A 111194-nucleotide genomic window follows, 5' to 3' on the forward strand; every position below is an offset into this window, starting at 1 on the left:
TGACACCACCATCGGCTGGCGCTTCGTCAACCCGTTGATGAAGCAGCAATATGGTGTCGAGTCGATGCCCGAGACGGGCGAGAACGTGGCCGAAGAGTTCGGCATCTCGCGCGCCGATCAGGACGCCTTTGCCCTGCGGTCGCAGCAGGCGGCCGCCCGGGCACAGGCCGACGGGCGGCTCGCGGTCGAGATTACTCCGGTCAGCGTGCCGCAGCGCAAGGCCGACCCGATCGTCGTGGACCGCGACGAGCATCCGCGCGAAACCTCGGCCGAGAAGCTCGCCAAGCTGCCGACGCCGTTCCGTGACGGCGGGACCGTGACCGCGGGCAATGCCTCGGGCGTCAACGACGGCGCGGCAGGGCTGATCATCGCCTCGGAGGCCGCCGCGCGCGCGCATGGCCTGACCCCCATCGCCCGCATTCTGGGCGGGGCGACGGCGGGCGTGCCGCCACGGATCATGGGGTTCGGTCCCGCGCCGGCTTCGAAGAAGCTGATGCAGCGGCTGGGCCTGTCGCAGGCGGATTTCGGCGTGATCGAGCTGAACGAGGCCTTCGCAAGCCAGGGGCTGGCGGTGCTGCGCGACCTCGGCATCGCCGACGACGACCCGCGCGTGAACCCCAATGGCGGCGCGATCGCGCTTGGGCACCCCTTGGGCATGTCCGGGGCGCGGATCACCGGCACCGCGGCGCTGGAGCTGGCGCGCACCGACGCGCAGCGGGCGCTGGCGACGATGTGCATCGGCGTCGGGCAGGGCATTGCCATCGGCCTCGAACGGGTCTGACCCGAGGGGCCTGACCGGATGACCGCCGCGTGACGCGGCGGTCATTCACGACGACGGAGCGCGGCAGGGACGGCCAAGGCAGCGTATTGCAGGCGGACCCCGTGTGGCCGGGCCGCCCTTTGCCTTCCGACCTACGCTGAAGGCGCTGCTGGCCGCTCGGGGCGTCCCGCTGCCCGCGACGTGCCGGTCGGGTCGGGCGCCGGGGCGCCCGCGTTCCCGTGCCGGACCGATCATTGCGGCGGTTATTCCGTATGCCCGGGCGCGGCGCGGGATCATGTTCCCGGCGGCCCGCGACGACGGCCTGGTTCCTTCCGCCCTTCCTGCGCAGCGGGGTCGCTTTCAGCCCTCCACGGCTTGCCCTTCATGTGCCGCCGCGACGGCGTCGCGCACCCGGCGGAGGGGATGGCGCAGACGCAGGGGCGCGGGCAGGGTGCGGCCGCCCGGTGCATAGCCCCAGCGGGCCGCCGCCGCCCGCTGATTGTCGCGCAGGGCGGTGTCGCAGGGATAGTCGGCATTGCCGTCCCGGACCTGTTCGGGCAGCGCGGTACCGCCCGGCACGTCGAGATAGGCGGCGAGCATCGCCATGGCCTGCGACGGGTCGCGGACCACGTCCTCGTAACGTAGGACCAGCGCCGCGTGCAGATAGTCCAGATCCGCCTCCATCTGTGTATGCGCGGCGATCCAGTGGTCGAGCAGGTCCTCGACGGGCCTGTCGACCCACTTTGCCACCGCAGCCGCCACCACCTGCGGGTGGCGGATCACGAAGACCTGCTGCGACATCGGGAATAGCTGCTGGTACAGCCGCCCGCGGGTCAGGTTCACCGGCGATTTCTCGACCCGCCAGAGGGGCGGCCCCTGATCCCGCCCGGGGTCCTGCGCGAACCACGGGTCCCAGTCGGCCACCAGCCTCACGCGTGTCTCCAGCCGGTCCCAGCGGCACCCCTCGACCAGGTGTTGCGCGGGGTCCGTGGCGAAATGCATCGGCGCGCCGTCGCGGGCCGTGTGCGGAATGGCGCCCTGCAGGTAGACGCCTTCGTTTTCCGGCACGGGCGCCCCGGTGATCGCGGCGACACCGGGCAGAGCGCCCAGAAGCCGCGCCGCCAGTGATGTGCCCGAGCGATGCAGCCCGCCCACGAAAACGTATCTCGGCCCCATCATGGTACGCCCTTTCCCCGATCCGATCCGCCGCCGCGCACCTCCCCGCCGGCGGGGAGGTGCGCGCTTCTGGCGGTGCGGGGGAACTTGGAGGCGGGGTGGCGGTTATCAAGCGGTCGGAGGCACGAACCTTCGCCATCTCAGAACATCGAAAGGTTGGGTGCCATGCGCGTCATGCACATCGCTCTCGGCGGCTGTCTCAGGTCGCCGCCGGTCAGCTATGGCCTGACAGAGGATACCGGCGGGCATATCGCCTATGTTCTGGGTGCTGCGCAGGCACAGGCGCGGCGGGCGGACGTCGCGCAGGTCGATATCGTCACCCGCGCCTTCGAAGATCGCAGGCTGGGGGCGATCCATGCCATGCCGCGCGAAGCGGTGGCGCCGGGCTTGGACATCCTGCGGCTGCGCACGGCGCGGTCGGATTACCTGGACAAGGATGCGCTGGAACAAGAGATTCCCGCCTTGCGCGATGCGTTTCTCGGGCTTCTGCGCCGAATGCCCCTGCGCCCCGACATCCTGCACGCGCATTTTGCCGATGCCGCCCAGCTGGCGCAGGCGGCCGAGCATGCCTTCGGTCTGCCGTGGATCTACTCGAGCCACTCCCTCGCGCTTGACAAGCTGGGTGGGGCGCAGGTCCTGCCGGGCAGCGGCATGGCCCGGCGCATCGCGCGCGAGCGGGCCGCCATAACGGGGGCGAGCGCGATCATAGCCTCGTCTCGCGACGAGGCAGAGCGCCAGATTGTCGCCTACGCGGCGCAGGCCGAGGGGCGCACCCATCGGGTGGCCCCCGGCGGCACCGCCGCGCGCAGCCGCGACACCGCCCGGGCGCGGGCGTTGATCGCGCCGTTTCTGCGCGCGCCCGACCTGCCCGTCATCCTTGCCGTGGCGCGGCCGATCCGAAAGAAGAACCTGGCCGGGCTGGTCACGGCCTATGCCGCCGATCCGGCCCTGCGCGCGCGTGCCAATCTGGTTATCCTCGCGGGCCAGCGCCAAGGGCTGCGCGGGCAGGGGGCCGAGGCCGATGGCGTCTTTGCCGAGCTTTTCGATCTGATCGACCGGCACGATCTCTGGGGGCATGTCGCGCTTCCGCGCCAGCACGGCGCGGGGGATGTCGCGGCCCTCTATGCGCTGGCCGCCCGGGGCGGGGTCTTCGTCAATCCGGCGCAGCACGAACCCTTCGGGCTGACGCTGATCGAGGCCGCGCAGGCCGACGTGCCGCTGGTCGCCACCCGCAATGGCGGTCCGGCGGACATCCTGCGCAGCCTCGGCGCGGGCGAGCTGACGGATCCCGCCGACCCGCTCGATATCGCCGATGCGCTGCGCCGCACGCTGGACGATCCGCGCCGGGCGGCCCGGGCGCGGGCGGCCGGCCAGCGGGCGCGGCGGATCTACGACTGGGATCGCTGGGCGGCCCGGGTCCACGGCATCCAGGCGGCTCTGCTCCGGGACCGGAGGCAAGGCGGGCCGGTTACGCATCACCGGGCCCTGCGGGCGACCCGGCTTCTGGCCTGCGATATCGACGGCACGTTGACCGGCGATCGTACGGCTGCCGCGCGGTTCGCCGGTTGGCACGCAACACGGGAACCCGGTGTCCGCTTCGCCGTCGCGACGGGGCGTTCGGTGGTCGAGGCGCGGCGCGTACTGGCCGACTGGGGGCTGCCGGAACCGGACGTCTTCATCACCTCGGTCGGGACCGAGATCTGGCGGCGGAGCGCGGGCGATCTGCTGACGCTGTGCCCCGACTTCGCAGCGCATGTCACGCAGGGCTGGGCGCGGGCCGACATCGCGGCCACGATCGATGAGCTCGACGTGCCGCAACAGCCCGCCTGGGACCAGCGCAGGTGGAAGCTGAGCTATTTCGGCACTGCGCAGGAGGCCGCGCGTATCGAACAGGCTTTGGCGCAGGCGGGGCTGCGCGCCCGGGTCGTAGCGTCGCACGGGCGCCTGATCGACGTGCTGCCCCCCCAGGCCGGCAAGGCCGCAACCATCCGGTTCGAGGCGGCGCGCCACGGCCTGCCCGACACCGCCTGCATCACGGCGGGGGACAGTGGCAACGACCTCGACATGCTGGCGGGCTTTGCCAACGCGATCATTCCGGCCAATGCCTCGTCCGAGGTGGCTGGCGTGGCGCGCGCCTACCGCGCCCGCGCCGCTCATGCCGATGGCGTGCTCGAGGGGCTGGGCCGGTTCGGGCTGGCCGCGCCCTCCGGCTTCGCCGTCGCGGCGGAATAGGAGCATGCGCGATCTGCTCGATCCTCCCGCCGCCGCGCCCTTCGGCTACTTTGTCCATCATCAGGGTCGGGGCCACGCGGAGCGCTGCGCCGCGGTGGTCAATGCCTTGCCCGACACGCGCCCCGTTACCGTCTTCTGCGCGCGCGACGATATCTTTCCCGCGCTTCGCCCCGGGGTCGAGGTGCGGCGCATCCCCTCGCTCTTCGAGCCGCCCGAGGAGGGCGTGCCGCATATGGACCATGTCCCAACGCCCGAGACGTTGCATTGCGCGCCGCTGGGCTGGTCCACGATCCGCACAGCGATGGCCAAGATGGCGGGCTGGTTCGCCGAGGCTGCGCCCGCCCTGATGATCTCGGACGTCAGTGCCGAGGTGGCGCAGCTCGCGCGCATCTGCTCGGTCCCGCATGTGAAGGTGGTGCAGCACGGCGATCGCACGGACCCCGGGCATCGTGCGGCCTATGACGGCGCGGCGGGGCTGCTGGCGCCGTTTCACCCCGACCTGGCGCAGCCGGACTGGGCGCCCATGATGCGCGAACGGATGTTCTTTGCGCCGGGCCTCGGGCTTGATACCCGAATGCCAGGACAGGCCGAGGCGCGCGCCCGGTTGGGGATCGCCGCCGATGCGAAGGTCGCGCTGGTGATCTCGGGCGGGGGCGGCAACGGGTTTGCCGAGGCGCCGCTGGGCGTCGCCGCGCGCAGTTTCCCGCAGATGGAATGGATCGCCATCGGCCATGTCCAGCGCGACTGGCACGCGACGTTGCCAGCCAACCTGACCCTTGCGGGATGGGTCGACACGGCGGCCGAACATATCGCCGCCGCGGACCTCGTCGTCGCCTCGACCGGCAACACGACCTGTCACCAGATCCTCGCCGCCGGCAAGGCGTGGATCGCCGTGCCCGAGTGGCGCTATTTCGACGAGCAGGTTGAAAAGGCGCGTGCGCTCCACCGGGTGGGTGCGGCGCTCCACCTGCCGCATCTGCCAGCCTCGGCCCATCGCTGGCGCGCTGCCGTTGCCGAGGCGTTTGCCACGCATGACCCCGCCGTGCAGCGCGCGCTGGTGACGCCGCGCGCGGCGCAGGACACCGCGGACTGGCTCGAAACCCTGTCGGCCCGCCTGTGGCGCGGGCCCGCAAGCGATCCATCGCCGGCCCACCCAGATTTTCCCAGTAGGAAGGTTTCCGCCCCATGACCTCTGTCTCAGCCGTCACCATCGCCGCGGGCCGCGCCGACCACCTGCGCAACGTGATCCGCGGGTTTCAGGCGCAGTCCCGTCCGCCGGTCGATCTGGTGATCGGCGTCATGCAGGACGCGCCCTACGACGACCTGCCCGAGACGTCCTTTCCCATCCGCCAGATCCTGGTGCCGCCGCAGGGAGGTGAGCTGCCGCTGGCCGCGGCCCGCAACCGCGCCGCCGCAGCGGCAACGGGCGAGGTTCTGGCCTTCGTCGACGTGGACTGCATTCCGAACCCGACGCTTTGCGCCGATTATGCCAACGCGGCCCGCCCCGGGCTTGGGCTGGTGATGGGCGAGGTGCTTTACCTGCCCGCTGGCGCTACTGACGCAGGCCTCGACTTTGCCGCCTTCGACGCGGTCGGGCAGCGCCACTCGGACAGGCAGGGGCCACCGCCCGAGGGCCTGCGCGCCTGCAACGACTACCGCTGCTTCTGGTCGCTGAACTTCGCGATCCACCGGGCGGACTGGCAGGCCTCGGGCGGGTTCCACGAGGGGTATCTGGGCTATGGCGGCGAGGATACAGATTTCGGCCGCGTGCTTGACGATCGTGGCATCGACATCTTGTGGACCCGTGGCGCGCGCGTCTACCACCAGTTCCACCCGCATTGCATGCCGCCGATCCACCACGTCGCCTCGGTCATCCGCAACGCCGAACATTTCGCGACGCGCTGGGGGCACCGGACGATGGAGCACTGGCTGTACGCCTTCCGCCTGATGGGACTGATCGAGGCGGGGCCCGACGGCCTGCGCATCCTGCGCGCGCCGGAGCCTGCCGATTTCGACCTGTGCCGCCAGCGGCCCGACATGCCCTACGCCAATACCCGCCGCGTGCTGGACCACCTGCAAGGGATCGAGCGCGACAGCCGCTTTACCCCCGATCGGGCGCGGGAGGTGGCGCAGGCGCAGGCCGACCTTACCGCCGTTGCGGCCGAGTGACCGGCGTGTCGGGACTGCCCGGACTGCGCATCGCGGTCGTCTCGCATATCCGTCACCCCATCGCCGCCCCCTTCATGGGCGGGATGGAGGCGCATTCCTGGCATCTCGTCCGCGGCCTGATGGCGCGGGGGCATGACGTCACTCTGTTTGCCTCGGCCGACAGCGATCCGGCGTTTCGCCTGCATCCGGTGATCGGGGAACACTACGACCGCACCTATCCCTGGCATCGGTTTCACGGGACCGAGACGCTCAACGCAGTGCTCGACGATGCCTTTGGCGCGGGGGTGGACGCGCTGCGCTCAGGCGGGTTCGACGTCGTCCACAACAATTCCCTCCACCGGTATCCGCCGCGGATGGCGCGGAGGGACGGGGTGCCGATGGTCACCTCGCTGCATGTGCCCCCGTTCGAGGCGCTGTCCCGCGCAGTGCTTGGCGCAGCCGCCCCCTGGGCCCGGTTCACGGTCTGCAGCGACAGGCAGCGGCAGGTCTGGTGGCCCGGCAGGGCCCCGGACGAGGCGCATGTCGTGGCGAATGGCATCGACCCTGCCGACTGGTCCTACGCGGCGCAGGGCGACGGCAGCGCGGTATGGGCGGGGCGGATCACGCCGACCAAGGGCACGCACCTCGCCGCGCAGGCCGCGCGGATTGCCGGCGTGCCGCTGACGATCTTTGGCACCATCGAACATCGCGATTATTTCGAAGACAGCGTGCGGCCGCTTCTCGGGGGTGGGATCCGCTATGGCGGGCATCTCGCGGGCGCCGATCTGGCGGCGGCCTTCGGGCGGGCCTCGGCGATGCTTTTCACGCCGCTCTGGGACGAACCCTTCGGCCTGGCCGCGATCGAGGCGATGGCCTGCGGACTGCCCGTGGCCGCAACCGACATGGGCGCGGTGCGCGAGGTTCTGGGCTCCTGCGGCCGGTACGCCCCGCCCGGTGACGCGCCAGCATTGGCGCGCGCCCTGCGCGCCGCGCTCGACATCCCCCGCCATGCCCCCCGCGCCCGGGTCGAGGCGCGCTATACCGCGGCGCGCATGATCGACAGCTACGAGCGGCTCTATGCCACCGCCATCGCCGCCCGGACCACCCCGGCCGAACCGGTCAGCTTCCCGGCCTGGGAGCTGCCTGCCGCCCCTGACCCTCAGCCTCGGATGGTCGCGGCGCAATAGCGGGGCTGGCGGCGCTCAGACCACGCCGCCGTCGACCACGAGTGTCTGACCGGTGATCATCCGCGCGCCGGGCGAGGCGAGCCACAGCGCGGCCTCGGCGATGTCCTCGGCACGGATCAGGTCGGGGATGCATTGCAACGCGTGGGTCTCGGCGATCCAGTCCCGGGTCAGCTTGGCCTCGACCCGTTCGGTGACAACCCGCCCCGGCGCGATGGCGTTGACGCGGATGCCCTGGCCACCCAGATCGCGCGCCAGACCGCGGGTCAGCCCGACGATCCCCGCCTTCGCCGCGTGATAGGCGGCGAGGGTGCCGGCAAGCTTCATCCACGCGGTCGAGGTCAGGTTGACGATCGCGCCACCCCCCGCCGCCGCCATTCCCGGCGCGGCAAGGCGGGCAAGCGCGGCTTGGTGGTCGAGGTTCAGCGACATCATCTCGTCCCACGTCGCCGCATCGAGGTCGGCCAGCGGGATGCGCCGGTCGACGCCGGCGTTGTTGACCAGCACCCGCACGGCTCCGCGCGCGGCAATAAGGTCGGCAAAGATGCGCTCGAGCGCCGCCAGATCGCTCAGGTCGCAGGCGACGGGATGGATCTGCCCCGGGGTCGCATCCCCTGCCGGGATCTGCACCGGATCGCGGTCAAGCGCCGAGACTTTGGCGCCCGCCTTTGCAAAGGCGATGGCGGTGGCGCGGCCGATCCCCGCGGCTGCACCGGTGACCAGGACATGGGTGCCGTGAAAGGTATCGGTCACAGCGCCACCTCGGTCGTCGGGCGTCCGGGCACGTCCATCCCGATCGCGAAGAGGCCGCCCGACAGCGGAGCCTCCTGCAACACTTGTGCGGGCAGGCGGATCGAGGCCGAGGTGATGTAGAGCGTGCGCAGGTCCGGCCCCCCGAAACAACAGCTTGTGGGGCGCGGCACGGGCATGTCGATTTCGCGGACCAGGCGGCCGTCGGGTCGGTAGCCGGCCACCCGCCAGCCGTCCCAGAAGGCGATCCACACGGTGCCCTCGGCATCGACGGTCAGGCCGTCGGGCTTGCCGTCCTTTGGGTCGACGCTCAGGAACACCCGCCGATTCGAGATCGCGCCCGCCGCGGCGTCGAAGTCATAGGCAAAGACGGTGCCCAGCCCGGAATCGGTGAAGTAGAAGGTGCGGTCGTCCGCCGACCAGCCCAGCCCGTTCGAGACCTGGAAGCCGCCATCCATGGCCCGCGCCGAGGTCGGCGTGTCGAACCGGTAGAGCGATCCCGAGGGCATCGAGGCATCGAGGCTCATCGTGCCGGCCCAGATCCGCCCGGCGCTGTCGACCTTGGCATCGTTGAAGCGGTTGGCGGGCAGGTGCGCCTCGGGGTCGTATAGCGGCGTCAGGTCGCCATGCTCGCCCAGCCGCTCCAGCCCGTTCTGGGTGACGGCCATGACCGACCCGTCGCCTGCGGGCAGCACGGCCGAGACCAGCCGCGGGGCAGGCAACATCGCCGTCCGCGCACCCTCGGGGTCGAAGACCCGCGTCGCGGGCGCGGCCAGGTCGACCCATCGCAGCACGCCCGCGCGTGCGTCCCAAGCCGGTCCTTCGCCGACGATGGCCCCTGCGGCGTCGACGCATTCCAGCGTCTCGGCGATATGGCTGTGCCGCCGCGGGTTGGGCGAGATGCTGACGCTTGCGGTTCCGATATTGCCCATGACGCGGCGTGCCGCCTCCATCAGGTCGCGTCCCACGATGTGACGCTGTTCCAGGCTTAGCGCGCTTTCATGCGCGGTGACGGCGATGGCGCCGCGGCCCATGCCGGGGGGGCCGTGCACCTCGACCGCGACGACGATCAGGCCGGGGATCGCGCCGGATTCGGCGATGGAATAGCCCCGCGCCCGGCTGATCGCGATCTCCGACAGGATCCGGTGCTGGGTGTCGGGGTCGTAAGCGGCGATGAAGCGGTTCATCTCGTGCGGGGCCATCGCCGCCATCATCGCCCGGCCCGACGCGGATTCCGCCGCCGCAACGGTGCGGCCGACGTCAAGGCCCACGGCCAGCGGGTTCTGCGGGCGGCGCACGTCGACATAGATGATGTCGTCGCCCTGCAGCACGGTCAGCGACACGGTCTGGCCCAGCTGTGTCGACAGCCGGTTCAGCTCGTGCTCGGCGGCCGAGCGCAGGTCGAAGCTGGCCAGCGACCCGCGGCCCAGTTCGATGAAACGCTTGCCCAGGCTGTAGGTCTTTGCGGCCTTGTCGTGCCGCAGGTAGCCGAATTCGACCAGCGCCCCCAACAGGCGGTAAAGCGTGGCCTTGGGCAGCCCCGTCTCGCGCAACAGCAGGGTCGAGGTGCAGGGCAGCTCGGATTCACCGATGAGTTCGAGGATCTGGATCCCCTTTACCAGGGTCCCGGCGCCGGGGTAGCGCTTTGCGATATTGTCGAAATCCGGCACCGGGCGATCCTCAGCTCAGGGCTTTCTGGGTTTCGGGATCGAATACATGAACCTTGCCCTCCGGCAAAGCGACCCGGACCGTTTCCCCATCGGTGTAGCGGCGGTCATCGATGACACGGGCCAGCATCGTCGCGCTGTCGCGGCCCGCGTCGTCTGAGCCGATGACCTTCTGCAGCGACCCGATGGCCTGGCCCTCGGGCGTCGGAAAATGCAGGATCTTCTCGGTCCCGAGGCTTTCGACCAGACCCAGCGCCACGGGCGTGCCGGTGTCGCCGCCGATCTTCAGATGCTCGGGCCGGATGCCGAAGATCGCCTCGCCCCCCCGTAGCGCGTCGGGCGCGACCGACAGCGGCACGACCTGTTCGCCAAAACGCGTCTGCGCGCGGCCATCCACGACCTCGACCGGCCCGCGGAAGAAGTTCATGCCGGGCGAGCCGATGAAGCCCGCGACGAAGATGTTCGCGGGCTGCGCGAACAGCGTTTCGGGCGAGCCGATCTGCTGGATCACGCCGCCGCGCATCACCACGATCTTGGTCGCCATGGTCAGCGCCTCGACCTGGTCGTGGGTGACGTAGATCGTGGTGACGCCCAGCCGCTTTTGCAGGTTCACGATCTCGGACCGGGTCTGAACCCGAAGCTTGGCGTCGAGGTTCGACAGCGGCTCGTCCATCAGGAACGCGCTGGGTTCGCGCACGATCGCCCGCCCCAGCGCGACCCGCTGTCGCTGGCCGCCCGACAGCGCGCGGGGGCGACGGTCGAGGTAGTCGGTCAGTTCCAGCGTTTCGGCGGCGGCTTCGACGCGGCGGTTGATCTCGGCCTTGTCCTGCCCGCGCATCTTCAGCCCGAAGCCGATGTTCGACCGTACCGACATGTGCGGATACAGCGCGTAGTTCTGGAACACCATGGCGATGTCCCGCTTGCCGGGGCCCGCGTCGGTGACGTCGCGCCCGCCGATCGAGATCGTGCCGCCGGTCGTCGCCTCGAGCCCGGCGAGCATCTTGAGCGCGGTGGATTTGCCGCAGCCCGAGGGGCCGACGAAGACGCAGAAGTCGCCTTCTTCGACATGCAGCGTGAAGTCCCGGATCGCATGGACCTCGCCATAGCTTTTCTGGACGTTTTTGAAGTCGATGGTCGCCAAGGTTCTGGCCCTTTCGTTTACTTGTCGGAGCCGGACGAGAGGCCGCCCACGAGATAGCGTTCGAGGAAGAGGTAGACGCCGATGATCGGAACCGCCGCCATCAGCGAGGCCGCCATGATCGTGTTCCAGTCGGTGACGAATTCGCCCTTGAGCGTCGCGATGCCGACATTCAGCGTCCACTTGGATTCCGAGGTCGTCAGGAAGGTGCGGGCATAAAGGAAGTCCGACCAGCTGATGACGAAGGCGTAAAGCGCGGTGGCCGCAAGGCCCGGTGCCGCCACCGGCAGCACCACCCGGACCAGCGCGCCCAAGGGCGAACACCCGTCCACCAGCGCCGCGTGCTCCAGCTCGGGCGGGATGGTGTCGAAGTAGCCCTTGAGCATCCATGTGGCGAAGGGAACGATCAGGGTCGACTGCGCGATCACCACCGACCAGAGCGAGCCCACGAGGCCCAGCGACTTGAAGATCGCGAAGAGCGGGATCACCAGCAGCGTCGCGGGCAGCATCTTCGAGGTCAGGATGAACAGCCCCAGCCCCTGGCCGCCCCGCAGCCGGTGGCGCGACAGGGCATAGGCCGCCAGCACCCCCACGGTCAGCGACAGGACCATCGTGGCCACGGCGACAAGGATCGTGTTCCACATCCACAGCCCGAAGGGTTGCGTGGCCAGAAGGTCGGCGAAGACGCCCCATTGCGGGTCGTCGGGCCAGAACCGCGGCGGAAACTCCCGCAGCTGCGTGCGCGGGCTGAGCGCGGTCAGGATCATCCAGTAGATCGGGAACAGCAGGACGGCGCAGGTGAAGATCACCGTCGCATAGATCCCGAAGGTCCCGAGGTAAGAGCGTTTTTGCATCACTGGCCCCTTAGTGAACCGAGTTGGCGAAGCGGCCGACCAGCGCACGGCTGATGAAGGCGCAGATGACGAGCGTGACGACACCCACCGCGGCGCCTTGCCCCATGCGGAAGAAGGCGAAGGACTGTTCGAACGTCAGGATCGACAGCGTCGTGGTCGACCCGATCGGACCGCCCTGCGTCAGCACGTAGATGATCGCGAAGTCACGGAAGACCCACAGCGTGGTCATGACGGAGGTGACGCCCAGAACCGGCGCGAGGCTGGGCAGGGTGATGTAGAAGAACCGCTGCCAGACATTGGCGCCGTCGACACGGGCGGCCTGGTATTGCTCCTCGGGGATCGACTGCAGCCCGGCCAGCAGCATGATCGAGACCAGCGGATAGCCCTTCCAGATCATCACGAAGCAGACTGCGAAGAATGCCGCGGTGGAGTTCGAGCCGAACTGGATCGCCTGATCGACGAGGCCGATCTTCAGAAGCGCCCAGTTGATGACGCCGAAGGAACTGTCGAGCATCCATGCCCAGATCACCGTCGCCACGACCTCCGGCACGGCCCAGGGCAGGGCGACGAAGAGGCGGGCGAGCGAGCGGCCGCGGAACTTCTGGTTCACCAGCAGCGCGGTCGCCAGCCCGATGATCAAAGAGATGCCGCCCACGGTCAGAACCATCTTGGCCGTGACCCAGAGCGAATTCCAGAACTCTGCCGAAGACGTCAGCCAGCGATAGTTTTCCAGCGTCCAGGGTTCGCGGTCGCCGCCGACGCGGGCGATGCGCACGTCCTGAAGCGAAATGTCCACCGACAGAAGGATCGGATAGATGATGATCAGCGCCATCATGATGACGGCGGGGGCAAGAAGCAGATATCCGAACTTCGCGCGGTGGCGCGGCGAACTGAAATCGATCACGTGGGGTCTCCTCCCGGGGTGATGGGCGGGGTGGGCAAGTGGCGTCGGGTCGTTCCGGGAACGTCCCCGGACCCGGCGGGATCGGGTCGCCGGCCGGGGCGTCCGAGGTCGTGTCGGGGGCGGTCGTGTCCGGGGCGGGCCGACCGGCCGCGCGGTGCAGCCGGTCGACATGTCGTGGCGGCCCCGGGGAGCCGTGGACCCGCCGCTTACGCCGCGGGCAAAGAGCCCCGGTGCGGCCGGTCCACTGCCCCCGGCGGGTCGCGGTCAGTCCGCGATGCGCTCGACGGCCTTCTGGATGTTCTGGGCGGCGACCTCGGGGTCGAGATCGTCGATCAGCATCCGCTGGGTTTCGCGGAAGACCAGTTTGACCACCTCGTTGAACTCAAGCTCGAGCCCCGCGGGCAGCCGGTCGATCCCGGCCTCGGCAGCCTTGTTGTTGGCCGTCTCGAAAAGTTCGAAATAGGGATCGGCCTCGATCTCGGCGGTGTAGTCCAGCCCCGGCATCGGCGCGGGGGACGAGCCCAGCGTGGCGAAACGCTGCTGCATCTCTTCCGACGTCGCGATCTGGATGAAGTCCCAGACAAGGTCCTTGCGCTCGTCCGAGATGTCCGAGGGCATGCCGATCACGTTCGACGTGCCGCCGACCGGCGGATCCAGCGGGGATTCCGCCAGCTTGAGGTCGTCGCGGATGTCCTCGCCTGCATCCTTGATGATGTTGTAGATCCAAGGCCCGTCCAGTCGCATGGCGATGCGGCCCTCGACCAGAAGCTGGCGCATGTCGCCGGCCTCGGCATCGCGGGGCGTCAGACCTTCGGTATAGATCTGCTTGAAGCGCCGCAGACCTTCGATCACGCCGGGGCTGTCGAAGGAGGGCTTGCCGTCCTCGGTCCAGTTGCCGCCCGCATCCAGCACGAAGTGCAGCATGTCGTGCATCATGTTCGACCCGCCGGCGCTGGAGACGCCGATCCCGTAGACGTCGGTCTGCCCGTCGCCGTTGGTGTCCTTGGTCGTCGCGCGCGCGGCCTCCAGGAACTCGTCCCAGCCCTTCGGCACCTCGTCAAAGCCGGCCTCGTTCAGCATGCGCTCGTTATAGGCGAGGATATACGCCGTATAGAGTAGCATGATGCACTTGGTCTCGCCGTCCCAGACGCAGGTGTCCTGACCGGCCCAACCCTCAAGATCCAGCCCCGATTCCTCGATGTAGGGATCGAGCGTCTCCAGCCAGCCCTCGTTGGCGAAGCTCTGGTATTCGAAGGCGGCAAGATGGACGATGTCGGGCGGCGTGCCGCCCGCGAACATCGTGAACATGGTGTCGGCATAGTCGCCCCGGGCGACCTTGGTCATCTCGATCTCGACGCCCTCGTGCTCGGCTTCGAACTTCTCGATCACCTCGTTCCACCAGTCGCCGTAGCCGGGCTCGCCCTTCATCCAGCTGACGAAGGTCAGCGTCTCGGCCGAGACGGGCAGGGCGGACAGTGCGGTGGTCGTGCCAAGCGCGAGCGCGAGGGCGGTCTTTTTCAGATGTCTCATGCAGGTCTCCTCCTCCTTACATCCGTGTTTCAATCGTCGATCCTGGTGAGGAACGCGAAGGCGTCCGGCCCCGGCGCGGTGCCGATCCCGGGGGTGTCGTCGATGTCGAACCGGCCCGCGGTGCAGGGCGCGGCAGCGTCCAGCAGCGCGGCGTTGCGGGCATAGATCGAATGCTGGAATTCATGGCAGGCGGCGCCGGCGGCAAGGCCCGCGCGCAGCGAGGCCGCCATGAAGATGCCAAGTCCGATGGTCGCGTGCGGGATCACCTGCGCGCCTGCGTCCGCCGCCATCGCGGCGATGCGGGCGAACTGGGTGATCCCGGTATGCCCCATTTCGGGCTGCACGATGGAGCAGGCGCGGCGTGCGGTGCGGGGACGGTAATCCCAGTCCGTCCGCCATTCCTCGCCCAGTGCCAGCGGGCAGGGGATGCCCGCGGCGACCTTTGCTTGCGCCTCGACATCTTCGGGCGCGACCGGTGCTTCAAGAAACCACGGATCATGCGGGGCGAGCGCCTCGCCGAGGGCTATGGCTTCGGGCGCCGTATAGGCCCAGTGCATGTCCACCGCGATCTTGTGGTCGGGGCCGAGGGCCGCGCGCAGGGCCGCGACCTCGCCCGGAACATCGCCCGCCTCGGTATGGCTGATCGGGATCTTGACCGCGTCGAAGCCCTGCTCTTTCCAGTCCTGCGCCATCTCGATCCGGGCGGCGCGGCTTGGGGCGGGCAGGCCCGAGACATAGCCGGGCAGGGTGCCCGCGCCGGGGGCGCCAAGCGCGGCCTGAAGGCTTTGCCCCGCGGATTTCGCATGCAGGTCCCACAGTGCGATGTCGAGTGCGGCCAGGGCGTCGGCCAGATAGCCGCCCCAGTACCCGCGGTTGCGTTGCAACGCGTAGAGGGCGTCCCACGTCTCTGCCGGGGCCATCGGCGGCAGCGCCTGCAGGTAGGGGGCGAAAAGATCGCGGATGATCTCCATCACCGCGCGGGGGGCGACAAGGCCATAGGTCTCGCCCCAACCCTCGGCGCCCGAGGCGTCGCGCAGGCGTACCACGATCGACCGGTCGATCAGCGGATAGACCGTGCCGTTGAACCCGCGCACGATGTAGCGGTCGCCGATCGCGACCTCGCCGTCGCCCGGCGCGCCCAGATAGGCGGTGTCGCGCGGGCGCTCGAAGAGGAAGACCTCGACCGATGCGATGCGATCACGCATGCGCGGGCTCCAGCGCCGCCATGGCGCGGGAATGGAAGTCGAGGATCAGCTGCTCCAGCGTTGGGTCCATTTCGGGTAGCGCCTCGCGCACGTCGGCGGTGGCGCACAGGCCCTGGTCGCGGAGGATCAGCTTGGTCAGCCGCATCCGGTAGGGGGCCTGGATCAGCAACAGCGGCAGGGTGCGTTCGTAAAGGTCGAGCGCACGCGCCTTGTCGCCCACGGCCCAGGCCCGCATCAGCGCGACGTGGATCTCGAGCAGTTCCAGCGCGGGCATGGTCGCCACGGCGCCGCGCACGAGCTCTTCGTAGAGATACCGTGCGCCGCCGCCGCCGATCACGCCGTCCAGATCCGGACCGCAGCCCGCGACAAGCTGGCTGACCTTGGGGCCCGAGGGCACGCCCTCTTCCTTGACGTAGCGGATTGCGGGAACGGCCCGGGCAAGCGACAGCATCTCCTCGGCCGACAGGTCCGCGCCGCGCGGGGCAAAGAGGTTCTGCAGCACGATGATGCCACCATCCAGCGCCTCGGCGATGCGGTGGAACCATGCCTCGGTCTCGTCTCCCATGGCGGGAATCGCCATCGCCATGACGCCGTCGACGCCGGTGGCGGCGACCGAGCGGGCAAGCTCGACCATCGTTTCGGGCTCGGCGGCGTTGATGCCCGCCAGCACCGGGCGGCGACCGGCGACGGTGCCGACGACGATATCCAGCGCGGCCTTCCGCTCCTCCGCGGTCAGCTGCACGTCCTCCGAGGCGACGCCGGGATAGACCAGCGCCGCGGCCCCGGTGGCGACGGCATGCTCGGCCAGTTTGCGCAGGGCCGCCTGATCGACCTGACCCGCGGAATCGAAGGGGGTCGGGATGATCGGCAACACGCCTTCCAAACGAACCGTCATGGTATTCCCTTTATATGAGACCTGTTTTCCATAATTGAAACCTAGCGAGGTTCGCCGTATTGTGTCAACGAGTTTCCGAAGATGGTTCAACGACAGGAGAGGCAGGGTATGGATTTCATCGCGGTCGATTGGGGTAGCACGCGGTTCCGGGCATGGTCGCTCGACTCCGACGGTCAGGTGCGCGACAGCACGGAAAGCGACACGGGGCTCAAGGCCGTGACCGACGGCGCGTTCGAGGCGGTGCTGATGGCGGCCTGCGGCGACTGGATGGCGTCGGACCCCGCCCTGCCGATCCTGATGTCGGGCATGGTGGGATCGCGCGCTGGCTGGAAAGAGGCGCCTTACTGCCCCTGTCCCGCGGACATGGCCGACATCTCGGCCGCGGCGATCGGTTTCGACGTCGCTGGGCACCCGGCGGCGATCCTGCCCGGCGCCACCTGCGACGACGCCCGCGGCCATGCCGACGTGATGCGCGGTGAAGAGGTGCAGATCTTCGGTGCCGCCGAGCTTCTGGGCCTGACCGACGCCGCGATCTGCATTCCCGGCACCCATGCAAAATGGGCGCGCCTGGCGGGGGGGCGGCTGACCGGGTTCGAAACGCACATGACGGGCGAGATCTTCGCGCTTCTGCGCAGCCAGAGCCTGGTCGGCGCACTGGCCGAGGGCGATGCCGACGATCCGCAGGCGTTCCTCGACGGGGTCGATCACGGAATGGCCGTGCCGGTGCCGCATGCCGCCTTCGCCGCGCGGGCCGACGCGCTGCAGGGGCGGTTGCCGGCGACCTCGGTCTCGGCCTTCCTGTCGGGCGTGCTGATCGGCGGCGAGCTGGCCCACAGGCCCGATGCGGACGAAACGATCCTGCTGGCCACCGGCGTTCTGGCCGACCGCTATGCCGCCGCGCTGGACCATCTGGGCACGGCCGTGCGCAAGGTCGACGCCAAGGAGGCCACCCGCGCCGGGCAGGTCCGTGCGGCAGCCGCGCTTTGGCCCGGGCGCGTGGGCGCGTGACCGGCTTTCCCGCGGCGGCGCTCGACCACGTGGCCATTCCCTGCAGCGATCTGGCCCGCTCCGCCGTGTTCTACGCGCGGCTGGGGCTGACGCCGGGTTTTGCCAGGCCGGGGTTGCAGCAGATGCACCTCGGGGCCGGGATGGTCGAGCTCGTCGTGGGCGACACGCCCCCGCAGGAGGCGCCCGTGCCGCGCCACCTCGCCCTGCGGGTGGCGGACCTCGACGCAGCCGCCCTGGCGCTGAGGGAGCTCGGGATCGAGACGGACGGGGCGCCGCGCACCGGTGCCTCGGGCACGCAGTACCTGTTCCTGCGCGATCCCGATGGCAACTGGGTCGAGGTCGTCGCGCGATGAGCGCCGAGTCCCGGATCGTGGCGCGGACCGAGGACCCGACCCGGGGCGTGCCGTGCGGGAGCGGCGGCACGCGGTTGGCCCTGGCCGCCCTTTTCTGCGGCGTTGCGTCCAGCGTTCTTCTGAAGGGCGTCGGCGGGCTGGCCCCCGGGCATGCCATCGCCCTGCGCTCGGGCCTCGCGATTGCGCTCCTCGCCGTGGTGATCGGCGTGCGGGCGGCGCGCGGACGGGTAGGGAGGCTGGACCGGGCGGGCGCGGCACGCGCGGCGCTCGACGCACTGGCGGGGCTGACCTTCGCGCTCGCGATCTTCGAGCTTCCGCTTGCGCTGCTTTCGGCGATCCAGGCGGCGATGCCGCTCGTTAGCGTGGCGCTGGCCGCGCTGGTGTTGCGCGAACCGCTGCCGCGCCGCGCGCTTCTGGCCATCGCAATGGGCTTTGCCGGTGTCATCGTGATTCTGAACCCCGGTCTCGGGGCTTCGCCCTTGGGCCTTGCGCTGGCGCTGATCTCGACGCTGGCCTATGCCTGCCGGGATCTCGTCACCCGCCGCCTGCGCCCCGAGGCCGACATGCTGAAGTCGGTGATCCTGTCGTCGCTGCTGATCGGGGCGGCGGGGCTGGCGACGGCGGGCCTGCCGGCTGCGCCCCGGATGCCCCATGTGCCCGATCTGGCGCGGCTTCTTGCGGCGGCGGTGACGTTCCTCGGGGCGAACACCCTGATCATCGCGGCGTTCCGCCGGGCGCCGGTCGCCCGCATCGCGCCGCTGCGCTATACCAGCATCCTCTGGGCGCTGCTCTTCGATGCGGCGATCTGGGGGCATTATCCCGATGCCGCCACCTGGGCGGGGATCGCCCTCATCGTCACGGGCGGGCTGATCCTGCTGCGCCCGGCCAGTCCCTGAGATCGCCGTGCCGTGCCTCTAGCCCGTGCCAGTGCGCCGTGTCCTTGGGCCGTGCCTTTTCGTCCGCGGCCCCAATCCGCCAGATATTCTTTCACCATCACCTGATCCGAGGCCTTCCATGACCCTGACCGACGCCCTTGCCGCCATGCCGCTTGTCGCCATCCTTCGCGGCGTCACCCCGCCGGAAGCCGCCGACATGGCGCGCGCGCTGGCGGACGCAGGCATCACCATCGCGGAGGTGCCACTGAATTCCCCCGATCCGCTGAAAAGCATCGCGGCGATGGCCGCGGCAGTGGGCGATCGCATGCTGATCGGCGCCGGAACGGTCCTGCACGCGCAGCAGGTCGCGGAGGTCGTTCAGGCCGGCGGCCGCCTGATCGTTGCGCCCAACGCGCGCGACGAGGTCGTGCGCGCCGCCAAGGCCCAAGGGGCCGCTGCGCTGCCCGGCGTCGCCACCCCGACCGAGGCCTTCGCCGCCTGCGAGGCGGGCGCCGACGGTCTGAAGCTGTTTCCGGCCGAGGCGGCGCACCCGGGCGTGCTCAAGGCCTGGCGCGCGGTGATGCCGACGGATCTGCCGATCCTGCCGGTGGGCGGCATCGACGAAGAGAGCTTTGGCGCGTGGTGGGCGGCCGGCGCCACCGGCTTTGGCCTGGGCTCGACGCTTTACAAGCCGGGTCGCAGCGCCGCGGAGGTGGGGGACCGGGCCAGGGCGCTCTGCGCGGCGCTCGACCGCGTGCGCCGGTATCAGGGCCGGGCATGCGGCTGATCGTGACGGCCGATGACGCGGGGCTGTCCCGGGCGGTGGATCGCGGGATCGCCGCCGCCGCGCGATCGGGGATCGTGACCCAGACCACCCTGATGGCCGCCGCCGCGCATCCAGACCTGCCCGCCGCGGTGGCGCGGGTGCAGGCCATGGGCCTGCCCTGTGGCATCCACCTGCAACTGACGACCGGCGCGCCGCTGAGCGCGCAGCTGGCGCGCGCGACCGGCGCCTCCCTGCCCGACGCCGCGACCGCCGCGCATCTTGCCCCGGCGCTGGTCGAGGCCGAGTGGCGCGCGCAGATCGAGGCGGTGCTGGACGCCGGTCTCCGCCCCTCGCATCTCGACAGCCACCAGGGCTTGCATCGCCTGCCGCACCTGCGCGGGATCTACCTGTCGCTCGCCCGCGATCACGCGCTGCCCGTGCGCGGAGACGATCCCGCCTTTGCTGCCGAGGCGCGCCGCCACGGGGTTCGGGCGACGCCGCGGGTCCTGTCGGGCTGGACCGGACGACGCCTGGGACCCGCCGAGCTGCTGGCAGAGCTTCAGGCGGCGGCAGGCGAGGATGAGCTTTGCGAGCTCGTCACCCATCCCGGGCATGTCGATGCGCGCCTCAGGACGATGTCGGCATGGTGCGACCGTCGCGAGGCCGAGCTTGCCGTCCTGACCGATCCGCGCCTTGCCGAGGATCTGGCGGCGCGCGGGATCGCGCTCACCGACTACCGCACCCTGGCGCCCTGAGGGCTGCCCGCCCGCCAGATCCGGCGGGACGGGCCCGGTCGGCTGGCCGGCCCTGCGATGGGGCGGGGTGGGGGCGTCCGCATTCTCCGCGATCGCGCTGGTTCTGCGCGGGGCAATGGCCTGTGTCGGGCGGGCAAAACCGCGCAGGGACCTGACCCCTGGTGCAGCGGCGCCGGAGTCCGGCTGTAACAGGTGGGCCATTTTGGGTATTGGACTGCCCCTTGGTTTCGCCGCGCGCCTCTGTCTGCCCCGAACCGGGGGCCCGGGGCCCGGGGCCTGAGCCCGGGACGCGGGCGCGCTGCGCGGGTCGGGCCCTGGTCCCGGGGTTGCGGGCAGAAGGCGCAGCCGCTAAAGCGCGCCGCAACCGGTCGCAGCCTACCCGGTCACCAAAACAAGGGCCCCGAAAATGAAGACTCTCGTGATCTGCTCCGGCGGGCTCGACTCCGTGTCGCTCGCCCATATCCTCGCCGCCCGGTCGCACCTGACCCGGCTCGTCTGCTTCGATTACGGCCAGCGCCATCGCAAAGAACTTGAGTTCGCCGCCGCTGCGGCGGACCGGCTGAACGTGCCGCTGCATCGCATCGACATGCGCGGTATCGGCGCCGCGCTGACCGGATCGGCCCTGACCGACGCGGTCGACGTCCCCGACGGGCATTACGCCGAAGAGACGATGCGCGTCACCGTCGTGCCCAACCGCAACGCGATCATGCTGTCGATCGGCTTCGGCATCGCCGCCGCCAACGGCGATGCGGCGGTGGCCACCGCGGTGCATGGCGGCGATCATTTCATCTATCCCGACTGCCGCCCCGGCTTCACGCAGGCCTTCGATGCGATGCAGCAGGCGGCGCTCGAGGGCTATGCCAATGTCCGGCTTCACACGCCCTTCGTCCATAGGACCAAGGCCGATATCGTGACCGAGGGCGCGGCCCACGGCACACCATTTGCGCTGACATGGTCGTGCTACAAGGGCGGGGCGGTGCATTGCGGGCGCTGCGGCACCTGCGTGGAGCGGCGCGAGGCCTTCGACCTAGCCGGCGTGCCCGATCCCACGGACTATGCCGACCCCGGGTTCTGGCGCACGGCCGTGGCGGAGGCGCGCTGATGTTCCGCATCCGCAAGGAGTTCCACTTTTCCGCCTCGCACCGGCTGGCCCACCTGCCCGACGATCACCAGTGCGCCCGCCTGCACGGGCACAACTACATCGTCGTCGTCGAGCTGGCGGCCGAGAGCCTGACCCGCGACGGCTTCGTGCGCGACTACCACGACCTGGCCCCGTTCAAGGCCTATATCGACGGCACCTTCGACCACAGGCACCTGAACGACGTGCTGGATGTCCCCTCGACGGCCGAGCATCTGGCGCGCCATTTCCACGACTGGTGCCGCGCGCGCTGGCGGGAAACCGCCGCCGTCTTCGTCAGCGAAACGCCGAAGACCTGGGCCGAGTACCGCCCGTGACGCTGCGCATCGCCGAAATCTTCGGGCCGACGGTGCAGGGCGAGGGTGCGCTGATCGGCGCGCCCACGGTCTTTGTCCGGGCCGGGGGGCTGCGATTACCGCTGCGCGTGGTGCGACAGCCTGCACGCCGTCGACAGCGCCTATCGCCACGACTGGACCGCGATGAGCGACGCCCAGGTCTGGTCCGAAGTGCGCCGGCTGTCCGGCGGGCAGCCCCTGACCGTGTCGCTGAGCGGCGGCAATCCGGCGATCCAGGATTTCGGACCTCTGATCGCGCGGGGGCGGGCCGAAGGCTATCGCTTCGCCTGCGAAACCCAGGGGTCGATCGCGCGGCCGTGGTTCGGCGAACTCGACATGCTGGTCCTTTCGCCCAAGCCGCCCTCGAGCGGCGAACGCGTCGACTGGAAGGCCTTTGCCGCCTGCCGGGATGCGGGGCGGCAGGCAGGCCAGGTGGTGATGAAGATCGTCGTCTTCGACAGGACCGACTTCGACTGGGCGCGCGCCGCGCATGACCGCCACCCGGACCTGCCGCTCTACCTGCAGCCCGGCAACCCCGAGGTCGACCCCGAAATCCCCGTCGATCTGGCCGCGATGGCCGCCCGGATGGAGTGGTTGACCGACACCGCCATGGCCGCGCGATGGTTCGCGCCCCGCATCCTGCCGCAGCTGCATGTCCTGATCTGGGGCAACAGGCGCGGCGTCTGACCGGAGTTCGATATGACCGACGACATCTACGCCGATCTCACCCAGCTGGGCGGCGCCACCCGCGTCCCCGCCAGCCCCGAGGCCGCCCGGCTTGAACGGGTGCGGAACCCGCAGGCGGACGTCAGCTACAACGTGCGCTTCACGGCGCCCGAGTTCACGTCGCTCTGCCCGATGACGGGGCAGCCCGACTTCGCCCACCTGGTGATCGATTACGTCCCCGGCGACCGGCTGGTCGAATCGAAGTCGCTGAAGCTGTACCTCACCGCGTTCCGCAATCACGGTGCGTTTCACGAGGACTGCACGATCTCGATCGCCCGTCGGCTGGTCGCGTGTCTCGATCCGCTTTGGCTGCGGATCGGCGGGTACTGGTATCCCCGTGGCGGCATCCCGATCGACGTCTTCTGGCAGACGGGCCCGGTGCCCGAGGGTGTCTGGATCCCCGACCAGGGCGTGCCGCCCTACCGCGGCAGGGGTTGAACCGACCCTCCGCCGTCACCAAAGGCCGTGACCGATAGCCCGCGCGACCCGTCATGGCGACGGGGGCGCACGGGTCGTGTCCGTATCGGTTCGTCCCGGTGGCTCGGAGGCCAATCGCCAATGGCCGGCCGCGATCTGGGGCCGCGCCGGAGGTGGCCCGCGGCGTTCAGCCCAGCCAGACGTCGAGGAACAGCATCAGCACCAGCCCGATCGACAGGCCCAGCGTCGCCTTGTTCTGGTGGCCGCTGCGGTGAGTTTCGGGGATGATCTCATGGCTGATGACGAACAGCATCGCCCCCGCGGCAAAGGCCAGCCCCCAGGGCAAAAGCGGTTCGGCCAGGCTGATGACGCCGGCGCCGAGTGCGCCGCCCAGGGGCTCGACCATACCGGTCAGCGCGGCGATGGCAAAGGCGCGGCCCCGGCCATAACCCTCGCCCAGAAGCGCCACCGCCACGGCCAGCCCTTCGGGGGCGTTCTGCAGGCCGATGCCGATCGCCAGCGGCATGCCGCCCTCAAGCCCGCCGGCGCCGAAGCCCACGCCGACGGCCAGCCCCTCGGGGACGTTGTGGATGGTGATCGCGAAGATGAAGAGCCAGACACGCCGCAGGGCATCTGCCTCGGGGCCTTCGCGGCCGGTGCGGAAATGTTCGTGCGGCAGCGCTCCGTTCAGCCACGCGACCGCGCCCATGCCCAGAAGGATCGACGCGCAGGTGATGGCCGCGGGGATCGCGCCCGCGCCGTAGGTCTGCTCGGCCGCGTCCAGCGCGGGGATGATCAGCGAAAAGAACGACGCCGCCAGCATGACCCCCGCGGCGAACCCCAGCGACATGTCGCGAAAGGGGCGGCCCGGGGTGCGTCCGGCCAGCACGGGCAAAGCTCCGAGCGCGGTCATGAGCCCGGCGACCAGACTGCCCAGAAACCCCAGTGCCAGCGGTGACATGTCCATGATGCGATCCCGATTGTGCCCGCGCGCCTTGCACCTTTCGCAGGTGAAGGTCCAGAGGGGATGCGGCGCGGTCCACCCGCGCGCCGCCTGGGCCAAACGGGGCAGTCGCCCCCGGGTGGCGCGCGGTCCCCGCTTTGGAAGGCGGTCGGGCCGCGGTGCCCCGCCGGCCGGTCCGTGTTTCAGCGGGCGGGCGGGACGCCGGTCTGCGAAAGCGGGCTGAGGCGCCCTAGCGGTCGACGACCAGCGCCTCCAGCCCGCGGAAATGGTAGATGTCGGCGATGCGTGGTGGATCGACCGGGCGCAGTTCCGGGCAGCGCGTGTAAAGGACCCTGAGCGCGACCTGCATCTCCAGCCGGGCCAGCGGGGCGCCCACGCAGAAATGCGGCCCCGCGCCGAAGGCCATCTGGCCCGTGGCGGGCCGGGTCGGGTCAAAGCGGTCGGGGTTGGCGAAGACCGCCGGATCCCGGTTCGCCGCCGCCAGCAAGCAGCCGATCCTCCCGCCCTTCGGGATCGTCTCGCCGCCCAGCTGCACCGGCGCATAGGCGTGGCGCACGAAAAGATGCAGCGGCGGATCGAAGCGCAGGATCTCCTCGACCGTGGCCGCGACACTGGCCTCGCGCGTGGTCGCGACGGGATCGGCGTGCCGGTACAGCGCGGCGACCCCGTTGCCGATGCCGTGGACCGTGGCCTCGTGCCCCGCGTTCAGAAGCAGCACCGCCGTCGCGATCATCTCGTCGGTGCTGAGCCGTGCGCCGTCGTCTTCGGCCGCGATCAGATGGCTGAGCAGATCGTCGCCGGGCGTGGTGCGGCGCCGCGCGATATGGTCGCGCAGAAAAGCCGCGAAGTCGCGCGCCGCCGTATCGGCGGCGACCTCGTCGGCATGGGTGCGGCGGGCCTGGTACATGCCGACCATCGCATGCGACCAGCGCAGAAGATCCGCCGCCGCGCTGTCGGGCACGCCCAGAAGGCGGGCGATGACGATCACCGGCACCCGGTCGGCATAGGCGGGGAGCAGATCGAAGGGGCCTTCGGGAAACGCGTCGATCAGATCGTGGCAGAGCGCCTCGATCTCGGGGGCCAGCCCGTTGATGCGGCGCGAGGTGAAGGCCCGCAGTACCAGTCCGCGCAGCCGCGTGTGGCGCGGCGCCTCGAGCTCCAGCATCGAGTTGTGTTCGATCGCATAGAAGTTGCGCAGGTGGTCGGGCGCGACGGGTGGGCCGTCGGGCGGTTCGCGGCCCATGTCGCGGGATTTCAGGGCGGCGGACACCGCCGCGTGGCTCAGGGCGACGGGCATGTCGTAGTCTTCCCACCAGACGACTTCGCCCAGGGCGCGGGCGCGGTCGTAGAACGGGTAGGGGTCGGCGACGAAGGCCGGATCGGTCGGGCTTTGCCTGATATTCTGCATGCCGTCCTGAATACGCGGCCCTGCGCGCGGCACAAGAGGGGCGTTGCCGTCGGTGCCACGGGGCAGGCCGAAGCCGGCGCGGAACGGCGGGCCGTCCGTTGTCCCGGGCCATGGCCGCGTGCGGCATCGGGCCGGGGCCATCACACGCAAACGGCCGCCCCAGGGGCGGCCGCAACGACGCGATGGGCAGGACCTGAGGCTCCCTAGATCAGGCGGACCTGCGCGCCCACGGGCACAAGCTCGAACACCTCGGCGATCATCCGGTTGTAGAGCCCGATGCAGCCCGAGGACGACCGGCGCCCGATCTTGCGGGTATCGTGGGTGCCGTGGATCAGGTAGGCGGGCCAGCCGAGGTAAAGCGCGTGCGTGCCCAACGGGTTGCCTTCGCCCGGGGGCATGTAGGCGGGCAGGCTGGGATCGGCTTCGCGCATCGACGCGGTGGGGGTCCAGTCGGGGCCCTTGACCTTGCGCACCACAGTGGTGTGGCCGCGGCGGGTCAGCTCGTCGGTCTTGGGCACCGAGGTGGGGTAGAGCCGGTAATCGCTGCCATCGGCGGACCAGTAGTGCAGCGCGCGCGACCCGGTGTCGGCCAGAAGCGTGGCGACGCCCAGCTTGTCGAAGTGATCCTCCCACCGCTGCGTCAGGAAGGCCGAGGCGTTGCGGTCGACCCCGCCCTGCTGGATCGGCGAGAAGTCCTGTGCGCGCAGCACTGCGGGGGCGGCGCAGGCGGCAGCCCCGAGAAGCAGGGCGCGGCGGCGGGTAACGGAATTTGACATGGCGAAGACCTTCGTATTTCGGGCGTCACGGTCTGCCGTGACCCTGATCCCAAACCGGGCGCGGGGTCCAGTCCCGCAGGGGCAGTTTCACGCCGGTGTGATGCCGGGACATCGTAGATAGGCGGCAGGTCGCCCAAGCACGCACCTGCGATCGGGCACATCGAGGGTTGCAGGGCATGGTCCATCAGGGGCGGCGCCAGCCGCGCGCCCCGGCGCGCCCGTTCTCTACCGAACCGAGGGGCGGCCCGCAGACGTCCCGGGGGGCCGCGCCGTGCCTAAAGCCCTTCGCGGAACTCCTGCGCAAGGCTGCCTACGACGGCGCGCAGCGCTTCGCGCGGATCGGCGCTGTCGGCGAGTGCCCGGTCGTGCACCGCGCGCTGGCGCCGGGCCGAGGATCCATGCTCGGCGATCGTCATCGTGCCGCGCACCTCGTTGAGGCACCCCAGCCACGCGGCCTCGGTCTCCATCTCCTCGACCAGCTGGGCGACGATTTCGGCGAAGGGCCGCAGCTTGCGTTGCCCGAGGTCCAGAAGCGTGCCTGCGGTGCCGTAGCGCTGCGCGCGCCATCGGTTCTCTTCTACCAGAAAGCGGTCGTAGATGCGCCAGCGCTGGTTGTGCTGCTTTAGCCGCCACAGCATGGCCATCGCGCTTTGAATGAAGGCCGCGACCGACAGAGCCTCTTCCACCCTTGGCATCACGTCGGCGATCCGCGTCTCAAGCGTCGGCCAGGCCTCTGACGGGCGCAGGTCCCACCAGATCTTGGTCGCGTCCTCGACGATCTCGTTCTCGACCAGCACGTCCACGGTGCGCCGGTAATCCGACCAGCTGTCGAACTTCGGCGGCAGGCCCGTGCGCGGCACGCTGTCGAAAACGTTGAGCCGCCAGGACTGCAGCATCGTGTCCTCGCCCTTCCAGAAGGGGGAGGAGGCCGAGAGCCCCAGCACGAGCGGCAGAAAATAGGTGAACTGCTGCATCAGGTCGACGCGCAGCTCGGGGTCGTCGCCCAGTCCGACATGGACATGCATGCCGCAGGTCATCAGCCGCCGGGCGATCCCACCGATATCCTCGGCAATCGCATCATAGCGGTCGGACTGCCCCGTCGCCCGTGATGCAGGGTCGGAAAAGGGATGGCAGGAGGCCGCGATGATGGCCAGACCGTGATCTTCGGCCACCTCGGCCACACCGCGGCGCAGCTGGGCCAGATCCTCGCGCGCCTCGCCGATGTCGCGGCAGACGCCTGTGCCGATCTCGATCATGCAGTCGCGGAACTCGGGGCTGACCTTCGACCCCAGCCGGTCCTTGGCATGGCGGAACATGGCCTCGGGGATGGCGGCAAGCTCCATCGTCCCGGGGTCGATGGCGAGGTATTCCTCTTCGATGCCGAGCGTGAAATCGGGATCGGGCATGGACGGCTCCTTTTCCGGCCAAGTGCGGACGGAAGGTGCCGGTTCCCTAGGGCTGTTGCTTGAGCATATCGCCCAGATCGGCGGCAAATTGCGAAGCGGGACGCGGGCGCCATCCCAGATCACGCAGGCGGTCGCACCGCATCACCTTGAGCGCGCCGGGATCGGCGCGGTTGGGCAGAGGGGCGGGCAGCGGGCCGGGCAGGGCGGCGGACTGATCTGGCCGCAGGGCGGCGGTCCGGCCCGTGGCGTGCAGATAGGCAGTCAGAAGATCGCGGCGGTCGAGCGTGAGGCCCGAGGCGTTGAAGGCCCCCGTGGCGCGGGTCTCGATCAGCATCAGGGCGGCTGCGGCCATGTCGGCGACATGCAGTTCCGTCGCCACCCGGGGGGCGGGCGTCTCGCCCCGGTCGAAAGCGTCGAAGAGGCTGCGCCACTTCATCGCCGGGCCGGGCCCGTAAAGCCCGGTGGCGCGCAGGCTGGCGCCACCCCGGGCGAAAAGCGCCTGCTCGGCGCGGGTCTTGACCTCGCCATAGAGATCCTGCGGGCGGGGCGCGTGATCTTCGGTCAGGACCGTGCCCGCGGGCCAGCCGTCATAGACCGCGCGCGAGGACAGAAAGACGATGGGTCGGCCCTGCGGCATCGCCGCGAAGAGCCGCAGCGTGCCGTTGAGGTTCAGGTAGCGAAAGCCCGTCGGATCATCGCCCTCGCCCCCGCGGTAGCGGCCCGGGGCGTGAGCAAAGGCGGCATGGACCAGCGCGTCCATCGCGCCCAGCTCGGCCGGCTGGCCCAGGGCCCAGGACTGGTGGGCCGCGCCCGCGAGGGGGCGGCGGCCCAGCACCGTGACCTCGTGCCCCGCGGCGCGCAATGCCGCCAGCAGACCCCCGCCGGCGATGCCGGTGGCGCCGGTCAGCGCGACCTTCATGCGCCCGTCGCGGGGCCGGGCAGGGCCGACAGGTCGGGCGCGGGTGCGCCCGCCTCGTACCCACGCCAAAGGTCGATCAGGGGGCGCAGGCGGTCGGACTTGGCATGCTCGGTCCACGGTTTTTCGTACTGGAAATGCAGCACGCGGATGCGGCTCCAGTCCCATAGCTCGGGTAGCGAGAACCAGACGTATTGCAACATGTTGTCGTAGACGGGCAGGCCATGCCAGTCGGAGAAATAATCCTGCAGGAAGGTCTGGTCGGTCCGCCGCCAGTAGGCGCCGGGCGCATCGAGCCGTGTCAGCATCGCGTCGAAGGTCGCCTGCGACGGCCGCGCGGTGAAGACGCCGCTGTTCATCCGCCCGAAATCGGCGAGGCTTTCATAGACATTCGGCGCGGCGCAGAACTCGGGGTAATCGAAGAGCCGGTCGATGTTCTGCAGCACCAGCGTATCGGCGTCGAGGAACACCACGCGGTCGTACTCCAGCTGCCACAGCCGCAGCTTGGCGAAATTGTCGAGCGGCGTGTGGAAGGGCGGCTTGCCCCCCTTGGTGAAGGGATCGCGGCCGTGCAGCGCGTCGCGGGCGTGGGCCGCGTTGAAGGCGGGCGAGGTCGGCAGCAGCGATACCGCCACCAGCCGCGCGCCACGCTCAACGAGCGGTGCGAGGGCCGCGGCCTCGACAGCCTCGGTATGCATCACCACGAGGTCGGCGGCGGTCCCGGTCAGACGCAGCGACTGCAGAAGCGCCGCCGCGCCGCGGGCGAAATCCGCGTTGGTGACAAGCGTGACGTAGGCGCAGCGGGTCATGCGGGGCGAGCCCGCGTCACGGGAGAAGTCGCGGAGGCGCCGCAACCCCATCCCCGGTCGAGGCGTCCGCCCCGGCGCAGAGGCCCGGGGCGGTCTTCGGCCCCAACCGTCGCATCGGCGCGCAGGCCGGGCGCACCCGGGGTGCGGCAGGCCCGCATCAGGAGGCCGAGCGTAGCGCGCGGCCCTCGGGGTCACGCTCGACGGCCGCGCCCAGTTCGCGGGTCCAGCCCGAGACGGCCGGAACGCGGCTGCGGTCGACGCGGTGGGCGTATTTCCTGGCCACCTCGACGACCTCTTCCAGCAGGCCGTCCTGCAGGGTGATCGGGTCAAGCCCCAGCGCGCGGAACTGGTCGTTCTTGACGATCAGGTCGTTTTCGGCGGCTTCCTTGCGTGGGTTCGGCAGGTTGGCGACCTTGGCGCCGGAAAGCCGTGCCACCAGCTCGGCCAGGTCACGGACGCGATGGGTTTCGGTCATCTGGTTGAAGATCCGCACCCGGTCGCCCTGTTTCGGCGCCTCGCCAAGCGCAAGCTCGATGCAGCGCACGCTGTCCTGGATGTGGATGAAGGCGCGGGTCTGGCCGCCGGTGCCGTGAACGGTCAGCGGATGGCCGATCGCCGCCTGGATCAGGAAGCGGTTCAGCACGGTGCCGTAGTCGCCGTCGTAATCGAAACGGTTGATCAGCTGTTCGTGCCGCCGGGTCTGATCGGTATGCGTGCCCCAGACGATGCCCTGGTGCAGGTCGGTGATACGCAGCCCGTCGTTCTGGGCGTAGAACTGGAACAGGATCTGATCGAGGCTCTTGGTCATGTGATAGACCGAGCCGGGGCGCGTGGGGTAGAGGATCTCCTGAGCCTTCTTGCCCGAGGGCGTGTCGATCTCGACGTCGAGGTAACCCTCGGGGATCGGCGCGCCGACGCTGGAATAGCCGTAGACGCCCATGGTGCCGAGGTGGATCAGGTGCGCGTCGATGCCGGTTTCGACCAGCGCGGCCAGCAGGTTATGCGTGGCGCGGACGTTGTTGTCGACGGTGTAGGTCTTGTGCCGGTCGGACTTCATCGAATAGGGCGCGGCGCGCTGTTCGGCAAAGTGGATCACGGCGTCGGGCTTGTGTTCGGCCAGCCAGTGCTTCACCCGCTCGTAATCCTCGGCCAGATCGAGAAGGTGGAAGTGCAGCCGACGGCCCGTCACCTCGTGCCAGATGCGGCAGCGCTCCTGAATCGAATCCATCGGCGTCAGCGACTGCACGCCCAGTTCGGTGTCGATCCAGCGGCGGCTGAGATTGTCGACGATATGCACCTCGTGCCCGAGTTCGGACAGGTGCAGACACGTGGGCCATCCGACGAAACCGTCTCCGCCAAGAACCGCGATGCGCATGGGGCGTCTCCAATCCATTTTCTTCGCACTGGCCTTAGTTGGGCATGACGCAGAAGTGAAGTGACGTTTCCGCAACGCCGCAGGCGCGGCGGCCTTCTGCCGGGACAAAGCCCGCCGACGCGCGGGCGGCAAAGCGGCGGCGCCGCGCCGCCTGCGCCGTGTCCTCCGCGCCGGACTTGACAGATCGGGCGTGCGGCGCCGACGCTTGGGCTAAGGCGTGCATGAAGGGGAGGTCACCATGCTGGTCCAGCACATCCTGAAATCCAAGTCCGACGACGGGGTCGTCACGATCTCGTCCACGGCCACGGTATCGGACGCGGCGCAGATCCTGTCCAAGCGCCGGATCGGCGCGGTCGTCGTGTCCGAAGACGGCGAGTCGGTTCGCGGCATCCTGTCCGAGCGGGACATCCTTCGCGAACTGGGGCGGCGCGGACCCGACTGCCTGAGTGACACCGTCGCGCAGCTGATGACGGCCGATCCCCGCGTCTGCGCGCCCGACGATACCGCCGACACCGTCCTGACCCACATGACCGAGGGGCGGTTCCGCCACATGCCGGTCCTGGTCGACGGTCGGATGATCGGCCTGATCTCGATCGGCGACGTGGTCAAGGCGCGGCTGTCCGAACTGTCGATGGAGCGGGATGCGCTGGAAGGGATGGTGATGGGGCGCTAGCGCCCGCACCGAACTGTAGCGCCACGTGCCGCGCTGGTTACGACGTCTCGGCCGTGCCGCCCGGGCCCGGTCCGCCGTCGGCGCGATCGTCGTTCCCGCCGGCGCCCGGCCCCGTGGCCGAGCCGAGCGTCTAAGCACGCCCCGGGGGAAAACCGCTTGCGTCCGGTAACGCAATATTGTTGCGTGCGCCCCAACGCGAGGAGGGGACGACATGCGGATCGGACTATATCCGGGCACCTTCGACCCGGTCACCCACGGGCATCTCGACATCATCCGCCGCGCCGCGGCGCTGGTGGATCGCCTGGTGATCGGAGTCGCCATCAATCGCGACAAGGGCCCCCTGTTTTCGCTGGAGGAACGTGTCGCGATGCTGGAGGCCGAGGCAGCCGCCCTGAATGGCTCGACCGAGATCGTCGTGCACCCCTTCGAGAACCTGCTTATCGATTGCGCGCGCGACGTGGGCGCGGGGATCATCGTGCGCGGGCTGCGCGCCGTGGCGGATTTCGAGTACGAGTACCAGATGGTCGGGATGAACCGGCTTCTCGACGACTCGATCGAGACGGTGTTCCTGATGGCCGAGGCCGAACACCAGGCGATCGCGTCGAAGCTGGTCAAGGAAATCGCGCGGCTGGACGGTGATGTCTCAAGCTTTGTCACGCCCCAAGTGCGCGACGCCCTGATTTCCAAGTTCGCCCGAAAGGCCTGAATGTCGGGCCGATCCGGCGGGGCTGATCCGGCAGGAGAGGCCGGTCGGGATAGCTCGGGCAGGGCCAAATCAGGCGGGGGGCTGGCTAAGTCACATCCCGACGGGAAAGGCCGGTTGAAAAGCGAAGCGGGCAGGGCCGTTCTGGCCTGCCCGCGTCACATGCAGTGCAGTCGTTGTCCGGAGGGATCGGTCTCCGGCGCCCGATCAGCGGCCATAAACGGCGCGGCGGGCGATGCTGTGGACGTCTTCGTGAAAGATGTTGAGGTCGAGAGCAGTGTCCACGGACATGTTGGAGAGCTCGGCGACGGTGCGGTTGTAGGCGGCGCGACGGCGGGCGGCGCTGCGAAGGGTCGTGAAGAGTTTCATTTCTGTGCCTCGTTCGGTTCGGTTCAGGTGGTCCGGTCTTCGTTCCGGTCACTGGGAAAATGCCCATTCCGTTAGCGCCGGACAAGCGAGGTTTCGGTCGTGCTGCAATGCAGAAACTGCAAGGCTCGGGTAGGGGCAGCAGGAGCCCGGGATCGCCTCACGAGAGCCCTTGACCGGCGAAGGACAGAGGTCGTCGCACCGATCCATTCCCCGCAATTCGAACGATAACGCCCGGGTCACACCCGCGTCAGCGTGAACCCCGGGGCTGGTTGAGACGTTGGCGGCAGGTTTATGTTACCCAAGGCCGCATCATCCCTGCCGCGGCCTATTTTAGGAAGGTATCTTGATGTCCAAAGCCGCCCTGGCCACTGCCTTGGTTTTCACCGCCACCGCCAGCCTGGCTCAGTCCGGCCAACCGACCAGCGATGAGGTCCGCAGGCTACTGGAACGGGACGCGCCGCAGGCCCCCGCCTCCGAGCCGCCCGTCGCCGCGCCCGGCACCACGGGCGTCGGCAACGTGACGGTCAGCCCGCTGACCTCGACCGACCAGGGGGACACCACCCAGGGCGGCACGGATCCCTCTGCGACATCGGACCCCATGGCGCAACCCGATGCCGGCGGCGCGTCGGCAGAGGGAATGCCGGACCCCCAGGCCGCGCAGCCCGACGCGACAACGGGCGACACGGAGCCGGACGGCACCTCCGCCTCTGACCCGGCCAGCGATGACGTGGCTTCGGGCCAGCAGCAGGCTTCGCGACCTCTCCCGCCCACGCCCGATCAGATCGAGGCGGCGCGCTACGACGGTGGCCCGCTGCCCGAAAAACAGTCGGCCCTGACCGCGCGGCTGCAGATCCTGCTCGACCGCGCCGGCGTCTCTCCGGGTGTGATCGACGGCTGGAAGGGCGGCATGTCCGAAAGCGCGATCCACGCGTTCGAGGTCCGGCTGGGCCTGCCCGCCGACGGGGTGCTGGACATGGAGGTCTGGCAGCTTCTGGGTGGCGACAGCGCGATGCCGATGTTGCAGAGCTATACGATCACCGATGCCGATGTCGCCGACATCTCCGCTCCGCTGCCCAGCGATTACGGTGAGATGGCGCAGCTTGACCACCTGGGCTATACCAGCGTCGCCGAGAAACTGGCCGAGCGGTTCCACATGGACGAAGAGTTCTTGGAACAGCTCAATCCCGACGCCGCCTTCGTGCCCGGCGAAACCCTGACCGTCGCCAACCCCGGGGCCGACCAGCAGGGCACCGTGACCCGGATCGAGGTGCGCAAGCAGACCTCGCGTCTGGCGGCCTTCGATGCGACGGGACGCATGATCGCGAATTACCCGGTGACGATCGGGTCGTCGGACACGCCGTCGCCCTCGGGCGTCGTCGAAGTCGAGGCCGTGGCGTGGGATCCGACCTATAGCTACGATCCTTCAAAGAACTTTCAGCAGGGCGACAACGACGAGTTCCTGACGATCCCGCCGGGGCCGAATGGCCCCGTGGGGTCGGTCTGGATCGACCTGTCTAAGCCCACCTACGGGCTGCACGGCACGCCCAACCCCTCTAGCCTTTTCAAGAACAACAGCCATGGATGCGTGCGCCTGACGAATTGGGACGTGACCGAACTGGGCCGCATGGTCGAGCGCTCGCGCGCGGTGGTGGAGTTCGTCGAATGACACCTCGGTTGGGCCGGCGCGCCGGCGGGCTGCGCCTTGCGGTGCTCGTTTCGGTCCTCGCCCTCGCGGCGGGCGCCGGTGTCGCGCAGATCGATCCGCCCGAAACCGCGCCGCGCCCGCAGACCCGCCCCGAAGCGCCGGAGACGGGCGCGGATGCCCCTCAGACGCCCAGCCTGCAGTTCGGGGCCCCCGCGGCCCCGCAAGAAGCGGACGAGACTGAGGCAGCCGAGCCCGCCGATCAGCCTGAGCCCGACGCGGCGCCCGTGGCCTCGGCCCCCTCAGGGTCCGCAACGCCCCCCGACACCGCGCCCGCCGCGAAGCAGACGTCCGACACGGAAGCGCAGCCTGACGCCGAGGATCCGGCGGCAGACGTGGCGGGGCAGGAGGCTCCCGCGCCGAACGCCGTGCCCGCAAGCGACGGCAACCCGGCCGAGGAGAGCGAGACCGCGGATGCCGACGCGTCCGCGCCGGAGCCCCCCGCCGGCCCGCCGCATTACGAGGATCTGGCCGAAACCGAGGCTGAGTTCGCAGCCTGCACCGCGGTACTCGACCGGCTTGGCGCGACGTGGCGGGAAGAGCCTGCCGTTACCGACCCTGCCGACCGCGACTGCGGCATTGCTCGCCCGGTGGTGGTGAGCGAGGTGGCCCCGGGCATCGCCCTGACGCCCGAGGCCACGTTGCGCTGCGACACCGCTCTGGCGCTGGCCGACTGGGTGGCCGACGTCCTGCGCCCCGCCGCCGCGCGTCTGCCCGACCGCGGCCACCTGACCGAACTGCGGCAAGGCTCGGCCTATGTGTGCCGTGGCCGGAACGGGGATACCACGCAACGGGCCTCGGAGCATTCGTTCGGCAATGCGATAGACATCATGGCGCTTGGGTTCTCCGAGGGCGACCCGCTGGTCATCGAACCGCGCGAACGCACCGGCAGCCTCGAGGAATCGGTCCAGAAGGCCGCGCAGGCCAGCGCCTGCCTCTATTTCACCACCGTTCTCGGACCGGGCAGCAACGCCGCCCATGACGACCACCTGCACCTGGATATCAAGGCCCGCAACGGCGGCTTCCGCCTTTGCCAGTAGCAACTCGGATGCTTCAGGGATGAAGCAACCGCCGATATGAAAAAGCGCGCCGCCGGATAAACCGGCGGCGCACTCGCATTCAGGGTAAGACCGGGCCGGGGCCCCGTCAGATCAGAGCAGCTTTCCCATCGCCACGGCCGTGTCGGCCATGCGGTTCGAGAAGCCCCATTCATTGTCGTACCACGTCAGGATGCGGCACATCGTGCCCTCCATCACCTTGGTCTGGTCGGTGTGGAAGATCGACGAATGGCTGTCATGGTTGAAGTCGGTGCTGACCAGCTTCTCATCCGTGTAGCCCAGCACGCCCTTCAGCGGGCCGTCGGCTGCCTTGCGGATGGCGGCGTTGATCTCGTCCACGCTGGTGTCGCGCGCCGCCTCGAAGGTCAGGTCCACGACCGACACGTTGGGCGTGGGCACGCGGATCGCGACGCCGTCCAGCTTGCCGTTCAGCTCGGGCAGCACCAGGCCCACGGCCTTGGCGGCACCGGTCGAGGTCGGGATCATCGACAGCGCCGCGGCGCGCGCGCGGTAGAGATCCTTGTGCATGGTGTCCAGCGTCGGCTGGTCGCCGGTGTAGCTGTGGATCGTGGTCATGAAGCCCTTCACGATGCCGATCTCGTCGTTCAGCACCTTGGCAACGGGGCTCAGGCAGTTCGTGGTGCACGAGGCGTTCGACACCACGATGTCGTCCTTGGTCAGGCTTTCGTGGTTGACACCGTAGACGATGGTCTTGTCCGCGCCGGTGCCCGGGGCCGAGATCAGGACCCGCTTGGCCCCGGTCTCCAGATGCGGCTGGCACTTCTCCTTCGAGGTGAAGATGCCCGTGCATTCCAGGATGATGTCGACATCGCCCCAGGGAAGCTCGGCCGGGTTCTTGATCGCGGTGACCTTCATCGGGCCGCGGCCTACGTCGATCGTGTCCTCGGTGGTCTTCACCTCGGCCGGGAACCGCCCGTGCACGCTGTCGTAGCGCAGAAGATGGGCGTTGGTCTCGACCGGACCCAGATCGTTGATCGCCACGACCTCGATATCGGTGCGGCCGGATTCGATGATCGCGCGAAGCACGTTGCGCCCGATCCGTCCGAAGCCGTTGATGGCGACTTTGACACTCATGTCTTTCTCCTCGCTGATGCGCTTTGCGCGTTACCTTGTGCTTTTCGCGCCCGAGGTCAACACTAGGTGGCTATCGCCAGAAGGCCATGACCTGGATCAGGTCGACGAATTGCTTTGCGAGGAAGATGTGCGCGTCGAAGCCGAACCAGAAATTGATCCCCAGCGCGACAAGGATGGCCAGCCCGAGGCCCAGGGCAATGGAGTTGGTCATGGGGCAGGGCCCTCCGCAGCTGTCGCCCCGCAACTTGCCAGACGAGCCCCGCCCTGGCCAGAGCGGCGCAGGGCATGACGCGCGCCCCCTCCGTGCAAAACCTTCGCCCGCGGAAAATCGCCGATGCCCTCGGGCGCTGGCTGCTCGCCGCACTTTTCCTCGCCGGTGCCGCGCAGAAGACGGCCGATCCCCAGCCGGTCATGCAGCTTCTCGCGTCCAAGGGACTGCCGGCAGCGCTGGTCTGGCCGGCCCTTGCCTATAACGCGGCGGCGGGCCTCTGCCTCGCCCTGAACCTCTGGCGCGGGCCCGTGGCGCTGTCCCTTGCCCTCTACACGGCCTTCACCAGCTGGTTTCACTACATTCCCGCCGACCCGTGGCAGATGTCGATCTTCGTCAAGAACTGGGCCATCGCCGGGGGGCTTCTCTGCGTGGCGGCAGCCCCCGATCCAGCCCGATAGGCCCGAGCGCGACATGCACCCTCGCATCGGGTTCATCACCCGAGCGCCCCTGGTTTCTTCTCTTCGAAAATACTCCCGCCGGAGGCAAAAGCGCCACCCCGAAGGGTGGCGCTTTCGACAATATGGCGCGCGCCGAAGGCGCTCAATTCGGCAACCCCAAGGTCAGAGCAGAGCCTTGACCTTCTCGACCGTCGCCTCGGCCGTGATGCCGAAATGGGCGTAAAGCTCGGGCGCCGGGCCCGAGGCGCCGAAGCCTTCCATGCCGACGAAGTCCTGCTTGGCCTCGCGGCCGCGTTCGCCCAGCAGCCAGCGATCCCAGCTTTGCCGCACGCCGGCCTCGATCGCCACGCGAACCGGACCCGCGGGCAGGACCCGCTTGCGGTAGCGCTCGTCCTGCTCGGCGAAGAGCTCCATGCAGGGCATCGAAACGACGCGCGTGCCGATGCCCTCGGCCTGCAGCATCTCGCGGGCCTTCATCGCGATCTCGACTTCGGAACCGGTGGCCATCAGGATCGCCTGGCGCTTGCCCTCGGCCTCGGCCAGGACATAGGCGCCCTGGGCGCTGAGGTTCTTGGTCTTGTGCTCGGTCCGCACGGTGGGCAGGCCCTGGCGCGACAGGGCCAGGATCGAGGGCGTCGACGTCGTGGTCAGCGCCAGTTCCCAGGCCTCGGCGGTCTCGACCACGTCGGCGGGGCGGAATACCCAGGTGTTGGGCGTGGCGCGGCACATCGACAGGTGCTCGACCGGCTGGTGCGTCGGGCCGTCCTCGCCCAGGCCGATGGAATCATGGGTCATCACGTAGACCGCGGGGACGCCCATCAGGGCAGACAGGCGGATCGCGCCGCGGGCATAATCGGTGAAGCACATGAAGGTGCCGCCGTAGGGGCGCACGCCGCCGTGCAGCCACAGGCCGTTCATCGCCGCGGCCATGCCATGTTCGCGGATGCCGTAGTGGATGTAGCGGCCCTTGCGGTCCTCGGGCGTGAAAATGCCCAGATCCGCCGTCAGCGTGTTGTTCGACCCCGTCAGGTCGGCCGAGCCGCCGATCGTCTCGGGCATCACCGGGTTCACGACCTCGAGCACCATTTCCGAGGCCTTGCGCGTGGCGACCTTGGGCAGGCCCTCGCTGGCCTGTTTCTTCAGCGCGCGGATGGTGGGGGCCAGCTTCTTCGGCGCCTCGCCCTTGGTGATCCGGTCATGCAGCGCCTTGCGGTTGTCCGACAGCGCGTCGAACCGGGTCTGCCAGTCGGCATGCGCCTCGGCGCCGCGACGGCCAAAGCCTTCCCACGCCGATTTCACGTCCTCGGGGATCTCGAAGGGCGCGTGGTGCCAGCCGTAGGCGTCGCGCACCTTGGCGATCTCTTCGTCGCCCAGGGCCGAGCCATGCGCCTTTGCGGTGCCCTGCTTGGTCGGCGCGCCGTAACCGATGGTGGTGCGGCAGGCGATCATCGTCGGGCGATCCTGCGCCTTGGCCTCTTCCATCGCGGCGTCGATTTCCTCGGGGTTGTGCCCGTCGACGGCGATGGTGTGCCATCCGCAGGCCTCGAACCGGGCGCGCTGGTCGGTGATGTCGGCCTTCTTCACGTCGCCATCGATCGAGATGCCGTTGTCATCGAAGAGAACCGTCAGCTTCGACAGCTTCTGCATGCCGGCAAGGGCGATGGCCTCGTGGCTGATGCCTTCCATCAGGCAGCCGTCGCCGGCCAGCACCCAGGTGCGGTGGTCTACGATCTTCTTGCCGAAGCGGGCGCGCAGCGCCTCTTCGGCGATGGCAAAGCCCACCGCATTGGCCAGGCCCTGGCCCAGCGGTCCGGTCGTCGTCTCGACGCCGCGGATGTGGCCGTACTCGGGGTGGCCCGCGGTCGGGGATCCGACCTGGCGGAAATTCTTGATGTCGTCCAGCGTGATGCCCGGCGTGCCGGTCAGCCAAAGAAGGCCGTAGATCAGCATCGAGCCATGGCCGGTCGACAGGATGAAGCGGTCGCGGTCGGCCCATTCAGGGACGGAGGCGTCATATTTCAGGTGCTTCGAAAACAGCACTGTGGCGACGTCGGCCATGCCCATCGGCATGCCCGGATGGCCCGAGCCGGCCTTTTCGACGGCATCGATCGTCAGCATGCGCAGCGCCGCGGCCTGCGACCAGTGGTCGGAGAAACGGTCTTTCAGTTCGGCGATTTCCACGGGCGAGACCCCTCTGTTAGCGGTTTCGGCGGTGATAGCAGCCCTGCATCCAAGTTCAAGCTCTGCGCGAGACGGGCCCTGCCGCAGCGTCGCATGTCCATGGTGTTCCGAACTGTCCCGGTCCGGCGCGGGCGGCGCACGGAAGGGGTGGTCGCGCTTCGGGCGCATTTCGAGGGCGCTTCTTCGGGCGCATCCACCTCGATTGTGGAATTCCTGCATGATATTCGGTGAATGGGGGGTTTCGTGCAGGCCGCCCGGTAACGGAGGCGGGGATGGGCGCAACGCCGGGCCCGTTGCCCCCGGGGCCGTTTGCAGCCTGGCAGGGGCGCCCTTGGGCAAACCCCTGCCGCCGCCGAGTGCAAGGGGGGCTGAATTCGCGTGTGAACACGCTAGAATAGGATGTTGATAAGCCGTGACGATTCGCGGTGTCGCCCCGTCGCGGCACCCCGACCCGCGGCAGGGACGAAGGCGAGCGGGGAACAGCACAGATGGATGACATCAGCGATCTGGAGCGGCGGCTGACGGCCGCGCTCGACCGGATCAGCACCGGGATCGTACCTTTGCAGATACCGGGGCCCGAGCCCGAGCCGGCGCCCGTGGACACCGGCCTGCCCTCGGCCGAACAGCTTCTGGCCGAACTCGAATCCGAACGTGAGGTGACCGCCCAGCTGGAAGAGCGGGTGCGCGCGATCCGTGAAAAGCAGCATACCCGGGTGGCCGAGCTCGAGGCGGAGGGCGAGCGCCTGGCGCAGGCCCTCGCTGCATCCGAGGCCGAGGTGGCGCAGCTGCGCGGCGTGACCGAGGCACTGCGCGGCAATAATGATGCCTTGCGGCAGGCCAACGAGGCCGGCGTGGGTGACCCCGAGCTGATCGACACCGCGATGCGCACCGAGCTTGAGGCGCTGCGCGCCCAGCACCGCAGCGACCGCGCCGAGATCGAGGCGATCCTTGCCGAACTTGCGCCTATTCTGGAAGGGGACGCGTCGAATGCCTGAAGTGAAGATCGCCATCGGCAACCGTGAGTTCGAGGTCGCCTGCCAGAGCGGCGAAGAGCATTACCTGCAATCCGCCGCACGCCTGCTGGATGTCGAGGCGACCTCGGTCCTAAGCCAGATGGGCCGCATGCCGGACACGCGGATGCTGCTGATGGCGGGCCTGATGCTGGCCGACAAGACCGCCGGGCTGGAGGATCAGCTGCGCGGCATGGAGGCGCAGGTCAAACAGATGCACGCCGAGCTCGATGCGCTGCAGAAGGCCCCGAAACCCGCGCCCGAGCGTGTCGAGGTGCCGGTGATCCCCGCGAACGTGATCGAGAGCATGGCCGAACTGGCCGCCCGTGCCGAGGCTATCGCGGCCGCGGTCGACGACAAGCAGGCCGGCTGAGCCACGCGGGTCCCGCCGGCGGCCCTGCGGCGAGCCTGGCCTGACCGAGAGGAGCGCTGCCGCGCAGGTTTGTTTGCCCTTGGCTGGCGCGACGCGAATGGGGGCGGGGTCGCGAGATGGCCGGCCGGCGCCTCCGGCGGGAGTATTTTTTAAGAGAAGATGCAGGGGGCCGGTTCGGCGCCGTGAGATCCGGTATGGCGCCAGTTCGGCTGCTGGCGCGGTCCGTCAGCGCCCACTGCGGGGCGCTGAGCTGTTGCAGGTGGCCTGTTTGCGCCGGGATTATCCTGCCGCTGTCGGGGCTCTGAGACGCGACCCTGGGTCGGGCTGTAGGCCCGGCATGTGCGCGCCTACCTGATGGATCAGCCGCGCCGGCGCCCGCGACGCGAGGTGCGGCCGACGGGCGCATCACCACCGGTGCCGTCCACGGCGGAGGAGAAGCCGCCGAGGCGCGCGGCGATTTCCTCCAGCGTCGGGCGCGGACCCTTGGGGCGGGTTTCCAGCGCCCGGCGCATCTCGGTCAGGTGGGCAGGCGTCGTGCCGCAGCAGCCGCCGATGATCCGCGCCCCCGCGTTGCGGGCGAGTTCGGCGTAGTCGGCCATCAGCTCGGGCGTGCCGTCATAGTGGATATGACCCTCGACGAATTTGGGGATCCCGGCGTTGCCCTTGGCGATCAGCGGACGCTCTTCCCCCCGGGCGGCGAAGCCCAGCACTGTGCGCAAAAGGTCTGAAGCGCCGACGCCGCAATTGGCACCGAAGGCCAGTGGCGGGGTGTCGAGCTTGTTGACGAGATCGACGAGGCCGGAGGAGGTGAGCCCCATCATCGTGCGCCCGGCCGTGTCGAAGCTCATCGTTCCGCACCAGGGCATGCCGGCGCGGGCTATTGCCTCGGACGCCGCGCGGAATTCCTCGGGCGCGGAGATGGTTTCGACCCAGAGCACATCGGCGCCGCCGTCCTTCAGCGCCTCGGCCTGTTCGTGGAAGATCTCGACCGCGTCGGCGTGGGTCAGGGTGCCCATCGGCTCCATGATCTCGCCCGTCGGGCCCATCGAACCGGCGACGATGACAGGGCGGCCCGCGGCATCTGCGACCTCGCGCCCGATCCCGGCCGCTGCGCGGTTCAGCTCGGCCACCCGCGCCTGGGCACCATGCAGCTTGAGCCGGGCCGCGTTGGCGCCGAAGCTGTTGGTCAGGAACAGGTCCGATCCGGCCTCGACCGCGCCGCGATAGAGCGCGGTGATCTTCTGGGGCGCGTCGATGTTCCACAATTCGGGCGCATCGCCGGCCTCGAGCCCCATGTTGAACAGGGTGGTGCCGGTTGCCCCATCGGCCAGCAGCCAGTCCCGGTCGGCCAGAAGGCGGGTCAGAACGTCGGTCATGGATCAGATTCCCGGGGTCAGGCGGCGCGGGATGCGCCGGAACATTCGGGGGCCTCTTGCCACGCTTGACCCTTGGGCGCAAATGCGGATCCGTCATCATTTTCATGAGACGAGGTGGCAGGGCGCGGCACGCGTGCGGGCAGGGGCGGCGGCGCTGCGATCGCACGTGCAAGATCTGCCGCCGCGATCAGCAACGCAAGCCGGCCCGGCGCCGCCAGGTATCGCGCTTCCCAGCGGGGGGCGAAGGCGGACTTGAACCGGCGCAGCCCGGGATGGGCGGTGATCCGCACCACGGCCCGGGCAATCGGCGTGGCGGCAGCGGGGTGGTCGAGCGGGGCCGACGCCAGCGACAGGCGCGCGATGCCATCGGCGTCCGCCTGCGCGATCGCGGCGGCCACGAGGGCGTGCATGGTGCCGTCGGGGGCGTCTGCAGAGAGGCGCATCAGGTCGACCGTGCGTTCGGTGCTGCCGCGATGCAGGCTGAGGAAGCCCACGAGGCCGCCGTTCCACCAGGCGAGGAAGATGTGCTGCCGGGCCATGTAGGCCGGATCGAACCGGCCCATCGACAGGCCGCGTTCGCCGCCGGTGCGCCGCGCCCAGTCGGCGGCAATGCGGCCCATGTCGTCCCATGGTGGTGCGGTCGGGGCGGGGCCGACGCGAACCCCCGCGGCCGCGGCGCGCCGCAGCTTGCGGCGCAGTTGCCGCCCCGGCCGGTGGTCGCGCGGGGTGATCCAGGCTTCCTGTGACACCGCGAGGACATGCCAGCCGCGGCGGCGGGCGCGGGCGGCGGCACGCGGGCCAAGCTTGTAGGCGGCGGCGATGCGCGCCTCGCGGCGGGCGACGGCGATCACAGCCTCGAGAAGCGCGTCTGTCTGCGCCGGATCGTGCGGATCGCCCAGCAGCACCCGCGCCTGGCGTGTGCGGATCGTCGTGGCGGTCGCACCCCGCTCGGTTTTCAGGATCCCGCCGCCGGCCTGCGTGGACAGCGCCGCCTCGGCCCGGCTGGCGGTGGGCAGGGCGCGGCGCGCCTCGGGGCCGTCGCCGGGCAAGAGGTCTGGCCCGGGTCGCCTTCGGTCGCGAAAGAGCCACGGCGCGCCCAGCAGCGCGAGGCCTGCGAGGGCCGCCGGGCCCGCGTGGTAGACGAGGCGGAAGCACAGGGCCGCGGCCAGCATGGGCTCGGCCCCGGCGGCGGGCAGCATCGCCAGCAGGACCAGTTCGAACCCGCCTATGCCGCCCGGGGTCGACACCAGAAGCCCGGCCCCCAACGCCACGGCATAGGCGGCCAGGATGGGCCCGAGTGCGACCTCGGGCGGGCAGAAGACGGCGAGGGCGAAGCCGGCGGTCAGGACATCGAGCGTGACCAGGGTGGCCGCGGCGCCCATCGCCCTCAGGCTGGGAAGATACCGGCCCAGGCCGACTTCCCGCGTCGTCGCGGCGGCGAGGACGGCCGCGACGGCCGCCAGCGCGAAAACGGCGGCGGCGATCCGGAGCGCGGCGGGCAAGGGGGCCCAGAGGGCAAGGAGAGCCCCGGTCAAAACGGCCCAGACCGACAAGAAGGACAGGCTGACCGCAACGGTCACGGCGGCGGTACGCCGCAGCGACAGCCGGGGCAGGCAGCGCCACCGCACCAGCGTCCCGGTCACCAGCCCGAAGCCCGCCGCCTGAGATATCGCGATCGCCGCGGCGCCCGAGCGTGCGGCCGCCCGGGGGCCGACGCCGGTTCCCAGCCAGCGATGCAGGGTGACGTCATACCCTGCGATGGCGGCAAAGCTGACACGGGTGGCAAACGCCGCCAGAACCCACTGGCCGAGCGATGTTTCGGCCACCGCGGCGGCGAGCCGGGCCGGATCGGGCCTGTGCAGGTGCCATATCGCGGCCAGGCAAAGCAGCATGAGTCCCAGCGACACCGCGGCCTTTACCCATGATCCCGTCGCGCGCCCCGCCCCCGGGGTCGCCATTCCAGAAGCTGATTTCATCCCCGATCCCCGTCTGCGTCGCGACGGAATTGGTAGAGGGCCGAAATCTAGATCCTCTTAACGGCGCAGGGACAGAGGCCGCGGAAAGCCGGCGGTATCATCTGCGTACCCCCCGGGGGGGGCGCGCCCCGCCGCGCAGGATGATCAGGCGTCGGGCGCGGTCTCTGCCTTGGCCTTGGCGCTGCACTCGGCCATCTTGGCGCGGATCGTCGCCTCGTCGGCCCGGTCGCCCAGGTCGGTGGCGAGCTTGGCGTAGACGTCCTCGTCCCCCGCCTCGGCCAGATCAGCGCGCAGAACCTCGATCTCGTAGGCGGTCGCCTCTTCGCCCGAGAGGCCAAGAAGGTCCGCGGCCCATGCGCCCAGAAGCCGGTTGCGGCGGGCGGCGGCGCGAAAGGCAAGCTCGGCATCGTGGGCATAGCGGTTTTCGAACGCGCGCTCGCGGTCGTCGAACGTGGTCATGGTCGGTCCTCCGGCAGGGGCGGGCGGCGGCGCCCGGGCGTCGTTTTCACAGCGAAATGGCGCGCAAGGCCCCCGCGGCAAGGCCGGGCGCGCCCCGACCGCGCCCATCGCGCACCCGCCTGCTGCGAGGTTTCTTGCCGAGACGGCGCAAAGGGCCTATAGACGCGCGCATCCAGGCCGCGCGGCGCCCATGGGGGCCCCGCGCGCATCGCTGTTGGAGATTGCATGGCACGTCGCAAGAAAATCTACGAAGGCAAAGCCAAGATCCTTTACGAGGGTCCGGAGCCAGGCACGCTTGTCCAGTACTTCAAGGACGACGCCACCGCCTTCAACGCACAGAAGAAGGCGACCGTCGAAGGCAAAGGTGTGCTCAACAACCGGCTGAGCGAATTCTTCATGAAGGGGCTGGCCCAGATCGGGGTTCCCACCCACTTCATCCGCCGCATCAACATGCGCGAGCAACTGATCCGCTCGGTCGAGATCATCCCGCTCGAAGTCGTCGTGCGCAACTTTGCGGCCGGCTCGATCTCGACCCGGCTGGGGCTGACCGAGGGCACGGCGCTGCCGCGCCCGATCATCGAGTTCTGCCTCAAGGACGACAAGCTGGGCGACCCGCTGGTCTCCGAGGAGCATATTATCGCCTTCGGCTGGGCCAGCCAGCAGGATCTCGACGACATGGTGGCGCTGGCGCTGCGCGTGAACGACTTCATGTCGGGCGTAATGCTGGGCGTGGGCATCAAGCTCATCGACTTCAAGATCGAGATCGGCCGGGTGTGGGAGAACGATTTCCCCCGCCTCATCGTCGCCGACGAGATCAGCCCCGATTCCTGCCGGCTTTGGGACATGGAGACGGGCCAGAAGCTGGACAAGGACGTGTTCCGCCGCGACCTTGGGTCGCTGTCGGACGCCTATACCGAAGTCGCGCGGCGGCTGGGCGTGTTGCCCTCGAACGTGACCCATGCGACGAAGCCCACGCTGATCAATTGAAAGGGTCCCCGGTTCAGGCCGGTGACCACCAGAAAACGGACAGGCCGATGAAGCTGCGCGTCACGATCATGCTGAAAACCGGGGTGCTCGACCCGCAGGGGGCGGCCGTGCGCCACGCCCTGGGGTCGCTGGGATTTCCCGGCGTGGACGACGTCCGCCAGGGCAAGGTGATCGAGCTGGACCTGGACGAAACCGACCCGGCTGCGGCCGAGGCGCAGGCGGCCCAGATGTGCGAAAAGCTGCTCGCCAACACGGTGATCGAGGACTACCGGATCGAACGGGCCTGACCGGGCCGCGTCCGGGCCCGTGCTTGGCGGCGACGCCATGGCCGGGCCGGGTGGACCGGGGCCGGGCGACAGGATGCATCGGGCGGGCGCACGGCAGGGGCCCCGCAAGACAAGACGAGGGTGTGCGATGAAAGCGGCGGTTCTGGTATTCCCGGGCTCGAACTGCGACCGCGACCTTGCGGTGGCGCTGACCGCCGCGGGGGCCGAGGTCGCTATGGTCTGGCACAAGGAGACGTCGCTGCCCGAGGGCACCGACCTTGTCGCCGTGCCGGGCGGGTTCTCCTACGGCGACTACCTTCGCGCGGGCGCCATCGCCGCGCGGTCGCCGGTGATCGCCGCGCTGCGCGACCATGCCGAACGCGGCGGCTATGTCTTCGGCGTCTGCAACGGCTTCCAGATCCTGTGCGAAACCGGCCTGCTGCCGGGCACGCTGATGCGCAACCGCGACCTGCGCTACATCTGCCGGTCGGTGACCCTGCGGGTCGGCACCGCCGACAGCGCCTTTACCTCGGGCTGGCGCGCCGGCGAAAAGGTCAGCTTTCCGATCGCCCACCACGACGGCAACTATACCGCCGGCCCCGGCGGGCTGGAGCGTCTGACGGGCGAGGATCGCGTGGCCTTCCGCTATGTCACCAACCCCAACGGGTCCGAGGGCGACGTGGCGGGCATCCTGTCCGACAACCGTCGCATCCTGGGAATGATGCCGCACCCCGAACGCGCGGCCGATCCGGCGCAGGGCGGCACCGATGGCGCGGCGCTGTTCCGCGCGGTGACCGGCGTTCTCGCGGAGGCTTGAGCGGGATGGGCGCCCGGCCTAGGCTCGGGTCATGAGCGACGATGAGACCGAGGACAGCGGCGACCGCGCACCGGTGCGGGCGTGGCGCGTGCGCGCCGCGTTCGTGCTGCTTGTCACCATCGCCATCGCCGTCGTCTGGGTCACCAACCAGCTTCTGACCGAACGCTTTACCGAGAACACGCGCAACCGCGCGCAGGTGCGGCTGGCGCTCTATTCCGGCAACCTGATGAGCGAGCTGCAGCGCGCCTCGATCGTGCCGCTGCTGTTGTCGCGCGATCCCGCGCTGATCGGGGCCCTGAACTCGGCCGAGTACGCGCAGACCTCGCAGCGGCTGATCTCTTACCTCGACGAGATCGGCGCCGCCTCGCTGATGCTGATCGACCGCGACGGGCGCACCGTCGCCGCGACTGACCGCGCGCGGCTGGGGGCCACCCATCGGACCGAGGCGTTCTTTGTCGAGGCGATGCGGTCGAACGACACCGTGTTTTCGACCGTCCGGCAGGAAAGCGGCGCCTTCGCCTTCTACTATTCGCGCAAGATCACGGCGGGGGGCGAGCTTCTGGGGGTGATCGTCGTCGCCGTCGACCTGCGCCAGTTCGAGGATAGCTGGGGCGGGTTCTCGGACGCGGTCTTCGTGACCAACTCCGAAGGCCAGATCATCCTGTCGACCGAAAGCCGCTGGCGTGGCCGCACCGAGACCGAGGCGCTGGCCGTCCGCTCGGCGCCGAACGCGATCCAGCGGGCACTGCAGGCCACCGCGGACTGGACCGCGCTGCCGCCCGACGCCTACCTTCTGGGCGAGGCGGTGATGCGGCAGGAGGCGCGGATCGCCTTCCAGGGCTGGCGGATGACCAGTTTCACCACCTATGCCAGCGTGCGCGAAAAAGTGAACGGCGTGCTGGCGTTGGAAATCATGGCCTTCGCCCTGCTCCTTGCCGGGGGGTTCTACCTTGTCACCCGCAAGGCGTTGGCGCGGTCGATCTTCTTCCAGCGCGAAACCGCCGAACTGCGGCAGCTGAACGTCGCGCTGCAGCGCGAAATCGCCGAGCGCGAGAAGGCCGAGAAAAGCCTGCAGGTGGCCGAACAGACGGTCGAGCAGACCTCGAAGCTGGCTGCCCTGGGCGAGATGTCCGCCGCCGTCAGCCACGAGCTGAACCAGCCGCTGGCCGCGATGAAGACCTACCTGGCGGGGGCCAAGCTGCTGCTGCAGCGCAAGCGGCCCGAAGAGGCGCTGTCGTCGTTCCAGCGGATCGACGACCTGATCGACCGCATGGGCACCATCACGAGGCAGCTGAAATCCTATGCCCGCAAGGGCGGTGACGCGTTCGAGCGGCTGGATCTTCGGGCCTGCGTGTCGTCGGCACTGGCGATGATGGAGCCGCAGCTGAAGGGGCGCGACGTGGCCGTATCAAAAACGCTGCCGAAGATGCCCCTGATGGTTCGGGCCGACAAGGTGCGCGTGGAACAGGTGATCATCAACCTGCTGCGCAACGCCTTCGACGCCACCAAGGACGAGCCGCGCCCGGAGATCGAGATTTTCCTGCTGGCCGGCGAAACCGCCGCGACGCTGACGGTCCGCGACAATGGGACCGGCATCGAGGATCTCGAAAGTCTGTTCGAGCCGTTCTATACGACCAAGGCGCCCGGCGACGGGGTCGGCCTCGGTCTCGCGATCTCGTCCGGGATCGTTGCCGACCTGGGCGGACGTCTCACGGCGCGGAACGCGCTGGGGCGTGGCGCCGTTTTCGAAATGCAGCTGCCGCTTGACGGTGCGCAGCGAACCGCAGCCGAATAAGGATACCTCTATGGCTCAGGCCATGAAGATCGTGATCGTAGATGATGAGCAGGACATGCGGCAGTCGATCAGCCAGTGGCTGGCACTGTCGGGGTTCGAAACCGCCGCCTATGGCTCGGCCGAAGAGGCGCTGACAGTGATCGGTCCCGACTTTCCCGGGATCGTCGTCAGTGACATCAAGATGCCCGGGATGGACGGCATGACCTTTCTCAAACGGGTGATGAGCGTCGATTCCGCGCTGCCCGTGATCATGATCACAGGTCATGGCGACGTGCCGATGGCGGTCGAGGCGATGCGGATCGGCGCCTTCGATTTCCTCGAAAAGCCGTTCAACCCCGACCGGATGACCGAGCTGGCCAAGAAGGCCTGCAACACCCGACGCCTGACGCTGGACAACCGCGCCCTGCGCCGCGAATTGTCCGACGGGACCGGCCTGATGAAGAAGCTCGTCGGCGCCAGCCCGGTGATGGAGCGGCTGCGCGAGGATATCCTCGACCTCGGACAGGCCGAGGGGCATGTCCTGATCGACGGCGAAACCGGCACTGGCAAGACGTTGACAGCGCACGCCCTGCATGCCGTGGGCGCGAAGGCGGGGCGCAAGTTCGTCATCGCCTCCTGCACGGGCCGCGACGAAGAGGCGCTGGCGCGGCGGCTTTTCGGCCCGGTGGAACCGGGCGACGCGCTGCCGCTGATCGAAGAGGCGCGCGGCGGCACGCTGGTGCTGGAAGACATCGATGCGCTGCCTGTCGCGTTGCAGTCGCGGCTGCTCGAATGGATCAACGCGCAGGGCGAGCCGCCCGAGACGCGGATCGTCGCGATCTCGAATTTCAGCCAGGCCGGCCGCACCTGCGAGGATGCGCTGCGTCCCGACCTGTACTACCGGCTCGCGGCGATGAAGATCACCCTGCCGCCGCTGCGCGCGCGGGGCGAGGATATCCTGCAGCTCTTCAACCGCTTCGCCGAACAATATGCCGAGGAGTACGGCACCGACGCGCCCGAGGTCAGCGCGCAGGAGGCGGCACAGCTTCTGCAGGCGCCGTGGCCCGGCAATATCCGACAGCTCGTCAACGTGGCCGAACGCGCGGTGCTGCAAAGCCGCCGCGGCTCGGGCACCATCTCGTCGCTGCTGATGACCGACGCGGATGATGTCGATCCCGGCATGACGACCGAGGGCAAGCCGCTCAAGGAATACGTCGAGGCGTTCGAGAGGATGCTGATCGACAACACGATGCGCCGCCACAAGGGATCGATCGTGGGGGTGATGGAAGAGCTTTGCCTGCCGCGCCGCACCCTGAACGAGAAGATGGCCAAGTACGGGCTGCAGCGGTCGGATTACCTCTGACCGACTGGGCCCTTTGCCATGCCCCGCGTCCCCGGTTCATCGGGGGCGCGACGTGGCGCATGGCTGTCCCCCGGATTTCCCTGGTATACAGCGCCCGCGGTTCGCGGTAGACGACCGTTTTTCACCTGCCGTTTCGGCAGACCGTTCCGCGCATCGGCGCGGACCCCACGCAGATCGGCCTCCTCATGATCCAGACCCTTTCCGATGCGCTCTCCGAGCGCGGCTACGACACGTTGACCCCCGTGCAGGAGGCCGTGACCGACCCCGGCCTTGCCGAGGCCGACCTGCTGGTGTCCGCGCAGACCGGGTCGGGCAAGACCGTGGGCTTCGGCCTTGCCATCGGGCGCACGCTTCTCGGGGATGCCGAGGTCCTGGGCGAGGCCGGCATTCCCCTTGCGCTGATCGTCGCGCCGACGCGCGAACTGGCGTTCCAGGTCAGTCGCGAACTGGGCTGGCTTTATGCCAAGGCGGGGGCGCGCGTCGTTTCCTGCGTGGGCGGCATGGACATGCGCGACGAACGCCGCGCCCTCGACCGTGGTGCGCATATCGTCGTGGGCACGCCGGGGCGGTTGCGCGACCACATCCAGCGCGGATCGCTCGACATGACCGGCCTGCGCGCCGTGGTGCTGGACGAGGCCGACGAGATGCTTGATCTGGGCTTCCGCGAGGATCTCGAGTTCATGCTGGGCGAGGCGCCCGAAGACCGGCGCACGCTGCTGTTTTCGGCCACCGTGCCGCCGATGATCGCGACGCTGGCGCAGAACTACCAACGCGATGCGGTGCGGGTGACCACGCTGTCCGAGCGCAGCCAGCACGCCGACATCGCCTATCAGGCGCTGCGGGTCGCCCAGCAGGATGCCGAGAACGCGATCATCAACGTGCTGCGCTACCACGAGGCGCAGAATGCCATCGTCTTCGCCAATACCCGCGCCACGGTGAACCGGCTAACCGCGCGCTTTGCCAACCGCGGGTTTGCCGTCGTCAGCCTGTCGGGTGAGCTTAGCCAGACCGAACGCAGCCATGCGCTGCAAGCGATGCGCGACGGGCGTGCCCGGGTCTGCGTGGCCACCGACGTGGCGGCGCGCGGGATCGATCTGCCGAACCTCGAACTGGTGATCCACGCCGAGCTGCCGTCGAACGCCGAGGGGCTGCTGCACCGCTCCGGTCGGACGGGCCGGGCAGGGCGCAAGGGCACGTCCGCCCTGATCGTGCCGCCCAAGGCCACCAAGCGGGCCGAGCGTCTGCTGAAGACGGCGCGCGTCACGGCCGAATGGACCACCGCGCCCGGCGCGGACGAGATCCTGCGCCGCGACGAAGAGCGTCTGCTGGCCGATCCCGTGTGGTCTGACGAGATCACCGAGGCCGAGGCCGAGTTCTCCGAACGCCTGGTGGCGCAGCAATCGCCCGAGCGCATTGCCGCGGCCTATCTGCGGCTCTACCGCACCAAGCACTCCGCGCCCGAGGATCTGGGCGCCCCCGACGCGCGGGCCCCGGCGAAGGAGCGCGCGCCCTTCGGTCCCAGCGTCTGGGTCGCGCTGTCGGTCGGCCGCGACCAGCGGGCCGAGCCGCGCTGGATCCTGCCGCTGCTTTGCCGCGCCGGCGGTCTGGACAAGACCGCGATCGGCGCGATCCGCGTGCAGGACACCGAAACCTTCGTCGAGCTGACCGAGGCGAGTGTCGAGCGTTTCCTGACCTCGCTGGGGCCCGGCGGCCAGCTGGAAGAGGGCGTCGCGGTGCGGCGGCTTGACGGTCCTCCCGACACCGAGCGCCCGCCGCGCGCGTCCGGCGGGCCGCGCCCGGACCGCAAGCCTGCCGGTCCGCGACCCGATCGCAAGTTCGACCCTGCCGGTCCCGACCGGTCCGAGGTTTCGCGTCCGGCCGGGGCCGGCGCGGGGGATCGGGGCGACACCGGGGGTCGGGCTGCGCCCGCGCCCCGTGCCGAGAGTGCGGAGACCTCGGACCGTCCGGCCCGTGCCCCGCGCGACAGTCGTCCCCCGCGCGACGCCGAGGCGCCGCGCGAACGGCAGGATCCCGAAGGTGCCGTGACCGCGTGGTCCAAGCCCCGCAAGGGCAAGGACAGCCAAGGCGGCGCCAAGTACGGCGGCGCACCCCGCAAGGAAGGCGGCGGCAAGCCGTCCTTCCGCGACAAGGGCGCGCCCAAGGAGCATCGGCGCGACGGCCCCGGCGGCGCGCCGGGCAAGGGGGGGCGACCTGACCGCGGTCCGCGGGCGGCAGGCGAGACCTCTGACGGCAAGCCGAAATACGGCAAGCCCAGGGCTGGCAAGCCCGCTGCAGGCAACGACGCTCGTCCGGGGCGTGGCGACGGCGCCCCCGCAGGTCGGCGCCCCTCGGGGGCCGCGGCCTCGGACACCTCGAAGCGGTTCGTGCCGCCGCACAAGGCCGGCGCGGTCAAGGGTGCGGGCAAAGGCGCGGGCAAGGGGGCCGCGAAGGCCCCGGGCGGCCGGTCCTTCGGCGGCAAGCCCGACAGCGCGGGTCGTGGCCCCCGGCCGGGCAAGCCCGCGGGCGGCCCCCGCGGGGCGGGCGGCGGCCAGCCGCCGCGGCGCAAGGGCTGAGCCCGGTCGCAGGGCGGGCGCGCCGCCGAGGCGGGCGCCGCCCTGCGGGTGATCGGCCAGGCGGAGGCGGACCGTGCACCGGCAGGAGCCTCCACCTTGCGGCCGCGTCCGAACCGGGGCGGGCAAGATGCCTTGCGTCTTGCGCCGCCCGGGCCGTTCGCTGCCCGACCGCGGCGCTTGCCCGGCCCCGTGGGGCGTTCGGGCGATTTCGGGCTGGGGATAATTCGTCATTGTCACGCAGCCCCAATCCCCCTTATGTAGAGGGGACGTCCTTTGCCGCGCCAAGATGCGCGACGGGGATGCCAAGGTTTTCTGTCAGGTCAGGCCGGAGGCGAGGTGTTCGCCCGGTGGCCCGACAGTCGAATGAACGGTCCTCGGACCGGTGAGATGTCCCTGTGCGCCCTCGTCACAACGATGAGCGCCGGGTCGTGAACGGGCGGCGGGACCTGCAACAGGTCCGCCGTCGGAGCAGAACCGCGATGCAAAGCGCGAGGATTATCGGCGACTGGACCGGGGCCCAAACGGGCCCGGCACGCCGTATGCGCGCTATCGCCCTTGATCGACATGCCGCACGCCGTCCCGCGCCGCCAGGCCCGGACGGCCGTCGTGCATGCAAACGGATAACATGCCCAAGAAAATGCTTATCGACGCCACGCACGCGGAAGAAACCCGCGTTGTCGTGGTCGACGGAAACAAGGTCGAGGAATTCGATTTCGAATCCGAGAACCGCCGGCAGCTGGCCGGCAACATCTACCTTGCCAAGGTAACGCGGGTCGAACCGTCGCTGCAGGCGGCGTTCGTCGACTACGGCGGAAACCGGCACGGCTTTCTCGCCTTCTCGGAAATCCACCCCGACTACTACCAGATCCCCGTCGCCGACCGCGAGGCGCTTCTGGCCGAGGAAGCCGAGCTTGCCGCGCGTGAGGATGACGAGGACGAAAAGCCCAAGCGCCGCACCCGGTCGCGCAGCAAGGCCGCGTCGACCAAGAGCGACGATGCCGTCGCGACCGCACCGGACGCGCAGGATGGCGCGGCCTCGGAGAGCGGCGTCACCCGCGCCTCGGACGACGAAAACGACGAGATGGCGCGCGCCCGTACCGCCGAGGTGATCGCCGGCATCCCCGGCATGGATGTCGTGGACCTTGAGGCCGACGACGACGAGGGCGAGGACCCGGTCGATCGCGACGCCGGCGATGACGAGCGCGGCGAAGACGACGGCAGCAACGATGGGGACCGGTCGGATCGCGGCCGCGACGCGCGGAAATCGGATGGCGAAATCGAATCCGTCGCCACCGAGGACGTGCAGGAGGAAATCCGCCAGCCGCGCCGCCCCCGCGCCCGCAAGTACAAGATCCAGGAAGTGGTGAAGGTCCGCCAGATCCTTCTGGTGCAGGTCGTCAAGGAAGAGCGCGGCAACAAGGGTGCGGCGCTGACCACCTATCTCAGCCTCGCCGGCCGGTACTGCGTGCTTATGCCCAACACCGCGCGCGGCGGTGGCATCAGCCGCAAGATCACCAACGCCGCCGACCGAAAGAAGCTGAAGGAGATCGCGGGCGCCATCGACGTGCCCAAGGGCGCGGGCCTGATCATCCGTACCGCGGGCGCGCAGCGCACCCGGACCGAGATCAAGCGCGACTACGAATACCTGCAGCGCATGTGGGAGCAGATCCGCGAACTGACCCTGCGGTCGATCGCGCCGGCCAAGATCTACGAAGAGGGCGACCTGATCAAACGCTCGATCCGCGACCTCTATAATCGCGAGATCGACGAGGTCTTTGTTGAAGGTCCCGAAGGCTATCGCACGGCCAAGGACTTCATGAAGATGATCATGCCGTCCCACGCCAAGAACGTGAAGCACTACCAGGATCAGCTGCCGCTCTTCGCGCGCTACCAGGTGGAAAGCTACCTGAGCGCGATGTTCAACCCGACGGTTCAGCTGAAATCCGGCGGCTACATCGTCATCGGCGTGACCGAGGCGCTGGTCGCGATCGACGTGAACTCGGGCCGGGCCACCAAGGAAGGCTCGATCGAGGAGACGGCGCTCAAGACCAACCTCGAGGCCGCGGAAGAGGTGGCGCGCCAGCTGCGCCTGCGCGACCTTGCCGGTCTGATCGTGATCGACTTCATCGACATGGAAGAGCGCAAGAACAACGCCGCCGTCGAGAAGCGCTTCAAGGAAAAGCTCAAGACCGACCGCGCTCGCATCCAGGTTGGCCGCATCTCGGGCTTTGGCCTGATGGAGATGTCGCGCCAGCGCCTGCGCCCCGGCATGCTGGAGGCGACGACGCAGCCTTGCCAGCATTGCCATGGCACCGGCCTGATCCGGTCGGACGACAACCTGGCCCTGGGCATCCTGCGCGCCATCGAGGAAGAGGGCGTGCGCGGCCGCTCGCGCGAGGTTCTGGTCAAGGCGCCGGTGGCCATCTCCAACTATCTCATCAACCAGAAGCGTGACCGCGTGGCGCAGGTCGAGGCGCGCTATGGTCTGTCCGTCCGGATCGAGGCCGATCCGCTCCTGATTTCGCCCGACTTCTCGATCGAGAAGTTCAAGACAGCGACCCGCGTGGTCGAGCAGTCGGCGCCGGTCGTGTCGGCCGATGCCTCGCTGATGCGCGAGATCGAGGAAGAGGAAGCCGCGGAAGCCGCCGAAGCGGCGCAGGCTGCCGAAGCCGCTGCCGAAGCCGAGGCGGATGCCCCCGCCCAGGACACCCCCGAGGTGGAGACGCAGGGCGAGGACAGCCCGCAGCCCAAGAAGCGCCGCCGCCGGCGCCGTCGGAAGAAGTCGAACGGTAACGGCACTGGCGAGGACGCGCAGACGTCTGACGAGACTGGAGCCGAGGCGAACGGCGCCCCCACGCCCGGACCGTCCGCGGAAACGGAGAGCCCGGCGCACGCATCCGCCGAAGCGCCGGCCGACCAGGCGGCGGACCAGTCAGCCGAAACCCAGCCCGAGGCTGCGGAGGCGGCCGAGCCCGCGCCGAAGCCGAAGCGCACGCGGCGCCGGTCCTCGAAGAAGGTGGCCGAACCCGCCACGGCCGAGCAATCCGCCGAGATGAGCGAGCCCGTCGCTCTTCCGCCCGAGGCGATGCCGCCGGTGCAAGAGCCCGCGGCGGCGAAGGCCGAGGCCGCGACGGCCAAGGGCCACGAGACCGGGGCCGAGGCCTCGGCGCCGGCCTCGGACGAGCAGCCGGTCGCGGAAGCGCCTGCACCTGCGGCGACACCCGCTCCGGTCCCGGAGAAGGCTCCCGCCGCTCCGACGCGCGCGGCTGCGACACCTGCCCAGCCGGTCGACGCGACCCCGGCCGAGACGCCCGATCCGCAACCCGTCCGCACGCCCGAGGCCGTTCCGGCCGAGGCTGAGACCGCGGCTGAGACCCCCGCGGAGACTCGGGCCGAGCCTTCCGAAGAGGCGCCGAAGCCAAAGAAACGCGGCTGGTGGTCCCTGGGGATCTAAGCCGGGAAGACGGGCCTGACCTGAGATATCCGGTCGAGCGACTTCAGCGGGGCGGGCCTTTGACGGGCCCGCCCCCAGCCGTTTCCAGATAGGCGCGAACCGCGCCGGTCTGGGTATGAACGCCAAGCTTGCGATAGATAGCCTTGGCGTGGCTGGCCACGGTATGCGCCGACACGCAGAGCCGGTGCGCCACCTCGGGGCGGCTCAACCCCTGCGCCAGAAGCTCCAGAACCTGGTGTTCACGACCCGACAGGCGATCCAGCAGGTCCGACGGGCCCGGTCGCGGCGCGGCGGCGCCCATGGTGTCCAACCGCCGCTGCATCAGCATGCAGAAGACGTGCAGCTGCTGCCGGCGCGGCATGACTTCGGACAGGAAGGTGTCGCGATCCATCCCGGTCCCAAGGTTGAAGACCGCCCGATCCCCCGTGATCCGCACCGGCAGGCCGATCCCGCTGCGAAATCCGAAGGTTTCGGCATGGCGGATCATCTGTCTTTCGCCGATGTCGAGATGCGGCAACTCGGCCAGAAACGCGCTGCCCGTGGGCACGGCGCGGTAGCTGTCGGTGCACTTGGTCAGAAGCGGATCGCGCTCCATCGGCTGGGACGCGTAGATCGGGAAATTTGCCCGCCCCGTGACCTGAGCGGAAGCTTCGGGATGCGCGCGGTGGCGGGCAAGATAGGTGAAGAAGGGAAAGCCCTGAGCCGCGACCTGCGTTTCGAAGAGCTGCCAGAGCTCTTCAAGATCCTTGACCTCATCAAGGGCCCGGGCTGCGATACAAAGTTCAGGCGACATGACGGCCCGGATCGGGAACAACACTCAACGTGCACATATTAGTCCGAAGGATGACCTGGCGGAACCCTTTTCCCCCGATCGGGGGATGGTCTTCGACCCGTGGCCCGGATCAGTTGCGACGGCAGGGTGGGTTGCCGGTTCCATTTTCATGACTAATGTCTTGCCGGGGGCATCGTGAGCGCACCCGCGGCGGTCCCACCCTGCACCTCCGCGCCGCCCGCGCGGCTAAGGCCCGCGCCGGATCACGAAGCGATGTGCGGCGTCCACGTCTTCAGTCGCCAAAAGGACATGCCCGGCCTCGCGACAGAAATGCGGCACGTCGATCACGGCGGCGGGGTCGTCGGTCGTCAGGCGCAGGACGGTACCGGGGGACAGGGCCAGCAGACGCTTGCGCGCGCGCAGGACGGGCAGGGGGCAGAGCAGCCCGGTCGCGTCGAGTTCCTCGTCGATATCCATGGCCGCGGCGATAGCGCGCAGGCGAGGGGTTGTCCACGGAATCGTGCGCGGATGCGGGGTGACGGCGGGTGCCGTTGGTTCTAGACAGACCGCATGTTCGGGATCGAGATCATGGATGCGGGGCTGATCCCCGCGATGTTGGTGGCGCTTGCGGCCGGGCTTCTGTCTTTTCTCAGCCCCTGCGTGCTGCCGATCGTGCCGCCATATCTTGCGTATATGAGCGGGATCACCATGCCCGATCTCACCGCCGGAACAGGTCGGCGCGGGCGGGCGACGCTGGCTGCGCTGTTCTTCGTGCTGGGCCTGTCGACGGTGTTCCTGTTCCTTGGCTTCACCGCCTCGGCCTTCGGGGCGTTCTTCCTGCAGAACCAGGTGCTCTTTGCCCGCATCTCGGGCGCGGTGGTGATCGTGTTCGGGTTGCACTTCCTCGGCCTCTTCCGGATCCCGATCCTAGACCGCGAGGCGCGGCTTGATGCGGGTGACCGCGGCGGCTCGGCCTTTGGCGCCTATGTTCTGGGGCTGGCATTCGCCTTCGGCTGGACGCCCTGCATCGGGCCGCAGCTGGGCGCGATCCTGTCGCTCGCCGCGTCCGAGGCCAACGTCGCCCGGGGGACCACGCTGCTGGCGGTCTACGCGGCCGGGCTGGGCATCCCGTTCCTTCTGGCGGCGATCTTCATTCAGCGTGCAGTGGGCGTGATGGCCCGGGTAAAACCTTACCTGGGGCTCATAGAAAAGGCGATGGGCGCGCTTCTGATCCTCGTCGGCCTTGCGCTGGTGACAGGCGCCTTCTCGGCCTTTTCGTTCTGGCTGCTCGAGACGTTCCCCGGGCTTGCGATGCTGGGCTGACGGCCATGATCGCGGCGCGATGACACCGCGATATCGCCGGACTTCGACCGCCATTTCCCGCTAGCCTGCCAGCCGACGGCAGGGCAAGGTGCCCCCCGCAGGCAAGAGGAGAGGCGATGACCGAGGCCCGGCAGGTCGCGCGGCGGCGGGTGTTCTACATTCCTGGCTACGACCCGATCCATCCCCGCCGGTACCGCGAGCTTTACCGCAAGGAGGGCGCGGCACAGGCGGCGATATCCGGCTATGATCTGGCGCTGCGCCCCCGCAAGGGCCCGCGTTACGGCTGGAGCGTCACCGCCACGATCGAAGGCGCGCGGACCGAGACCGAGGTCGAGGTGCTGGTCTGGTCAGACATCGTGCGCCAGTCGATGAAGACGGGCATAGCCGCGACCTACCTGCAGCTGCTGCGCACCGCCTGGGTCTACCTGCGGTCGGGCGCACTGCGGCGGCTGATGTGGCTGCGCAAGGGGCCGATCATCGCCGCGCTCTATCCGGTGGGCATGCTGCTGATCCAGCTCGCCCTGGCCTGCGGCCTTGGATGGATGGTCCATGTGGCGCTGGTTTGGGGGGGGCAGACCTTGCTGTTCCCTGTCCTCAATCCCAGCTCCGACGTCTGGCGGGGCGCCGTGGTGGCGTGTCTGATCCTCTCTGTCCTGTCGGGGGTGGCGGCGGCGATCGGGCTGCTGCGGTGGTTCCGCGCCAAGGACGGCCGGTTCTTCGCCTACTACCTGATGCACGACTACGCCTATTCCGCCCAGTCCCGCGGCGCCAATCCCCCAGCGCTCGAGACGCGGATGTCTGGGTTCGCCGATGCCATTGCCGCCGCGCTCAACTCGGACGCGGACGAGGTGTTGGTCGTGGGCCATTCCTCGGGCGCGCATCTGGCGGTGTCGGTGCTGGCGGATCTGATCCGCGCAGGTCGGGTGCCCGAGGGCGGACCGGCGCTGGCGTTTCTGTCGCTGGGGCAGGTGATACCGATGGTCAGCTTCCTGCCGGAAGCATACCGTCTGCGCGCCGATCTGCGCTATCTCTCGCAAAGGTCCGAGGTTGCGTGGCTCGACGTCACCGCCCCGGGCGACGGCTGCGCCTTCGCGCTCTGCGACCCGGTTGCCGTCTCGGGCGTCGCGCCTGCAGGGCAGCGCGGTCCGCTGGTGATCTCGGCCGCCTTCACCCAGACGCTGTTGCCCGAAACCTGGGCCCGGCTGCGCTGGCGGTTCTTCCGGCTGCATTTCCAGTATCTCTGCGCCTTCGACAGGCCCGGCGACTACGACTATTTCCGGATCACAGCGGGCCCGGCGACTCTGGCCGCACGCTTTGCCGGGCGCGCGCCCTCGGCCTCGCGGATCACCATCGCGGCCTCGCCCCATGTCTCGACGGGCACCGGGGCATGAGGCCGCCGAAACCGCCCGCGCGCGAGGGGCGCGTTTCGCTCCTGCGTTACATGCGGCTGTTCCGGCGCGACATCCTTTCGGCCCAGCCCGCGAAGCTCTATCGCGCCTGGATGGCCGAGTTTCGCACGCCGTTCTTCCGCTCGTTCCTCGTCAACGACCCGACGCTCCTGCGCCGCGTGTTGCAGGAACGTCCGATGGCATTCCCGAAGTCGGCCCGCGTGGGCGAGGGACTGCGCCCGCTTCTGGGCAACTCGGTCTTCCTGACCAATGGCGAGACCTGGGCGCGGCAGCGGCGCATCATCGATCCGGCTTTCGAGGGCGGGCGCCTGCGCGACACCTTTCCGGCGATGCTGGCGGCGGGACAGGCGGCCGCCGCCCGCCTGCGCCCCGGCGAGACCGAGATCGAGTCCCAGTCCAGCCATGCCGCCGCCGACGTGATCTTCCGCACGCTCTTCTCGATCCCGATCGAGGATCAGGTCGCGGCCCGGGTCTTTACCGAGTTCCGGGATTACCAGCGCGAACAGCCTATCTTGAACATCGCCGCCTTCGTGCCGCTGCCCCGCTGGGTGCCGCGGGGGTTCTCCCGCCGCACCCGCGCCACCGCGCGCCGCATCCGCCGCCTGATCACCGATCTGACCGAGGCACGCGGCGCCGAGATCGCCCGCGGCACCGCCCCCGACGATCTGGCCACCAAGATCATGACCACGGCCGACCCCGAAACCGGCGCAACTTTCGACACCGACGACATGGTCGATCAGGTCGCTATCTTCTTCCTCGCGGGGCACGAAACCTCCGCCTCGGCCCTGGCCTGGACGCTCTACCTGCTGGCCACGCACCCCGGGGCCCAGGTCCGCGCGGCCGAAGAGGCCCGCGCCTTCATGGCCGATCCGCAGTTTTCGACCCTGAAACGCCTGCGCTTCACCAGGGACGTGTTCCGCGAGGCGCTGCGCCTCTACCCCCCCGTGCCGATGATGGTGCGCGAGGCCGGCGCCACCGACAGCTTCCGCGGCCGGGCGGTTCCGAAGGGGGCGCAGATCGTGCTCAGCCCGTGGCACCTGCATCGCCACGAACGGCTCTGGCCGGCGCCCGACGACTTCGACCCCGACCGCTTCGCCACCGACACCGGCCGCGCTTGCCTGCGCGAGGCTTACATGCCGTTCTCCTCCGGCCCCCGCGTCTGCCCCGGCGCGGGTTTCGCCATGGCCGAAGGCCCGATCCTCCTGGCCTGCCTTCTGAACCGCTGGCACCTCGCGCCCACCGATCAGGTGCCGGTGCCGGTGGCCCACCTGACCGTCCGCGCCCGCGACGGCATCCGCCTCGACCTCTCCCCCCGGGCCTGACGCCCGGACCTGACCCACGGGCCATCAACACGCCGTCCCCCGGCTTCTTCTCTTCGAAAATACTCCCGCCGGAGGCACCGCGGGCCCGGAACGGGACCGCCACGACTGACGTCGCGCCGCACAGCGCGTCCGCTAGACTTCGCCCGCCACCGGCCCGATATTAGACCCCATGAGTCTCCCCCCCGGTTTCCTTGATGAGCTTCGCAGCCGCACCAGCCTCGCGCAGGTCGTGGGCCGAAAGGTCACGTGGGATCCGCGGAAGTCGAACCGGGGCAAGGGCGATTTCTGGGCGCCGTGCCCGTTCCACAACGAAAAGACGGCCAGCTTCCACGTCGACGACAAGAAGGGCTTTTACTACTGCTTCGGTTGCCAGGCGAAGGGTGACGCCATCGGCTTCGTGACCGAAACCGAAAACGTCAGCTTCATGGAGGCGATCGAGATCCTGGCCCGCGAGGCCGGCATGCAGATCCCGGCCCGCGACCCGCAGGCGCAGCGCAAGGCCGACCGCCGCACCCAGCTGGCGCAGGTGATGGAGGAGGCGGTGAAGTGGTTCCGCCTGCAACTGCGCACGGGCCAGGCGGCCGAGGCGCGCAGCTACCTGGCCGGGCGCGGCCTGGCCGAAGACGCGCAGGACCGGTGGGAGCTGGGTTTTGCCCCGCCGCGCGGTGGGCTGTTCGCGGCGCTGACGGCCAAGGGCCACGCCGCCGACCTGCTGATCGACGCCGGCCTCGCGGCGAAGTCCGACCGCGGCGGCAGCCCCTATGACCGGTTCCGCAACCGCATCATCTTTCCCATTCGCGACGCGCGCGGCACGCCCATCGCCTTCGGCGGCCGCGCGATGGACCCCAACGACCGCGCCAAGTACCTCAATTCGCCCGAGACCGAGCTTTTCGACAAGGGCCGCAGCCTCTACAACCACGGCCCCGCGCGCACCGCGGCGGGCAAGGCGGGTCAGCTGATCGTCGCCGAAGGCTACATGGACGTCATCGCGCTGAGCGAGGCGGGATTTGCCGCGACGGTCGCACCGCTCGGCACCGCGGTCACCGAAAGCCAACTGCAGCTGCTCTGGCGCATTCACGATGAACCCGTGATCGCGCTCGACGGCGACGCGGCGGGGCTGCGGGCGGCGATGCGGGTCATCGACCTTGCCCTGCCTCTGCTCGAGGCCGGACGCAGCCTGCGCTTCGCGGTCATGCCCGAGGGGCAGGACCCAGACGACCTGATCCGCGCAGGCGGCGCGGGGGCGATGCAGAAGGTGCTGGACACCGCCCTGCCGATGGTGCGCCTTTTGTGGCAGCGCGAAACCGAGGGCCGGGTCTTCGACAGCCCGGAACGGCGCGCCGCGCTGGACCGCGATCTGCGCGTCGCCCTGCAGAAGATCCAGGACCGGTCGCTGCGCCGCCATTACGCCGACGAGATCGGGCGTTTGCGGCGCGAACTTTTCAACCCGCCGCGTCCCGGCCGCGCCCGCACGCCCTGGCAGCCGCGGGGCAAGTTCGCCCCGCCGCAGGGGCCCGAGGCTGCGACCCGAACGAGCCTGCTGGCCAGCGGGCAGGGCGGGATCGAGGAGTCGCTGCGCGAGGCGGTGATCCTGGCCGGCCTGCTGACGCGCCCGGGCCTCCTGATGCGGTTTGAGGGCGATCTTGAGCGGCTGGAGCTGTCCAGCCCCGACCACGCGCGCATCCGCGATGCGCTTTTGCGCCACGCGACATTGTCGGGGGACGAGATTCGGGCGGCCGTCGCGGCCGCCGTGGGGATGGAAGCCCTTGAAAACCTCTTCGCGCCGCGCCATGTGGTGATCGCCCCCGCGGTCCGGCGCGAGAACGGCGACGACATCGCCGCCGCTTGCCTGGCCGAAGAGATGGGCAAGCTTGCCGCCCACCGGGCACAGAAGCGGGAGCTTGAGGAGCTTGGCGAATGGGGCGATGCCGCCGATGAAGAACTCACATGGCGTCTCGGTCAGGCCGCCGAGGCCCGCCATCGCGCCGAACGGGGCCATACCGAGGACCGCGCCGAATACGAAACCGGCCCCAACGGCGCCCATATCCGCCGCGAAGAACGGGACGCGCTTGACGCCCTGCTGGCGCGCATCAGGTCCGGCGAGACAGGCTAGATTGCCCACCATCGTGCAGGATGGTGATGAACTGGTAAAGAATAACAGGGTAAACGGAGTGCGAATCGTCGATTCGCAAAGTATGATTCGGAAATCGCCCGCGATTCGCCCTCATGGAAGGAGACACCATGGCCGCTAAGGACACCGACGATCGCAAGCCCGAGGATCAGGACGGCGAGGTCATGCTCGACATGAGCCAGGCCGCGGTGAAGAAGATGATCGCCGAGGCCCGCGAGAAGGGGTACATCACTTACGGCCAGCTGAACCAGGTGCTCCCGCCCGAACAGGTGAGCTCGGAGCAGATCGAGGACGTGATGTCGATGTTGTCCGAGATGGGCATCAACGTCATCGACGACGAAGAGGCCGAGGACGACGATCAGAAGTCGACCGAGGTGGTCGAGACTTCGAATAGCCGCGAAGTTGCCGTCTCCAGCTCCGAGCAGGAAAAGCTCGACAGGACCGACGACCCCGTGCGGATGTACCTGCGCGAGATGGGGAGCGTCGAACTGCTCAGCCGCGAGGGCGAGATCGCGATCGCCAAGCGGATCGAGGCCGGGCGCAACACGATGATCGCGGGGCTGTGCGAAAGCCCTCTGACCTTCCAGGCGATCACCATCTGGCGCGACGAGCTTCTGTCCGAAGACATCCTCTTGCGGGACGTGATCGATCTTGAAACCACCTTCGGCCGGCACATGGGCGAAGAGGGCGACGAGGACGTCGCCCCCGTCGTGGCCGACCTGAAGATGGAGAACGTCAAGCCGCAGGCGCAGAAGCCCGCGGGCAACGAGCCCGAGCTCGATGCCGACGGCAACCCGATCCAGAAGGCCGAGGACGACGACGAGGACGAAGAGCAGGCCAACATGTCGCTGGCCGCGATGGAGGCCGCGCTGAAGCCGCGCGTGCTGGAAACGCTCGAGGTCATCGCCCACGATTATTCGCTGCTGGCCGAGATGCAGGACCTGCGGATGTCGGCCACCCTGAACGAGGATGGATCGTTCAGCGAGGCGAACGAGGCCGAGTACCAGAAGCTGCGGTCGGAAATCGTTCTGCTGGTCAACGAACTGCACCTGCACAACAACCGTATCGAGGCGCTGATCGACCAGCTTTACGGCATCAACCGCCGGATCATGTCGATCGACAGCGCCATGGTGAAGCTGGCCGACCAGGCCCGCATCAACCGCCGCGAGTTCGTCGAGGCCTACCGTGGCTACGAACTTGATCCGGCGTGGCTGGACCGTGTGGCCCAGAAGCCCGGGCGCGGTTGGCAGGCGCTGATCGAACGCAGCCAGGGCAAGATCGAGGAACACCGCGCCGAGATGGCGCAGGTCGGCCAGTATGTCGGCGTCGACATCACCGAATTCCGCCGCATCGTGCAGCAGGTGCAGAAGGGCGAGAAAGAGGCCCGTGCCGCCAAGAAGGAGATGGTCGAAGCGAACCTCCGCCTCGTCATCTCGATCGCCAAGAAATACACGAACCGCGGGTTGCAGTTCCTCGACCTGATCCAGGAAGGCAACATCGGCCTGATGAAGGCCGTGGACAAGTTCGAGTATCGCCGCGGCTACAAGTTCTCGACCTATGCGACGTGGTGGATCCGGCAGGCGATCACCCGGTCCATCGCGGACCAGGCGCGCACGATCCGCATCCCCGTGCACATGATCGAGACGATCAACAAGCTGGTGCGTACCGGTCGCCAGATGCTGCACGAGATCGGCCGCGAGCCCACGCCCGAGGAGCTGGCCGAGAAGCTGCAGATGCCGCTCGAGAAGGTTCGCAAGGTGATGAAGATCGCCAAGGAACCGATCAGCCTCGAGACGCCGATCGGCGACGAGGAAGACAGCCAGCTGGGCGATTTCATCGAGGACAAGAACGCCGTCCTGCCGCTGGATTCGGCGATCCAGGAAAACCTCAAGGAAACGACGACGCGGGTCCTGGCCAGCCTGACCCCGCGGGAAGAGCGGGTTCTGCGGATGCGCTTCGGCATCGGGATGAACACAGACCACACGCTTGAGGAAGTCGGCCAGCAGTTCTCGGTCACCCGGGAACGGATCCGGCAGATCGAGGCGAAGGCCCTGCGCAAGCTCAAGCATCCGAGCCGCAGCCGCAAACTGCGGAGTTTCCTGGACCAATGAGCCTTCTGTCCCGTCTCTTCGGGCGCGGCGATGCCGCGTCCCAGGCTCCGGAATCCGAGCATGAGCCCCAGGATTACAAGGGCTTCGCGATCCGTCCCGAGCCGATCAAGGAAGGCAACCACTACCGGGTCGCCGCCCGCATCGAAAAGACCGTCGACGGTACGGCGCGGACGCATTCCCTGATCCGCGCCGATACCCTGTCGGACCGCGATGCCGCCATTGATGCTTCGGTTTCAAAGGCGAAGCAGGTGATCGACGAACAGGGCGACCGGCTTTTCGGCTAGACGCCCAATCTGCGGCGCGTGGGCTTTCCGGTGGTGGGCCCGTCGCAGATATGTCGATTTCATCGGTCAGGCGGGGGCAGGGTCTGCCCGCCGCCGGTCGTCACCGGAGGCGCCTGATCGGGTACCGATGCCGGGGCGCCTCAGATGTCTTTGGTCATCAGCACCCAGGCGCTGTTGGGGCTGTCCCAGTCAGACTTGGCCACCGGACGGCGCGCGATTTCGCCATAGCCCGCGGCCCTGTAAAGCCGCCGCGCATTATCGTTGACGTCGGAGACGATCAGGCTGAGGCGCGGGCACCCCGCCGTCCGGGCCCGATCGACGGCCGTGGCCAGAAGCGCGCTTCCCAGTCCCATCCGGCGATACCCGGGATAGGTCGCCACGATGTTGACGAAGAAGCTGCCCGGAACCATCGCTTCAAGTTCTGTCATGGGGCCGTATTCAGGCGGGTCGGCAGGGTCTGCGGGTGCGGGGTGGGCCGCCAGCGGGTAGGCGATCAGGCAACCCGCCGCGTCGCCGCCGATCTCGGCGATCGTGGCATGGCGCCACGAGATCGGGCCGCTGTCGCCCTGGGCGCGCAGGCGCCCGACGTCGTAGGCGGACTGGTCCGGCGTCACGCTGCGGGCCCAGATGTGGCCGGGAAGACCCGCGCCCGAGATGTCGACAAGCTCGACCAGAAGGTCTGCATCCTGGACTGTGGCCGGGCGCTGCGACATGGGGGCGGCGGTCATCTGGAACCTCGGAGCAGGGAAGACGTCAGGCGTCGCTAACGCGGAAAATCGCGCCGTGCAATTGAAGACCGCCCCCGGGTGGATATATCGAAGAGGTTGCGGATCGGCCCGACGCCGGTCGCGCGTAAGGGAGCTTTCATGTTCGAAGACGAAAACCTTTCGGATTTCGACACCGATCTGGCCGAGCTCGACATCGATCTGGCCGACGTGCTGGGCGCCGTCTGCGGCCGGATCGAAACGGCGGGCTACGACCATCCCCTGGTTGCCTTCCGCCATATGGACGAGGTCCGCGAGATCCAGGTCGACGACGAGGTCGAGCGGGAGGACGACATCCGCCTGCTGGAAATGATCCTGCAACAGACGGGCCTTGCCCTACCGGGGGCCGTGGCCTTCTGTCGGCACGAGGCGCAGGGCTACTACGCCGTCGTGGTCGAGGACCGCGACATCTCTTTCCTGCATCTGATGAACGGCGAAGAAGGCTGGTTTGCGTCCGAGGTTCCGCGTCCGAATTTCTGGGCTGTTCAGCCCAACAGGCATGCCCAAGAGGGCGAAACAGGAATGGTGCAATGATGCGATCCAAAATGGCACGGGCGGCTGCCGCCATCACCTGCGCGACCGTGCTAGCCGCGACGCCGGCGCTGGCCGGGTTCCAGGCCGAGAATGCGCTTTATGTCGAACCGGCGGGAAACACGTCCTTCGACGTGCCTTATCGCGGTGGCCGCGCCGGGGCGTCGGATTTCTGGTGCGCCGCCGGGGACTACGTGATCCGCGGCCTGAACGCGGCCCCCGGCACCCGTATATGGCGGGTTTCGGAGCCGCCGCGGCGGTCGGGGCAGGGGATTCGTTTTTCGCTGTCGCCCGACGGCGCCGCGTCGCGCAGCGGTCTGCTGACGCTGTTCGGACAGGGCGATGCCAGCCTGTCGGCCGCGCATGCCCGCGCGCTCTGCGAGGCGTCGCGCGACCGCTGAGCGGCGCGGCGAACGCGGCATGAAGGCTGCAATGCGGGCACCCTTGGGCGCCCGACCTAGCAGCGGTGCGGTTCGCCGTTGTTGGGGCGCACGTAGACCTCGTCGATCAGGACGCAGGCCACCACGGTCAAGGGCGCGCTCAGGATCACGCCGATGATCCCGAAGACCGTCCCGACGGCGACGAGCGACAGCAGGAAGACGGCCGGCGGAACCTGCGCCACGCTCTTTTCCACCATCGGCAACAGGAAATTCGACTCTATCTGCTCGATGGCGAGGAACAGGCCCAGCGTCCACGCGACCATGCCGGGGCTCATCGTCATCGCCAGCAGCACCGCCGGAATGGCCCCGAGGATCGGCCCGACGACCGGCACGAATTCCAGCAGCCCGGCGAAGAGGCCCAGCGCCAGCGGCGAGGGCAGGCCGATCGCCCAGGTCCCCAGCGTCACTCCGGTGCCGACCGCCACCATCGCCACGACCTGTCCCAACAGCCAAGCGCGAAGACCGGTGCCCGCGCAGGTCAGCGCATCGGCGGCCGCATCCTGCCTCTTCTGCGGAAAGAACCGGATGAGACCCTTGAGGTAGACATCAGGCGTCAGGGCGAAGAAGAGGCCTACGCACAGGATCAGGACAAGGCCCGTAACACCCTCGGCCAGCGCGGCCGACCACTTGGTCATGCGGCCGGCCATTTCCTTCATCATGTCCGGGCTCATCACCGACTGAAGGTCGAAGGCACTGCCGATGCTGCTGTCGAGGGTCCGCGCGGCGGCGGGAAGGTCGGTGGCCAGCTGCGTCACCTGCGCCAGTAGCGACGGTGCCGCGAACCAAAGCGCCAGCGCGACCATCAGTGTCAGGCCGAGCCCGCTGGCGACGACCGACACCCCGTGCGGCAGGTTCGTGATCCGCGACAGGGGGCGTGCGCCGACCAGAAGGATGTTGGCAACGATCACCGCGCCGAAGGTCAGTAGCAGCGTCTGCCGCACCCACCAACTGGCTACGACTAGGATGACGATCCCCGCGACCAAGAGAACGCGGTTGAAGAATTGGTCGAAGCTGACCCCCGGCATCTGCGCTGTCCCCGCATCTCGTGTCAAAGTCGCGCTCTGCCGGCGCGTCCTGCCTCAACCGGGGCCCGAAGCTTCGGTTCCGTCGCGGGCGGGATCCCGGGGCCAGACCGGTCGCTCAGGGCGCTGCGGGCGCCGGAATGGCTTGCGATCGAGGGCCGGGACGGGCAGCATTGTGCCCATGCAGACGGATCTACAGATTTCGACCCGCGGCAAGGGCCTTTACGAATTCACCCGGGATGTACGGGGCTGGATTCCGCGCGGAGTCTCGGGCGTTTTGACGCTGTTCGTGCGCCACACCTCCTGTTCCCTGCTGATACAGGAGAACGCGGATCCCGATGTGCAGCGCGACCTGCAGGCGTTCTTTGCCCGGTTGGTGCCGCCGGCGGATGATCCCGATATGTCCTACCTCGTCCATACGCTGGAAGGGCCCGACGACATGCCCGCACATATCAAGGCGGCGATGATGCCGGTCAGCCTGTCGATCCCTGTGCGCGATGGCGTCCCGATGCTGGGAACATGGCAGGGCATCTATCTGTTCGAACATCGCAGCCGACCGCATGATCGGCTCGTCTCGGCCCATTTGGGCTGACCCCCGGCCCCGATTGCGCGAGGCCCCATGGGGCCCCGCGCCGCGCACAGCGTTCAGCTTTGCGGCATCAGGTAGACTTCGCGCACGGCGGCGTGGGCCGGGGCGGTGATGGCGTAGACGACGGCCTCGGCCACGTCTTCGGGCTTCAGCTTGTCGGGCTTGCCTTCGTCGAAGAACGGCGTGTCGACCATGCCCGGCGCGATCACGGTGCAGCGGCCGCCCCATTCGCGCATGTCCTCGGCCATGTTGCCCGCGTAGCCGTGCACGAACCATTTCGTTGCGCCGTAGATCGACCCCGACAGGTGCTTGCGCCCCGCGGCTGACCCGGTCAGCACCAGCGTGCCCTTGGTCTTCTTCAGTTCCGGCAGGGTGGCGTGGGTGGTATAGAGAACACCCATCACGTTGAGGTCCACCATGCCCTTTATATCCTCGGGGCTGCGGTCGGTCAGGCCGCGGCCTGCATTGGCATAGACCGCGTCGATCCCGCCGAAACGCTCGGTCGTGCGGGACACGGCGTCGGTCAGAGAGGCAAGGTCGGTCACGTCGCCGGGAAGGGCCAGCGCGGCATCGCCGATGTCGTCGGCAAGCGCGGTCAGCTTGTCCTCCGAGCGGGCGAAAAGCGCCACGTTCCAGCCTGCTGCGGCGGCGGCCCTTGCCGTGGCGGCGCCGATCCCGGTCGAGGCGCCGGTGATGAAGAGCGTCTTGGCTGCCATGTCGTCGATCCTTTCGTTGGTCTGGTCGACCGGGAAACGTCGACGGGGCGCGGGGCGGTTCCCCGCGTCGCTGCGACAGCAGGCGTCGCGGGCGGCGTGCGCCCCCCGTGCGCCGCCCCCCGTGCGCCGCCCCCCCTGCCGCACAAGGGAGCGGCGGCAGCGTATCGAGTTGATGGGCCTGCAGAGGGGGCAGGGTGCCGTAAGGACACGGTTGTGGCTCTGTATCTTGGGGCGCAGATTCGGCCCTACCCAAGCCTTTGGCGCATGCCTATAGTCGTCGTGGAAACTTGGGCGGCACGATCAAGGGGGCCGGATATGCGCTGTCCGTTTTGCGGAAATATCGACACGCAGGTAAAGGACTCGCGCCCGGCCGAGGATCATGTCTCGATCCGGCGGCGACGGCTTTGCCCGGCCTGCGGCGGCCGCTTCACCACCTACGAACGCGTGCAGCTGCGCGATCTGGTGGTGATCAAGACCAATGGCCGGCGCGAGGATTTCGACCGCACCAAGCTTGAGCGGTCGATCCGCATCGCGTTGCAGAAACGGCCTGTCGAGCCCGAGCGCATCGACCAGATGATCTCGGGCATCGTGCGACGGCTGGAAAGCCTGGGCGACACGGATGTCGCGTCCAAGGTGATCGGCGAGATCGTGATGGAAAGCCTCGCCCGGATCGACACCGTGGCCTACGTGCGCTTTGCCAGCGTCTACAAGAATTTCCAGGAGGCGGACGACTTCGACCGCTTCGTGGCCGAGCTGCGCCCGCCCCTCAAAGTCGACGAGTGACCGACACCAGCCGACATGACCCCGAGGCCGACCGCCGCTTCATGGCGCTGGCCCTTTCGCTGGGCCGGCGCGGCATGGGCCGCGTCTGGCCCAACCCCGCGGTGGGCTGCGTCCTGGTGCGTGGGGGCCGGGTTGTCGGGCGCGGCTGGACCCAGCCCGGGGGGCGGCCGCATGGTGAAGTCATGGCCCTGGCGCAGGCCGGGGACGCGGCGCGCGGCGCCACGGCCTATGTCACGCTCGAACCCTGCGCCCACCATGGCAAGACCCCGCCCTGCGCCGAAGCGCTGGTCGCCGCGGGTGTTGCCCGCGTCGTCTCGGCGCTGGAGGATCCCGACCCCCGCGTGGCCGGGCGCGGTCACGCGATCCTGCGTGCCGCCGGCATCGCGGTCGATACCGGGGTGCTGGCCCGGGAGGCCGCGCGCGATCACGCCGGGTTCCTGTCGCGTCTGTCGCGTGGGCGCCCGGTGGTGACGCTGAAGCTTGCCGCCTCCTTCGATGGGCGCATCGCCACCGCGACGGGGGAAAGCCGGTGGATCACGGGCCCAGCAGCGCGGCGGCTGGTGCATGCCGAACGGCTGGGCCATGACGCGGTGCTGGTGGGGGCGGGCACGGCCCGGACGGATGATCCGCTTTTGACAGTGCGCGATTTCGGCGCCGTTCAGCAGCCGGTGCGCATCGTGGCGTCGCGCCACGTCTGCCTGCCCTGCGCGGGGCGGCTTTGGGACAGCGCGGCCGAGCTGCCCTTGTGGCTGGTTCACGGGGCTAAGGACGCGCCGGGCGAAACCGCGCTGGCCTGGCAGGCGCAGGGCGCGCGGCTGATCCCGGCCGCGGGCAGCGGACGGCAGATCGACGTGGCCGCGATGCTGCAGGCCCTGGGCGAGGCAGGGCTGACCCGGGTCTTTTGCGAGGGGGGCGGCACGCTGGCCGCATCGCTTCTGCAGGCGGGGCTGGTCGACCGGCTGTTGGGCTTCACCGCCGGATTGTCGCTGGGGGCCGAAGGGCGCCCCTCGGTCGGGGCGCTGGGGCTCGATGCCCTGTCCGAGGCGACGCGCTTTCGCCTGGTCGACCTGCGCGAGGTTGGCGGCGACGCGATGCACGTGTGGGAGCGGCCGGCCGACTGAGCCATCGCGTCGCGGTGCCGTCCCTTGTGTCCCGGGCGCGGATCGCGCCGGACCCTGCGTGCCCTTTTTACCGCCAGAGGTAGGATGTCCCGGCCAGCGCGCCCTGCGCCTTGGCCAGCGCGCGATTGCCGACCCCGGGTTGCGGCAGGGGGCCGTGGGCCAGCAGGTGAACTGCGGTCTCGGGCGGGCAGGGCGCGCCGCTCGCGGGGTGGAAATAGCGCGGATAGCCGATCAGCGCGGCATGGACGAGCCCGGCCAGCGTGATCCCCTGCGGCGGGCAAAGCTGGCGCCGGCGCTGCGGGATCGCGCCCAGGTCGCGCGTCAGCCCCCAGCCCGCGTAGAAGGGCGCCCCGAGGCAGGTGACGGCGGTGCCGCGCAACAGCGCCTCGAACCCGGTGGCCGAGGTCATGGTCCAGACCGCATCGACGCTCTCGATCAAGGCGATCGGATCGGCGCGGTCGATCACGAGGTCGGCAAGCCGCCCGGCCTCGGGGACAGCGCCAGGGCGCAATCCCGCGACCACGTCCGGATGCGGCTTGTAGAGGATCGCGGCCTTGGGGTTCTGGGCGCGAACCTCTTCAAGTAGCGCGCGATTGGTACGGATCGTCCCGCCACCCTTGAGGATCGAGGCGTCGTCTTCGACCTGCCCGGGGACGAGGATGCGCCGCCGGTCGGGAAGCGGCGGCAGCGGCGGCGCGGCGAGGTTGTATTTCGACAGCCGTGCGACCCTGATCGCGGCAAGCAGCGCCTCGGCCCGCGCGATTTCGCCCCGCGGCAGGGCCGGCGAGGCGGCGATCAGCGTCTCCAGGTCGCTGGGGCGGGTGGGATCGTAGTAGATGCCCCGGGTATCGGTCACCAGCGACAGCGGCGGGATCAGCTCGGCTCCCAGTCCGCGGGATCGCAGGAACCCGTCCTCGATCCGGATCAACGGCGCGCCGCCAGCCGCCGCAGAGTCTTCGCCGCCGTGCGCTGCTGTCTCCTTGCCTGCCCAGACCATCAGCGGACGGTCGCGGCGGGCGGCCTCGGCCCGGGCGCGGGCAGGGTCGTCGCGGAAGACCACCGGCGCGTGGCGGCCGAAGGCGCGTTGCAAAGGGCGTCGTTTCCACAGCCGCATCCCGCTGGCGACGTAGCCGCGCCGATCGGACCGCCACGCCCGGGCCTGCGCCTCGAGCAGGCTCAGCGCGTCCTCGAACCGGCAGAGCCGGTCGCGGAACGGGTCGTACCACGTCGGTGCAAGGATCATGGCGGCCGCGAAAAGTTGCGCGCGCGTCAGGCGGCGCCGGCGGCGGGGTACGGGGGTTTCGTCCTGCGTCAGGCCCCAGCCGCCGTAGAAGGGCTGGCCGAAGATACGCGGGCGATGGCCGGCGAGGATCGCCTCGAACCCCAGTTGCGAGGTGACGGCATAGACCGCCACCGCCCCCTCCATCAGCGCCCAGGGGCTCACCGGATCGTCGAACAGGCGGGTGCGGTCATCTTCGTGGCGCGGCCCGAAATGGCCCGCACGATGGCCCTGCACCGTCTCGGGGTGGGTCTTGAGCAGGATGCGGGCGCCGGGGTTCTCGATCTGCGCGAAGGCCAGCATCTCGTCGAACGTGGGCTCGGACGCGCCGCCATGGCGGATCGAGGCATCCCCGCGGGTCTGATCGATGACCAGAACGTAGCCGGGATCAGGCGCGGGCAGGGCGGGATCGAAGGCGTTGTACTTCGACAGCTGCGCGTGCCGCATCCGGTCGATCCCGTCGCGCGCGCGGTCTAGCAGCGCCGTGTCGTCAAGCGGGTGGGTCGCAAGCAAAGTTTCCAGCGTTGACGGGGTGCCCGCGTCGAAATGCACGCCCGCGGGATCCAGCAGCAACCCCAGCGGCGGGTCGCCCGCCCGGCCGGGATGGACCGACCGCAGGAACGCATCCTCGACCCGCAGGATCTGGGCGCGGGTGCGCGCGGCGACGCCCTCGCCCCGGTGGGCCGTGGGCGACCGGCCCCAGACGCCGACCCAGTCGTCGGGCCCCGGACGTCCGACGCGCAGCCGCCAGCCGGCAAGGTTCAGGATCCGCCGCAGTCGCCCACTGGTCAGGAAGCCGCCGTTATATACGAAAAGCCGCCGGGAAGTTTCCTCCCCGGCGGCGATGTCCTCGGGATCGCGCAAGATCAGTTCGACGCGATGTTGCTGATCGACGATGCGGTGCCGACGGTGCCGGTCAGTGCCGAAAGTGTCTTCGACCACTGTGCGTAGGGCGCTTCGGTCACGAAGACCGTGTCGCCGTCGCGGATCAGGAAATCGCGGGCCTCGAACATGCCGGTGGGTTCGGTCAGGTCGAGCACGTAGACCATCCGCTGCGGCCCGATCAGGTCCGAGCGGGCAAGCACCTGGTTGGCGATCTCGGCCGGTTCGTTGCGGAAGACGAAGACCCCGGTGGGATCGGCAAGGTTCGGGTTCAGGCCGCCGACGCGGGCGATGCCCTCGATCGCCGAGATGGTGCGATCCTCGAAATCGACGCGGTTCTGGGTGCCGGTGGCGCCCAGCGCGGTAAAGGACCGGTTGTCCTGTTCGACCAGGATCCGGTCGCCGCCGCGCAGCGCGATGTCGTAGGAGGGGTTCTCGTAGAGATCCTCGAACCAGACCTTGCCGCGCTGCCCGCCGCGGATCACCGTGATCTGCGCAACCTCGGTCGGGATGGCGATGCCGCCGGCGCGTGCCAGCATCGACGACAGCGTGCGGGTGGGGCGTTCGATCGGAAAGACGCCCTGGGCGCCGACGCCCCCCGCGACCGACACGGTCGCGCCGTCGCCCGCCAGCCGGCGCACCTGCACCTGCGGATCGGGGGTCTGGGCGTCCAGCTTGTCGGTGATGATGCGGCGGATGGCCTCGGGGCTGTTGCCCGCGGCGCGGATGCGGCCCGCGTAGGGCACGAAGATGAAGCCGTCGCCATCGACCTGCACCTCTTCGAGGAGGGTCGAGTTAAGGCCTTCGTTGGCCAGAAGCCCGTCGTCGACGTTTTCATAGATCGTCAGGCCCAGCGTGTCGCCGGGGCGGATCGTGTCGGATCCCACGACGCCGGCATTCACGAACCCGGGCCCGAAGCCCAGCGCGGGCGTGAAGGCGGTGGCGCGGGTGACGCGTTCGTTGACCGACACGATGAAGGCGTCGCCCTGCCGCTGCACCGATCCGGCGAAGATTTCCCGTTTCGTCGGGCCCGAGCGCGGCAGGCCACAGGCCGCCACGCTGGCCGCGAGCGCGATCAGGGCCACGGATCTGGCCCAGCGCGAGGTGTTGATTTTCACTGCCCGGTCTCCTCGACCTTGTTATTCGCTCGACTTTTTCCGGAAACGCTACGCAAAGCGGGGCGTTCTGGCTAGGCCGATGAGGGGGGACAGTCTAGCGGACAGCCCGCAACTGTTGCCGCGGCGCCGCGGTCCCGCGCGAAAGCGCGTCATAGGGATCATCGTCGGCGAGCATCATGTCGACCACCTGCCGCAGCAGCTGGCGCCGCCCGGCGGCGGAATAGAAGCCCCCCGCGACCTGGCTGGTTTCAAGCAGGTAGTGGCGATAATCGCGATAGGCGCGGCTGTCGGGGCGTTCGGGGCGGGCAAAGAACTCGGCCACCGGCAGGGTCGAGACGAACTCGGGCTTGGAATAGACCGCCGCGCCGAAGACCTTGAGCGGCAGGCCGCGCCAGAGCACCTGCTGACCGGCGGTCGAGTTCACCGTGACCGCGCTGCGCGCATGGTCCAGAAGCGCCGCGAGCTTGCCGCCCCGGACGAAGTGGACGCGGTCGGCGACGCCATGCTCCTGCGCCAGATGGCGCAGTTCACGCTGCAGGTTGACGCGGTCGTCTTCCAGCGGGTGCGCCTTGAAGACGAGGTGATGATGCCCCGGCGCGCCGCGGGCGAACCCCTCGATCACGACCTTCAGGAACTCGGGCATCGTGTCGAAGTGGGAATGCACGCGAAAACTGGAATCATGTTCGAGCTGCAGAAGGACGAGGTGGTAGGGAAAGCCGCCGTACTTGATCCGCCATGTCGCGCGCAGTCGGTCGAGGCGGTGCAGCGGCATCATCATCAGCCGCCGCAGGTACAGCCGGAATTCCTGGCGCACGTTCAGGTCGCGATGCGGGCGGAAGTTGGCGTAGCTGCGGTTCCCGAGCAGGACATAGGCGTGGTAGAGCGCGCCGTAGAAGATGTGGTGACGCATGTCGCCCCAGTGCGCGGGGGCTTCGGGAAGATCCAGCTGCCCCTTGGCCAGCGTCTCCTGCATCGTATCGACGCTTTGGCCCATCAGGCGCGAATTGCCGTTGGTCCCGTCCCGTTCGTAGGTGACCCAGAAGGGCCGCAGGTACCCCTCTTCGAAGACATGGATGCGCAGTCCGCGGGCGCGTGCCTCGGCCACGGCTTCGGCGTGGATGGGGCGGGTGTCGCCGTAAAGCACGAGGTCGGTGATGCCGAACTGCGCGACGATCCCGGCAAAGCTCTCGCGCCAGTGCTCTGCGCCGCCGCGAAAGGCGATGTAGTGGCTGCGGTCGGACCAGAACGCCGCGTCTCCGCGGTTGAAACCGACGCGCCAGCATTCGGCGCCGGCGGCGCGCAGCATCCGCGCCAGCCGATCGAAGAACGGCCCGTGGGGGCCCTGCAGAAACAGGAACCGCGTGCCCGGCTCGGCTCCGGCTTTGGCATCGCGCCCTTGGCCGAACGTCCGCTGCGGGGGCGTGGTGTCGGGAGGTTGGGGCGATGTCCTTGGCGCCGTGGCTGTGCCCGACGCGGGGCCCGACGCGCGGCCCGGGACGGTTTTCCCAGCCGCCTCCGTCGTCCCGACGGCCGGATCGCCAGGCGCCCCGGCGGACCGGTTGCCGGCGGTCGAAGCGGGATCCTTGGATGTGGGGTCGGGCGGGGGCATCATCACCATCAAAGCGTTGCGTTACGGCGGTCCGTTTTCAAGTCCTTGAGCATATGCGCGATTCCGGCAAGAGGATGGCGCGGTCCGGGTCAGTTCGGGTCGCTCCTGCGGCTTGCGTGCCGCGGACGCCGCGACTAGGTAGACTGACGGGCTCCGCCGCCTGAAAAGGCCGGCGTGGGCGGGGCCCCGGACAAGGGTCACAGACAGGGGCGCGGGCATGTTTACCGGCATCATCACCGATATCGGCGAGGTTCTGCAGGTCGAGCGTCGCGGCGATCTGCGCGCGCGCATCGCCACCGACTACGACGTGCAGGATATCGAGATCGGCGCCTCGATCGCCTGCGACGGCGTCTGCCTGACCGTGATCGCCACCGGCAGCCAGCCGCGGCCGTGGTTCGACGTCGATATCTCGGCCGAAACCGTGTCGGCCACCAACGTGGGGCATAATGGCTGGGCGACGGGCCGGCGGCTGAACCTCGAACGTGCGCTCAAGGTCGGCGACGAACTGGGCGGGCACATCGTGTCGGGCCATGTCGACGGCGTCGCCACGATCGTCGAGATGCGCGACGAGGGCGACAGCACCCGCGTGACGCTGGAAGCGCCCGAGGATCTGGCGCGCTTCATCGCGCCCAAGGGCTCGGTCGCGCTGAACGGCACGTCCCTGACGGTGAACGAGGTCGCGGGCCGGCGCTTTGGCATCAACTTCATTCCCCACACGAAGACGGCGACGACATGGGGGCAGGCGGCGGTGGGCGATGCCGTCAACCTCGAGATCGATACGTTGGCCCGCTACGTCGCCCGCCTGCAGGAGGCGCTGCAGGGCTAGGGCCCGGGCGAGAGCCTGCAGACCCGCTATTGCCCTTGGGCGCGCCGGGGGCGACAGCGCAACCCGGCAGAGGATGTGCGGGGCGAGTTTGCGCCGGTCAGGCGGCGCGGGTGCGGGCGGTCTGCATCGGCACGTCGGTCTCGTGGGTCGCTGACTGCGGAAGCTCGATGAAGAAGGTGGTGCCGACGTTCGGTTCGCTTTCGTAATAGATGCGCCCGCCCAGCTGCTCCATGATCAGCCGCGCGATGTTCATGCCCAGGCCCGAGCCCTGGTGTTTGCGCGTGGTGGTGCCGTCGATCTGCGAGAACCGGCCGAAGACCTTCGATTCCGATCCGGCGGGGATCCCTTCGCCGCTGTCGCTGACGCAGATCTGCACAAAGTCGTCCAGGCAGGCGACCGCGACCTCGACCTCGCCGTCATCGGGCGAGAACTTGATCGCGTTCGAGCAGACATTGGTGATCACCTGGCCAAGCCTTTCGACATCGGTGCGCAGGATGCAAGGTGCGGAACCACAGTCGAGCCGCAGCGCCACGCCGTTGCGCACGCCGAACCCTTCCAGATCCTCGACACAGGTGCGCACCACCTCGCGCAGGTCGACCTCTTCCTGCGAGATCTCCAGCTTGCAGGATTCCAGCTTTTGCAGGTCGAGAAGATCGTCGATCAGCGCCGCCAGCCGGTGGGTGTTGCGGCGCGCCACTGCGATGGGGCGGGCGCTGGCCGGGGGCAGGTCGCCGAACTGCCCGGCGTGGACCATGTCCAGCATGCCGCGGATCGAGGTCAGCGGGGTGCGCAATTCGTGGCTGACGAGGGCGAGGAATTCGCTTTGCAGCCGCGATGCCTCTTCGGCGCGTTCCTTGGCCTCGCGCAGCGACTGGGTGATCGTCTCTTCGCGGCTGACGTCGAACAGAGTCACGGTCCAGCCCATCGAGGGGCGGTCATGGTGCACCGGATCTTCGATCATCAGCACCTGGGGGCGGAACACGCGGTCGCCGATCACGACCTTGGCAGGCGCGTCGATCCCGCCGTCGCGGGCGATCGCGGCCAGCAGGTCGGCAAAGGCGCGCTGCGCCTGCGCGCCATGCGGCCCGGTGAGCGCCGCCTGCGCCTCGGGGTTCGACGAGACGAGGTGCCCGCCGGGATCGGCGATCAGGATCGGAGCGGGGGATTCCTTGAAGATGTAGCGCTCGCCGACCATGTCCACGCTCATCGCGTGGCTGTTCAGGATCAGCCACCCGTTCGCGGCCAGGGTGAAGACGAAGAAGAAGGGCGTGGAATCCACCCCGAAGGTCGTGAATCCGATAGTGTTGTAGGCGATGTTGCCGATCACCGGCCCCATGGTCATCAGGATCAGTGCACCGAAAAGCGGACGGAACGTCGCCTTCGTGCGCAGGAATCCGATCACGCAGATCAGCGCCGCGACCGTCACCCAGGCGTAGTTATGTGACAGAAGCGCCCAGTACCACGGGCCGCCTTCGATGATCAGTGAAGGCCGGCCATCGATCATTGCCAGCTTGGTCCCGTCACCCAGAAGGGCGTGATGCTGGGAATTCGTGACCGCGACGATCGTCATGATCGCCCCGAGGCAAATCAGCAGCGGGTTGCGCCAGCGATCCGAATCCAAGCCGCGGATCGGCCCGAATTCCATCAGGAACAGCGTCCAGGCTACCGTGGTGACCGTGACGCTGGGCGCCGTCATCGACATCCAGAACATCTTGCAGTCGAGCGGGGTGACGGCGATCTGCATGACCGCAGCGGCCAGCCACAGGACGAGGCCGACATGCGTGATGCGGTAAAGTGCGCCGCCCCGGACGATCCTGTGCTTCCAGGTCCAGGCCGAGACACCGGCAAGCACGACCAGCAGAGACGCGGACACGATGACCGCGCTGTCCAGCCTGCCAATCTCGAAACACTCCACCTGACCCCTCCCCAGCATGGGGCGCCGCGTGGACGCCGTGCAGTTGCGGCACTGTTTGCCGTCGATTTCTTCCCCAACGTCACGTTCTAAGGTCGGTTCTGGGCAGGAAAGGGGACGGGCAGCGGTGTTTTCGTGACTTTGTGGCGACAATGCGGCGTCGTCCGGCCCTTGCCCGACCCGACGGGCGGCTGCTGGGGCGCATCGACGGCGCGCCGACGCGACGGCCGGGCAACGCTGCGACGGCTGCGCTTTCCATCCCCCGCGGGCTGGGCTAAACCGCCGGGCGACAGCGAGAGAGGCCCGACCGCCCATGCCAGACACCGCCGCAGAGCCCTATTCCGACGCGATCTCGCCGATCGAGGAGATCATCGAAGACGCGCGCAACGGGCGGATGTTCATCCTTGTCGATCACGAGGATCGCGAGAACGAGGGCGACCTGATCATCCCCGCGCAGATGACCACCCCCGCTGCCATCAACTTCATGGCCACGCATGGGCGGGGGCTGATCTGCCTTGCCCTGCCGGGCGAGCGGATCGATGCGCTGGGGCTGCCGCTGATGGCGTCGTACAACTCCTCGCGCCATGAAACGGCCTTTACCGTGTCGATCGAGGCGCGCGAAGGCGTGACGACGGGCATCTCGGCGCAGGATCGGGCGCATACGGTGAACGTGGCGATCGATCCTGCCAAGACCGGCGCCGACATCGCCACGCCGGGCCACGTCTTCCCGCTGCGCGCCCGCGAGGGCGGCGTTCTGGTGCGCGCGGGCCATACAGAGGCCGCGGTCGACATCTCGCGCCTTGCGGGGCTCAACCCCTCCGGCGTGATCTGCGAGGTGATGAACGACGACGGTACCATGGCGCGCCTGCCCGACCTGATCGCCTTCGGCCAGCACCATGGCATCAAGATCGGTACGATCAGCGACCTGATCGCCTACCGGCGGCGGTACGACAATCTGGTCGCGGTCCGCTCCGAACGGCAGGTCACCAGTGCCTTCGGCGGCGACTGGACGATGCGGGTCTATGCCGACGAAACCCAGGGCGCCGAGCACATCGTGCTGATCAAGGGCGACATCTCGGGACCCGACCCGGTTCTGGTGCGGATGCACACGCTGGATCCGCTGCTCGACATCGTGGGGCTGGGTGCGATGGGCCGCACGGGCGAGTTCGGTGCCGCGATGCGCGTCATCGCCGAGGAGGGACGCGGCGCGCTGGTGCTGCTGCGCGACCTGCAGATGAAGCTGCCCGAGGAGGGCGACGTCGCCTCGCCGCAGACGCTGCGGCAATACGGTCTTGGCGCGCAGATCCTGTCTTCGCTCGGGGTGTCCGAGCTGATCCTTCTGACCAATTCGCCGAAGCCGCGCGTGGTCGGGCTCGAAGGCTACGGGCTTTCGATCTCGGGCACCCGGCGCATTCCGCTGGAGAGCTGACATGGCCGGCCATTCCGACAACGACATGGGACTGCCCGATTTCACCGAACCGGCTAAGGTTCTGATCGTGATCGCGCCCTACTACAGCAAGATATCGCAGGCGCAGCTGGACTCGGCCCGCGGCGTGCTGGACCGTGCGGGCGTCGCGCATGACACGGTCGAGGTGCCGGGATCGCTTGAGATCCCCACAGCCATCGGCATGGCCAACCGCCTGTCCAGCTTCGACGGCTACGTGGCACTGGGTTGTGTGATCCGGGGCCGGACCAGCCACTACGACGTCGTGGTGAACGAAAGCGCGCGCGGCATCATGATGCTGGGCCTGCAGGGGCTGGCCATCGGCAACGGCATCATCACCGTCGAGAACATGGACCAGGCCGAGGAACGCGCCGATGCCGACCGTCTGGACACAGCGGGTGGCGCGGCGGCGGCGGCCTTGCATCTGATCGCGCTGGCGCGACGCTGGCGGCGGCCCGACACCGGCGTGGGATTCCGCCCCGGCGCGTACCGCGTGGCGGGCGGCGAAAACGAAGAAGGACCGGCCAAGGCATGAAGGCGCCCAGCAAGAGACAGATGAGATCCGCGGCCCGGCTTTATGCCGTGCAGGCGCTGTTCCAGATGGAGCATTCGAACCAGACGGTCGACCGCGTCCGCAAGGAGTTCGAGGATCACCGCTTCGGCGCCACCTACGAGGGCGACGAGATGATCGAGGGCGACGTCGACCTGTTCCGCGCGCTCTGCGAAACCGCCGTGTCGCATCAGGCCCGCATCGACCAGATGACCGACCGCGCCCTGGTGGCGAAATGGCCCATCGCCCGGATCGACCCCACGCTGCGGGCGCTCTTCCGGGCGGCGGGGGCCGAGATGACGGGGCAGGACACACCGCCACGGGTGGTGATCACCGAATTCGTCGACGTCGCCCGGGCGTTTTTTCCCGAAGGACGCGAGCCCAGTTTCGTCAATGCCGTGCTCGACCACATGGCGCGCGAGGCTCGGCCAGAAGCGTTTTAGGCCCGCGGCCCCCGGGCGATCGGCTGCTATCCCGGGGCGGGCGTTTCGCCGGTTCGGCAAGCTCAGACTGCTGCGCCGTGTCTGGGCCCGCTCGCGGTTCGGGCCGGGGCGGGGCTGGGTCAAACGAAGGCGCCTCCCTTGCTGGATTGGACCGCGGCGGGGTGAAATGACGGCGGTTTTCGCCTGATTGGGTGACGCGGTTTCCAGACCCCGCCAGCCGCGCGACGGCGCCGGACCTCCCCGGCGAAGGCGGGCCGTAGAAGGGCCCTCGTTGCCGGGATGGGGAGAGCGGAGAGCTTCGCGTCGTCCGGCTGAAAGACGCGCCCCATGCGCGAAGCGTCGTTTCGTCGCCTGGTCGGACGGCGCTTGCGGCGCTATCTTCAGAGCATGTCAAAAGGGGGAGGCCCGGCAATGCCCAAGCTCGTCCGTTTCTACATCCGCCATGTCCTCATCGGTCTGGGCCTCGCGGTCGTCTTCGTGGGACTGCTTCTGGCCTTCGACGTGGGGCACCTGCGGCACCTTGTGCTGACCTCGTCCGAGGGGCCGCTAGCGCTGGGGCTGCTGGTCCTGTTCAACGCCATCGTCTTTTCGGGCGCGCAGTTCGGCATCGCGATCATGGGGCTGGGCCGCGACACGCCGCCGCGCGGCGGGCGGCCTGTACCGCGGTCTGATCTCCGGCATGCAGCCGCGTCGCTGGCGCCCCTGCCGGTCCGGACGGGTAGCAGCGCCGGCTCGGAGCGCGGCTAGCCGTCGCCCTCGGGCGGGCCGGTCACGAGGTCGTAGTCGGCCAGTTCCTCGGGCACGAGGATGTAGATCTCGTCCGGCGGCGTCACCAGCGCATGGCGCATCAGCCGCAGGTCGATCCCCATCTCGTCGAGATAATCCATCACCATGCCCTGGCCACGTTGGATGTCCTCGACCGCCATGAAGGCCGGCTGCACGGCGTTCTGGCCGAAATAGTGCTGGTGCACGCCAATGTAGGCGTCTGCATCGGCCTCGCGCGTTGTGCCGCCGGCCAGCATGTAGGGACAGGCCGACAGGCAGACGTCATCGGCGCCCATGTGGGTGGACAGGCCCGCCGCGCGGATCTGGCGCCCGATCTCCAGCGCGTCCGAGACCGAGCCGCCGGGCGAATTCAGCCAGACCTCGCGCGCGGGATCGATCATGTCGTCAAGCACGTCGGCAAAGCGTGCCGCGTCGCCCGGAGCGATCTGCCCGCGCAGCCGCAGGACGGGGGTGCCATCGCGATCCTCGGGCAGCATCGACAGCCGATCGGGCATGTCAGGGGTCGCAGGCATATCCTGCCCGGGGCGCGGCGCGGGCCGGTCCGCGGGATCGTAGCGCCGGGTCTGGTCGCCGGGCCGCACCGGCTGGTCAAGCCGCGGCGCGTCACGGTCGAAGGGCAGGGCGGGCAGGCCGCCGCTGCCCTCGATAAGGTCAAGCGCCACCAGGGCGCCGGCCATCGCGATCTCGGCCCCGAGGATCAGCCCCAGCACCCGCCCCGGCCCCCCGGGACGGCGCCGTGCGACGCGTGGGCTCATTCGGGCCGGTCCCGATGCGGGGGCGTGGGTGTGCCCGGTCGCACCGAAGGCGCGGGCCCGGTGGTGGCCTCGGGCACGGCTTCGGCCGGCGCGTGGTCGGCGTCCGCGTCCATATCGGCGGGCGTGTCCCCGTCCCGGGTGACCCCGGGTGACCGCTCATGCGGCGTGGGCTCACGCTCCATCGCGCGTTCGACGTCGCGCAGTGCCAGCATTGCCGCACGCATCTCGGCCAGCGTCATCGTGTCCTCCATCGCGACGGGCTCGCGCCCCGCGCGGATCGCCGACTGTGTGACGGCGAGGATCAGCACCAGCACCGCGGGCAGAAGGTCGATGGCGATGGCGCCGGCCCATGACGGGATGAAGTTGCCGGCATAGCGGATCACCGCGTCGGCGGTGGAGATGGGGGTGTAGGTCGTCTCGACCGGCGGTTCGAGCGACAGGACCGCCTGCGCCGCGGCCTGCAGGGTTTCGGCCCGCTGCGCCAGCACGGTCAGCACCGAATCGATCGTGGCCTGCTGTTCGGTGCGTGTGTCGGCGGTCGACCCGTCGAGCCGCGGCAACACGACCGAGGCGGACAGATCCGTTGCCGCGCGCGACACCAGCGGCGCCACGGAGAGTTGTCTCAGCCGGGTGATGATTCCCGTCAGCCGCACGGTTTCCTCGGAAAACTCGACCGATCGCGCCTCGACCGGGCCGGGCTCGACCGTCAGCGCGCGCATGCGGCTCAGGATCTGGTTGCCTTCGGTGAAGGCGTCCGAGACCAGCGGCCCCTGGCTGGCAATCTGGGTTTCGAGCGACTCGAGCTCGGCCGATTTCTGCCGCAGCACCCGGAACACCGCGCCGCGCCCGGCGATGCCGGAAAGCCCGCCGGTGGCCTCTTGCTCGGACAGGTCCAGAAAGCTTTGGCGCACCCGCGCCACGTCCCGCTCAAGCCCCTGGGCCGAGATCGCGATGGTATGCGAGCGCTCCAGCGAGGCCTGGTATTCCTGCACCGTTTCGGCAAGGTGCTGTTCGACCGCCGCGGCGCCGGCCAGCGCGGCGGCATTCAGCCAGGACGACATCGCCACGATGGCGACGCAGCCCAGCGCCATCGCCCCGGCCAGCCCCATGCGCGACCCCATCGTCCGGACCGCGGGCAAAAGGCGCATCAGGTAGGACCAGAAGACGAAGATCCCCACCGACACCGCCGTGGAATAGGCAAGCGCCGCGAAGACGCTGAGCGCGCCGTCGTCATCGAGCAGGGAAGAGACGCCGAGATAGGTGTAAATCCCCGAGGCCGTCGCCAGCACGCCCAGGGCGGCACCGCTGAAGGTGTCGAGCCAGGTCAGATGCCCTTCCAGTTCGCGCGCATGGCGCACGCCCTGCGCATGGGCCCGGCTGAGGCGGCTGTCGTCGTCGTCCATCGGCAGGTCTCCTGGGGCAAGGGCCCGGGGACGCGGACCGGGATGCAGTATGGCGCGCGACGTGCCTGATCGAAAGACCCCGGAGCGCGGGGCAGGGCACACGCCGATGTCACGAATGAGAGAGGGGTAAGCGGCGGGACCACCAAGCAACCGTGGGGTGTTTTAAATTCCCGAGGACCTGTTGATACAGGTGGGCGCCAGGTATACAGACCACGGTCCGCACAGAGCCAGCTCCCTCGGAAGTGAGTAAGGCCACCGGAATTTTCCCCGTCACGGGAAGGGCAGTGCCCGCCAAGACCCTATCTAGGCGGCAGGTCCGTGGCCGGCAAGGGGGGCCGGCTCAGGTTGACGCAAAGAACGCCGACATGGTGGGGCGAAGCATGGACGGACGCCGGATAGGGGCTGCGAACGCGCCACCGGCGCAGACGGCGCAACTGCAAAGCCCCTCGTAGGCCGGGGATTACGGCGCCAGAGCTCACGCGCGACCGCGGCAGGGCAACGGGGCGGCCAAGCCGAGCGAAGCGGATGGTCCGCTGCGGGGGGCGGCTCCCGCGTCGTCTTTGTCGGGTCTCTGCCGCGTGGGGTGTCCGAGCCGGCGCGCCCGCACAGTGCCCGCAGCGTGGATCCCGCACACGTCGGCGTGACCCGGTAAAGGGGCGGCGGCCCTTGCCTCCTGTTCCCTGTTCGTTCAAATTGCGCGCATGCCTGACGATCGCCTTCCCATCCTCCAACCCGGCCAGCTTCTGGCGCGGGGCGTGTGCCGCCATCTGCTGGGGCACGACTTCGTGACGGTCGAGGAGCTGGTGCCGGCCCCGGGGCTCAGGGTCGACGTCATGGGGCTGGGTCCCAAGGGCGACATCTGGGTGGTCGAATGCAAGTCCAGCCGCGCCGACTTTCTGTCGGACCAGAAATGGCAGAATTACCTGCCGTTCTGCGATCGCTATTTCTGGGCTGTGGATGCCGAGTTTCCGGTCGACCTGCTGCCGGAGGAGACAGGCCTCATCATCGCCGATGCTTACGACGCCGAAATCCTGCGGATGGGCCCCGAGGACCGTCTGGCCCCTGCAAGGCGCAAGCTGATGGTGCAGAAATTCGCCCGCCACGCCGCCCTGCGGTCGCAGGCGGCGCGGGATCCCGGACTGGTCACGCCGCGCGGCCTGCGGGTCTAGCGCGGGGCCTGCGGGTCAGCGGGGTCGGTGGGTCAGCGGCGGCCCTTCTTCGGCGCGGGGGATTTGCGGGCGGCACTGGCCGCGGCGCGAATCTCCTCGGCGATCTCGTCGGCCTCGTCGGGATCGAAATCCAGCGGAAGTTCCAGCCCGTCGCCTTCGACGTAGATCCGCACCATACCCTCGGTGGTTGGCCCGATCTGCAGATTCGCCGCGATGTCGCTTTGCTTGTCGATGCCCATGGATCCCCGAGCCTCTTTGCCAATGTTCAGGCTGCGGAGGTAGCCCCGCGGGCCTTCCGTTGCAAGCCGGATGGTCGTCCGACCGGTCCACGGCGCCGCAGCTTCAGGCCAGCGCGCGGGTTGCGTTACGGAAATTGCGCACGAATTCGGGCCCGCCCCCTTGCAAACGCGCGGGCAGGGGGCTAGACGCTCACCCCACGCAGGCCGCCTTAGCTCAGTTGGTTAGAGCGCTGGATTGTGGATCCAGAGGTCCCCCGTTCAAGCCGGGGAGGCGGTACCACCCCCCTTATTCCAGTTGCCGATTGTCGGCCCCGCGCCGCGCGGGGCGCGCTTTGGCGTTCGCACGTGCGAGGGGGTCAGGATCGGGCGAGAGGGTGGTGGTCGAGCACCAGCGCCCGCAGCCGTTCCTCCAGCACATGAGTGTAGATCTCGGTCGTGGCCACGTCTGCGTGGCCCAGAAGCGTCTGGATCGATCGCAGGTCGGCACCGCCCTCCAGCAGGTGGGTCGCGAAGGCATGGCGCAGGGTGTGCGGCGTCACCCGCGCGGGATCGACCGCCGCGGCCAACGCGATCTCTTTTATCAGGGTATAGAAGCGGTGCCGCGTCAGGTGCCCCGCCGCGCCGCGCGACGCGAAGAGGAACCGCGAGGGCGTCCGCCTCTCGGCCCGTGCCGCGTCATCCTCGGCGTCGCGATGCGCCAGCCAGTCTGTCAGGGCCGCGCGCGCGGGGTCCGACAGCGGGACCATCCGCTCTTTCCCGCCCTTGCCGCGCACCAGCAGCATCCGCGGGTCACCCCGGGCCGCCGACATCGGCAGCGACACCAGTTCGCTGACCCGCATGCCGGTGGCATAGAGCAGCTCCATCAGGCAGGTGTTGCGGGCGCGGTCCGTGGCGCCGCGGCCATGGTTCCGGGCGGTGGCCAGCAGGCGATCGACCTCGTCATGGCCAAGCGTCTTGGGCAGGCGTTTCTGCCGACCCGGGCCGCGGATGCGGATCGCGGGATTGTCGCCGCGCCAGCCCTCCTCGAAGGCGAACCGGTAGAACTGCCGGATCGAGGACAGCCGCCGCGCCCGGGTGGACACCGCCAGCCCCTGCGCGTCGCAATGGATGAGGTAGGACTCGATCTCGTCCCGCCCGGCGGCCATGTCGTCGATCTTGCGTGCGGCCAGCCACCCCGAGAAATCCTTGAGGTCGCGGGCATAGGCCAGCCGCGTGTTGTCGGCGGCGTCCAGCTCGGCCGCCTGCGCGTCGAGGAAATCCGCGATGCGCCGTGCGGTCGTCACTGCCCGGTTCCGAGGATCATCAGTTCGAGCGCGGCGCGGCGCGCCGTGTTCTCGGCCCCAAGCGCGCGCAGACCGGCGATACCGTCGCGGATCGCGATCTGGTCGCCCGCGTGCCCAGCTTCCATCGTGTCGATCGCGCGCAACAGCGCCTCGCCCCGGCGGCCGTCCGCGGCAAGCGGCTGGAACCTGTCGGGCATGCCCTCGACGGCAAAGCCCTGCGCGATCGACGCGGCGGGGCCCGTGGCGCCCTTCAATGCATCCGCGTCGGGCGCACGACCCTCGGCAAAGGCCGCAAGCACGGGGCCCTGCGGCAGGTCGGCGATTCCGGGGTCCGCCGCCGCTGCCTCGTAATCATCGGACAGAAGCGCGATGCGCAGCGCCAGCTGCTGCGCATCAGGGACGTCGCTGTCGAAGTCGGGCAGGCGCGGCGCGATCAGGTCGGCAAAGGGCACGGCAAGGTCCGCGTCGAGTGCGGCGGCCCACGCGTCGGGCAGGGCCTCGGCGATCCGGGCGGTCCGCTCCGCGTTCTCCGGGTCGAGGTCCAGCGCGTCGATCAGCCCTTGCACGGCAAAGACGCGGTCCCACGGGCTGCCCGAAGCGGCGGGCCGCCGTTCGGTCCAGACGCTGAACAGCCGCTCGGGCGGGATGGCGCCGGAGCGCGCCAGCCGCTCGGCCGCCGCGACCCGGGCCTTCCAGCCCGCGATGGGCCGCAGGTCGGCATGCGCAAAGGCCACCGGCAGGGTCGAGGTGGGAATCGGTTCTCCGATCGCCTCGTAGATCGCGAAATCCAGCGGCGAAGGGTGGCGCGGCGGCGGCAGGGCCAGCTGGTCCGACGCGATCTCGGCATCCAGAAACCGCGCCAGAAGCGCATCTTCGGCGGTCGACACGACTGACAGGGCCTCGGCCGTCTCAAGCGTCAGCGCCGCGGCGCGCCAGTCGCCGCCCCGGGCCAGGCAGAAGATCCGCGCCGAATAGGTCGGCGTCAGGTCCGGACGGCGGCGCAGCTTGTCGCAGACGCCGTTTTCGCGGCCGGTCAGGATCGCCGCGTCGAACCAGCGACGCATGATGGCGGCGCCGGGGCGGTGGACCCGTGCTGCCATGTCCTGTGCCGGATCCAGCGCACCCAGAGCCAGAAGAGCATCAAGCCGCGCCACGAAGAGCGAGTCGCCGTCGCTCCCCGCGGGCGGTTCGAATTCGGTCGTCAACAGCGTCTGCCACAGGTCCTGCAGCGCCGGCAGCGCCCGCGACATGTCGCGCGCCAGAAGGGGGCGCAGATCGGCGCTGCCCGACCCGGACCAGAGATCGCCCGGCAGCCCAACAGCCGCGGCGGGCCGCAGACCCACCGCATCGGCAACCTCGTGTTCCAGAGGGGTGACCGTGACGATTTCCGGCAGGGCCGAGCGGGCCACGGCCTCTTCGTCCTGTTGCCGCGGGCGCGGCGGTGGCGTCGTTCGGCGCGTCGCGGCCTCGGTCACGCTGTCGGACAGCCAGTCGATGGCGGAAAGCGGCCCCTCGGCGGACGCGGGTCCCGCGAGGCACAGCGCCATCACACCGGCCGCCAGGGCCCGCCGTGCGGGATGTGCCGCGGACGGATGGTCGCGGCGGATCGCATCACCCATCCAGCGTGACCTCTTCGCTGACATCCGTCTTTTCCGGCGCAAGATTGCCGAGATAAGCATAGCCTACCAGCGCGACAAAGCCGATCACCAAAAGAAACACCAACAATTTCAAAATTCGGAGCATTCGCCTGCCCTTTCGCGCACGTTCCGTGTCTGAAAGGCGCATCTCACGGCGCCCTTGTTCGAGTTTATATATGGCATTTCCGGCAAGATCACGCCATGCAGTCCTTTCTGGAGACGATAAGCGGGACGGCGCCGGATTGGCCTATCGATTGCACAAGACCATCGTTCTCGTCGGCATGATGGGCGCGGGCAAGACTGCCATCGGGGGCGCCCTTGCGCGGCGGCTGGGGGTCGACTTCCGCGATTCGGACCACGAGATCGAGCGCGCCGCCAACATGACCGTGCCCGAGATCTTCGCCCGCGATGGCGAGCCATTCTTCCGCGAGAAGGAGGCCCGGGTCATCGCCCGGCTGCTGCAGGCCGAGCCGTCGATCCTGTCGACCGGCGGCGGCGCCTTTCTGGCCGAGGCCAACCGCACGGCGATCGCCCGCCATGGTGCCGCGCTGTGGCTGCGCGCCGACCTCGACCTGCTCTGGTCGCGCCTGCGGCAGAAGACCACGCGCCCGCTGTTGCACACCGCCAATCCCCGCGCCACCCTGGCCGAGCTCGTCACCCGGCGCGAGCCGGTCTATGCTCTGGCCCAGCTGTCTGTCGCGAGCGCGCCGGGCCTGTCGATCGACGAGATGACCAGCCGGGTGGTCGACCTTCTGCTGACCCGTCCCGATCTGCTGACCGAAGAGCCTGCCTGATGACCGAAACCGTTCACGTCGCCCTAGGATCCCGCAGTTACGATGTGCGCATCGGCCCCGGGCTGGTGGCCCGGGCGGGGCCCGAGATCGCGCCGCTCCTGCGCCGCCGCCGCGTCGCCGTCATCACCGATGATCGTGTGGCGCCGCTGCATCTGGAAACCTTGCGCGCCGGGTTGGCCGAAGCCGACATCGCCATGACCGCCAAGGTCCTGCCGGCGGGCGAGGCGACGAAATCCTGGGCGCAGCTGCAGGACACGGTCGAATGGCTGCTGGCCGAGCGGGTCGAGCGGCATGACGTCGTGGTGGCCTTTGGCGGCGGGGTGATCGGCGATCTGGCCGGGTTCGCCGCGGCGATCCTGCGGCGCGGCGTGCGCTTCGTTCAGATCCCGACGACCCTTCTGGCGCAGGTCGACAGCTCGGTCGGCGGAAAGACCGGAATCAACTCACCCGTCGCGGGCAAGAACCTGATCGGCGCGTTCCACCAGCCCGCGCTGGTCCTGGCCGATACCGGGCTTCTCGACACGCTGCCCCCGCGCGATCTGCTGGCGGGCTACGGCGAGGTGGTGAAGTACGGTCTTCTGGGCGATGCGGCCTTCTTCGAGTGGCTCGAGGCGCATGGCCCCGCGCTGGCCCGGGGCGACCCCGCGGCGCGGGCCCACGCCGTGCGCCGGTCGGTCGAGATGAAGGCCGAGATCGTGGCGCGGGACGAGACCGAGACCGGGGATCGCGCCCTGCTGAACCTCGGCCACACCTTCGCTCATGCGCTGGAGGCGGCGACGGGCTATTCCGAGCGGCTTCTGCATGGCGAGGCGGTGTCGGTGGGCTGTGCGCTGGCGGCCGAGACCTCGGCCCGGATGGGGCTTTGCGCGCAGGAGGATCCGTCGCGCCTGCGGGCGCATCTGCGCGACATGGGGATGAAGACGGACCTGGCCGACATTCCCGGCGATCTGCCCGACGCGGCGGCGCTGATGGGCCTGATGGCGCAGGACAAGAAGGTCGTCGACGGGCGTCTGCGCTTCATCCTGATGCGCGGCATCGGCGATGCCTTCGTCACCGATGCCGTCGATCCCGGCCTCGTGACCGGTGTGCTGGCGGACGGGCTGGCGGCGCGCCGCTAGGTCGCGGTCAGCGTGAAGACCAGCGGCGGGTGGTGCGACAGCCCATCTTTCAGCTCCATCATGCCTAGCACCCGGTCGGCGGAGAGGCTGCGGAAATGGTCGATGATCGGCTGCCGGTCATAGACCATCGCGGTCGAGATCGCGCCGCGATAGGCCCGCTGTGCCAGGTGCGCCCCTGGCTGGCCCGTAGCCAATGCGCGCGCAGACGTCCGAAAGGCGCGCCCGGTGGCCCGCCGTGCCCCCGGTGTCAGCCGGGGCCAGAGCTGGATCGCCAGTCGCAGCGGCAGCCGGGCGGGATCGATGGCCAGCGCCCCCTCGGGGCCGAAGAGCAGCGGAAAGACCCGGTCGTCGGACTCGAACCTCTTGCCCCACCAGCCGCAGGCCTCAAGCGCCCCGTCCAGCGGATGGCTCGTGGCGATACCCTCGCCGTGCCAAGCTCCGCGCAGCGTGCCGGGCGGCACCGGGGGCAGGGCGTCGAAGACCTCCAGCGCCTCGGCACGCGGGACGCCTGTCCTGACCGCTCGCAGCGCCCATGTCCGGGCGGCGAGATCGGTCATCACGATGAACCGAAAGGATTAGGCGGCGCGTCGAAGCGACCCGGATACGTCCCACCGTGCTGCTCGTCGGGAAGGGGGGCCGCGACCCCGCGCGGGGGCCTGCGGCCGGTGCGGCGGGCCGGGGATGCCGGGCCGCCGCCTGCTGGATCAGAACGGGATTTCATCGTCCATGTCATTGGAGCGGCCACCGCCGCCGCCACCACCGCCGCCGTATCCACCGCCGGAGGAGCCGCCACCGCGGTCGTCGGGATAGCCGTCGTCGTAGCCGCCACCGCCGCCGTATCCGCCGCCGCCGCCACCACCACCAAAGCCGCCGCCGCCGGATCCGCCGCCGTCACGGCCGTCGAGCATGGTCAGTTCGCTGCGGTAGGGGCGCAGGACGACTTCGGTCGAGTAGCGGTCCTGCCCGGACTGGTCCTGCCACTTGCGGGTTTCCAGCTGGCCCTCGATATAAACTTTCGAGCCTTTCTTGAGATACTGCTCGGCCACACGCGTCAGCGGCTCGGAGAAGATCGCGACCGAGTGCCACTCGGTCCGTTCGCGCCGCTCGCCGGTGTTGCGGTCCTTCCAGTTCTCGGATGTGGCGATCCGCAGGTTGCACACCTTGCCGCCGTTCTGGAAGGTCCGCACCTCGGGATCGCGACCGAGATTGCCGATAAGGATGACCTTGTTGACCGAGCCCGCCATGGGTGCCCTCCCGTTGCCGTGGTTTGAACCGACGTTACACCATTGGAGGCGGCGAAGGGGAAGCCCGAATCCAAGGCTACGCGACGACCCCCTGCATGGGGCCTGCGGTCCGGACGCGGGCGGCCGGCCCGGGTGGGCCCTGCCGTGGTCCGTCCTGACGTCGTGGCCATTGCTCGAGCGGGTTGAGGGGGTAGCGTCGGCCGTCGTGCTGGGTATAGTGCGCGCGGGACGACGAGAGGGATGATCACGATGCATCGACTGGCAGCGGTCGCGGCCGGGCTTGGGTTGGCCTGTGCGCTTTCTCACGGAGCGTGGGCGGACAGCCTGAGCCTGTCGTCGAAATCGCGGCAGGGCCTGTTCCAGTCCAAGACCAGCGTGCTCGACCGCCGGGCCGCCTCGCAATACGAGAATTCGAAGCGTCTTCAGCCCGAGCATGTCAGCCTTCCGGGCCGGACACCTCAGTCGCCGACCTACCAGGGGCGCTATGCCGGACCCTACCTGGCCGTTGCCCGCAGCGCCGCACGTCGCCACAATGTGCCCGAGGATCTGTTCCTGCGGCTGGTGCAGCAGGAATCGGGCTGGAACTCGGGCGCGGTGTCCCACAAGGGCGCGATCGGGCTGGCACAGCTGATGCCCGATACCGCGCGCCTCATGCGGGTGGACCCGACGCTGCCCGAGGAAAACCTGGACGGGGGCGCACGATACCTCCGCGCGCAGTACGAGGCGTTCGGCGACTGGCGCCTTGCGCTGGCCGCCTACAACGCGGGCCCAGGCGCGGTGCGCCAGCACGGCGGTATTCCGCCCTATCCCGAAACCACGGCCTATGTGACGCGGATCTGGGGCAAGTAGCCCCGGATCCGCGATGGTACGAGCGAGGCGGCAGTCAGGATGTCGCCGCGCGGGCCTGCGCCTTCATCCGCGCCGCCATCGATTCGATGCTTTCGTCGGCGGCCTTGGGCACGATGCGATAGGCGGCATTGACAGCGCAGAAGATCGAAAAGGCGATGAGCCCGACGCAGATCGCCGCGACCAGCGCACGCCCGTAGGGCTGACCCGACACCCAGGAAAACGCTTCGCCCACGCCGCCGGCCTGTTCGGGGTTGGCATTCAGCGCCGCGTAGACCAGCAGCAGCCCGACGATCGCGATTACGGCGCCATAGGCCACCAGACCGATCTTCAGGACGAGGTTCCAGCGCATCGTGAATTCGTTAGCCCGCAGGTGTTCGCGGTATTTTTCGGCATAGCCCTTGTAGGCATAGAAGATGCCCGCCGCGATGGTAATCGCGCCGACGATCCCGATGATCCAGCGACCGCCGGGCCAGGACATGATCGTGCCCACGGCCTGCGTGATGCTGGACCCGCCCGAACTACTGTCGCCGGACCCGCCCGAGCCGCCGAACAGCAGCGACGCTGCGGCAAAGCCGATGGCGAGGTGGGTTACGCCGGTGACTATCATGCCGCCGCGCGCGACGATCCCCTTGCCGCCCGATCCGTAATCCTCGAGATCCCAGAGCGCGTCGACGCCGCGCCAGACGGCGTAGGCCAGCATGCCCAGAGCGATCAGCGCCAGCACGACGCCGCCCCCGGTCGTGGTTTCAAGCTCGGCCAGTGCCGAGGTCGTGCCCTCGGCCTGTCCGCCGTGCCAGATCGCCCAAAGCGAAAACCCGGCAAGCACGAGATAGACGATCGTGCGGCCCAGGTAGCCCACGCGCATGACCTTCACGGCCCATCCGAAATCCGATGCCGACATTGTGACCTCCATGTCCCCTTTGGGGTCGCAACATGGGGCGGCGGCATTCGTTCCGACGCGCGGACGCAACGGCAAAGGTTTTTGCCGCAGCGGACGTCGAATTACGCCAGAGAGCAGGGCGCGCGGTGGGTCAGCGGTCCAGGCCGCGCCGATCCACGTCGCAACGTACGCTCATCGATCCGCGCGCGGGGGCGGTGCGGCCGAATAGGCCCTTCAGCTTACGAGGCGCCCCAAGCTCGGTCGCGCCGCCGGGGCAGAGCAGTTCCGCGGCGAAGCGGCAATTCTGGAATGGAAGGTTGCAGGTCAGGATCCAGTTGCCGTGGGTGGCCTGCCTGAGCGGGCGATAAGCTTCGACCATGCTGCCGGGGACATGGGCGCGGATCGAGCGCGCCTTGTGCCAAGCGGCGGCACCTGCAATCCCGGCGCAGCCGATCAGTGCTGCGACAAGAAGGGTCGATGCGACCGACGCCATCCGAAAACCACGACGCGCCTTGGGCCCGTCCATACTATTGCCACGCACGCACTCAACCATACCGATCGTCAACGCCTCCCACCGTCACGTCCGCAAACGTAATGCCGTGACGGAACGACAGCATAAAGCCCGCAACCGCGTTTTTGCGAAAGTCGCAAATAGGGAAAATCCGCCTTGTTACTTCCGCGCGACAGATCGCGGGGGTGCTCGCCTCATAGGGTGCCCTAGGGGCGCCCGAGCGATGAAGGTTTCATCGGATGCTACCGAAACGGGCAGAACTGCCGGCGCCTCACTCGGCGGCTTCAGAGACCTTCGTCCAAGCCAGGTCCTGCGGCGTGATCTCGAAGCTGACATGCATCTCCGCGCCCAGGATTCCCGGCCGGTGATGCCGGTAGAGCCTGCGCCAGAAGGGTTGGATGATCGCGCCATCCTCGCGCAGTATACTCTCCAGCTCTTGCATCTGCGACCGGCGCGCGGGGGCGTCGGCGATGCCCAGAGCCTCGTCCAGAAGGGCGTCGAAGGTGGGGTCGGCGAACCCCGTCTCGTTCCACGCCGCGCCGCTGCGGTAGGCCAGCACGAGGGTCTGAAGACCCAGCGGCCGATGGCTCCAGTTCGTGGCCGAAAAGGGGTGTCGCGCCCAATCCTGCCAGAAACGTGCGGCCGGCAGGATGCTGCGCCGCGCGGGAACGCCTGAATCACGCAACTGCGCGGCGGCCGCGTCGGAGGTGGTCGCGCGCCAATCGTCGTCGATCGAGATTAGCTGATGTTCGAACTCGGCCATTCCGGACTCGGCCAGCAACGCGCGTGCGGCTTCGGGATCGTGCTTTGCGGGTCCGATATCCGCGTAGTCGGGATGAATCGGCGCGACGTGGTGGTTTTCGGCCCGGCTGCCCCGTCCGCCATAGCCCAGCTCGAGCAGGATGTCGTTGTCGACCGCCAGCTGCAGCGCCCGGCGCACGCGCGGGTCGGCATAGGGGCGGACGCCGTCGACCTCGGCCATCCGGTTGCCGCGGATGCAGATCGTGGCAGAGCTCTGGACCTCGGACCGGGTCCAGTCCAGCGTGTCCATCACGTCGATGAAATCGCCGACCGTCTCGTAGACCATGTCGATCTCGTCCGCCTCGGCGGCGGCGACCCATGTGGCGGGGTCGGTGCCATGGTCGAGAAACTCGATCCGGTCCAGCCACGGGCCGCCCCAGGCCTCCTGTCCCCACCAGGTATGGCCCTCGGCGCGGGTCAGCACCGCGCGCTCGCCCGCGATGATCTCGGTGATGCGGAAAGGTCCGGTGCCGACGGCGTTCTGCGCGTCGCCCGCGTCGAACGAGTCATGCACGATCGCGGCGGGATAGTCGGCGAAGCCGGGGACCAGCGTGATATCGGGCCGGGGCAGGTGCAGCGCCACCGTCAGCGGGTCGACGACCTCGATCACACCGGGCAGGGTGCGGCCGGTTTCGGGATCGATCAGCGCGGCCATGCGCGTGGCCATCGAGTTGCCGGGCACCGTGCGGTCGCACCAGCGGTCGATGTTGCGCGCCACGTCCGCGGCGGTGAAGAGATCGCCGTTGCTCCACCGGACGCCCTTGCGCAGATGCAGGCGGTACTCGGTGGCGTCGTCGCTGACCTCCCACGACTCCAGAAGCATCGGGCGCAGGCTGCCGTCGTTGCGGGACAACACGAGGTATTCCAGCGTGCCGCGCGTCAGGTTCGCGACCTGGCTGCGGTCGTAAAGGCGCGGATCGCCAAGGTCGCGCACCTCCATCTCGATCCGCAGGACGCCACCCTTGCGGGGCCGGGGGGCGGAGGCCGCGGCAGGATCCGTGCCGCTTTCGCCATCGGTCTGGGCGATCGCGGGGCGGCCCAGAAGGGACAGGGCCGCGGCGGGAGCGACCCCGAGCGCCGTGGCACGGGTCAGGAACTCGCGTCGGTCGATCAGCCCCGCGCGATGTTCATGCGCGTGCATGACCGCCGCCGGATGGGCGCCGGTCCGGCCAAACCCGTCTCGTCCCATTTTCGAACTCCCTCGCTACGCCTGCCGTCGTGGTGCCTTCTGAACGGCGGGGACGGCAAGAGGTTTCCCTCGATTCGAGATGGGGTGGTCACATCCGCGTCGGTGGGGCGCCGCGGGGCAGTTCTCAGATGCATGCGCAAAGACAGGCCGCATTGCAGGCGCTGCGCCTTCACGCATAGGTGGCAATGACGGGATGAGCTAAGACAGTACCGAAGATATGTAATACATATCAGTATCTTGCAGTTTAGTATTAGCGTTCTGCCGTAACCGGAGTCAAAGCGTCACGCTATTCCAGGTCCCCATCCGGGCGCGAAACCAGGTTCGCTGACGCTTGGCGTATTGCCGCGTGGCGATCACGATGCGCTCACGCGCCTCGTCCAGCGTCATTGCACCTTGCAGGTGCGCCAGAAGCTCGGTTGCGCCGATTGCCTTCGATGACGGGCGGTCCTGCGAGTAATTGGGCAGGTTGGACCGCGCCTCCTCTAGAAGTCCCGCGTCAAGCATGAGGTCGAAGCGGCGGGAAATGCGTGACAAAAGGGCTTCCCGGTCGGTCTGGACAACGAAGGCGTGGGCTGCGCCGCGTGGCAGCCGCGCGGGCCCGGTCTGTGCCTGCCAGTCGGCCAGGGGTCGCCCGGTCGCGGTCAGCACCTCCCACGCGCGCTGCACCCGTGCGGGGTTGGCGTGGTCGATCCGTGCGGCGGTCGCGCGGTCGAGTTCATTCAGAAGCGCGGCGTGACCCTCTTCGGCGATCCGGCGCGTTGCCGTCTCTCGCACCGATGCGGGGATCGGCGGAATCTCGGCCAGCCCTTCGGTCAGCGCGGCGAAGTACAGCCCCGTGCCCCCGACAATGATGGGCCGCGGATGCGCCAGGTGCGGATCGAGGTCGGCCAGCCAGCGGCCGACGGAATAGGGCGTGTCGCCCGGGACGTGACCGTAAAGCGCGTGCGGCAGAGCGGCCTCGTCAGCCGCGCTTGGCCGGGCGGTCAGCAGCCGCCAGTCGGAAAACACCTGCAGGGCATCCGCGTTGACGATGACGCCGCCGTGCCGTTCGGCGATGCGCAGGGCCAGCGCCGACTTGCCGCTGGCCGTCGGCCCGGCGATCAGCACGGGGGCAGGGTCCGCGGTGCGGGCCAGGACCGCGTCGGCGGTCAGGGTTTCGGTGGCCATTCCTTGCCTCTTCGTCCGGCCGGGGCTCGCCCCCGATTGCAGTCGGCGGCCTTTTCCGACATTTTGCGCCCCGACGCAAAACCGGACAGGCGAGGTGACATGAGCGAGGCAGCAGCCCAGAGGGCGGCCACGACCTATGATCGTGTGCTGTTGAAAATTTCCGGCGAGGCTCTGATGGGCTCGCTCGCCTACGGCCTGCATCCGCCGACGGTGGCGCGGATCGCCCAGGAGGTGAAGACGGTCCACGACATGGGCGTCGAGATCGCGATGGTGATCGGCGGCGGCAACATCTTCCGCGGGCTCTCGGGCTCGGCCCAGGGGATGGAGCGGACGACGGCAGACTACATGGGCATGCTGGCCACGGTGATGAACGCGCTGGCGATGCAGTCGGCGCTCGAGGGTCTGGGTATCCATACCCGCGTGATCTCGGCCATTCCCATGGACCAGGTGTGCGAACCCTATATCCGCCGCCGAGCGGTGCGACATCTCGAGAAAAAGCGCGTCTGCATCTTCGCGGCGGGCACCGGCAACCCCTATTTCACCACAGATACCGCCGCGACGCTGCGCGCCGCCGAGATGAGCTGCGAGGCGATTTTCAAGGGCACCAAGGTGGACGGCGTCTACGACATGGACCCCAAGAAGTTCCCCGAGGCCAAGCGCTATGACCGGGTGAGCTATGACGAGGTGCTGCTGCAGAACCTCGGCGTGATGGACGCCTCGGCGATCGCGCTGGCGCGGGACAACAGGATGCCGATTGTCGTCTTCTCGCTGGACGAACCCGGGGGATTCCGCGGGATCCTCGCTGGCCAAGGCACCTATACAATCGTGCATGCCTGAGGGTATACAGGTTGCAAAACGGGCCTAAGCCCGTCACTGGCCTCGCAAGAAGGCACGCAGGAAGAAGGCACGCAGAGAATGGCAGACGACGCCCAAGATCCCGATATCGACGACCTCAAGCGCCGGATGGACGGCGCCATGTCGTCGCTCAAGCAGGAATTCGCGACGTTGCGGACGGGCCGCGCCTCGGCCACGATGGTCGAACCCATTCACGTCGATGCCTATGGTCAGCCGACCCCGATCAACCAGGTCGGCACGGTCAACGTACCCGAACCGCGGATGGTCACCATCAACGTGTGGGACAAGTCGATGATCGGCAAGGTCGAAAAGGCGATCCGGGAATCCGGGCTGGGCATCAACCCGGTCGTGGACGGCCCGATCATCCGCCTGCCGATCCCCGAGCTGAACGAAGAGCGGCGGCGCGAGCTGTCCAAGGTCGCCTCGCAATACGCCGAGCACGCCCGCGTCGCGATCCGCAACGTGCGGCGCGACGGCATGGACCAGCTGAAGAAGGCCAAGGCCAACGGCATGTCCGAGGACGACCACAAGGTGTGGTCGGCCGAAGTGCAGGAGATCACCGACGCGGCCATCGCCAACGTCGACCGCGCGCTGGAGACCAAGCAGGAAGAGATCATGCAGGTCTGAGCGGCCTTCCAGGCGCGCGCCGTTCTGGCGCGGGCCTGCGGCCTGGCTGTTGAAAGGGGTTTCGAGATGAGTTCTGCCACCAACATGTCACACTCCGTTCAAGGGGGGCCACGCCACGTGGCTGTCATCATGGACGGGAATGGACGCTGGGCGCAGGCGCGCGGCAAGCCGCGCCTCTTCGGTCACCATGCCGGGGCCAAGCGGGTGAAGGAGATCGTCCGCGCCTGTCCCGATCACGGTGTCGACTACCTCACCATCTTTGCGTTCTCGACCGAGAACTGGAAGCGCACCCAGACCGAGGTGGCGGGGCTTATGAAGCTGTTCCGCCGCTACATCCAGAAAGAGGCCCGCGACCTGCTGGCCGAGGGCGTGCGTGTCCGCTTCATCGGCGACCGTGTCAGGCTCGACGCCAAGCTGGTGCGCCTGATGGACGAGCTTGAGTTGCTGACCAGCCGCAACACCCGCGTGAACCTGACCATCGCGCTGAACTACGGCGGCCGGGACGAGGTGGCGCGCGCCACCCAGCGCCTGTCGCGCGAGGTCGCGGCGGGCAAGATCGACCCCGAGCAGGTCGACGAAACCACGCTGGCGCGGTTCCTCGACACCCATGTCCTGCCCGACCCGGACCTGGTGATCCGCACCAGCGGAGAGGCGCGGATCTCGAACTTCCTGCTGTGGCAGTCGGCCTATGCCGAGTACGAGTTCCTCGAAACGCTCTGGCCCGATTTCTCGGCCGAGGAATTTGGCCGCGTCGTGGCGCAGTATGGCGGACGCGTTCGCCGCTTTGGCGCTGTTCCGGCGTAATGGCGGTACGCGGTCTCTGGGACGATCTTCTGACGCGCATGGGTACCGGCGCGGTCGTGGCGCTGATCGGCATCGCGGCGATCTGGGCCGGTGGGCTCTGGCTGCAGGCGCTGACGGTCCTCGTCGCCGCCGTGATGGTGTGGGAGCTCGCCCGCATGCTGGATCCCGCGAGCCCCGCGCTGACGCTGGCTTCTGTCGCGGGCGCTGCGCTGCTGGTGGCCGAGTTCGTGCCGCCGGGCTGGGCCATGCCGCTTCTGGTGCTGCCCGCGATGGTGGGGTTCGGCCAGCTGCACCGCCACCGCAGCACCTTTACGGTCTTTACGCTGATGATCATGCTGGCCTCTTACGGTCTTTACGTGATCCGCAGTGATTTCGGGTTCATCTGGCTGTTCTGGCTGGTGCTGGTGGTGATCGCCACCGATGTCTTCGGGTATTTCGCCGGCCGGTTCATCGGCGGGCCGAAGTTCTGGCCGCGCGTCAGCCCCAAGAAGACCTGGGCCGGCACCATCGCGGGCTGGGTCGCGGCGGCGGGCGTCGGCGTGCTTTTCATCGCCGAGAATGCCGCCGGGCCGCAGCTGATCGGGATCTCGGTCGCCGTCTCGATGGCCAGCCAGATCGGCGATATCGCGGAAAGTGCGGTCAAGCGGCGCGTGGGCGTCAAGGACAGCTCGTCCTTGCTGCCCGGGCACGGCGGGCTCTTCGACCGGTTCGACGGGATGCTGGGCGCGTCGCTGTTCCTGCTCTTCGTGGCGCAGCTCGTCGATTTCCCTTACGGGCTGGCCTGAGGGCCTTGATGCCCCGACGGGCCAATCGAACGGCAAGGGGGGCTTCGTGAAGCGTATCACCGTGCTTGGCGCGACCGGGTCGATCGGGCGGAACACGCTGGACCTGGTCGCCCATGATCCGCAGGGCTTCGAGGTCGTGGCGCTGACCGGCGGCGGCAACATCACCCTTCTGGCCGAGCAGGCGCGCCGGTTCCGCCCCGAGATCGCCGTGACCGCGCATCCCGATCGCTTGCACGAGCTGCGTGCCGCCTTGCAGGGCACGGGCATCGCCGCCGCGGCAGGCGAGGCCGCGATCTGCGAGGCCGCCGCCCGGCCTGCAGATTGCGTTATGTCGGCCATCATCGGCTTTGCCGGGCTGGCGCCGGGACTGGCCGCGCTGCGGCAGGGAACGACCCTGGCGCTGGCCAACAAGGAAAGCCTGGTCTGTGCCGGCCCGCTTCTGTTGCGCGAGGCGGCGCGCCACGGTGCCCGCGTCCTGCCGGTCGACAGCGAACATTCGGCGGTCTTCCAGGCCCTTGTCGGCGAAGAGATGTCCGCGGTCGAACGTGTCGTCATCACCGCCTCGGGCGGGGCCCTGCGCGACTGGCCGGCCGAGCGGCTTTCCCAGGCCACGCCCGAAGAGGCCGGCGCGCACCCCAACTGGGACATGGGTCAGCGCATCACCATCGACAGCGCGAGCCTGTTCAACAAGGCGATGGAGATCATAGAGACCCACGAGTTCTTCGGCATCGCGCCCGACAGGATCGAGGTTCTGATCCACCCCGAAAGCCTGATCCACGCTCTGGTGGGCTTTGTCGACGGCGCGCTTATGGCGCATGTGGGGCCGCCCGACATGCGCCACGCGATAGGTTACGCGCTGAACTGGCCCGAACGCCGGCACCTGCCGGTCGAACGTCTCGACCTGGCATCGGTGGGGCAGATGACCTTTCGCGCCCCTGACGAGATGCGCTGGCCCGCGCTGCGACTGGCGCGCGCCGTGATGGCCGAGGGCGGGCTGTCGGGCGCTGTGTTCAACGCCGCCAAGGAGGCCGCGCTCGATGCCTTCCTCGACCGGCGTATCGGATTTCAGGACATGGCCGGCTTGGTCGAGACGGTGCTCGACGAGATGTCCGATATTCGCCTCGAATTGGACCCGTTTGACCTGGATAACATCCGCGAGACGGATCGTCGCGCACGCCTCTGCACGGTGGAAGCGGCGACGCGGTTGAGTGTATAGTAGAGTGCAATGGATCTGATCAGTTTTCTTCCGTCCTTCGGCAACGTGGCCTATGCCCTCGGTGCCTTCGTCGTGGCCCTCAGCATCATCGTGGCGGTGCATGAATACGGCCATTACATCGTCGGCCGCTGGTCCGGCATTCATGCCGAGGTGTTTTCGCTGGGCTTCGGCCCGGTGCTGTATTCCCGGCATGACAAGCGCGGCACGCGCTGGCAGATCGCGGCGCTGCCCCTGGGCGGCTACGTCAAGTTCCTGGGCGATGCCGACGCCGCCAGCGGCAAGGACGGCGCGGCGCTCGACTCGCTCGACATGGAGGAACGGCGGCGCTCGATGCACGGGGCACCGCTCTGGGCGCGGGCGGCGACCGTCGCGGCAGGGCCAGTCTTCAACTTCATCCTGTCGCTGCTGGTCTTCGCCGCGATTCTGGGCTTTCGGGGCGTGGCGAGCGATCCGCTGACGGTCGACCGCCTGATGCCACTGCCCGCAGGATTGCAGGAGCTGCGCCCGGGTGACGAGATCCTCGCCATCGCCGGATCCCCGACGCCGGAGCTGGCGCGGATGGACGGCTATATCGAAAGCCTGCCCGTCGCGCCCGAGCTCGACTACCGCGTCCGCCGCGGCGACGAAGAGCTGACGTTGCGCGCGCCCTATCCCTATCCGCCGCTCGTCGCGGGGGTGACGCCGCAATCCGCCGCGATGGCCGCCGATATCGAGGCGGGCGACGTGATCCTGTCGATCGACGGCACGCCCTTGGCCAGCTTCGAAGATCTGCGCCAGAAGGTGGCGCAGTCCGACGGGGCGCCGCTGGCGCTGACGATCTGGCGTCCCGATCCGGCGGGCGGAGGCGGCACGCAGCACGAGGTGACGCTGACGCCCCGGCGCATGGACCTGCCCACGCAGGACGGGTTCGAGACGCGCTGGCTGATCGGCATCACCGGCGGGCTGTTCTTCGAACCCGCCGCGGAAACGCCCGGGCCGCTCGCCGCCCTGGGCTATGGGGCGGAGCAGACGTATTTCATAGTGAAGTCCAGCCTGTCGGGGCTTTATCACATGGCTGCGGGCGCGATCAGCACCTGCAACCTGCGCGGCCCCATAGGCATTGCCGAAACCTCGGGCGCGGCTGCCAGTCAGGGCTGGACCAGCTTCATCTGGTTCATTGCGGTGCTGTCGACGGCGGTCGGACTGATGAACCTGTTCCCGATCCCGGTGCTGGACGGCGGGCACCTGGTCTTCCACGCGTGGGAGGCGGTGACGGGCCGGCCCCCCAGCGACGGGGCGCTGCGGATCCTGATGACCATCGGCCTGGGGCTTCTGGGTCTGCTGATGGTCTTCGCCCTGACGAACGATCTGCGCTGCCCCTGACCTGACCTCACCGGTCGGCCCCATGCGTACTGAATGGCCGACCTATCCCCTTCGGCGGGGGCTTGAGGGCAGTGGCCCGGGCCGGGGGGGGCACGCGGCGCGAAATCGTGCGGTTTGCGTCGGATTGGCGCCATATTCGCCACCTAGGTCCGACGTCATCATAATGCACGCGGAAGGGAGCCGTCGCATGATCAGGATTTGGCAGGGGACCGACAGTCTGGCCCTGATCCTCGACCTCTGGGGCGATCGCATGATTTGTTTCGCCATGATCCTGTTTTCCCTGATGGCCGGGGCGTTCCTGGCTACGCCCTGACTGCACCCGGCGCGGCCCGCGACAGGGGCCCTGTCGGGGCTTGGCGCCATATCTCTGAATCCGAAGAAAAAAGACGGCCGGACCCCGCTTCGGCCGTCTTCTGTGTTTTGACAAGGATGGGCATTCCCGATACTCACATCTGCGAGGGATGACAGACGTGGATTGGGACGCATGGTGAAAGTGTCGCGGGATGCCCGGCGCGGGGTGAAGTATGCTGTATCGGCCCGGGTAACGGCCTTTGCCGTGGCTGGCGCTGTTGCGGCCGGATCTGTGCTGTCGACCGTGCCGGTCTTCGCCCAGAGCTTCCAGTTCTCGAACGTCGTGATCGAAGGGAACAACCGGGTCGATTCCGGGACGATCCTGAATTATGCCGAGATTCCGCAGGGCGCCTCGATCTCGGGCGGGGGTCTGAACGACGCCTACCAGCGGCTGGTGAACTCGGGCCTGTTCGAGACCGTCTCGATCGAGCCCCAGGGCGGTACGCTGGTGATCAGCGTCGAGGAATGGCCCGTTGTCAACCGCATCAGCATCGAAGGCAACGACCGTCTCGACGACGAACAGCTTCTGCCGCTGATCCAGTCGCAGTCGCGCCGCATCTACGATCCCGCGCAGGCCGAGCAGGACGCCGCGACGCTGACACAGGCCTACGAGGAAAGCGGCCGGCTGGGCGCGCGCATCACCCCGCGGATCATCGACCGCGGCAATGACCTGGTCGATCTGGTCTTCGAGGTGTCCGAAGGCGGCGTGGTCGAGATCGAACGCGTGTCGTTCGTCGGCAACAGCAGCTTTTCGGACGGCCGACTGCGCCGGGTGCTGGATACCAAGCAGGCCGGTCCGCTGCGCCAGCTGATCCAGCGCGACACCTTCATCGGCGACCGCCTGGAGTTCGACAAGCAGCTTCTGACCGACTTCTACCGCTCGCGTGGCTACGTCGATTTCGAGATCCTGAGCGTCAACAGCGAGTTCTCGCGCGAACGGAATGCCTTTTTCGTCACCTTCAACGTGCGCGAGGGGCAGAGCTATGAATTCGGCGAGGTGTCGGCCACGTCGTCGCTGCCCGGCATCGACGCGCAGGATTACCTTAACGTCACCCGGACCCGCCGGGGCCAGACCTATTCGCCGTCCTCCGTCGAAAACGACGTGGCGCGGATGGAACGGCTGGCGATCCGTCGCGGCATGACCTTCGTGCGTGCTACGCCCCAGGTTACCCGCAACGACCGCGCCCAGACGCTGGACATCAACTACGAGCTTGAGCGCGGCCCGCGTGTCTTCGTCGAACGCATCGACATCGAGGGCAATCAGACCACGCTCGACCGGGTGATCCGGCGTGAATTCGACACGGTCGAGGGCGATCCGTTCAACCCGCGCCAGATCCGCGCCTCGGCCGAGCGCATCCGCGCGCTGGGGTATTTCAAGAATGCCGATGTCGAGACCCGCGAAGGATCGTCGCCCGAGCAGGTGATCGTCGACGTCGACGTCGAAGAGCAGCCCACCGGCAACCTGTCCTTCGGCGGATCCTACTCGGTCGATGACGGGCCGGGGGTGGCGATCTCTTTTGCGGAACGCAACTTCCTCGGCCGCGGCCAGTCGCTGCGGTTCCAGGTGGCGACCGGCACGGATTCGTCCAACAGCGTGATCTCCTTTGTCGAGCCCTATTTCCTGGGACGCGACCTGGAGGCCGGGATCAACGTGTTCTACCGCGTCGCCGAAGAGGACGACGACGACTACAACACCGAGGTTCTGGGCTTTTCCCCGTCGCTGGAGTTCCCGATCGGTGAGAATACCCGGCTGGGCCTGAACTACCGTCTGTCGCGCGACCGGCTTTACAACGTCTCCGAGGACAGCTCGCCCATCCTTCAGGCCGAAGAGGGCACGCTGATCAGCTCGTCCGTCGGCTATTCGCTGAGCTACGACACCCGCCGCACGGGGCTGAACCCCAATGCAGGCGTGCTGCTGCGCTTCAATCAGGATTTTGCGGGGCTCGGGGGGGACAACAAGTACGTCAAGACCACAGCGACCGCGATCGCCCAGCGTCTGGTGATGAACGAAGAGGTCACGCTGCGCGCCACGCTCGAAGGCGGGGCGCTGCACATGATCGACGGCGACAGCCGCGTGACCGACCGGTTCTTCCTGTCCGGCAATGATCTGCGCGGCTTCGAGGGGCGCGGCACCGGGCCGCGCGACCTGGGGACCGAGAACCAGGATGCGCTCGGCGGCAACTTCTACACTGCCGCGCGTTTCGAGGCCGAGTTTCCGCTGGGCACGCCCGAGGAATACGGGTTCTCGGGGGGGGTCTTCCTCGATGCCGGATCGGTCTGGGGGCTCGACAACACCGACGGGGCCGAGGGCGAGGTCGATGATGGCTTTGCGCTGCGCTCCTCGATCGGCGTGTCGCTGTTCTGGGACACGGCAATCGGTCCGCTTCAGCTGAACCTCGCCAAGCCGATCAAGAAGGAAGAGTACGACGAGGAACAGGTGTTCAACCTGACCATCGCGACGCAGTTCTGATGGCGCGCGCGGGCCTGATGTCACGGACCGCGCTGGCCGTGCTGCTGCTGGCCTCCTGTCCTGTCCGGGCGCAGGAGGGCGAGGCGCTGATCCCGCGGATCACGCCGGATGCCGGCACCGCGGTCGAGCGCGGCGCGCCGTCGGACTACGTCGGCTCGCCTATCCTGACGATCGATCAGGAGCGGCTCTTCGACGAAAGCGCCTGGGGGCAGCGCATCTCGCGCGAGATAGAGACGCGGTCCGAGGCGTTGGCCGAGGAAAACAGCCGCATTGAAGAGACGCTTGTCACCGAAGAGCGCGATCTGACACGCCGCCGCGCCACGCTTGACCCGGCCGAGTTCGCAAGGCTGGCGTCTGCCTTCGACGCCAAGGTGCAGCGCCTGCGCGAAGAGCAGGACGCCAAGACCCGCGCGATCACCCGCATCCATGACGAGGGGCGGCAGGCCTTTTTCTCCGTGGTCATCCCGATCCTGAGCGAGGTCGTGCGCGACCGCGGTGCTGTGGCGATCCTCGACCGTCGGGCGATTTTCCTGTCGGCCGACGTGATCGACGTGACCACGGAAAGCATCGAGCGCATCAACGAACGGGTCGGCGACGGGGCGGAGATCGACATGTCCGCGAGCGGCGCCGAAGGGGGCGCAGGCCAGGGGGGCGTTCAGCCCGGGGGCGCAGGAGAGGCGCCAGCGGCGGGCGCGGCCCCGGCGGAGAATGATGCAGCGTCATCGTCCGAGGGGGCGCCCCCCGCCGATGCCGCGTCCGAGGCGCCCGGACCGCTGCAGATCGGTCCGACGGATGGGGCCACCGCGCCGGACCCGGGTGCCACGTCGCCGGACGCCGCGACGCCGCTTGATTAGCCCTAGGATCGCCTTGTCGGGCGTCGGCTGAACGCCCCCGGCCGATGCGCGGTCTTCCGCCCCCGAGGCACGCCACTGCTGCCTGCCTTGCCCCGCCGCGCCGCGCTTGCTACTCAGCCACAAAAGGCAGACGGGAGACGGGCATGAGCGAACTGAAATCCGCGGATATCGACCTGATCAAGCGGATCATCCCGCATCGCTATCCCTTTCTCCTGGTCGACAAGGTGCGCGATATCGACGGCACCAACCGCGCCGTCGGCGTAAAGAACGTCAGCGTGAACGAGCCGCATTTCCAGGGTCATTTCCCGCAGACCCCGATCATGCCCGGCGTCACCATCATCGAGGCGATGGCGCAAAGCGCTGCGGTCATGGTCGGCGTGGCGCAGGACCTGGCTGACAAGGAATTCCTCGTCTACTTCATGGCCATCGAGTCCGCCAAGTTCCGCCGCAAGGTGGTGCCGGGCGACGTGCTGGAAATGGCGATCGAGACCAAGCGTGGCGGCGGCAAGGTCTGGAAATTCGCGGGCCGCGCCACGGTCGACGGGGATCTCGCCTGCGAGGCGGTGTTCACCGCGATGATGGACCTTCCGGCCTGACCATGGCGATTGACGTCACCGCCCAGATCCACCCCTCTGCCGTGGTCGAGGATGGCGCCACCATCGGTCCTAATGTGCGGGTGGGGCCGTTTGCCCTGATCGGAGCGGGCGTAGTCCTCGGGGCCGGGGTCGACATCCGCAATCACGCCAGCGTCACCGGTCTGACCGAGATCGGCGAGGACAGCGTGGTCTTTCCCTATGCTTGCCTTGGTGAAATCCCGCAGGACCTGAAGTTCGCGGGCGAGGAAACGCGGCTGATCATCGGCAAGCGCAACCGCATCCGCGAGCATGTCACCGCCAACACCGGGACCGCCGGCGGCGGCGGGGTGACCCGGATCGGCGACGACTGCCTGGTCATGGCCGGCGCCCATGTGGCCCATGACTGCCAGGTCGGCAACCGGGTGGTGATGGTCAACAACTCGGCCTTGGCCGGGCATTGCGTGATCGGCGACGACGTCATCATCGGCGGTCTCTGCGGAGTGCACCAATTCGTCCGCATCGGTCGCGGCGCGATCATCGGGGCCGTCACCATGGTGACCAGCGACGTGATCCCGCACGCGCTTGTGCAGGCCCCAAGGGGAGAGCTGGACGGCCTGAACCTGGTCGGGCTGAAGCGGAAGGGCGTCGACCGGCGCGACATCACCGCGCTTCGGGCCGCGTTCCAGATGCTGAAGCAGGGCGAGGGCGCGTTTCAGGACCGCGCCCGAAGACTGGGCGAGGAAACCGTCAGCGATCCCGTGCGCGAGATCGTGGATTTCGTCCTGGCGCCCAGCGACCGCGGCTACCTGACCCCGAGATGAGCGTCGCCCTGATCGCCGGGGCCGGTCGCCTGCCCGAGATCCTCCTCGAGCGGCTGGGCCTTGACGCCCGCCTTCTGGTGCTGCGCGATGCGGGGGCGATCGAAACCCGCCCCGGCGCGCAGCTTTTCTGGATCGAGCACCTTGGCAGCGTGATCGCCGGGCTCGTCCAGGACGGCTTCGATACGGTGGTCTTTGCCGGTGCCATCCATCGTCCTTCGATCGATCCCGCCCGGATCGACGCGGCGACCGCGCCGCTGGCCGCGCGTCTTGCGCCGGCGCTGGGGCAGGGCGACGATGCGCTTCTGCGCACGGTCCTGGGCTTTTTCGAAGAGGCAGGGCTGCGGGTCCGCGCGGCGCACGAGGTCGTGCCGGACCTTCTGCCGCCCGAGGGCGTGCTGACCGAGGCGCAACCCGACGCCGTGGCGCGCAGCGACGCGGGACGGGCTGCCGCGCTGGTCCGGGCGCTCGGGCCGCTCGACGCGGGGCAGGGATGCGTCGTCGCGCAGGGGCAGGTCCTCGCAATCGAGGCTCTGCCCGGAACCGACGTCATGCTCGAAGGTCTCGCCCGCTGGGACGGGCCCGCGCGCCCCGACCCCGCCCGTGGCCGGGGGCTTTTGTGGAAGGCGCCGAAACCCGATCAGGACCGTCGCATCGATCTGCCCGCCATCGGTCCCGGCACCGTTGCTGCCGCGGCCCGCGCGGGGTTGGGCGGCATCGCCATTGCAAGGGGCGGCGTGATGATCCTCGACATGGAAAAGACACGCGAAACGGCCGACAGGCTTGGCCTTTTCCTCTGGGTTTGCGCGCCATGAAGGTCTTTCTCGTCGCCGGAGAGCCCTCGGGCGACAGGCTGGGCGCCGCCTTGATGCGCGGGCTCACAGAACTGGTGCCCGGCGTGACCTTCCTGGGGGTCGGCGGCCCCGAGATGGCGGCTCAAGGCCTCTCGAGCCTCTTTCCGATGGACGAGCTTAGCGTGATGGGTCTGGCCGAGGTGCTGCCCCGCTATCCCCAGCTAAAGCGCCGGATGCACCAGACGGCGCAGGCGGTGCTCGACACGGGCCCCGACGTTCTGGTCACCATCGACAGCCCCGATTTCTGCCTCCGCGTCGCGAAGGAGGTGCGCAAGGTCCGGCATGTCCACACGGTTCACTACGTCGCGCCCTCGGTCTGGGCATGGCGTCCGGGACGGGCGACTAAGATGGCGCGGCACGTTGATCAGGTCCTGGCGCTTTTGCCGTTCGAGCCGCCGTATCTCGAAGCCGCGGGCCTGCGCTGCGATTTCGTGGGCCACCCCGTGGTGGCCGAGCCTGTCGTGCCTGAACGCGACGCCCGCAGGTTCCGCGAGGAGTTCGGGATCGGCAGCGCGCCGCTGCTGCTTGCGCTGCCGGGCTCGCGCCGGTCCGAGGTGCAGCGCCTAGCCCCGGTCTTCGGCCAGGCGCTGGGTCCGCTGCGCGACCGTCACCCCGACCTGCGGGTCGTGGTGCCCGCCGCGGCGGCGGTGGCCGAGCAGGTGGCCGACGCGATCGCATCGTGGCCGGGGCGGGCAATCTTGCTCGACCCGCGCGACGACCCTGCATCGGCTGCCGTGAACAAGGCGCGGGCCTTTGCCGCGGCGGATGCGGCGCTGGCCGCCTCGGGCACCGTATCGCTGGAGCTTGCGGCGGCGGGAACGCCGATGGTGATCGCCTACGACATGAACCGCCTGACCTGGGCAATCATGCGCCGCATGGTCCGCATCGACACGGTGACGCTGGTCAACCTGGTCACCGACAGCCGCGTCGTGCCGGAATTCCTCGGGCCAGCCTGCCAGCCGGAACCGATTGCCGAGGCTCTGGGGGATCTTCTGCGGGCGCCGGACCTGCAGACCCCGGCGCTGTCGCGAACGATGCAGGCGCTCGGGCGCGGCGGAGAGGCTCCGGGTCTGCGGGCAGCGCGTGCCATTCTGGATGGCCTCACCGCAGGGCGCGGCATCTGATCCCCCGAACGCTCTGAAGGTCTGGCGGCACGAAACATTCGTGCCGAAGTACCCATTTCCGGCCACTGGCGCAGTTGCTGCCGGGGATAGCCCCGTCAGTAGCCGCGCCAGATCCAGCCGCCGCCCAGAACGCGCGAGGTTCCCGGGTCGTAGAACACGCAGGCCTGCCCCGGCGACACGCCTTCCTCGGGCGACAGCAGCTCGACCTCGGCGGTTCCGTCGCCTTTGGGCCGAAGAACCGCCTCGGACGGCGGCCGGGTCGAACGGACCTTGACCGCCATCGCGATTTCCTGCCCGGCGGCGAGAGGGGTGTCGCCCAGCCAGTTGATCTCGCGCACCGGGACGGTGCGGGTGGCCAGCATCTCCTTCGGGCCGACGATCACGCACCGCCCTTCGACGTCCAGCTTCACGACGTAAAGCGGCTCGCTCAATCCGCCGATACCAAGCCCCCGCCGTTGACCGATGGTGTAGTGGATGACACCGCGATGCGTACCCAGGACGCGCCCGTCGGCATGCACGATCTCGCCCGGATCGGCGGCGCCGGGGCGCAGTTTCTCGATCACGCTGGCGTAATCGCCGTTGGGCACGAAGCAGATGTCCTGACTGTCGGGCTTATCCGCCACGCCCAGACCGTAGCGCGCGGCCAGCGCCCGTGTCTCTGCCTTCGATGCCAGCCCGCCCAGCGGAAACCGCAGGTATTCCAGCTGCTCGGGCGTCGTCGAGAACAGGAAATAGCTCTGGTCGCGGTTGGCATCGGCGGCGCTGTGCAGCTCGGGCCCCGCGGCGCCGACCTCCCGCCGGATATAATGCCCGGTGGCCATGCAGTCGGCGTCGAGATCCTTGGCGGTCTCAAGCAGGTCGCGGAACTTCACCCGCTCGTTGCAGCGAATGCACGGCACCGGCGTCGCGCCACCCAGGTAGCTTTCGGCGAACTCGTCGATCACCTGGTCGCGGAATACGTTTTCGTAATCCAGGACGTAGTGCGGAAACCCGCGCTCTTCGGCCACGCGGCGGGCATCGTGGATGTCGCGCCCGGCACAGCAGGCACCCTTTTTGGCCAGCGCCGCACCGTGGTCGTATAGCTGCAGCGTCACGCCCACGACGTCATAGCCCTCGTCATGCAACTGGGCCGCGACGACCGACGAATCCACGCCGCCCGACATCGCCACAACGACCCGCGTTTCGGCGGGCGGTTTGGCAAAGCCGAGTGAATTCAGCTCGGGCAGGCTGTCGCGGGGCATGGGATCACTCCGGAAAGGGTCGGCGCCGAATATATGCGTTTCATTCCTGGTCTCAACCCTTGCCGGTTTCACCGGACCTTAAGTGCGCGTCCCTATGGTGACCCTCGGGGGACGACACAGGGTGAAGACGGATGTACCTTAAAAAGATCGAGGGGCCGCGGGCAATCAAGCTTCCCGACGGGACACGGATGACGCGCGCCGACCTTCCGGCGCAGGGCGTCGGGCGCTGGGTCGCCAGCCGCAAGGCGGCGGTCGTGCGGGCGGTGCGCCACGGCCTGATCTCGGAAAGCGAGGCGCTGGCGATGTACGGCATTTCCGAGGAGGAACTGCAGTCCTGGAGCCGCGCGGTCGACCGACATGGCGAAGTCGCGTTGAAGGCAACCCGCCTTCAACGCTATAGACAACTTTAGGGAGAAGTGTAGGCTCTCTGAAGTGCTGGTAACGGGTGATTAACCATTTCGAACGTAACTGGTCTCGTTAACGACATTGTGGAGTGCGGAGATGCGGGTACTGCTTGTAGAAGATGATCCTACCACGTCGCGCAGCATCGAAATGATGCTGAGCCATGCGAACCTGAACGTCTACTGCACCGACCTGGGTGAAGAAGGCATCGATCTTGCAAAGATCTACGACTACGACCTGATCCTTCTCGATCTGAACCTGCCCGACATGAACGGCCACGATGTTCTGCGCCAGCTGCGTCT

Annotated in this window: 107 protein-coding genes, 1 tRNA gene, 1 other RNA gene and 1 pseudogene (2 of these 110 cut by a window edge); 64 read left to right on the plus strand and 46 right to left on the minus strand. The window is 68.8% G+C overall.

The window, feature by feature from the left end; genetic code table 11:
* A protein-coding gene (gene pcaF / locus EKE94_RS01835; protein ID WP_127904892.1) for a 3-oxoadipyl-CoA thiolase crosses the window boundary here: on the plus strand, window positions 1–781 show its 3' portion. 422 nt of this gene lie to the left of the window's left edge; 781 of the gene's 1203 nt are visible here — the last part of the coding sequence; its start codon lies off the left edge, out of view; its stop codon occupies window positions 779–781.
* 339 nt (window positions 782–1120) lie between these two features.
* Here pcaF and EKE94_RS01840 read toward each other — a convergent pair whose 3' ends face one another.
* Complete coding sequence (locus EKE94_RS01840) at window positions 1121–1939, minus strand: sulfotransferase family protein (RefSeq protein WP_127904893.1); 819 nt, start codon at window positions 1937–1939, stop codon at window positions 1121–1123.
* Window positions 1940–2101: 162 nt separating this feature from the next.
* Here EKE94_RS01840 and EKE94_RS01845 point away from each other — a divergent pair, with 162 nt between their 5' ends.
* Genes EKE94_RS01845 through EKE94_RS01860 form a run of 4 tightly spaced genes read left to right on the plus strand, consistent with a single transcriptional unit; the run spans window position 2102 to window position 7503 of the window.
* A complete protein-coding gene (locus EKE94_RS01845) occupies window positions 2102–4168 on the plus strand; it encodes an HAD-IIB family hydrolase (RefSeq protein WP_164870787.1) in 2067 nt (688 codons plus the stop codon).
* Between the two features lie 4 nt (window positions 4169–4172).
* On the plus strand, window positions 4173–5357 hold the full coding sequence (locus EKE94_RS01850) for a glycosyltransferase (protein WP_127904894.1): 1185 nt from the start codon (window positions 4173–4175) through the stop codon (window positions 5355–5357).
* Window positions 5354–6337 carry a glycosyltransferase family 2 protein gene (locus EKE94_RS01855; RefSeq protein ID WP_127904895.1) on the plus strand — a complete coding sequence of 328 codons (984 nt, stop codon included), beginning with the start codon at window positions 5354–5356 and terminating at the stop codon, window positions 6335–6337. The genes EKE94_RS01850 and EKE94_RS01855 overlap by 4 nt, the downstream gene beginning before the upstream one ends.
* Before the next feature lie 5 nt (window positions 6338–6342).
* Entirely contained in the window at window positions 6343–7503 is a 1161-nt protein-coding gene (locus EKE94_RS01860) for a glycosyltransferase (protein WP_235855861.1), read from the plus strand.
* A 15-nt stretch (window positions 7504–7518) separates the two neighbouring features.
* Here the strand turns inward: EKE94_RS01860 and EKE94_RS01865 are convergent, their stop codons facing one another.
* The 8 genes from EKE94_RS01865 to EKE94_RS01900 form a co-directional block, all read right to left on the minus strand.
* On the minus strand, window positions 7519–8253 hold the full coding sequence (locus EKE94_RS01865; protein ID WP_164870788.1) for an SDR family NAD(P)-dependent oxidoreductase: 735 nt from the start codon (window positions 8251–8253) through the stop codon (window positions 7519–7521).
* Window positions 8250–9920, minus strand: coding sequence for an SMP-30/gluconolactonase/LRE family protein (locus tag EKE94_RS01870; RefSeq protein WP_127904897.1), 1671 nt, complete (start codon window positions 9918–9920; stop codon window positions 8250–8252). Before EKE94_RS01870 ends, EKE94_RS01865 begins: the two co-directional genes overlap by 4 nt.
* A 10-nt stretch (window positions 9921–9930) precedes the next feature.
* Entirely contained in the window at window positions 9931–11058 is a 1128-nt protein-coding gene (locus EKE94_RS01875; protein ID WP_127904898.1) for an ABC transporter ATP-binding protein, read from the minus strand.
* Between the two features lie 17 nt (window positions 11059–11075).
* Window positions 11076–11909 (minus strand): carbohydrate ABC transporter permease, encoded by an 834-nt coding sequence (locus EKE94_RS01880; protein ID WP_127904899.1) that lies wholly within the window; start codon window positions 11907–11909, stop codon window positions 11076–11078.
* 10 nt (window positions 11910–11919) lie between these two features.
* Entirely contained in the window at window positions 11920–12813 is an 894-nt protein-coding gene (locus EKE94_RS01885) for a carbohydrate ABC transporter permease (RefSeq protein WP_127904900.1), read from the minus strand.
* A gap of 264 nt (window positions 12814–13077) precedes the next feature.
* On the minus strand, window positions 13078–14343 hold the full coding sequence (locus tag EKE94_RS01890; RefSeq protein WP_127904901.1) for an ABC transporter substrate-binding protein: 1266 nt from the start codon (window positions 14341–14343) through the stop codon (window positions 13078–13080).
* Window positions 14344–14372: 29 nt separating this feature from the next.
* The gene (locus tag EKE94_RS01895) at window positions 14373–15548 is read right to left on the minus strand and encodes an enolase C-terminal domain-like protein (RefSeq protein WP_127904902.1); all 1176 of its coding nucleotides are present in this window, start codon (window positions 15546–15548) and stop codon (window positions 14373–14375) included.
* Window positions 15541–16443 (minus strand): dihydrodipicolinate synthase family protein, encoded by a 903-nt coding sequence (locus EKE94_RS01900; protein WP_127904903.1) that lies wholly within the window; start codon window positions 16441–16443, stop codon window positions 15541–15543. The genes EKE94_RS01895 and EKE94_RS01900 overlap by 8 nt, the downstream gene beginning before the upstream one ends.
* Before the next feature lie 108 nt (window positions 16444–16551).
* On the opposite strand from EKE94_RS01900, the gene EKE94_RS01905 reads away from it, so the two are divergent.
* From EKE94_RS01905 to queF, 9 genes and pseudogenes are all read left to right on the plus strand, one after another.
* A complete protein-coding gene (locus EKE94_RS01905) occupies window positions 16552–17451 on the plus strand; it encodes a 2-dehydro-3-deoxygalactonokinase (RefSeq protein ID WP_164870789.1) in 900 nt (299 codons plus the stop codon).
* On the plus strand, window positions 17448–17804 hold the full coding sequence (locus EKE94_RS01910; RefSeq protein ID WP_164870790.1) for a VOC family protein: 357 nt from the start codon (window positions 17448–17450) through the stop codon (window positions 17802–17804). Before EKE94_RS01905 ends, EKE94_RS01910 begins: the two co-directional genes overlap by 4 nt.
* On the plus strand, window positions 17801–18700 hold the full coding sequence (locus EKE94_RS01915; RefSeq protein WP_127904906.1) for a DMT family transporter: 900 nt from the start codon (window positions 17801–17803) through the stop codon (window positions 18698–18700). The genes EKE94_RS01910 and EKE94_RS01915 overlap by 4 nt, the downstream gene beginning before the upstream one ends.
* A 118-nt stretch (window positions 18701–18818) precedes the next feature.
* Complete coding sequence (locus tag EKE94_RS01920; RefSeq protein WP_127904907.1) at window positions 18819–19466, plus strand: 2-dehydro-3-deoxy-6-phosphogalactonate aldolase; 648 nt, start codon at window positions 18819–18821, stop codon at window positions 19464–19466.
* A complete protein-coding gene (locus EKE94_RS01925) occupies window positions 19457–20200 on the plus strand; it encodes a carbohydrate deacetylase (RefSeq protein ID WP_127904908.1) in 744 nt (247 codons plus the stop codon). Before EKE94_RS01920 ends, EKE94_RS01925 begins: the two co-directional genes overlap by 10 nt.
* Window positions 20201–20606: 406 nt before the next feature.
* Window positions 20607–21302, plus strand: coding sequence for a 7-cyano-7-deazaguanine synthase QueC (gene queC / locus EKE94_RS01930; protein ID WP_127904909.1), 696 nt, complete (start codon window positions 20607–20609; stop codon window positions 21300–21302).
* A complete protein-coding gene (locus EKE94_RS01935; protein ID WP_127904910.1) occupies window positions 21302–21655 on the plus strand; it encodes a 6-pyruvoyl trahydropterin synthase family protein in 354 nt (117 codons plus the stop codon). Before queC ends, EKE94_RS01935 begins: the two co-directional genes overlap by 1 nt.
* Window positions 21652–22360: pseudogene (gene queE / locus EKE94_RS01940) on the plus strand (7-carboxy-7-deazaguanine synthase QueE). The gene EKE94_RS01935 and the pseudogene queE overlap by 4 nt, the downstream one beginning before the upstream one ends.
* Before the next feature lie 12 nt (window positions 22361–22372).
* Complete coding sequence (gene queF / locus EKE94_RS01945; RefSeq protein WP_127904911.1) at window positions 22373–22837, plus strand: preQ(1) synthase; 465 nt, start codon at window positions 22373–22375, stop codon at window positions 22835–22837.
* Between the two features lie 166 nt (window positions 22838–23003).
* Here queF and EKE94_RS01950 read toward each other — a convergent pair whose 3' ends face one another.
* The 7 genes from EKE94_RS01950 to EKE94_RS01980 all read right to left on the minus strand — a co-directional run bounded on the left by EKE94_RS01950 (window position 23004) and on the right by EKE94_RS01980 (window position 30470).
* A complete protein-coding gene (locus tag EKE94_RS01950; RefSeq protein ID WP_407940857.1) occupies window positions 23004–23783 on the minus strand; it encodes a ZIP family metal transporter in 780 nt (259 codons plus the stop codon).
* Window positions 23784–24009: 226 nt separating this feature from the next.
* Complete coding sequence (locus EKE94_RS01955; protein WP_127904912.1) at window positions 24010–25188, minus strand: cytochrome P450; 1179 nt, start codon at window positions 25186–25188, stop codon at window positions 24010–24012.
* A gap of 203 nt (window positions 25189–25391) precedes the next feature.
* Window positions 25392–25964, minus strand: coding sequence for a L,D-transpeptidase (locus EKE94_RS01960; protein ID WP_127904913.1), 573 nt, complete (start codon window positions 25962–25964; stop codon window positions 25392–25394).
* Window positions 25965–26239: 275 nt separating this feature from the next.
* Window positions 26240–27370, minus strand: coding sequence for a carboxylate-amine ligase (locus EKE94_RS01965; RefSeq protein ID WP_127904914.1), 1131 nt, complete (start codon window positions 27368–27370; stop codon window positions 26240–26242).
* Between the two features lie 46 nt (window positions 27371–27416).
* Entirely contained in the window at window positions 27417–28289 is an 873-nt protein-coding gene (locus EKE94_RS01970; protein WP_127904915.1) for an NAD-dependent epimerase/dehydratase family protein, read from the minus strand.
* Complete coding sequence (locus tag EKE94_RS01975) at window positions 28286–29095, minus strand: glycosyltransferase (protein WP_127904916.1); 810 nt, start codon at window positions 29093–29095, stop codon at window positions 28286–28288. Before EKE94_RS01975 ends, EKE94_RS01970 begins: the two co-directional genes overlap by 4 nt.
* 157 nt (window positions 29096–29252) lie before the next feature.
* Complete coding sequence (locus tag EKE94_RS01980; RefSeq protein WP_127904917.1) at window positions 29253–30470, minus strand: NAD-dependent epimerase/dehydratase family protein; 1218 nt, start codon at window positions 30468–30470, stop codon at window positions 29253–29255.
* 238 nt (window positions 30471–30708) lie between these two features.
* On the opposite strand from EKE94_RS01980, the gene EKE94_RS01985 reads away from it, so the two are divergent.
* Both EKE94_RS01985 and coaD read left to right on the plus strand, forming a co-directional pair.
* The gene (locus tag EKE94_RS01985) at window positions 30709–31143 is read left to right on the plus strand and encodes a CBS domain-containing protein (protein WP_127904918.1); all 435 of its coding nucleotides are present in this window, start codon (window positions 30709–30711) and stop codon (window positions 31141–31143) included.
* A gap of 211 nt (window positions 31144–31354) precedes the next feature.
* The gene (gene coaD, locus EKE94_RS01990; RefSeq protein ID WP_127904919.1) at window positions 31355–31849 is read left to right on the plus strand and encodes a pantetheine-phosphate adenylyltransferase; all 495 of its coding nucleotides are present in this window, start codon (window positions 31355–31357) and stop codon (window positions 31847–31849) included.
* A 204-nt stretch (window positions 31850–32053) separates the two neighbouring features.
* Here the strand turns inward: coaD and EKE94_RS18535 are convergent, their stop codons facing one another.
* Window positions 32054–32215, minus strand: coding sequence for a hypothetical protein (locus EKE94_RS18535; protein ID WP_164870791.1), 162 nt, complete (start codon window positions 32213–32215; stop codon window positions 32054–32056).
* 346 nt (window positions 32216–32561) lie between these two features.
* Here EKE94_RS18535 and EKE94_RS01995 point away from each other — a divergent pair, with 346 nt between their 5' ends.
* Both EKE94_RS01995 and EKE94_RS02000 read left to right on the plus strand, forming a co-directional pair.
* Window positions 32562–33881, plus strand: coding sequence for a L,D-transpeptidase family protein (locus EKE94_RS01995; protein WP_235855862.1), 1320 nt, complete (start codon window positions 32562–32564; stop codon window positions 33879–33881).
* Window positions 33878–34957, plus strand: coding sequence for an extensin family protein (locus EKE94_RS02000; protein ID WP_164870792.1), 1080 nt, complete (start codon window positions 33878–33880; stop codon window positions 34955–34957). The genes EKE94_RS01995 and EKE94_RS02000 overlap by 4 nt, the downstream gene beginning before the upstream one ends.
* A 111-nt stretch (window positions 34958–35068) precedes the next feature.
* Here the strand turns inward: EKE94_RS02000 and gap are convergent, their stop codons facing one another.
* Together gap and EKE94_RS18540 are read right to left on the minus strand one after the other, a co-directional pair.
* On the minus strand, window positions 35069–36070 hold the full coding sequence (gene gap / locus EKE94_RS02005) for a type I glyceraldehyde-3-phosphate dehydrogenase (RefSeq protein WP_127904921.1): 1002 nt from the start codon (window positions 36068–36070) through the stop codon (window positions 35069–35071).
* A 70-nt stretch (window positions 36071–36140) separates the two neighbouring features.
* Window positions 36141–36281, minus strand: a complete 141-nt coding sequence (locus EKE94_RS18540) for a hypothetical protein (protein WP_164870793.1) — start codon at window positions 36279–36281, stop codon at window positions 36141–36143.
* A 74-nt stretch (window positions 36282–36355) separates the two neighbouring features.
* Here EKE94_RS18540 and EKE94_RS02010 point away from each other — a divergent pair, with 74 nt between their 5' ends.
* Window positions 36356–36739 carry a DoxX family protein gene (locus tag EKE94_RS02010; protein ID WP_127904922.1) on the plus strand — a complete coding sequence of 128 codons (384 nt, stop codon included), beginning with the start codon at window positions 36356–36358 and terminating at the stop codon, window positions 36737–36739.
* Between the two features lie 162 nt (window positions 36740–36901).
* On the opposite strand, the gene tkt is transcribed toward EKE94_RS02010, so the two are convergent.
* Window positions 36902–38920, minus strand: coding sequence for a transketolase (tkt, locus tag EKE94_RS02015; RefSeq protein WP_127904923.1), 2019 nt, complete (start codon window positions 38918–38920; stop codon window positions 36902–36904).
* 488 nt (window positions 38921–39408) lie between these two features.
* Between tkt and EKE94_RS02020 the strand changes: the two genes are divergently transcribed.
* Together EKE94_RS02020 and EKE94_RS02025 are read left to right on the plus strand one after the other, a co-directional pair.
* Window positions 39409–39915, plus strand: a complete 507-nt coding sequence (locus EKE94_RS02020; RefSeq protein ID WP_127904924.1) for a hypothetical protein — start codon at window positions 39409–39411, stop codon at window positions 39913–39915.
* Window positions 39908–40303, plus strand: a complete 396-nt coding sequence (locus tag EKE94_RS02025) for a cell division protein ZapA (RefSeq protein WP_127904925.1) — start codon at window positions 39908–39910, stop codon at window positions 40301–40303. Before EKE94_RS02020 ends, EKE94_RS02025 begins: the two co-directional genes overlap by 8 nt.
* A 359-nt stretch (window positions 40304–40662) precedes the next feature.
* Here the strand turns inward: EKE94_RS02025 and bmt are convergent, their stop codons facing one another.
* The 3 genes from bmt to EKE94_RS02040 all read right to left on the minus strand — a co-directional run bounded on the left by bmt (window position 40663) and on the right by EKE94_RS02040 (window position 44114).
* The gene (gene bmt / locus EKE94_RS02030; protein WP_127904926.1) at window positions 40663–41679 is read right to left on the minus strand and encodes a betaine--homocysteine S-methyltransferase; all 1017 of its coding nucleotides are present in this window, start codon (window positions 41677–41679) and stop codon (window positions 40663–40665) included.
* 17 nt (window positions 41680–41696) lie between these two features.
* On the minus strand, window positions 41697–43655 hold the full coding sequence (locus tag EKE94_RS02035; protein ID WP_127904927.1) for a phosphatidylglycerol lysyltransferase domain-containing protein: 1959 nt from the start codon (window positions 43653–43655) through the stop codon (window positions 41697–41699).
* A gap of 144 nt (window positions 43656–43799) precedes the next feature.
* Window positions 43800–44114 carry a DUF1476 domain-containing protein gene (locus EKE94_RS02040; RefSeq protein ID WP_127904928.1) on the minus strand — a complete coding sequence of 105 codons (315 nt, stop codon included), beginning with the start codon at window positions 44112–44114 and terminating at the stop codon, window positions 43800–43802.
* Window positions 44115–44339: 225 nt separating this feature from the next.
* Here EKE94_RS02040 and purC point away from each other — a divergent pair, with 225 nt between their 5' ends.
* The 7 genes from purC to EKE94_RS02075 all read left to right on the plus strand — a co-directional run bounded on the left by purC (window position 44340) and on the right by EKE94_RS02075 (window position 55348).
* Window positions 44340–45101, plus strand: a complete 762-nt coding sequence (gene purC, locus EKE94_RS02045) for a phosphoribosylaminoimidazolesuccinocarboxamide synthase (protein ID WP_127904929.1) — start codon at window positions 44340–44342, stop codon at window positions 45099–45101.
* Between the two features lie 47 nt (window positions 45102–45148).
* A complete protein-coding gene (gene purS, locus EKE94_RS02050) occupies window positions 45149–45388 on the plus strand; it encodes a phosphoribosylformylglycinamidine synthase subunit PurS (protein ID WP_127904930.1) in 240 nt (79 codons plus the stop codon).
* Between the two features lie 127 nt (window positions 45389–45515).
* Entirely contained in the window at window positions 45516–46184 is a 669-nt protein-coding gene (gene purQ, locus EKE94_RS02055) for a phosphoribosylformylglycinamidine synthase subunit PurQ (protein WP_127904931.1), read from the plus strand.
* A 31-nt stretch (window positions 46185–46215) separates the two neighbouring features.
* Window positions 46216–47979 (plus strand): sensor histidine kinase, encoded by a 1764-nt coding sequence (locus EKE94_RS02060; protein ID WP_127904932.1) that lies wholly within the window; start codon window positions 46216–46218, stop codon window positions 47977–47979.
* 10 nt (window positions 47980–47989) lie between these two features.
* Window positions 47990–49321: a sigma-54-dependent transcriptional regulator gene (locus EKE94_RS02065; RefSeq protein WP_127904933.1), complete on the plus strand. Its 1332-nt coding sequence runs from the start codon at window positions 47990–47992 to the stop codon at window positions 49319–49321.
* A gap of 185 nt (window positions 49322–49506) precedes the next feature.
* Window positions 49507–51894 carry a DEAD/DEAH box helicase gene (locus tag EKE94_RS02070; RefSeq protein ID WP_127904934.1) on the plus strand — a complete coding sequence of 796 codons (2388 nt, stop codon included), beginning with the start codon at window positions 49507–49509 and terminating at the stop codon, window positions 51892–51894.
* A 625-nt stretch (window positions 51895–52519) separates the two neighbouring features.
* The gene (locus tag EKE94_RS02075; RefSeq protein ID WP_127904935.1) at window positions 52520–55348 is read left to right on the plus strand and encodes a ribonuclease E/G; all 2829 of its coding nucleotides are present in this window, start codon (window positions 52520–52522) and stop codon (window positions 55346–55348) included.
* Window positions 55349–55391: 43 nt separating this feature from the next.
* On the opposite strand, the gene EKE94_RS02080 is transcribed toward EKE94_RS02075, so the two are convergent.
* Both EKE94_RS02080 and EKE94_RS02085 read right to left on the minus strand, forming a co-directional pair.
* Window positions 55392–56141, minus strand: a complete 750-nt coding sequence (locus tag EKE94_RS02080; protein WP_127904936.1) for a helix-turn-helix transcriptional regulator — start codon at window positions 56139–56141, stop codon at window positions 55392–55394.
* 225 nt (window positions 56142–56366) lie between these two features.
* Window positions 56367–56597: a sulfurtransferase TusA family protein gene (locus EKE94_RS02085; RefSeq protein ID WP_127904937.1), complete on the minus strand. Its 231-nt coding sequence runs from the start codon at window positions 56595–56597 to the stop codon at window positions 56367–56369.
* A gap of 93 nt (window positions 56598–56690) precedes the next feature.
* Here EKE94_RS02085 and EKE94_RS02090 point away from each other — a divergent pair, with 93 nt between their 5' ends.
* The 6 genes from EKE94_RS02090 (at window position 56691) to EKE94_RS02115 (ending at window position 64700) form a co-directional block, all read left to right on the plus strand.
* Window positions 56691–57443 carry a cytochrome c biogenesis CcdA family protein gene (locus EKE94_RS02090; protein ID WP_127904938.1) on the plus strand — a complete coding sequence of 251 codons (753 nt, stop codon included), beginning with the start codon at window positions 56691–56693 and terminating at the stop codon, window positions 57441–57443.
* A gap of 116 nt (window positions 57444–57559) precedes the next feature.
* Window positions 57560–58834 carry a hypothetical protein gene (locus tag EKE94_RS02095; protein WP_127904939.1) on the plus strand — a complete coding sequence of 425 codons (1275 nt, stop codon included), beginning with the start codon at window positions 57560–57562 and terminating at the stop codon, window positions 58832–58834.
* Window positions 58831–60174: a cytochrome P450 gene (locus tag EKE94_RS02100; protein ID WP_127904940.1), complete on the plus strand. Its 1344-nt coding sequence runs from the start codon at window positions 58831–58833 to the stop codon at window positions 60172–60174. The genes EKE94_RS02095 and EKE94_RS02100 overlap by 4 nt, the downstream gene beginning before the upstream one ends.
* Before the next feature lie 169 nt (window positions 60175–60343).
* Window positions 60344–62287, plus strand: a complete 1944-nt coding sequence (gene dnaG, locus EKE94_RS02105) for a DNA primase (RefSeq protein WP_127904941.1) — start codon at window positions 60344–60346, stop codon at window positions 62285–62287.
* A gap of 128 nt (window positions 62288–62415) precedes the next feature.
* Entirely contained in the window at window positions 62416–64416 is a 2001-nt protein-coding gene (gene rpoD / locus EKE94_RS02110) for an RNA polymerase sigma factor RpoD (protein ID WP_127904942.1), read from the plus strand.
* Window positions 64413–64700, plus strand: coding sequence for an HlyU family transcriptional regulator (locus EKE94_RS02115; RefSeq protein WP_127904943.1), 288 nt, complete (start codon window positions 64413–64415; stop codon window positions 64698–64700). Before rpoD ends, EKE94_RS02115 begins: the two co-directional genes overlap by 4 nt.
* Window positions 64701–64840: 140 nt before the next feature.
* On the opposite strand, the gene EKE94_RS02120 is transcribed toward EKE94_RS02115, so the two are convergent.
* Window positions 64841–65428 carry a GNAT family N-acetyltransferase gene (locus tag EKE94_RS02120; RefSeq protein WP_164870794.1) on the minus strand — a complete coding sequence of 196 codons (588 nt, stop codon included), beginning with the start codon at window positions 65426–65428 and terminating at the stop codon, window positions 64841–64843.
* 138 nt (window positions 65429–65566) lie between these two features.
* Here EKE94_RS02120 and EKE94_RS02125 point away from each other — a divergent pair, with 138 nt between their 5' ends.
* Entirely contained in the window at window positions 65567–65998 is a 432-nt protein-coding gene (locus EKE94_RS02125; protein WP_164870795.1) for a hypothetical protein, read from the plus strand.
* Window positions 65995–66396, plus strand: a complete 402-nt coding sequence (locus EKE94_RS02130; RefSeq protein WP_235855863.1) for a hypothetical protein — start codon at window positions 65995–65997, stop codon at window positions 66394–66396. Before EKE94_RS02125 ends, EKE94_RS02130 begins: the two co-directional genes overlap by 4 nt.
* A gap of 56 nt (window positions 66397–66452) precedes the next feature.
* Here EKE94_RS02130 and EKE94_RS02135 read toward each other — a convergent pair whose 3' ends face one another.
* Window positions 66453–67460 carry an AI-2E family transporter gene (locus tag EKE94_RS02135; protein ID WP_127904946.1) on the minus strand — a complete coding sequence of 336 codons (1008 nt, stop codon included), beginning with the start codon at window positions 67458–67460 and terminating at the stop codon, window positions 66453–66455.
* 178 nt (window positions 67461–67638) lie between these two features.
* Between EKE94_RS02135 and EKE94_RS02140 the strand changes: the two genes are divergently transcribed.
* Window positions 67639–68049: a secondary thiamine-phosphate synthase enzyme YjbQ gene (locus tag EKE94_RS02140; protein ID WP_127904947.1), complete on the plus strand. Its 411-nt coding sequence runs from the start codon at window positions 67639–67641 to the stop codon at window positions 68047–68049.
* A 53-nt stretch (window positions 68050–68102) separates the two neighbouring features.
* On the opposite strand, the gene EKE94_RS02145 is transcribed toward EKE94_RS02140, so the two are convergent.
* Entirely contained in the window at window positions 68103–68762 is a 660-nt protein-coding gene (locus tag EKE94_RS02145; RefSeq protein ID WP_127904948.1) for an SDR family oxidoreductase, read from the minus strand.
* A 315-nt stretch (window positions 68763–69077) separates the two neighbouring features.
* Here EKE94_RS02145 and nrdR point away from each other — a divergent pair, with 315 nt between their 5' ends.
* Window positions 69078–69545, plus strand: coding sequence for a transcriptional regulator NrdR (gene nrdR, locus EKE94_RS02150; RefSeq protein ID WP_127904949.1), 468 nt, complete (start codon window positions 69078–69080; stop codon window positions 69543–69545).
* Entirely contained in the window at window positions 69542–70666 is a 1125-nt protein-coding gene (gene ribD / locus EKE94_RS02155; RefSeq protein ID WP_268878265.1) for a bifunctional diaminohydroxyphosphoribosylaminopyrimidine deaminase/5-amino-6-(5-phosphoribosylamino)uracil reductase RibD, read from the plus strand. The genes nrdR and ribD overlap by 4 nt, the downstream gene beginning before the upstream one ends.
* A gap of 67 nt (window positions 70667–70733) precedes the next feature.
* Here the strand turns inward: ribD and EKE94_RS02160 are convergent, their stop codons facing one another.
* The 3 genes from EKE94_RS02160 to EKE94_RS02170 all read right to left on the minus strand — a co-directional run bounded on the left by EKE94_RS02160 (window position 70734) and on the right by EKE94_RS02170 (window position 75251).
* Entirely contained in the window at window positions 70734–72809 is a 2076-nt protein-coding gene (locus tag EKE94_RS02160) for a capsular polysaccharide biosynthesis protein (RefSeq protein ID WP_235855900.1), read from the minus strand.
* A 2-nt stretch (window positions 72810–72811) separates the two neighbouring features.
* Complete coding sequence (locus tag EKE94_RS02165; protein ID WP_127904950.1) at window positions 72812–73945, minus strand: polysaccharide biosynthesis/export family protein; 1134 nt, start codon at window positions 73943–73945, stop codon at window positions 72812–72814.
* Window positions 73946–74039: 94 nt separating this feature from the next.
* Window positions 74040–75251, minus strand: coding sequence for a capsule biosynthesis protein (locus EKE94_RS02170; RefSeq protein WP_127904951.1), 1212 nt, complete (start codon window positions 75249–75251; stop codon window positions 74040–74042).
* 520 nt (window positions 75252–75771) lie between these two features.
* On the opposite strand from EKE94_RS02170, the gene EKE94_RS02175 reads away from it, so the two are divergent.
* On the plus strand, window positions 75772–76380 hold the full coding sequence (locus EKE94_RS02175) for a riboflavin synthase (protein ID WP_127904952.1): 609 nt from the start codon (window positions 75772–75774) through the stop codon (window positions 76378–76380).
* Between the two features lie 97 nt (window positions 76381–76477).
* Here EKE94_RS02175 and EKE94_RS02180 read toward each other — a convergent pair whose 3' ends face one another.
* Window positions 76478–78295: a sensor histidine kinase gene (locus EKE94_RS02180; protein WP_164870796.1), complete on the minus strand. Its 1818-nt coding sequence runs from the start codon at window positions 78293–78295 to the stop codon at window positions 76478–76480.
* A 310-nt stretch (window positions 78296–78605) separates the two neighbouring features.
* Here EKE94_RS02180 and ribB point away from each other — a divergent pair, with 310 nt between their 5' ends.
* From ribB to EKE94_RS02200, 4 genes are all read left to right on the plus strand, one after another.
* Entirely contained in the window at window positions 78606–79721 is a 1116-nt protein-coding gene (gene ribB, locus EKE94_RS02185) for a 3,4-dihydroxy-2-butanone-4-phosphate synthase (protein WP_127904954.1), read from the plus strand.
* A gap of 1 nt (window position 79722) precedes the next feature.
* Window positions 79723–80271: a 6,7-dimethyl-8-ribityllumazine synthase gene (locus EKE94_RS02190; RefSeq protein WP_127904955.1), complete on the plus strand. Its 549-nt coding sequence runs from the start codon at window positions 79723–79725 to the stop codon at window positions 80269–80271.
* Between the two features lie 20 nt (window positions 80272–80291).
* A complete protein-coding gene (gene nusB / locus EKE94_RS02195) occupies window positions 80292–80729 on the plus strand; it encodes a transcription antitermination factor NusB (protein WP_235855864.1) in 438 nt (145 codons plus the stop codon).
* A 411-nt stretch (window positions 80730–81140) separates the two neighbouring features.
* Entirely contained in the window at window positions 81141–81476 is a 336-nt protein-coding gene (locus EKE94_RS02200) for a hypothetical protein (protein ID WP_127904957.1), read from the plus strand.
* Here the strand turns inward: EKE94_RS02200 and EKE94_RS02205 are convergent.
* The 3 genes from EKE94_RS02205 to ssrS all read right to left on the minus strand — a co-directional run bounded on the left by EKE94_RS02205 (window position 81473) and on the right by ssrS (window position 83964).
* Entirely contained in the window at window positions 81473–82270 is a 798-nt protein-coding gene (locus tag EKE94_RS02205) for a COG3904 family protein (RefSeq protein ID WP_127904958.1), read from the minus strand. The two genes, EKE94_RS02200 and EKE94_RS02205, sit on opposite strands and share 4 nt — an antisense overlap.
* The gene (locus tag EKE94_RS02210; RefSeq protein WP_127904959.1) at window positions 82267–83673 is read right to left on the minus strand and encodes a hypothetical protein; all 1407 of its coding nucleotides are present in this window, start codon (window positions 83671–83673) and stop codon (window positions 82267–82269) included. The genes EKE94_RS02205 and EKE94_RS02210 overlap by 4 nt, the downstream gene beginning before the upstream one ends.
* Before the next feature lie 135 nt (window positions 83674–83808).
* A non-coding RNA gene (ssrS, locus tag EKE94_RS19260) (6S RNA) lies at window positions 83809–83964 on the minus strand.
* Between the two features lie 410 nt (window positions 83965–84374).
* Here ssrS and EKE94_RS02215 point away from each other — a divergent pair.
* Window positions 84375–84842 (plus strand): MmcB family DNA repair protein, encoded by a 468-nt coding sequence (locus tag EKE94_RS02215; RefSeq protein WP_127904960.1) that lies wholly within the window; start codon window positions 84375–84377, stop codon window positions 84840–84842.
* 32 nt (window positions 84843–84874) lie between these two features.
* Here EKE94_RS02215 and EKE94_RS02220 read toward each other — a convergent pair whose 3' ends face one another.
* Window positions 84875–85081 carry a DUF6324 family protein gene (locus EKE94_RS02220; protein ID WP_127904961.1) on the minus strand — a complete coding sequence of 69 codons (207 nt, stop codon included), beginning with the start codon at window positions 85079–85081 and terminating at the stop codon, window positions 84875–84877.
* Window positions 85082–85284: 203 nt separating this feature from the next.
* Here EKE94_RS02220 and EKE94_RS02225 point away from each other — a divergent pair.
* Window positions 85285–85361, plus strand: a tRNA-His gene (locus tag EKE94_RS02225).
* Between the two features lie 76 nt (window positions 85362–85437).
* On the opposite strand, the gene EKE94_RS02230 is transcribed toward EKE94_RS02225, so the two are convergent.
* From EKE94_RS02230 to EKE94_RS18545, 3 genes are read right to left on the minus strand one after another with little or no spacing between them, the layout of a single operon-like run.
* Window positions 85438–86364, minus strand: a complete 927-nt coding sequence (locus tag EKE94_RS02230; protein WP_127904962.1) for a tyrosine recombinase — start codon at window positions 86362–86364, stop codon at window positions 85438–85440.
* Complete coding sequence (locus EKE94_RS02235) at window positions 86361–87983, minus strand: hypothetical protein (RefSeq protein WP_127904963.1); 1623 nt, start codon at window positions 87981–87983, stop codon at window positions 86361–86363. The genes EKE94_RS02230 and EKE94_RS02235 overlap by 4 nt, the downstream gene beginning before the upstream one ends.
* On the minus strand, window positions 87976–88149 hold the full coding sequence (locus EKE94_RS18545) for a hypothetical protein (protein WP_164870772.1): 174 nt from the start codon (window positions 88147–88149) through the stop codon (window positions 87976–87978). The genes EKE94_RS02235 and EKE94_RS18545 overlap by 8 nt, the downstream gene beginning before the upstream one ends.
* A 94-nt stretch (window positions 88150–88243) precedes the next feature.
* Here EKE94_RS18545 and EKE94_RS02240 point away from each other — a divergent pair, with 94 nt between their 5' ends.
* Window positions 88244–88795, plus strand: a complete 552-nt coding sequence (locus EKE94_RS02240) for a shikimate kinase (RefSeq protein ID WP_268878266.1) — start codon at window positions 88244–88246, stop codon at window positions 88793–88795.
* A complete protein-coding gene (gene aroB, locus EKE94_RS02245) occupies window positions 88795–89913 on the plus strand; it encodes a 3-dehydroquinate synthase (RefSeq protein WP_127904965.1) in 1119 nt (372 codons plus the stop codon). The genes EKE94_RS02240 and aroB overlap by 1 nt, the downstream gene beginning before the upstream one ends.
* Here the strand turns inward: aroB and EKE94_RS02250 are convergent.
* Both EKE94_RS02250 and ssb read right to left on the minus strand, forming a co-directional pair.
* Window positions 89910–90470 carry a GXWXG domain-containing protein gene (locus EKE94_RS02250; protein ID WP_127904966.1) on the minus strand — a complete coding sequence of 187 codons (561 nt, stop codon included), beginning with the start codon at window positions 90468–90470 and terminating at the stop codon, window positions 89910–89912. The genes aroB and EKE94_RS02250 overlap by 4 nt on opposite strands.
* 147 nt (window positions 90471–90617) lie before the next feature.
* The gene (gene ssb / locus EKE94_RS02255; RefSeq protein ID WP_127904967.1) at window positions 90618–91157 is read right to left on the minus strand and encodes a single-stranded DNA-binding protein; all 540 of its coding nucleotides are present in this window, start codon (window positions 91155–91157) and stop codon (window positions 90618–90620) included.
* A 249-nt stretch (window positions 91158–91406) separates the two neighbouring features.
* Here ssb and EKE94_RS02260 point away from each other — a divergent pair, with 249 nt between their 5' ends.
* Window positions 91407–92006: a lytic transglycosylase domain-containing protein gene (locus EKE94_RS02260; protein WP_127904968.1), complete on the plus strand. Its 600-nt coding sequence runs from the start codon at window positions 91407–91409 to the stop codon at window positions 92004–92006.
* 34 nt (window positions 92007–92040) lie between these two features.
* On the opposite strand, the gene EKE94_RS02265 is transcribed toward EKE94_RS02260, so the two are convergent.
* The 4 genes from EKE94_RS02265 to miaA form a co-directional block, all read right to left on the minus strand.
* Window positions 92041–92907 carry a DUF1206 domain-containing protein gene (locus EKE94_RS02265; protein ID WP_127904969.1) on the minus strand — a complete coding sequence of 289 codons (867 nt, stop codon included), beginning with the start codon at window positions 92905–92907 and terminating at the stop codon, window positions 92041–92043.
* Between the two features lie 130 nt (window positions 92908–93037).
* Window positions 93038–93379 carry a hypothetical protein gene (locus EKE94_RS02270; protein ID WP_127904970.1) on the minus strand — a complete coding sequence of 114 codons (342 nt, stop codon included), beginning with the start codon at window positions 93377–93379 and terminating at the stop codon, window positions 93038–93040.
* A 289-nt stretch (window positions 93380–93668) separates the two neighbouring features.
* Entirely contained in the window at window positions 93669–95387 is a 1719-nt protein-coding gene (locus EKE94_RS02275; protein ID WP_127904971.1) for an ABC transporter substrate-binding protein, read from the minus strand.
* A 273-nt stretch (window positions 95388–95660) separates the two neighbouring features.
* Complete coding sequence (miaA, locus tag EKE94_RS02280) at window positions 95661–96554, minus strand: tRNA (adenosine(37)-N6)-dimethylallyltransferase MiaA (RefSeq protein WP_235855865.1); 894 nt, start codon at window positions 96552–96554, stop codon at window positions 95661–95663.
* Window positions 96555–96653: 99 nt separating this feature from the next.
* Here miaA and pyrH point away from each other — a divergent pair, with 99 nt between their 5' ends.
* From pyrH to lpxB, 13 genes are all read left to right on the plus strand, one after another.
* Window positions 96654–97391 carry a UMP kinase gene (gene pyrH / locus EKE94_RS02285; RefSeq protein ID WP_127904973.1) on the plus strand — a complete coding sequence of 246 codons (738 nt, stop codon included), beginning with the start codon at window positions 96654–96656 and terminating at the stop codon, window positions 97389–97391.
* Window positions 97392–97469: 78 nt separating this feature from the next.
* Entirely contained in the window at window positions 97470–98036 is a 567-nt protein-coding gene (gene frr, locus EKE94_RS02290; RefSeq protein WP_127904974.1) for a ribosome recycling factor, read from the plus strand.
* A 66-nt stretch (window positions 98037–98102) separates the two neighbouring features.
* Window positions 98103–98840 carry a polyprenyl diphosphate synthase gene (gene uppS, locus EKE94_RS02295; protein WP_127904975.1) on the plus strand — a complete coding sequence of 246 codons (738 nt, stop codon included), beginning with the start codon at window positions 98103–98105 and terminating at the stop codon, window positions 98838–98840.
* On the plus strand, window positions 98840–99625 hold the full coding sequence (locus EKE94_RS02300; RefSeq protein WP_127904976.1) for a phosphatidate cytidylyltransferase: 786 nt from the start codon (window positions 98840–98842) through the stop codon (window positions 99623–99625). The genes uppS and EKE94_RS02300 overlap by 1 nt, the downstream gene beginning before the upstream one ends.
* 46 nt (window positions 99626–99671) lie before the next feature.
* Window positions 99672–100841 carry a 1-deoxy-D-xylulose-5-phosphate reductoisomerase gene (gene dxr / locus EKE94_RS02305; protein WP_127904977.1) on the plus strand — a complete coding sequence of 390 codons (1170 nt, stop codon included), beginning with the start codon at window positions 99672–99674 and terminating at the stop codon, window positions 100839–100841.
* Between the two features lie 9 nt (window positions 100842–100850).
* Window positions 100851–102203: an RIP metalloprotease RseP gene (gene rseP, locus EKE94_RS02310; RefSeq protein ID WP_127904978.1), complete on the plus strand. Its 1353-nt coding sequence runs from the start codon at window positions 100851–100853 to the stop codon at window positions 102201–102203.
* A 187-nt stretch (window positions 102204–102390) separates the two neighbouring features.
* Entirely contained in the window at window positions 102391–102516 is a 126-nt protein-coding gene (locus EKE94_RS19025) for a hypothetical protein (RefSeq protein WP_268878267.1), read from the plus strand.
* Between the two features lie 171 nt (window positions 102517–102687).
* Window positions 102688–105024, plus strand: a complete 2337-nt coding sequence (bamA, locus tag EKE94_RS02315; protein ID WP_127904979.1) for an outer membrane protein assembly factor BamA — start codon at window positions 102688–102690, stop codon at window positions 105022–105024.
* Window positions 105024–105878 carry an OmpH family outer membrane protein gene (locus EKE94_RS02320; RefSeq protein ID WP_127904980.1) on the plus strand — a complete coding sequence of 285 codons (855 nt, stop codon included), beginning with the start codon at window positions 105024–105026 and terminating at the stop codon, window positions 105876–105878. Before bamA ends, EKE94_RS02320 begins: the two co-directional genes overlap by 1 nt.
* 143 nt (window positions 105879–106021) lie before the next feature.
* Entirely contained in the window at window positions 106022–106474 is a 453-nt protein-coding gene (gene fabZ, locus EKE94_RS02325) for a 3-hydroxyacyl-ACP dehydratase FabZ (protein WP_127904981.1), read from the plus strand.
* A gap of 2 nt (window positions 106475–106476) precedes the next feature.
* Window positions 106477–107274, plus strand: a complete 798-nt coding sequence (gene lpxA / locus EKE94_RS02330; RefSeq protein ID WP_127904982.1) for an acyl-ACP--UDP-N-acetylglucosamine O-acyltransferase — start codon at window positions 106477–106479, stop codon at window positions 107272–107274.
* Window positions 107271–108086: an LpxI family protein gene (locus EKE94_RS02335; protein WP_127904983.1), complete on the plus strand. Its 816-nt coding sequence runs from the start codon at window positions 107271–107273 to the stop codon at window positions 108084–108086. The genes lpxA and EKE94_RS02335 overlap by 4 nt, the downstream gene beginning before the upstream one ends.
* Entirely contained in the window at window positions 108083–109249 is a 1167-nt protein-coding gene (lpxB, locus tag EKE94_RS02340; RefSeq protein ID WP_127904984.1) for a lipid-A-disaccharide synthase, read from the plus strand. The genes EKE94_RS02335 and lpxB overlap by 4 nt, the downstream gene beginning before the upstream one ends.
* A gap of 95 nt (window positions 109250–109344) precedes the next feature.
* Here the strand turns inward: lpxB and mnmA are convergent, their stop codons facing one another.
* A complete protein-coding gene (mnmA, locus tag EKE94_RS02345) occupies window positions 109345–110490 on the minus strand; it encodes a tRNA 2-thiouridine(34) synthase MnmA (protein ID WP_127904985.1) in 1146 nt (381 codons plus the stop codon).
* Between the two features lie 131 nt (window positions 110491–110621).
* On the opposite strand from mnmA, the gene sciP reads away from it, so the two are divergent.
* Together sciP and ctrA are read left to right on the plus strand one after the other, a co-directional pair.
* A complete protein-coding gene (sciP, locus tag EKE94_RS02350) occupies window positions 110622–110900 on the plus strand; it encodes a CtrA inhibitor SciP (RefSeq protein WP_127904986.1) in 279 nt (92 codons plus the stop codon).
* A gap of 91 nt (window positions 110901–110991) precedes the next feature.
* Window positions 110992–111194: the start of a response regulator transcription factor CtrA gene (gene ctrA, locus EKE94_RS02355; RefSeq protein ID WP_127904987.1), read on the plus strand. Its footprint extends 514 nt past the window's final position; the window shows 203 of its 717 coding nt (coding positions 1–203); its start codon is at window positions 110992–110994; its stop codon lies beyond the right edge, outside the window.

Origin of the sequence: Mesobaculum littorinae (genome assembly GCF_004011175.1) — a bacterium.
GTDB classification, from domain to species: Bacteria; Pseudomonadota; Alphaproteobacteria; order Rhodobacterales; family Rhodobacteraceae; genus Tranquillimonas; species Tranquillimonas littorinae.

What these genes read in the sequence shown, in the direction of transcription:
- EKE94_RS01840 (WP_127904893.1), bottom strand. Translation starts at nt 1,939, where the DNA reads ATGATGGGGCCGAGATACGTTTTCGTGGGCGGGCTGCATCGCTCGGGC.
- EKE94_RS01845 (WP_164870787.1), top strand. Translation starts at nt 2,102, where the DNA reads ATGCGCGTCATGCACATCGCTCTCGGCGGCTGTCTCAGGTCGCCGCCG.
- EKE94_RS01850 (WP_127904894.1), top strand. Translation starts at nt 4,173, where the DNA reads ATGCGCGATCTGCTCGATCCTCCCGCCGCCGCGCCCTTCGGCTACTTT.
- EKE94_RS01855 (WP_127904895.1), top strand. Translation starts at nt 5,354, where the DNA reads ATGACCTCTGTCTCAGCCGTCACCATCGCCGCGGGCCGCGCCGACCAC.
- EKE94_RS01880 (WP_127904899.1), bottom strand. Translation starts at nt 11,909, where the DNA reads ATGCAAAAACGCTCTTACCTCGGGACCTTCGGGATCTATGCGACGGTG.
- EKE94_RS01890 (WP_127904901.1), bottom strand. Translation starts at nt 14,343, where the DNA reads ATGAGACATCTGAAAAAGACCGCCCTCGCGCTCGCGCTTGGCACGACC.
- EKE94_RS01895 (WP_127904902.1), bottom strand. Translation starts at nt 15,548, where the DNA reads ATGCGTGATCGCATCGCATCGGTCGAGGTCTTCCTCTTCGAGCGCCCG.
- EKE94_RS01900 (WP_127904903.1), bottom strand. Translation starts at nt 16,443, where the DNA reads ATGACGGTTCGTTTGGAAGGCGTGTTGCCGATCATCCCGACCCCCTTC.
- EKE94_RS01905 (WP_164870789.1), top strand. Translation starts at nt 16,552, where the DNA reads ATGGATTTCATCGCGGTCGATTGGGGTAGCACGCGGTTCCGGGCATGG.
- EKE94_RS01915 (WP_127904906.1), top strand. Translation starts at nt 17,801, where the DNA reads ATGAGCGCCGAGTCCCGGATCGTGGCGCGGACCGAGGACCCGACCCGG.
- EKE94_RS01920 (WP_127904907.1), top strand. Translation starts at nt 18,819, where the DNA reads ATGACCCTGACCGACGCCCTTGCCGCCATGCCGCTTGTCGCCATCCTT.
- EKE94_RS01925 (WP_127904908.1), top strand. Translation starts at nt 19,457, where the DNA reads ATGCGGCTGATCGTGACGGCCGATGACGCGGGGCTGTCCCGGGCGGTG.
- queC (WP_127904909.1), top strand. Translation starts at nt 20,607, where the DNA reads ATGAAGACTCTCGTGATCTGCTCCGGCGGGCTCGACTCCGTGTCGCTC.
- EKE94_RS01935 (WP_127904910.1), top strand. Translation starts at nt 21,302, where the DNA reads ATGTTCCGCATCCGCAAGGAGTTCCACTTTTCCGCCTCGCACCGGCTG.
- queF (WP_127904911.1), top strand. Translation starts at nt 22,373, where the DNA reads ATGACCGACGACATCTACGCCGATCTCACCCAGCTGGGCGGCGCCACC.
- EKE94_RS01950 (WP_407940857.1), bottom strand. Translation starts at nt 23,783, where the DNA reads ATGGACATGTCACCGCTGGCACTGGGGTTTCTGGGCAGTCTGGTCGCC.
- EKE94_RS01955 (WP_127904912.1), bottom strand. Translation starts at nt 25,188, where the DNA reads ATGCAGAATATCAGGCAAAGCCCGACCGATCCGGCCTTCGTCGCCGAC.
- EKE94_RS01960 (WP_127904913.1), bottom strand. Translation starts at nt 25,964, where the DNA reads ATGTCAAATTCCGTTACCCGCCGCCGCGCCCTGCTTCTCGGGGCTGCC.
- EKE94_RS01965 (WP_127904914.1), bottom strand. Translation starts at nt 27,370, where the DNA reads ATGCCCGATCCCGATTTCACGCTCGGCATCGAAGAGGAATACCTCGCC.
- EKE94_RS01970 (WP_127904915.1), bottom strand. Translation starts at nt 28,289, where the DNA reads ATGAAGGTCGCGCTGACCGGCGCCACCGGCATCGCCGGCGGGGGTCTG.
- EKE94_RS01975 (WP_127904916.1), bottom strand. Translation starts at nt 29,095, where the DNA reads ATGACCCGCTGCGCCTACGTCACGCTTGTCACCAACGCGGATTTCGCC.
- EKE94_RS01980 (WP_127904917.1), bottom strand. Translation starts at nt 30,470, where the DNA reads ATGCGCATCGCGGTTCTTGGCGGAGACGGTTTCGTCGGATGGCCCACG.
- EKE94_RS01985 (WP_127904918.1), top strand. Translation starts at nt 30,709, where the DNA reads ATGCTGGTCCAGCACATCCTGAAATCCAAGTCCGACGACGGGGTCGTC.
- coaD (WP_127904919.1), top strand. Translation starts at nt 31,355, where the DNA reads ATGCGGATCGGACTATATCCGGGCACCTTCGACCCGGTCACCCACGGG.
- EKE94_RS18535 (WP_164870791.1), bottom strand. Translation starts at nt 32,215, where the DNA reads ATGAAACTCTTCACGACCCTTCGCAGCGCCGCCCGCCGTCGCGCCGCC.
- EKE94_RS01995 (WP_235855862.1), top strand. Translation starts at nt 32,562, where the DNA reads ATGTCCAAAGCCGCCCTGGCCACTGCCTTGGTTTTCACCGCCACCGCC.
- EKE94_RS02000 (WP_164870792.1), top strand. Translation starts at nt 33,878, where the DNA reads ATGACACCTCGGTTGGGCCGGCGCGCCGGCGGGCTGCGCCTTGCGGTG.
- gap (WP_127904921.1), bottom strand. Translation starts at nt 36,070, where the DNA reads ATGAGTGTCAAAGTCGCCATCAACGGCTTCGGACGGATCGGGCGCAAC.
- EKE94_RS18540 (WP_164870793.1), bottom strand. Translation starts at nt 36,281, where the DNA reads ATGACCAACTCCATTGCCCTGGGCCTCGGGCTGGCCATCCTTGTCGCG.
- EKE94_RS02010 (WP_127904922.1), top strand. Translation starts at nt 36,356, where the DNA reads ATGACGCGCGCCCCCTCCGTGCAAAACCTTCGCCCGCGGAAAATCGCC.
- EKE94_RS02020 (WP_127904924.1), top strand. Translation starts at nt 39,409, where the DNA reads ATGGATGACATCAGCGATCTGGAGCGGCGGCTGACGGCCGCGCTCGAC.
- EKE94_RS02025 (WP_127904925.1), top strand. Translation starts at nt 39,908, where the DNA reads ATGCCTGAAGTGAAGATCGCCATCGGCAACCGTGAGTTCGAGGTCGCC.
- bmt (WP_127904926.1), bottom strand. Translation starts at nt 41,679, where the DNA reads ATGACCGACGTTCTGACCCGCCTTCTGGCCGACCGGGACTGGCTGCTG.
- EKE94_RS02035 (WP_127904927.1), bottom strand. Translation starts at nt 43,655, where the DNA reads ATGAAATCAGCTTCTGGAATGGCGACCCCGGGGGCGGGGCGCGCGACG.
- EKE94_RS02040 (WP_127904928.1), bottom strand. Translation starts at nt 44,114, where the DNA reads ATGACCACGTTCGACGACCGCGAGCGCGCGTTCGAAAACCGCTATGCC.
- purC (WP_127904929.1), top strand. Translation starts at nt 44,340, where the DNA reads ATGGCACGTCGCAAGAAAATCTACGAAGGCAAAGCCAAGATCCTTTAC.
- purS (WP_127904930.1), top strand. Translation starts at nt 45,149, where the DNA reads ATGAAGCTGCGCGTCACGATCATGCTGAAAACCGGGGTGCTCGACCCG.
- purQ (WP_127904931.1), top strand. Translation starts at nt 45,516, where the DNA reads ATGAAAGCGGCGGTTCTGGTATTCCCGGGCTCGAACTGCGACCGCGAC.
- EKE94_RS02060 (WP_127904932.1), top strand. Translation starts at nt 46,216, where the DNA reads ATGAGCGACGATGAGACCGAGGACAGCGGCGACCGCGCACCGGTGCGG.
- EKE94_RS02065 (WP_127904933.1), top strand. Translation starts at nt 47,990, where the DNA reads ATGGCTCAGGCCATGAAGATCGTGATCGTAGATGATGAGCAGGACATG.
- EKE94_RS02070 (WP_127904934.1), top strand. Translation starts at nt 49,507, where the DNA reads ATGATCCAGACCCTTTCCGATGCGCTCTCCGAGCGCGGCTACGACACG.
- EKE94_RS02075 (WP_127904935.1), top strand. Translation starts at nt 52,520, where the DNA reads ATGCCCAAGAAAATGCTTATCGACGCCACGCACGCGGAAGAAACCCGC.
- EKE94_RS02080 (WP_127904936.1), bottom strand. Translation starts at nt 56,141, where the DNA reads ATGTCGCCTGAACTTTGTATCGCAGCCCGGGCCCTTGATGAGGTCAAG.
- EKE94_RS02085 (WP_127904937.1), bottom strand. Translation starts at nt 56,597, where the DNA reads ATGGATATCGACGAGGAACTCGACGCGACCGGGCTGCTCTGCCCCCTG.
- EKE94_RS02090 (WP_127904938.1), top strand. Translation starts at nt 56,691, where the DNA reads ATGTTCGGGATCGAGATCATGGATGCGGGGCTGATCCCCGCGATGTTG.
- EKE94_RS02095 (WP_127904939.1), top strand. Translation starts at nt 57,560, where the DNA reads ATGACCGAGGCCCGGCAGGTCGCGCGGCGGCGGGTGTTCTACATTCCT.
- EKE94_RS02100 (WP_127904940.1), top strand. Translation starts at nt 58,831, where the DNA reads ATGAGGCCGCCGAAACCGCCCGCGCGCGAGGGGCGCGTTTCGCTCCTG.
- dnaG (WP_127904941.1), top strand. Translation starts at nt 60,344, where the DNA reads ATGAGTCTCCCCCCCGGTTTCCTTGATGAGCTTCGCAGCCGCACCAGC.
- rpoD (WP_127904942.1), top strand. Translation starts at nt 62,416, where the DNA reads ATGGCCGCTAAGGACACCGACGATCGCAAGCCCGAGGATCAGGACGGC.
- EKE94_RS02115 (WP_127904943.1), top strand. Translation starts at nt 64,413, where the DNA reads ATGAGCCTTCTGTCCCGTCTCTTCGGGCGCGGCGATGCCGCGTCCCAG.
- EKE94_RS02120 (WP_164870794.1), bottom strand. Translation starts at nt 65,428, where the DNA reads ATGACCGCCGCCCCCATGTCGCAGCGCCCGGCCACAGTCCAGGATGCA.
- EKE94_RS02125 (WP_164870795.1), top strand. Translation starts at nt 65,567, where the DNA reads ATGTTCGAAGACGAAAACCTTTCGGATTTCGACACCGATCTGGCCGAG.
- EKE94_RS02130 (WP_235855863.1), top strand. Translation starts at nt 65,995, where the DNA reads ATGATGCGATCCAAAATGGCACGGGCGGCTGCCGCCATCACCTGCGCG.
- EKE94_RS02135 (WP_127904946.1), bottom strand. Translation starts at nt 67,460, where the DNA reads ATGCCGGGGGTCAGCTTCGACCAATTCTTCAACCGCGTTCTCTTGGTC.
- EKE94_RS02140 (WP_127904947.1), top strand. Translation starts at nt 67,639, where the DNA reads ATGCAGACGGATCTACAGATTTCGACCCGCGGCAAGGGCCTTTACGAA.
- EKE94_RS02145 (WP_127904948.1), bottom strand. Translation starts at nt 68,762, where the DNA reads ATGGCAGCCAAGACGCTCTTCATCACCGGCGCCTCGACCGGGATCGGC.
- nrdR (WP_127904949.1), top strand. Translation starts at nt 69,078, where the DNA reads ATGCGCTGTCCGTTTTGCGGAAATATCGACACGCAGGTAAAGGACTCG.
- EKE94_RS02170 (WP_127904951.1), bottom strand. Translation starts at nt 75,251, where the DNA reads ATGCTGCGCGCCGCCGGCGCCGAATGCTGGCGCGTCGGTTTCAACCGC.
- EKE94_RS02175 (WP_127904952.1), top strand. Translation starts at nt 75,772, where the DNA reads ATGTTTACCGGCATCATCACCGATATCGGCGAGGTTCTGCAGGTCGAG.
- ribB (WP_127904954.1), top strand. Translation starts at nt 78,606, where the DNA reads ATGCCAGACACCGCCGCAGAGCCCTATTCCGACGCGATCTCGCCGATC.
- EKE94_RS02190 (WP_127904955.1), top strand. Translation starts at nt 79,723, where the DNA reads ATGGCCGGCCATTCCGACAACGACATGGGACTGCCCGATTTCACCGAA.
- nusB (WP_235855864.1), top strand. Translation starts at nt 80,292, where the DNA reads ATGAGATCCGCGGCCCGGCTTTATGCCGTGCAGGCGCTGTTCCAGATG.
- EKE94_RS02200 (WP_127904957.1), top strand. Translation starts at nt 81,141, where the DNA reads ATGCCCAAGCTCGTCCGTTTCTACATCCGCCATGTCCTCATCGGTCTG.
- EKE94_RS02205 (WP_127904958.1), bottom strand. Translation starts at nt 82,270, where the DNA reads ATGAGCCCACGCGTCGCACGGCGCCGTCCCGGGGGGCCGGGGCGGGTG.
- EKE94_RS02210 (WP_127904959.1), bottom strand. Translation starts at nt 83,673, where the DNA reads ATGGACGACGACGACAGCCGCCTCAGCCGGGCCCATGCGCAGGGCGTG.
- EKE94_RS02215 (WP_127904960.1), top strand. Translation starts at nt 84,375, where the DNA reads ATGCCTGACGATCGCCTTCCCATCCTCCAACCCGGCCAGCTTCTGGCG.
- EKE94_RS02220 (WP_127904961.1), bottom strand. Translation starts at nt 85,081, where the DNA reads ATGGGCATCGACAAGCAAAGCGACATCGCGGCGAATCTGCAGATCGGG.
- EKE94_RS02235 (WP_127904963.1), bottom strand. Translation starts at nt 87,983, where the DNA reads ATGGGTGATGCGATCCGCCGCGACCATCCGTCCGCGGCACATCCCGCA.
- EKE94_RS18545 (WP_164870772.1), bottom strand. Translation starts at nt 88,149, where the DNA reads ATGCGCCTTTCAGACACGGAACGTGCGCGAAAGGGCAGGCGAATGCTC.
- aroB (WP_127904965.1), top strand. Translation starts at nt 88,795, where the DNA reads ATGACCGAAACCGTTCACGTCGCCCTAGGATCCCGCAGTTACGATGTG.
- EKE94_RS02250 (WP_127904966.1), bottom strand. Translation starts at nt 90,470, where the DNA reads ATGACCGATCTCGCCGCCCGGACATGGGCGCTGCGAGCGGTCAGGACA.
- ssb (WP_127904967.1), bottom strand. Translation starts at nt 91,157, where the DNA reads ATGGCGGGCTCGGTCAACAAGGTCATCCTTATCGGCAATCTCGGTCGC.
- EKE94_RS02260 (WP_127904968.1), top strand. Translation starts at nt 91,407, where the DNA reads ATGCATCGACTGGCAGCGGTCGCGGCCGGGCTTGGGTTGGCCTGTGCG.
- EKE94_RS02265 (WP_127904969.1), bottom strand. Translation starts at nt 92,907, where the DNA reads ATGTCGGCATCGGATTTCGGATGGGCCGTGAAGGTCATGCGCGTGGGC.
- EKE94_RS02270 (WP_127904970.1), bottom strand. Translation starts at nt 93,379, where the DNA reads ATGGCGTCGGTCGCATCGACCCTTCTTGTCGCAGCACTGATCGGCTGC.
- EKE94_RS02275 (WP_127904971.1), bottom strand. Translation starts at nt 95,387, where the DNA reads ATGGGACGAGACGGGTTTGGCCGGACCGGCGCCCATCCGGCGGCGGTC.
- miaA (WP_235855865.1), bottom strand. Translation starts at nt 96,554, where the DNA reads ATGGCCACCGAAACCCTGACCGCCGACGCGGTCCTGGCCCGCACCGCG.
- pyrH (WP_127904973.1), top strand. Translation starts at nt 96,654, where the DNA reads ATGAGCGAGGCAGCAGCCCAGAGGGCGGCCACGACCTATGATCGTGTG.
- frr (WP_127904974.1), top strand. Translation starts at nt 97,470, where the DNA reads ATGGCAGACGACGCCCAAGATCCCGATATCGACGACCTCAAGCGCCGG.
- uppS (WP_127904975.1), top strand. Translation starts at nt 98,103, where the DNA reads ATGAGTTCTGCCACCAACATGTCACACTCCGTTCAAGGGGGGCCACGC.
- EKE94_RS02300 (WP_127904976.1), top strand. Translation starts at nt 98,840, where the DNA reads ATGGCGGTACGCGGTCTCTGGGACGATCTTCTGACGCGCATGGGTACC.
- rseP (WP_127904978.1), top strand. Translation starts at nt 100,851, where the DNA reads ATGGATCTGATCAGTTTTCTTCCGTCCTTCGGCAACGTGGCCTATGCC.
- EKE94_RS19025 (WP_268878267.1), top strand. Translation starts at nt 102,391, where the DNA reads ATGATCAGGATTTGGCAGGGGACCGACAGTCTGGCCCTGATCCTCGAC.
- bamA (WP_127904979.1), top strand. Translation starts at nt 102,688, where the DNA reads ATGGTGAAAGTGTCGCGGGATGCCCGGCGCGGGGTGAAGTATGCTGTA.
- EKE94_RS02320 (WP_127904980.1), top strand. Translation starts at nt 105,024, where the DNA reads ATGGCGCGCGCGGGCCTGATGTCACGGACCGCGCTGGCCGTGCTGCTG.
- fabZ (WP_127904981.1), top strand. Translation starts at nt 106,022, where the DNA reads ATGAGCGAACTGAAATCCGCGGATATCGACCTGATCAAGCGGATCATC.
- lpxA (WP_127904982.1), top strand. Translation starts at nt 106,477, where the DNA reads ATGGCGATTGACGTCACCGCCCAGATCCACCCCTCTGCCGTGGTCGAG.
- EKE94_RS02335 (WP_127904983.1), top strand. Translation starts at nt 107,271, where the DNA reads ATGAGCGTCGCCCTGATCGCCGGGGCCGGTCGCCTGCCCGAGATCCTC.
- lpxB (WP_127904984.1), top strand. Translation starts at nt 108,083, where the DNA reads ATGAAGGTCTTTCTCGTCGCCGGAGAGCCCTCGGGCGACAGGCTGGGC.
- mnmA (WP_127904985.1), bottom strand. Translation starts at nt 110,490, where the DNA reads ATGCCCCGCGACAGCCTGCCCGAGCTGAATTCACTCGGCTTTGCCAAA.
- sciP (WP_127904986.1), top strand. Translation starts at nt 110,622, where the DNA reads ATGTACCTTAAAAAGATCGAGGGGCCGCGGGCAATCAAGCTTCCCGAC.